The sequence below is a fragment of the Pedobacter sp. BMA genome (genome assembly GCF_001027745.1).
In the GTDB taxonomy this organism is placed as follows: domain Bacteria; phylum Bacteroidota; class Bacteroidia; order Sphingobacteriales; family Sphingobacteriaceae; genus Pedobacter.
This window is the reverse complement of the sequence record NZ_LECU01000001.1, coordinates 1-115,343: the sequence shown is the minus strand read 5'-3', so window position 1 is coordinate 115,343 and position 115,343 is coordinate 1. Positions and strand designations below refer to the sequence as shown.

90 protein-coding genes, 1 tRNA gene, 1 pseudogene and 1 riboswitch (1 of these 93 running past the window's edge) are annotated in these 115,343 nt (G+C 42.5%); of the genes and pseudogenes, 64 read left to right on the top strand and 28 right to left on the bottom strand.

Annotated features, from left to right (window positions below):
• The 4 genes in view from AB669_RS00455 to AB669_RS00440 are tightly spaced (at most 11 nt apart) and all read left to right on the top strand, a layout consistent with a single transcriptional unit that may run on beyond the window.
• On the top strand, positions 1-511 hold the 3' portion of the coding sequence (locus AB669_RS00455; protein WP_082120545.1) for a c-type cytochrome. The gene continues 86 nt to the left of window position 1, outside the view; 511 of the gene's 597 nt are visible here — the last part of the coding sequence; the start codon falls outside the window, past its left edge; it ends in the stop codon at positions 509-511.
• Positions 512-1,753: a sulfite dehydrogenase gene (gene soxC, locus AB669_RS00450; RefSeq protein ID WP_047797323.1), complete on the top strand. Its 1,242-nt coding sequence runs from the start codon at positions 512-514 to the stop codon at positions 1,751-1,753.
• Between the two features lie 5 nt (positions 1,754-1,758).
• On the top strand, positions 1,759-3,201 hold the full coding sequence (locus AB669_RS00445; RefSeq protein ID WP_047797322.1) for an NAD(P)/FAD-dependent oxidoreductase: 1,443 nt from the start codon (positions 1,759-1,761) through the stop codon (positions 3,199-3,201).
• 11 nt (positions 3,202-3,212) lie between these two features.
• Positions 3,213-4,589 carry a YeiH family protein gene (locus AB669_RS00440; RefSeq protein WP_053058186.1) on the top strand — a complete coding sequence of 459 codons (1,377 nt, stop codon included), beginning with the start codon at positions 3,213-3,215 and terminating at the stop codon, positions 4,587-4,589.
• 49 nt (positions 4,590-4,638) lie between these two features.
• Here the strand turns inward: AB669_RS00440 and AB669_RS00435 are convergent, their stop codons facing one another.
• Both AB669_RS00435 and AB669_RS00430 read right to left on the bottom strand, forming a co-directional pair.
• Positions 4,639-5,463, bottom strand: a complete 825-nt coding sequence (locus AB669_RS00435) for a phytoene/squalene synthase family protein (RefSeq protein ID WP_047797321.1) — start codon at positions 5,461-5,463, stop codon at positions 4,639-4,641.
• Positions 5,464-5,510: 47 nt separating this feature from the next.
• Positions 5,511-6,140, bottom strand: coding sequence for a MarR family winged helix-turn-helix transcriptional regulator (locus AB669_RS00430; RefSeq protein ID WP_047797320.1), 630 nt, complete (start codon positions 6,138-6,140; stop codon positions 5,511-5,513).
• A 197-nt stretch (positions 6,141-6,337) separates the two neighbouring features.
• Between AB669_RS00430 and AB669_RS00425 the strand changes: the two genes are divergently transcribed.
• The 10 genes from AB669_RS00425 (at position 6,338) to AB669_RS00380 (ending at position 20,508) form a co-directional block, all read left to right on the top strand.
• On the top strand, positions 6,338-7,213 hold the full coding sequence (locus AB669_RS00425; protein ID WP_197082290.1) for an AraC family transcriptional regulator: 876 nt from the start codon (positions 6,338-6,340) through the stop codon (positions 7,211-7,213).
• Between the two features lie 46 nt (positions 7,214-7,259).
• Positions 7,260-8,237: a multidrug resistance efflux transporter family protein gene (locus AB669_RS00420; RefSeq protein ID WP_053058185.1), complete on the top strand. Its 978-nt coding sequence runs from the start codon at positions 7,260-7,262 to the stop codon at positions 8,235-8,237.
• 62 nt (positions 8,238-8,299) lie between these two features.
• On the top strand, positions 8,300-8,884 hold the full coding sequence (locus AB669_RS00415; RefSeq protein WP_047797318.1) for an RNA polymerase sigma factor: 585 nt from the start codon (positions 8,300-8,302) through the stop codon (positions 8,882-8,884).
• 146 nt (positions 8,885-9,030) lie between these two features.
• Positions 9,031-10,149 carry a FecR family protein gene (locus AB669_RS00410; RefSeq protein WP_047797317.1) on the top strand — a complete coding sequence of 373 codons (1,119 nt, stop codon included), beginning with the start codon at positions 9,031-9,033 and terminating at the stop codon, positions 10,147-10,149.
• Between the two features lie 268 nt (positions 10,150-10,417).
• A complete protein-coding gene (locus AB669_RS00405; RefSeq protein WP_231582604.1) occupies positions 10,418-13,771 on the top strand; it encodes a SusC/RagA family TonB-linked outer membrane protein in 3,354 nt (1,117 codons plus the stop codon).
• 10 nt (positions 13,772-13,781) lie between these two features.
• Positions 13,782-15,245, top strand: coding sequence for a RagB/SusD family nutrient uptake outer membrane protein (locus AB669_RS00400; protein ID WP_047797315.1), 1,464 nt, complete (start codon positions 13,782-13,784; stop codon positions 15,243-15,245).
• A 14-nt stretch (positions 15,246-15,259) separates the two neighbouring features.
• Complete coding sequence (locus AB669_RS00395) at positions 15,260-16,105, top strand: DUF4843 domain-containing protein (RefSeq protein WP_197082289.1); 846 nt, start codon at positions 15,260-15,262, stop codon at positions 16,103-16,105.
• Between the two features lie 22 nt (positions 16,106-16,127).
• The gene (locus tag AB669_RS00390) at positions 16,128-17,558 is read left to right on the top strand and encodes a PKD-like family lipoprotein (protein ID WP_047797313.1); all 1,431 of its coding nucleotides are present in this window, start codon (positions 16,128-16,130) and stop codon (positions 17,556-17,558) included.
• A 52-nt stretch (positions 17,559-17,610) separates the two neighbouring features.
• Positions 17,611-18,762: a TlpA disulfide reductase family protein gene (locus AB669_RS00385; protein ID WP_047797312.1), complete on the top strand. Its 1,152-nt coding sequence runs from the start codon at positions 17,611-17,613 to the stop codon at positions 18,760-18,762.
• Between the two features lie 84 nt (positions 18,763-18,846).
• Positions 18,847-20,508, top strand: a complete 1,662-nt coding sequence (locus tag AB669_RS00380) for a trypsin-like peptidase domain-containing protein (RefSeq protein WP_047797311.1) — start codon at positions 18,847-18,849, stop codon at positions 20,506-20,508.
• A 45-nt stretch (positions 20,509-20,553) separates the two neighbouring features.
• Here AB669_RS00380 and AB669_RS00375 read toward each other — a convergent pair whose 3' ends face one another.
• A complete protein-coding gene (locus AB669_RS00375) occupies positions 20,554-21,258 on the bottom strand; it encodes a hypothetical protein (protein WP_047797310.1) in 705 nt (234 codons plus the stop codon).
• Positions 21,259-21,535: 277 nt separating this feature from the next.
• On the opposite strand from AB669_RS00375, the gene AB669_RS00370 reads away from it, so the two are divergent.
• Positions 21,536-21,772 carry a DUF3253 domain-containing protein gene (locus AB669_RS00370; RefSeq protein WP_047797309.1) on the top strand — a complete coding sequence of 79 codons (237 nt, stop codon included), beginning with the start codon at positions 21,536-21,538 and terminating at the stop codon, positions 21,770-21,772.
• On the opposite strand, the gene AB669_RS00365 is transcribed toward AB669_RS00370, so the two are convergent.
• The 5 genes from AB669_RS00365 to AB669_RS00345 form a co-directional block, all read right to left on the bottom strand.
• Positions 21,756-22,565 carry an FHA domain-containing protein gene (locus AB669_RS00365; RefSeq protein WP_231582603.1) on the bottom strand — a complete coding sequence of 270 codons (810 nt, stop codon included), beginning with the start codon at positions 22,563-22,565 and terminating at the stop codon, positions 21,756-21,758. The genes AB669_RS00370 and AB669_RS00365 overlap by 17 nt on opposite strands.
• Positions 22,566-22,579: 14 nt before the next feature.
• Positions 22,580-26,671 (bottom strand): FtsW/RodA/SpoVE family cell cycle protein, encoded by a 4,092-nt coding sequence (locus tag AB669_RS00360; RefSeq protein WP_047797308.1) that lies wholly within the window; start codon positions 26,669-26,671, stop codon positions 22,580-22,582.
• Positions 26,658-28,103, bottom strand: a complete 1,446-nt coding sequence (locus AB669_RS21345; protein WP_053058184.1) for a PP2C family serine/threonine-protein phosphatase — start codon at positions 28,101-28,103, stop codon at positions 26,658-26,660. Before AB669_RS21345 ends, AB669_RS00360 begins: the two co-directional genes overlap by 14 nt.
• Positions 28,104-28,198: 95 nt before the next feature.
• Positions 28,199-29,149 carry a hypothetical protein gene (locus AB669_RS00350; protein ID WP_047797307.1) on the bottom strand — a complete coding sequence of 317 codons (951 nt, stop codon included), beginning with the start codon at positions 29,147-29,149 and terminating at the stop codon, positions 28,199-28,201.
• A 46-nt stretch (positions 29,150-29,195) separates the two neighbouring features.
• Complete coding sequence (locus AB669_RS00345; protein WP_053058183.1) at positions 29,196-30,563, bottom strand: serine/threonine-protein kinase; 1,368 nt, start codon at positions 30,561-30,563, stop codon at positions 29,196-29,198.
• 169 nt (positions 30,564-30,732) lie between these two features.
• Here AB669_RS00345 and AB669_RS00340 point away from each other — a divergent pair, with 169 nt between their 5' ends.
• Positions 30,733-31,296, top strand: coding sequence for an NADPH-dependent FMN reductase (locus tag AB669_RS00340; RefSeq protein WP_047797671.1), 564 nt, complete (start codon positions 30,733-30,735; stop codon positions 31,294-31,296).
• A gap of 176 nt (positions 31,297-31,472) precedes the next feature.
• Here AB669_RS00340 and AB669_RS00335 read toward each other — a convergent pair whose 3' ends face one another.
• Positions 31,473-32,438 (bottom strand): S41 family peptidase, encoded by a 966-nt coding sequence (locus tag AB669_RS00335; protein WP_047797306.1) that lies wholly within the window; start codon positions 32,436-32,438, stop codon positions 31,473-31,475.
• Positions 32,439-32,770: 332 nt separating this feature from the next.
• On the opposite strand from AB669_RS00335, the gene AB669_RS00330 reads away from it, so the two are divergent.
• Positions 32,771-33,136 carry a response regulator transcription factor gene (locus AB669_RS00330; protein ID WP_047797305.1) on the top strand — a complete coding sequence of 122 codons (366 nt, stop codon included), beginning with the start codon at positions 32,771-32,773 and terminating at the stop codon, positions 33,134-33,136.
• Here AB669_RS00330 and AB669_RS00325 read toward each other — a convergent pair whose 3' ends face one another.
• Complete coding sequence (locus AB669_RS00325) at positions 33,137-33,619, bottom strand: MarR family transcriptional regulator (RefSeq protein WP_047797304.1); 483 nt, start codon at positions 33,617-33,619, stop codon at positions 33,137-33,139.
• A gap of 8 nt (positions 33,620-33,627) precedes the next feature.
• Positions 33,628-34,128 (bottom strand): GNAT family N-acetyltransferase, encoded by a 501-nt coding sequence (locus AB669_RS00320; RefSeq protein ID WP_047797303.1) that lies wholly within the window; start codon positions 34,126-34,128, stop codon positions 33,628-33,630.
• 161 nt (positions 34,129-34,289) lie between these two features.
• Between AB669_RS00320 and AB669_RS00315 the strand changes: the two genes are divergently transcribed.
• From AB669_RS00315 to AB669_RS00285, 7 genes are all read left to right on the top strand, one after another.
• Complete coding sequence (locus tag AB669_RS00315; protein WP_047797302.1) at positions 34,290-34,832, top strand: RNA polymerase sigma factor; 543 nt, start codon at positions 34,290-34,292, stop codon at positions 34,830-34,832.
• Positions 34,833-34,884: 52 nt separating this feature from the next.
• Complete coding sequence (locus tag AB669_RS00310) at positions 34,885-35,859, top strand: FecR family protein (RefSeq protein ID WP_047797301.1); 975 nt, start codon at positions 34,885-34,887, stop codon at positions 35,857-35,859.
• Between the two features lie 122 nt (positions 35,860-35,981).
• On the top strand, positions 35,982-39,188 hold the full coding sequence (locus tag AB669_RS00305) for a TonB-dependent receptor (protein ID WP_082120542.1): 3,207 nt from the start codon (positions 35,982-35,984) through the stop codon (positions 39,186-39,188).
• Between the two features lie 16 nt (positions 39,189-39,204).
• The gene (locus tag AB669_RS00300; RefSeq protein ID WP_047797300.1) at positions 39,205-41,709 is read left to right on the top strand and encodes a phosphocholine-specific phospholipase C; all 2,505 of its coding nucleotides are present in this window, start codon (positions 39,205-39,207) and stop codon (positions 41,707-41,709) included.
• Positions 41,710-41,730: 21 nt separating this feature from the next.
• Entirely contained in the window at positions 41,731-45,003 is a 3,273-nt protein-coding gene (locus AB669_RS00295; protein ID WP_047797299.1) for a TonB-dependent receptor, read from the top strand.
• 175 nt (positions 45,004-45,178) lie between these two features.
• Positions 45,179-46,513, top strand: a complete 1,335-nt coding sequence (locus tag AB669_RS00290) for a putative sensor domain DACNV-containing protein (RefSeq protein ID WP_047797298.1) — start codon at positions 45,179-45,181, stop codon at positions 46,511-46,513.
• 111 nt (positions 46,514-46,624) lie between these two features.
• A complete protein-coding gene (locus AB669_RS00285) occupies positions 46,625-48,622 on the top strand; it encodes an ATP-binding protein (RefSeq protein ID WP_047797297.1) in 1,998 nt (665 codons plus the stop codon).
• A 52-nt stretch (positions 48,623-48,674) separates the two neighbouring features.
• Here AB669_RS00285 and AB669_RS00280 read toward each other — a convergent pair whose 3' ends face one another.
• Positions 48,675-49,496, bottom strand: coding sequence for a universal stress protein (locus AB669_RS00280; RefSeq protein ID WP_047797296.1), 822 nt, complete (start codon positions 49,494-49,496; stop codon positions 48,675-48,677).
• A 24-nt stretch (positions 49,497-49,520) separates the two neighbouring features.
• Positions 49,521-50,939 carry an inorganic phosphate transporter gene (locus AB669_RS00275; protein ID WP_047797295.1) on the bottom strand — a complete coding sequence of 473 codons (1,419 nt, stop codon included), beginning with the start codon at positions 50,937-50,939 and terminating at the stop codon, positions 49,521-49,523.
• A 171-nt stretch (positions 50,940-51,110) separates the two neighbouring features.
• On the opposite strand from AB669_RS00275, the gene AB669_RS00270 reads away from it, so the two are divergent.
• Positions 51,111-51,677, top strand: a complete 567-nt coding sequence (locus AB669_RS00270) for a Crp/Fnr family transcriptional regulator (protein ID WP_047797294.1) — start codon at positions 51,111-51,113, stop codon at positions 51,675-51,677.
• A gap of 73 nt (positions 51,678-51,750) precedes the next feature.
• Here AB669_RS00270 and AB669_RS00265 read toward each other — a convergent pair whose 3' ends face one another.
• Positions 51,751-52,422, bottom strand: a complete 672-nt coding sequence (locus tag AB669_RS00265) for a type 1 glutamine amidotransferase domain-containing protein (protein WP_047797293.1) — start codon at positions 52,420-52,422, stop codon at positions 51,751-51,753.
• 11 nt (positions 52,423-52,433) lie between these two features.
• Complete coding sequence (locus AB669_RS00260) at positions 52,434-52,724, bottom strand: putative quinol monooxygenase (protein WP_047797292.1); 291 nt, start codon at positions 52,722-52,724, stop codon at positions 52,434-52,436.
• Between the two features lie 267 nt (positions 52,725-52,991).
• On the opposite strand from AB669_RS00260, the pseudogene AB669_RS22515 reads away from it, so the two are divergent.
• The 3 genes and pseudogenes from AB669_RS22515 to AB669_RS00245 all read left to right on the top strand — a co-directional run bounded on the left by AB669_RS22515 (position 52,992) and on the right by AB669_RS00245 (position 55,068).
• Positions 52,992-53,731, top strand: a pseudogene (locus AB669_RS22515) (SDR family oxidoreductase).
• A gap of 41 nt (positions 53,732-53,772) precedes the next feature.
• Complete coding sequence (locus AB669_RS00250) at positions 53,773-54,690, top strand: AraC family transcriptional regulator (protein ID WP_047797291.1); 918 nt, start codon at positions 53,773-53,775, stop codon at positions 54,688-54,690.
• A 39-nt stretch (positions 54,691-54,729) separates the two neighbouring features.
• The gene (locus tag AB669_RS00245; RefSeq protein WP_047797290.1) at positions 54,730-55,068 is read left to right on the top strand and encodes a nuclear transport factor 2 family protein; all 339 of its coding nucleotides are present in this window, start codon (positions 54,730-54,732) and stop codon (positions 55,066-55,068) included.
• On the opposite strand, the gene AB669_RS00240 is transcribed toward AB669_RS00245, so the two are convergent.
• Positions 55,065-59,138 (bottom strand): hybrid sensor histidine kinase/response regulator transcription factor, encoded by a 4,074-nt coding sequence (locus tag AB669_RS00240; RefSeq protein ID WP_047797289.1) that lies wholly within the window; start codon positions 59,136-59,138, stop codon positions 55,065-55,067. The two genes, AB669_RS00245 and AB669_RS00240, sit on opposite strands and share 4 nt — an antisense overlap.
• A 175-nt stretch (positions 59,139-59,313) precedes the next feature.
• On the opposite strand from AB669_RS00240, the gene AB669_RS00235 reads away from it, so the two are divergent.
• The 6 genes from AB669_RS00235 to AB669_RS00210 all read left to right on the top strand — a co-directional run bounded on the left by AB669_RS00235 (position 59,314) and on the right by AB669_RS00210 (position 71,234).
• Positions 59,314-62,298, top strand: coding sequence for a TonB-dependent receptor (locus AB669_RS00235; RefSeq protein ID WP_047797288.1), 2,985 nt, complete (start codon positions 59,314-59,316; stop codon positions 62,296-62,298).
• A 1-nt stretch (position 62,299) separates the two neighbouring features.
• Complete coding sequence (locus AB669_RS00230; RefSeq protein WP_231582602.1) at positions 62,300-63,934, top strand: RagB/SusD family nutrient uptake outer membrane protein; 1,635 nt, start codon at positions 62,300-62,302, stop codon at positions 63,932-63,934.
• An 87-nt stretch (positions 63,935-64,021) separates the two neighbouring features.
• Positions 64,022-65,137 (top strand): SusE domain-containing protein, encoded by a 1,116-nt coding sequence (locus AB669_RS00225; protein ID WP_231582595.1) that lies wholly within the window; start codon positions 64,022-64,024, stop codon positions 65,135-65,137.
• 7 nt (positions 65,138-65,144) lie between these two features.
• A complete protein-coding gene (locus AB669_RS00220) occupies positions 65,145-66,203 on the top strand; it encodes a glycosyl hydrolase 53 family protein (RefSeq protein ID WP_047797668.1) in 1,059 nt (352 codons plus the stop codon).
• A gap of 61 nt (positions 66,204-66,264) precedes the next feature.
• A complete protein-coding gene (locus AB669_RS00215; protein ID WP_047797667.1) occupies positions 66,265-68,796 on the top strand; it encodes a membrane or secreted protein in 2,532 nt (843 codons plus the stop codon).
• A gap of 8 nt (positions 68,797-68,804) precedes the next feature.
• Positions 68,805-71,234 carry a DUF4982 domain-containing protein gene (locus tag AB669_RS00210; protein WP_047797286.1) on the top strand — a complete coding sequence of 810 codons (2,430 nt, stop codon included), beginning with the start codon at positions 68,805-68,807 and terminating at the stop codon, positions 71,232-71,234.
• A gap of 253 nt (positions 71,235-71,487) precedes the next feature.
• Here AB669_RS00210 and AB669_RS00205 read toward each other — a convergent pair whose 3' ends face one another.
• The 3 genes from AB669_RS00205 to rnhA form a co-directional block, all read right to left on the bottom strand.
• Positions 71,488-72,225, bottom strand: a complete 738-nt coding sequence (locus AB669_RS00205; RefSeq protein ID WP_047797285.1) for an SDR family NAD(P)-dependent oxidoreductase — start codon at positions 72,223-72,225, stop codon at positions 71,488-71,490.
• A 62-nt stretch (positions 72,226-72,287) separates the two neighbouring features.
• Positions 72,288-73,166 (bottom strand): AraC family transcriptional regulator, encoded by an 879-nt coding sequence (locus tag AB669_RS00200; protein ID WP_047797284.1) that lies wholly within the window; start codon positions 73,164-73,166, stop codon positions 72,288-72,290.
• Positions 73,167-73,278: 112 nt separating this feature from the next.
• Positions 73,279-73,743, bottom strand: a complete 465-nt coding sequence (gene rnhA / locus AB669_RS00195; RefSeq protein WP_047797283.1) for a ribonuclease HI — start codon at positions 73,741-73,743, stop codon at positions 73,279-73,281.
• A gap of 176 nt (positions 73,744-73,919) precedes the next feature.
• On the opposite strand from rnhA, the gene AB669_RS00190 reads away from it, so the two are divergent.
• The 4 genes from AB669_RS00190 (at position 73,920) to AB669_RS00175 (ending at position 78,259) form a co-directional block, all read left to right on the top strand.
• A tRNA-His gene (locus tag AB669_RS00190) sits at positions 73,920-73,993 on the top strand.
• Positions 73,994-74,296: 303 nt separating this feature from the next.
• A complete protein-coding gene (locus tag AB669_RS00185; RefSeq protein ID WP_047797282.1) occupies positions 74,297-74,758 on the top strand; it encodes a hypothetical protein in 462 nt (153 codons plus the stop codon).
• 216 nt (positions 74,759-74,974) lie between these two features.
• Positions 74,975-76,132 carry an ATP-binding protein gene (locus AB669_RS00180; protein WP_047797281.1) on the top strand — a complete coding sequence of 386 codons (1,158 nt, stop codon included), beginning with the start codon at positions 74,975-74,977 and terminating at the stop codon, positions 76,130-76,132.
• A 327-nt stretch (positions 76,133-76,459) separates the two neighbouring features.
• Positions 76,460-78,259 carry a M61 family metallopeptidase gene (locus tag AB669_RS00175; protein ID WP_053058180.1) on the top strand — a complete coding sequence of 600 codons (1,800 nt, stop codon included), beginning with the start codon at positions 76,460-76,462 and terminating at the stop codon, positions 78,257-78,259.
• A gap of 4 nt (positions 78,260-78,263) precedes the next feature.
• Here the strand turns inward: AB669_RS00175 and AB669_RS21340 are convergent, their stop codons facing one another.
• The 4 genes from AB669_RS21340 to AB669_RS00155 form a co-directional block, all read right to left on the bottom strand.
• On the bottom strand, positions 78,264-80,837 hold the full coding sequence (locus AB669_RS21340) for a PAS domain-containing protein (RefSeq protein ID WP_053058179.1): 2,574 nt from the start codon (positions 80,835-80,837) through the stop codon (positions 78,264-78,266).
• Between the two features lie 52 nt (positions 80,838-80,889).
• Positions 80,890-81,537: a DUF4142 domain-containing protein gene (locus tag AB669_RS00165; RefSeq protein ID WP_082120540.1), complete on the bottom strand. Its 648-nt coding sequence runs from the start codon at positions 81,535-81,537 to the stop codon at positions 80,890-80,892.
• A gap of 69 nt (positions 81,538-81,606) precedes the next feature.
• On the bottom strand, positions 81,607-82,110 hold the full coding sequence (locus AB669_RS00160; protein ID WP_053058178.1) for a GNAT family N-acetyltransferase: 504 nt from the start codon (positions 82,108-82,110) through the stop codon (positions 81,607-81,609).
• 32 nt (positions 82,111-82,142) lie between these two features.
• Positions 82,143-82,802, bottom strand: a complete 660-nt coding sequence (locus AB669_RS00155) for a Crp/Fnr family transcriptional regulator (RefSeq protein ID WP_047797279.1) — start codon at positions 82,800-82,802, stop codon at positions 82,143-82,145.
• A gap of 252 nt (positions 82,803-83,054) precedes the next feature.
• Between AB669_RS00155 and AB669_RS00150 the strand changes: the two genes are divergently transcribed.
• On the top strand, positions 83,055-83,252 hold the full coding sequence (locus AB669_RS00150) for a hypothetical protein (protein ID WP_047797278.1): 198 nt from the start codon (positions 83,055-83,057) through the stop codon (positions 83,250-83,252).
• A gap of 45 nt (positions 83,253-83,297) precedes the next feature.
• Here AB669_RS00150 and AB669_RS21335 read toward each other — a convergent pair whose 3' ends face one another.
• Positions 83,298-83,891, bottom strand: coding sequence for a Crp/Fnr family transcriptional regulator (locus tag AB669_RS21335; RefSeq protein WP_197082288.1), 594 nt, complete (start codon positions 83,889-83,891; stop codon positions 83,298-83,300).
• A gap of 179 nt (positions 83,892-84,070) precedes the next feature.
• On the opposite strand from AB669_RS21335, the gene AB669_RS00140 reads away from it, so the two are divergent.
• The 3 genes from AB669_RS00140 (at position 84,071) to AB669_RS00130 (ending at position 87,046) form a co-directional block, all read left to right on the top strand.
• Positions 84,071-84,262, top strand: coding sequence for a cold-shock protein (locus AB669_RS00140; RefSeq protein ID WP_047797277.1), 192 nt, complete (start codon positions 84,071-84,073; stop codon positions 84,260-84,262).
• A gap of 97 nt (positions 84,263-84,359) precedes the next feature.
• Positions 84,360-84,556: riboswitch (cobalamin riboswitch) on the top strand.
• Between the two features lie 182 nt (positions 84,557-84,738).
• Positions 84,739-84,915: a hypothetical protein gene (locus AB669_RS22000; RefSeq protein WP_156166621.1), complete on the top strand. Its 177-nt coding sequence runs from the start codon at positions 84,739-84,741 to the stop codon at positions 84,913-84,915.
• A 475-nt stretch (positions 84,916-85,390) separates the two neighbouring features.
• Positions 85,391-87,046, top strand: coding sequence for a glycoside hydrolase family 32 protein (locus AB669_RS00130; protein ID WP_082120539.1), 1,656 nt, complete (start codon positions 85,391-85,393; stop codon positions 87,044-87,046).
• A gap of 88 nt (positions 87,047-87,134) precedes the next feature.
• Here AB669_RS00130 and AB669_RS00125 read toward each other — a convergent pair whose 3' ends face one another.
• Together AB669_RS00125 and AB669_RS00120 are read right to left on the bottom strand one after the other, a co-directional pair.
• A complete protein-coding gene (locus AB669_RS00125) occupies positions 87,135-88,274 on the bottom strand; it encodes a hypothetical protein (RefSeq protein WP_047797275.1) in 1,140 nt (379 codons plus the stop codon).
• A 24-nt stretch (positions 88,275-88,298) separates the two neighbouring features.
• Complete coding sequence (locus AB669_RS00120; protein ID WP_047797274.1) at positions 88,299-89,192, bottom strand: TssN family type VI secretion system protein; 894 nt, start codon at positions 89,190-89,192, stop codon at positions 88,299-88,301.
• Between the two features lie 117 nt (positions 89,193-89,309).
• On the opposite strand from AB669_RS00120, the gene AB669_RS00115 reads away from it, so the two are divergent.
• A complete protein-coding gene (locus tag AB669_RS00115; RefSeq protein WP_047797273.1) occupies positions 89,310-90,248 on the top strand; it encodes a type VI secretion system baseplate subunit TssG in 939 nt (312 codons plus the stop codon).
• A gap of 13 nt (positions 90,249-90,261) precedes the next feature.
• On the opposite strand, the gene AB669_RS00110 is transcribed toward AB669_RS00115, so the two are convergent.
• Complete coding sequence (locus tag AB669_RS00110) at positions 90,262-92,136, bottom strand: type VI secretion system baseplate subunit TssF (RefSeq protein ID WP_047797272.1); 1,875 nt, start codon at positions 92,134-92,136, stop codon at positions 90,262-90,264.
• 27 nt (positions 92,137-92,163) lie between these two features.
• Entirely contained in the window at positions 92,164-92,598 is a 435-nt protein-coding gene (locus tag AB669_RS00105) for a GPW/gp25 family protein (RefSeq protein WP_047797271.1), read from the bottom strand.
• A 188-nt stretch (positions 92,599-92,786) separates the two neighbouring features.
• On the opposite strand from AB669_RS00105, the gene AB669_RS00095 reads away from it, so the two are divergent.
• The 21 genes from AB669_RS00095 to tssD (AB669_RS21730) all read left to right on the top strand — a co-directional run.
• Entirely contained in the window at positions 92,787-93,308 is a 522-nt protein-coding gene (locus AB669_RS00095) for a type VI secretion system TssO (protein WP_047797269.1), read from the top strand.
• A gap of 9 nt (positions 93,309-93,317) precedes the next feature.
• Positions 93,318-93,806 (top strand): type VI secretion system transmembrane protein TssO, encoded by a 489-nt coding sequence (locus tag AB669_RS00090; protein WP_047797268.1) that lies wholly within the window; start codon positions 93,318-93,320, stop codon positions 93,804-93,806.
• Between the two features lie 31 nt (positions 93,807-93,837).
• Positions 93,838-94,815 (top strand): PKD domain-containing protein, encoded by a 978-nt coding sequence (locus tag AB669_RS00085; RefSeq protein WP_047797267.1) that lies wholly within the window; start codon positions 93,838-93,840, stop codon positions 94,813-94,815.
• Between the two features lie 41 nt (positions 94,816-94,856).
• Positions 94,857-97,232, top strand: coding sequence for a type VI secretion system protein TssR domain-containing protein (tssR, locus tag AB669_RS00080; RefSeq protein ID WP_047797266.1), 2,376 nt, complete (start codon positions 94,857-94,859; stop codon positions 97,230-97,232).
• 2 nt (positions 97,233-97,234) lie between these two features.
• Positions 97,235-99,751 (top strand): ATP-dependent Clp protease ATP-binding subunit, encoded by a 2,517-nt coding sequence (locus AB669_RS00075; protein ID WP_047797265.1) that lies wholly within the window; start codon positions 97,235-97,237, stop codon positions 99,749-99,751.
• Positions 99,752-99,803: 52 nt separating this feature from the next.
• Complete coding sequence (locus AB669_RS00070) at positions 99,804-100,250, top strand: hypothetical protein (RefSeq protein ID WP_047797264.1); 447 nt, start codon at positions 99,804-99,806, stop codon at positions 100,248-100,250.
• Positions 100,251-100,272: 22 nt separating this feature from the next.
• Positions 100,273-101,661, top strand: a complete 1,389-nt coding sequence (locus tag AB669_RS00065) for a DUF5458 family protein (protein WP_047797263.1) — start codon at positions 100,273-100,275, stop codon at positions 101,659-101,661.
• Positions 101,662-101,788: 127 nt separating this feature from the next.
• Complete coding sequence (locus AB669_RS00060) at positions 101,789-102,358, top strand: NAD(P)H-dependent oxidoreductase (RefSeq protein WP_053058176.1); 570 nt, start codon at positions 101,789-101,791, stop codon at positions 102,356-102,358.
• A gap of 313 nt (positions 102,359-102,671) precedes the next feature.
• A complete protein-coding gene (gene tssD, locus AB669_RS00055; RefSeq protein WP_025141859.1) occupies positions 102,672-103,067 on the top strand; it encodes a type VI secretion system tube protein TssD in 396 nt (131 codons plus the stop codon).
• Between the two features lie 52 nt (positions 103,068-103,119).
• Complete coding sequence (gene tssD / locus AB669_RS00050; protein WP_047797262.1) at positions 103,120-103,515, top strand: type VI secretion system tube protein TssD; 396 nt, start codon at positions 103,120-103,122, stop codon at positions 103,513-103,515.
• Between the two features lie 315 nt (positions 103,516-103,830).
• A complete protein-coding gene (locus AB669_RS00045) occupies positions 103,831-105,669 on the top strand; it encodes a type VI secretion system Vgr family protein (protein WP_053058175.1) in 1,839 nt (612 codons plus the stop codon).
• On the top strand, positions 105,670-105,843 hold the full coding sequence (locus AB669_RS21995; RefSeq protein ID WP_156166620.1) for a hypothetical protein: 174 nt from the start codon (positions 105,670-105,672) through the stop codon (positions 105,841-105,843).
• Positions 105,840-106,877: a DUF2931 family protein gene (locus AB669_RS00040; RefSeq protein ID WP_047797261.1), complete on the top strand. Its 1,038-nt coding sequence runs from the start codon at positions 105,840-105,842 to the stop codon at positions 106,875-106,877. Before AB669_RS21995 ends, AB669_RS00040 begins: the two co-directional genes overlap by 4 nt.
• 1 nt (position 106,878) lies before the next feature.
• Positions 106,879-108,291 carry a DUF2235 domain-containing protein gene (locus AB669_RS00035; RefSeq protein WP_047797260.1) on the top strand — a complete coding sequence of 471 codons (1,413 nt, stop codon included), beginning with the start codon at positions 106,879-106,881 and terminating at the stop codon, positions 108,289-108,291.
• 9 nt (positions 108,292-108,300) lie between these two features.
• On the top strand, positions 108,301-109,272 hold the full coding sequence (locus AB669_RS00030; protein ID WP_047797259.1) for a hypothetical protein: 972 nt from the start codon (positions 108,301-108,303) through the stop codon (positions 109,270-109,272).
• Between the two features lie 19 nt (positions 109,273-109,291).
• Positions 109,292-109,777 (top strand): DUF4280 domain-containing protein, encoded by a 486-nt coding sequence (locus AB669_RS00025; RefSeq protein WP_047797258.1) that lies wholly within the window; start codon positions 109,292-109,294, stop codon positions 109,775-109,777.
• Positions 109,778-109,782: 5 nt separating this feature from the next.
• Positions 109,783-112,431, top strand: coding sequence for a hypothetical protein (locus AB669_RS00020; RefSeq protein WP_053058174.1), 2,649 nt, complete (start codon positions 109,783-109,785; stop codon positions 112,429-112,431).
• On the top strand, positions 112,421-113,041 hold the full coding sequence (locus AB669_RS00015; RefSeq protein WP_047797257.1) for a hypothetical protein: 621 nt from the start codon (positions 112,421-112,423) through the stop codon (positions 113,039-113,041). The genes AB669_RS00020 and AB669_RS00015 overlap by 11 nt, the downstream gene beginning before the upstream one ends.
• A 3-nt stretch (positions 113,042-113,044) precedes the next feature.
• A complete protein-coding gene (locus tag AB669_RS00010; RefSeq protein ID WP_047797256.1) occupies positions 113,045-113,839 on the top strand; it encodes a hypothetical protein in 795 nt (264 codons plus the stop codon).
• A gap of 10 nt (positions 113,840-113,849) precedes the next feature.
• Complete coding sequence (locus tag AB669_RS00005; protein WP_047797255.1) at positions 113,850-114,548, top strand: hypothetical protein; 699 nt, start codon at positions 113,850-113,852, stop codon at positions 114,546-114,548.
• A gap of 648 nt (positions 114,549-115,196) precedes the next feature.
• Positions 115,197-115,343, top strand: a 147-nt coding sequence (tssD, locus tag AB669_RS21730; RefSeq protein WP_304413469.1) for a type VI secretion system tube protein TssD, incomplete at its 3' end; no start/stop codon positions are given.

The following is a 115,343-nucleotide window of genomic DNA, read 5'->3' as shown; positions in this document are numbered from 1 at the left end:
TGCTACGCCAGCGGATAGTTTGAAGCGGATGCTAAAGTTTGGCTTCGGCCGCACAGCAGGAAAAGCTGAAATCGCTGCCTGGGATATCGACGTGAGACCAGACGGCAAGGGCTTGCCGGCAGGGAAGGGCGATGTAAAAACAGGACGGCTCATTTTCGTTAAAAAATGTGCACTATGCCATGGCTCCGGGGGCAAGGAAACTCCGGGAGTCAAGCTGTTGGGCGGAGCACTGGTAAGTGATTCCCTAAGTAGCGGCAGGGAAAAAACCATCGGCAACTATTGGCCATATGCCACAACCCTTTTCGACTACATCCGGCGGGCCATGCCTTACAATCTTCCAGGCTCACTGAGCAATGATGAGGTTTACGCTTTAAGTGCTTACCTGTTGCACGCCAACAAAATTATCGGGCAAACGGTGGTATTGGATGCCGTCAACCTCCCTAAAATTGTCATGCCTGCCAGAAAAATGTTTGTGATGGATAATAGAACCGGCGGAAAGGAGATCAGGTAAATGGCAGGAAAGGAAAAGATAAAACAGCAAACAGGGAAGATCAGCAGAAGGACTTTACTTGGGGGGGTGCTCGCTGTTGCGGTATTGCCGGTGGGCGACTTGCTGGCATTCGAAGATTCAAAAGCGCGAAGGGCCGGGCTTGCCGATGATCCGACCAAAGTACCCGGCCCCGGGCCAGGTACCCTTGGAAAACGATCGCCTTTTGAAAACCCGGTTAAGAAGCCTTCAGATATATCTTCACGCACACCATTGCAGGATTTGCACAGTACCATTACGCCCGCCGATTTGCATTTTGAACGCCACCATGCCGGTGTTCCGACAATTGATCCGGCAAAACACGAGTTGCTGATACATGGCCTGGTTGGTACGGCAATGAAATTTACGCTGGCTGATTTGAAAAAATTCCCATCGGTTACCCGGACCTGTTTTATTGAGTGTGCCGGAAATTTCAGGACGGGAAAAGAAGAAATGACGCCTCAGGATATCCTTGGACTTACCAGTCAGAGTGAGTGGACCGGGGTAATGTTGTCGGTGCTGTTTAATGAAGTCGGAATCGATCCGCAGGCGAAGTGGTTTCTGGCTGAGGGTTCGGATGCAGCAGTGATGACCCGAACCATACCGCTTGCAAAAGCATGGGATGATGCGATGATTGTATACGCGCAAAATGGAGAGGCCATCCGGCCGGAGCAAGGTTATCCCATGCGTTTATTACTCCCCGGATTTGAAGGCAATATGAATATCAAGTGGCTGCGCAGACTTAAACTTTCTGAGGAACCATACATGACCAGAGAGGAAACTTCAAAATATACATATCCGGTAAAGGATAAAATAAGAATGTTTAGCTTTGAGCTGGATGCTCGTTCCATCATCACTTATCCGTCGTACCCGGCAAGAGTTGCCAGGGGTTACGTGCAGATCCGTGGGATTGCGTGGAGCGGCAGGGGGAAGATAGACCAGGTGGAGGTAAGCACCGATAAGGGAGAAAGCTGGCAGAAAGCCGTGCTCCAGGAACCGGTTTTGAGCAAGGCCCATACTTATTTCCGGTTCGACTGGAACTGGAATGGTGAGGCTACGGAAATACTGAGCCGCGTGACCGATGAAACAGGATACCTTCAGCCCACTTTGAAACAGTTAATTGAGGCCAGGGGACCAAATATTGGTGGCTATCATATGAATCCGGTTACGGCCTGGCAAATTAAACAAGACGGTTCGGTATTATTTAAGCCCGAATCTTTAAAATAAAGCAGATGAAACTCGAAAAGCGTGATTATGATGCGGTCGTGGTGGGATCGGGACCGAATGGCCTTGCGGCGGCAATTTTAATGCAGCAGCAAGGCTTGTCGGTACTGATTATAGAGGGTAAAGATGATATCGGTGGTGGGCTTGCCTCAAGGGAACTCACGCTGCCTGGTTTCACGCATGATGTGTGCTCAGCTATTCATCCGATGGCGCTGGCTTCTCCTTTTTTCAAAACGCTGCCCCTTGCTGAACATGGTTTGCAGTATATCCATCCGCCGCGTTCTGCAGCACATCCGTTCGACGATGGAAGTGTGGCCGTACTTGATCAGTCAATAGCCGCCACAGCTGAGTACCTCGGGGTAGATGCTGCAGAATACACCAGACTGATGCAATCACTCAGCCATACCTGGCCACTGATTGATAAAGATGCCCTTGGACCCCTGCATTTCCCGGAGCATCCGCTGGAGATGGCAGGTTTTGGATTAAAGGGACTGACCAGCGCCAGCCATTTCGTGAAGCGGTTTAAAGGTAAACATGCCCGCGGGCTTTTTGGCGGGATGGCAGCACATTCCATTCAGCCATTAAACAATCTGAGTACTACAGCCATTGGTCTGGTGTTAATGACTACAGGTCATTTACAGGGCTGGCCCATTCCAAAGGGTGGGTCGGTTGCTATCGCCAATGCGCTGGCAGGTTATTTTAAGTCGATTGGCGGTAAAATTGAAACCGGAACATATATTTCTTCGCTCGCCCAGTTGCCTGGTTCACATGTTGTGTTATTTGATATCACCCCTAAGCAGTTGTTAAAAATTGCCGGACACGAATTTTCTTCAGTTTACAAATGGCAGCTGGAACGCTACAGGTATGGAATGGGTGTATTCAAAATCGACTGGGCACTGGATGGACCTATACCATTTACCGCCGAAGCATGCCGGCAGGCCGGCACTTTACACCTGGGTAATACTTTTGAGGAAATTGCCCAGGGTGAATGGCAAACCAGCCGGGGAAGGCAGTCTGAAAAACCTTTTGTGCTACTGGCACAGCAAAGTCTTTTTGATGCCTCACGGGCTCCGGAGGGCAAGCAAACAGGCTGGGCTTATTGCCATGTTCCCAATGGTTCAACGCAGGATATGACAAATGCAATTGAGGCACAGGTAGAGCGGTTTGCACCAGGATTCAGGGACAGAATTATCGGGCGCCATACCTTTAATACCAATCAACTCGAAACGTATAACCCCAATTATGTTGGTGGCGACATCAACGGCGGGATACTGGATATCGGTCAGCTCTTTACCCGTCCGGCATTGCGCTTATCGCCCTATAAAACTTCCAAAAAAGGATTGTACCTCTGCTCATCCTCAACGCCTCCGGGTGGTGGCGTGCATGGAATGTGCGGGTACCATGCAGCTAAAGCTGCCTTAAAAGATATTTTTAACATTAAAATCAGATAAAAACAAATCACATGTCAACAGAGAACACTGCTATAGACCAATCAGCGGCACTTACAGATTCGGGGATTGTACCAGATAAGAAAACCTTTTTTCAGTCCATTACCGAAGACTGGTGGGCGGTTATTCTTGGCTTTATCATTATCGGGGTAGTACTTTATTTAACCCAAAACGGAACCACTATCAGCTTGCCTGCCTACAAATGGAGTAGCCAGACCGATCTTTTCGAAAAAATCCTTTCACCGGCAAATTTGCTCCTTATATTGGAAACAGGTGTTATTTTTCTGGTGCTGGCGGGCTTTGCGATATTTCTTTCAGGAGGAAATGTGTTACGCTTTTCTGCAGGTTTTCTGTTGATTTACCTGTTGGCCACTGTTTCCTTCATCATTGGAGGAAACAAAAATGTAGGCTACTATGGTTTGGAATACGTGGTTTTTGCCCTGCTTATTGGTATTGTGCTGGGTAACCTGATTTCCTTACCAGCGTGGCTGAAAGAAGCCGTGCGGTCAGAGTTTTACATCAAAACCGGATTGGTAATCCTGGGAACAACTATTCTTTCTGCAGATTTGATCAAAGCGGGCCTACCAGGCGTAATCCAGGCCGTAATTGTGGTCAGTGCAGTATGGTTCTTTTCGCTTTGGTTAAGCCGGAAACTGAAAGTCGACGATGAGTTCGGGATCATTCTGGCTTCGGCAGTTTCCATTTGCGGGGTTTCTGCTGCTATCGTAGCTGCCGGTGTAATTAACGGCGACAAGCGTAAGTTATCCTACGTGACTACACTGGTACTCATTATGGCCATTCCAATGATGGTGATCCTGCCCTGGGCGGTTAAATATTTTCATATTCCTGAAGTGATCGGCGGTGCCTGGTTAGGGGGGACTTTAGATACCACTGCTACTGTTACTGCAGCCGGAGATTTGGTTGGTCCGGTAGCAGTGAAAGCCGGTGTGATTGCCAAATTCTCGCAAAATGTATTTATCGGTGTTGCGGCTTTTTTTATTGCGATCTGGTGGGCCTATAAAAAACCGAAGAACAATGGAGTGCTTGCAGCATCCATCAAAGTAGAGCGCCCCGGGTTAAAGGTAGTTTGGGAGCGATTCCCAAAATTCGTTCTGGGTTTTATAGTCGCATCGCTCGTATTTTCTTTTTTGCTGTCAGTAGAAACAGCGAAGAGTGTGGCACCCACACTGAATGGCCTTCGAACCATCTGGTTTGCGATTGCCTTTATTTCTATAGGGATGGAAGCTAAGTTTTCGTCGCTGATAAAACTGCAGGGGGGTAAGCCGGCATTGACTTTTGTAGTTGCCCAGATTTTCAATATTTTCTGGACACTATTATGGGCTTACATTCTATTTGGAGGGTATTTGCTGCCTGTTCCGGATTTTAAGTAGCCGCACGCAGAAACTAAAAGAGCAGCTTTTAACCGAACTGCTCTTTCGCTTACTTCCCCTGCACCCACGATCCGCACATCAGCGCAAATTTATGCATATTCGAAATCCTGATCCGGCGATCCATAATCTGGGTGGCTGATTTCTTTTTAATCTTTTCAAAAAGCGCCCTGTAATAGATATAGGCCAGATATACACCCTTTCTGGATGATTTGGGCAACTGGAGAATACCTTCCAGCGAAGCATCAAAATCTTCGGTGATCTGCTGCTGGATCATCAGTTTCTCCTGTTCCGAAAATGCCGACAGGTTAACCCCTGGGAAGTAACTTCGGTTCAGTAAAAAGTAATCCGCTTTCAGATCCCGTAAAAAGTTTACTTTTTGAAAGGCGGCACCCAGTTTCATGGCTGGTTCTTTCAATTTTTGGTAGCTGGTTTCATCACCATTAACGAAAACATGCAGACACATTAATCCCACAACCTGAGCCGAGCCTAAAATATACTGTTCGTATTTTTCAGGCGTGTATTCCTCTTTTTGGAGATCCATCTCCATACTCTTCAGAAACAGGTTAATGAGCTCCATTTTGATATTGAACTTGTGCACAACCTGCTGGAAGGCATTTAATATTGGGTTTAAGCTGATCCGGAATTCAATTGCCTCCATGCAATCTCTCCTGAACTTCGCCAGTAACGATGGTTTATCATAATCATGAAAGCTGTCTACAATTTCATCCGCCAGGCGAACAAAACCATATATAGCATAAATGGGATCCCGGTAGGTTCTATCCAGCGTACGTATACCCAAAGAAAAGCTGGTACTATAATTTTTCGTTACTATCTCACTGCACTGTGCAGAAACCCTGTCAAAAATATTTTTCATAATGATAGACAAATTGTATTGATCATTTTGTCGAGCGAACGTAAACGCTATCTGTTTAAAATTTTATGTTTTTCGAAAACCTGTTCATGATGGAAATTTTCCAGTTTTTGCAGTAAGGTAATCAATTTAATTTTCTCATCGGGCGAAAGTGGTTCGGTAACACTGGCGGATGCCAAACGGATTTTATCCATGATTTTTTCCAGTTCCTCAGTTCCCTTGTGGCTGATCCGGATCACACTACTTCGCTTATCTATATTTGAAGGCTCCTGTTCAATCAGTCCTTTGTCGAACAGCCGTTTGATGATTAACGTACCCGCCGGCTTGTCGTGAATATTGTGCTTAATGAGGGCCGATTTGCTCATACTCCCTGCAGCAAGTAAACTAATCAGGTAAATAAATTCATCGGGAGTGGAAAAGTTACTTCCCGCTATTGCGTTACGGGCGTGATTTTTAGCATAACGGTAAAGGTGCACCAGCGAGGTGTTGATGACACTATCTGCCGATCGTCCACTGGCTTTACCCGTCCATTCAGGTGTGGCCGGTTCAGTTGCTGACTGATCGTTTGCCTGCCCGTTAAGCCACATATGGAAAGCATTAAGATTATCCTGTGGGTTTAAATCACTGGTTTCATAACGCTTTACCAGTACCAGTAGTTCATTCACAAGGTTATACATCATTTTGATCCGGCTAAATATAGGGCTGTATATTTATATACAATTATAATTAAATAAAGTTCATAAATACACCAAAATATCCACAAAAATCCTACAGCGGGTAAATGAAGAGGAATCTGATAAGCGGGTTCAAGGATCCGATCTTAAATAATTTTAGTATCATGTCTTTCTTTCCTAAAAATAATTTCTTTTATTTAGGCATGTCCCAACCCCTTCCATTTCAGGCAATGCTTGAAGCTGCGCCGATCCAGATTTTGAAGATGAGCGGCTTTCATGATCCTTCATCTGATTTTCCTCACCGGCATGAGTTTTACATGCTTTACTGGACAGTGAGCGGGAGTGGAGCGCATAGCATTGACTTCAGTCCCTTTGAAATGCGTCCGGGAAGGCTTTTCTTCCTGCATCAAAACCAGGTACATCAGGTAGCGCAGTATCCTGAAAATGGGTGGATGGTGCTTTTTAATATGATGTGTTTCCGGGAATTTCTAAAAATGAACCCCAAGCAGGAGCAGAATGGTTTGTTCGATAATTTCAATAACATCCCTTATGTTGATCTCGACGACCAGCTCATCATCACACTAAACAACATTGCCGCTTTGTTGGTGCAGGAACTTTCGACAGGTATCAATATGGATATCGCACAAAATTACCTGTCTATATTGCTGCTGCACGCCGGGCAAAAATATCTGGCGCAAAATAAATTTTCGATATCAGGCCTCGATACAGAGATTGTGCGTGGTTTGAAAGTTTTGATTGAAGCCAACTTCAGATCGAAACGAACCAGTTCCTTTTATGCAGCCGAACTGGGGCAATCGCCGAGAAAACTAAACGAGCTTACCTTCAGGACCATGGGGGTATCGGTGCAGGACATCATTAACCAACGGCTGCTGGCAGAAATTGAAGCCGCACTGGTGGGGAGTAATATCTCTGTGAAGCAGTTAGCTTACGATCTGGGCTTCACCGATCAGCCGCACCTGACTACCTTTTTTAAGAAACACCGGGCAGAAACACCGGTTGCCTTCAAAAACAGGTATTTGCCTCCGCACAATTATACAACTAAAGCAGCAAGTTCGTAAAAGTATTTTTCTTATCCGGCAGCGCATCTTTGCGACTCAATATTTCATGTTTAATCAAGCCGATGCCATGCCGAAGAAGAAAATTATATATGCCTTTATTTTAGCCCTGATGAGTACGATGTTTTTATCATCCGGACTGATCATTAACAGTCTCAATTCCTATCGTGGCAACAATTGGGCGTGGACGGCTTCTTTACGTTTTCTGCTTTCGGTACCAGTACTTTTTATTCTGGTGTGCGCAAGGGGCAAGTTCATGGGATTAATCAAGGCCATGAAGAAACTGCCTAAAACCTTTTTACTTTGGGGCAATCTGGGCTTCGGCGTTTATTATGCACTGCTATCTTATGCAATTGTCATGATTCCGGGATGGCTGGTTACTGCGGGATTTATGACCACCGTTTTAGCAGGGGTGTTGATTGCGCCGTTCATTTATGATGATCACCGGGCAACCATCTCTAAAAAAGCGATTATTCTTTCGGTTTTGCTGGTGATTGGTTTATTGGTAATGCAAATGGAAAGACTGAGTCACCTTGAAAACCTGGGGTTAGCCATTAATGGGATTTTGATGGCCATACTAGCTGCGTTCCTATGGCCTTTAGGTAACCGGAAGCTGATGCTAAAGCTTGAAAAAGAAAATATAACTCTTGATGCAACTCAAAGAATTCTGGGTATGACAATCGGTGCGTTGCCGATATTGATTTGTCTGGCAGTTTATGGTTTTTATACCTCGGGCTTTCCATCGGTAATGCAGCTGGAGACTTCATTTCTGGCGGTGCTACTGTCGGGAGTGGTAGGAAGTGTATTATTTTTCAAAGCCATGCAGATGGTTAGCAAAAATCAAATTGCGCTGTTAACGGTAGAAGCGATTCAGGTGGTCGGTGTATTATTCACCTTGCTGGGTGAAATGGTGATCAAGGGAACGGTGTGGCCAGGCTTCTACGGTAATCTGGGATTCCTGTTGATGGGTGTTGGACTTTGCAGTTACGGATTTCTCGCATTAAACAGCAAATACAACCCGGCGTAGTATTTTCCACCCGATGCTACTATGGGATTCAGGTCAATTTAGACTATATTTGTTATATCCTTATGCATGCTTACCGTTCATATTCTGATAACGAATTGGCTTTTCTGTTAACACAGAATGATGAACACGCTTTTACCGAAATTTACAACCGTTTTTATGGCTTGCTGTTTATCCATGCATCAAGGCGTTTGAATGACGATGAAGAAGCAAAGGATGTGGTGCAGCAATTATTTGAATCTCTGTGGCTCAAACGAAACCAGGTTGAACCCGACGGTAATTTATCGGCCTATCTGTATACATCGATCCGAAACCGCGTGCTGGATGTATTCTCTCATCAAAAGGTAGAAACCAAATATGTCGATTCACTTCAGCATTTCCTGGACCAGGATCACATACTTACCGATTACCGTGTAAGAGAAAAGCAAATGGCCGCCCTCATCGAACAGGAAATAGATGCCTTGCCTCCCAAAATGCGTGAAATATTTATACTAAGTCGCAAAGAAAATAAATCTCACAAAGAAATTGCCGCCTTACTCGGCCTTTCAGAGCTTACGGTTAAAACACAGGTGAAAAAAGCACTCCGAATTCTAAAATCCCGTTTAGGTGTGTTTGTTTATTTAGCTTTTTTGCTTAAAATTCACCATTAAATCACTCTTTTTTTCGTTTTCGCCAGTTATTCGCTCTTCTGCTCCGGTGGATTCAATTTTTTTACAAAAAAACTGAATTGCAGATACCCCCATGATGCAGGCTTTGCCGTATATACATTAATCAGCCAAACAAACTTTCTAGACAAATGGAAAATAATGCAAAAAAGCTTTTAGAAAAGTACCTTTCCGGTAACTGTACGCCCCAAGAACAGGCTATGGTTGAAGAGTGGTATCTCCGTTTGCCATTTGAAAGAAAAGCACCTGATCACGGGATAATTGAGGCAAGTAAAGAAGAGGTTTATCAACGCTTAAAGCTGACACCAAAGCCTGGGTTTATCATCCGTTTAAAGCACATTGCTGTAGCCGCCAGTATTCTGATTTGTATTACTGCAGGATTAATCTATTTTGTTGGCATCAACAATACCCTTACGCCTGTGGCTAAAACGCAATTGAAAGATGTACTTCCAGGCCGAAATAAAGCGATTCTTACCCTTGCTAATGGCCGGGTTGTTGATCTGGATCAGGCAAAAAATGGTGAAATTGCCAGTCAGCATGGTATCATTATCCGTAAATCTCAGAACGGACAGCTTGAGTACGAAATCCAGGAGGATGCAGCGGGGCTTGCTGGTTCAAATACGATATCTACCCCGCGGGGTGGTCAGTACCAGGTCAGTTTGCCTGATGGCACCAAAATCTGGCTTAATGCTGCCACTTCACTGAAGTATCCGTCTGCTTTTGCCAGTAATGAACGAGTGGTAGAACTCAATGGTGAAGCTTATTTTGAAGTAGCGAAAGATCAGAAACGCCCGTTTAGGGTAAAAACTGCACAGCAGACGGTCGAAGTATTGGGCACTCACTTTAATATTAATGCTTACCGGGATGAACCTTCAACCAAAACAACCCTACTCGAAGGATCGGTGAAAGTAAACCATACGGGGACTGAAGTGAGGTTAAATCCTGGAGATCAGGCGAGGCTGACATTGGCTAATAATGCGCTAACCACGATTCGCGACGTTGATGTAGAGCAGGAGACCGCATGGAAGAATGATGTATTCTCATTTAATGATGATGATTTGAAAACGGTAATGAGGCAAATTTCAAGATGGTATGATATAGACGTCGTGTATCAGGGTAAGATATCAAACGATCGGTATTTCGGCGAAATTCCAAGAAACAATAACCTTTCTGAAGTATTCAAAATATTAGAACTGAACCACGTTCATATTGATATTTCGGGAAAAACACTTACCGTTACCGGTAATTAAGTCATCGTTAACTACAGTAAATTAACTAAATAATCAACCAACCAATAACCTGAACTTTATGATGAAAAAACTACCAGAGCGTTAGCTTCACACCTAAAAACAAAAACCGAAAGCGCGGCAACGCTTCCGGTCAGAATTCGGAACAAGCAGCCTGTTTTAGACCCGGCTGCTTATTATTAACCTCATTTGATACAAAGGTATGAAATTAACTACCCTTTACAACCCCGTGTGCGAAACGCGGAGGGTAAAGACTAAACTATTAATGGTCATGAAGTTGACTGCAATTTTATTACTGGCCTGCGCGCTTCATTTGTCGGCAGCCAGCTTTTCCCAAACCGTAACGCTTTCCCGCAGAACCATTCCCCTTAAAAGCCTGTTTAAGGAGATAAAAAAGCAAACTGGTTACTTTTTTTTCTATAAAGGACAACTGCTTCAAGGCAAGCCCAGCGTTGATATTGAACTTAAGAAAGCCTCTTTAGTTGAGGCATTGGGCGCAGCGCTTCGCGATCAGGACCTCAGTTTCAATATCGTGAATAAGACCGTTGTCATCAGTCAGAAAGAAATAATGCCGGTAAGTATAAACAACCTGAAGATTGAAATAAAAGGTGTGGTCTCTGATAAGCTAAGCGGCGAAAGCCTTCCCGGAGTAAATATCTCTGTTAAAAACGGCGCCAGTTTAGGCATCACCAATGATAAAGGAGAATTTCGGATTAGCGTGGACGAGGGTGTTATGCTCGTTTTTAGCTATGTTGGATATGAGCTGTTTGAAACGAAGGTTAGCGGTACAAAGAACCTCAATATTAAGCTATCACCCAAATCTACGCAGATGAATGATGTGGTGGTTACAGGTTATCAAACCATTAAAAAGGATACTTACACCGGTAATGCCATAACCATTAAAGGCGATGACCTGAAGCGTAACAATCCGCAAAACCTGCTGAAAAGTATTCAGACTTTCGATCCATCCTTTAAGGTACTCGATAATAATTTGTTTGGGTCCGATCCTAACGCACTCCCTAAAATAAATGTGAGGGGAGCTACGGCATTACCTACCATTGAAGATACTGACAATATTCTGGATCGTAATAATCTATCCAGTAACTATAACCTGCCGGCATTTATGCTCGATGGTTTTGAAGTTACCTTACAAAAGGTAACAGACCTCGATATTAATCGCATTGAATCGGTAACGTTGTTAAAAGATGCAGCTGCTACTGCGGTTTATGGCTCGCGTGCAGCAAACGGGGTAATTGTAATTACGACTAAGGCGCCTGTGGCCGGCAAGCTTCAGCTATCGTACAATTATGAAATGAGTTTAAATGCTCCTGATTTGACCGACTATCACGTTTTAAATGCCAGGGATAAGCTGGCCTATGAAAAACTGGCGGGACTTTACGATTCCATGCAGAACACCGGATATTCGCCAGACCAGCTTGATGCCGAATACTTCAACCGTTTAAAAAATGTGGCCAGCGGTGTGGATACTTATTGGCTATCGCAGGCTTTACGCAATGCATACCGCCAGAAACATGCGATTTATGTGCAGGGTGGCGATCAGAAATTCAGATATGGGCTGGATCTACGTTATGAAACAACTCCCGGAGTAATGCTCGAATCAGACCGGAACCGCTATAGTGGCGGGATGAATTTTACGTATAATCCCACGTCTAAACTGCTGTTCAGAAACGAAGTTACGGTAACGCAGGTGGTTGGACATAATTCTCCTTATGGTGATTTTTCTACCTATGTAAGGATGAACCCCTATTATCCCATCAAAGATGCCAATGGAGACATTGTTCAGGAACTCGCCCGGTGGAAAGTAGATACGCATCAATCTGGCCCGGAGCAATACAAGCCCCGGTACATTTTTAATCCTCTGTTTGAAGGAACCCTCGCCAGTTTTGATAAAACGGCACAATTTGAATTGATAGATGCTTTCTCGGTAGACTGGAAGTTAAGTCCGAGTCTGAACTTCAAAAGTCAGGTGAGCATCAACAAAAGTCAAACCAGCAATGATAAATTCCTTTCGCCGCTGAGTAATGCTTTTTATGAATATGCTACGGATAAACTGAACAATAAAGGATCGTATACCTTGCTCGAAAGTGATTACCTGGCGATCGACAGTAAGGCAACTTTAGGTTACAACAAACAAATCGGCGATCAGTATCTGAATCTGGTCATCGGTGCGAATGTTGTGACTTCAAAAACGGACGATAAACTGGTTGAGGCGCAAGGCTTTTCGAACGACCGTTTTACAAATATCGGTTTCGCCAGAATTTATAAAGAGAATTCAGCACCTGGAGGTAATGTTACCGAAAAACGTTTGGCAGGAGCTTTCTTTTCCGGTAACTACTCGTTCAAAAATAAATATTTACTGGATGCATCTTTCAGGTATGAGGGCTCATCGGCTTTTGGTGCGAATAAACGCTTTGCACCTTTCTGGTCAACCGGCCTGGGCTGGAATATGCATAAAGAATCTTTTATGCAAAACCTCCCTTTCATTAGCCAGTTGCGCTTAAAAGGGAGTGCGGGTGTTGTAGGTTCTGTTTCGTTTCCAGCATACCTGTCCAGATCCCTATATCAGTATCAACCAGATAACTGGTACTCTACCGGTTTAGGTGCCCAGGTACTGGGGTATGGTAACAGCAATTTGCAGTGGCAAAAAACTACTACTTATGATGCAGGAATAGACCTGGGCTTTTTTAAAGACCGACTGGTGATTACCCCCCGTTATTATTATAAGCTAACAAAGGGTCTGATTACTGATATCGATCTGGCACCCTCAACCGGTTTCACTACTTATAAAGAAAATTTAGGCAATGTATCCAACACAGGTTACGAAATGTACCTTACTGCAAATGCTCTCAGGACAAACGATTTCAATATTAATATTACAGCAAACATTGTGCATCAGGAAAACAGGCTGGTAAGCCTTTCTAACTCACTGAAAACATTGAATCAGAAAATAGATGAGTACCAGACTGATCCGGATAAAAAAGCCCAGTCTACACCCCTGGTACGGTACAACGAGGGGCAGTCGATGAGTATGATTTATGCCGTACGCTCTCTGGGTATTGATCCTCAAACCGGAAAAGAAATTTTCCTGAAGAGAGATGGCTCGGTGACCTATAACTGGGACGTGAAAGATATTATGCCCATTGCAGATGGATCGCCAAAAGCAGAAGGGAATATCAATCCTAACATAACTTATAAAAGCTTCATGCTAAGCTTAAGCTTTTATTATCGCTTCGGTGGCTATAGTTATAACCAAACCCTGGTAGACCGGGTTGAAAATGCCGATCCGCGTTTCAATGTAGATAGCAGGGTGCTTAATCAGCGGTGGATCAAGCCGGGCGACCAGACCTTTTTTAAGAATATTGCCGACCTGTCCATCACAAATGTATCATCAAGGTTTGTGGAAAAAGATAATTTACTGGAATTGAGATCAATTTACTTTTCATACGATTTCAAACGGGACATGATCAAAAAATATGGTTTTCAGAACCTGCGTACATCCCTAACCCTGAATGACATATTCCGGACATCAAGCATTTTAATGGAAAGGGGAACAAGCTATCCTTTTGCCAGAAGTTTAACGGTTTCCTTACTGGCCTCATTCTAACTCTAAGAACATGAAAAAATACTTATTCATACTAATCAGTATCATTGCCTTATCATCCTGTAAGAAATTTCTGGATATTCAGCCAGAATCTGAGGTTTCAAAGGAAGAACTATTTGAAACCGAAGATGGGTTTAAGGAAGCTTTGAATGGTGCCTATGTGGGATTTGCCGGGGCAAACCTTTACGGTGGAAACCTGACGTTCAGCAACCTCGATATCATGGCGCAGAACTATACCTTTACCAATACCGATTTCATGAGCATTGCTGCATTTGATTATACGCTTCCCAGCTACGTAAGTAAAATCAGCGTAATCTGGACCAATGCCTATAAACAAATTGGCAATGTGAACCAGATTCTGGAAGTGGTAGATCAGCGTAAAAGCGTATTCAGAGGTCAGAATTACGAAATTATAAAAGGGGAGGCTCTTGCCCTCCGGGCTTATATGCACTTCGATCTGCTGCGCATGTTTGGTACTTCGTATAAAAATAATCCTTCGTTTAAGGCACTTCCTTATGTGACTACGGTCGGCACCAAAACCACGCCTTTTTCTACGGTTAGCGAGGTGATGGACAAAATTATTGCCGATTTAAATGAATCGAAAGCATTGCTCAAAGGTAAAGACCCGATTTTGGCAGCCAGTTATGTGGTTGGATATGCCAACTCGGAAAAGGGCACGGAATTGAAAAATACTTCACTTTTTCTACAGCAAAGAAGACACCGGCTTAACTACTATGCCGTAACGGGTGAACTGGCAAGGGTATATCTATATAAGGGAGATATGGTGAACAGCCTGAGTAATGCCAGAGAAGTGATTGAATCATTGAAGTTCCCTTGGACGGTAAAGGAAGATTTCTTCAATGACAATGTTTCTGCAAGAGACCGCATTTTCTATAATGAGTTGTTATTTGGGTGGTTTGTTCCAAAGTCGCAGGATCAGCTGACCGGGTTGTTTTCCAATACCAATCCGGATTACACTGCCACAACTGATCAGATTAACTCCATTTATAATCTTGGCACTGTTGGGGCAGATGACTGGCGTTATAAACAATGGTTTAAACTGGTTAAAGCGGCGAATAGTTCTGACAGGTTTTTCCTTCAAAAGTATGTTGTGAATTCCACCCCTTTAGTAAATCTGCATCCGCTCATGGCGCCTGCATTGCGCTTAAGTGAGATGTACCTCATTGCGGCAGAAGCTAGTTTTGATACTAATCCTTCTGCAGCTGTTGATTATTTTAATACCTTGAGAACGCACAGAGGAATCGGCACAAACATTACCTCAACCGTTTCCAGGACTGATTTTATTGGGCTGCTGGAAGGCGAATACCGCAAAGAATTTTATGGTGAGAGCCAAAATTTCTTTATGCATAAGCGACTGAACCTGAGTGTGGTTACCACCTCTGGTTTGATCTATCCGGCATCCGATAAAATATTCGTATTTCCACTTCCCGTTGATGAGCAATCTTACAGAAATTAAACATGAACCAGAAAATGAAAAATAATATAATTTATTTCCTGCTATTGAGCACGATGTTGTGGGCTTGTAAAAAGAATGACATGATGCCCTATAGCTCGACAGATAATGTGTACCTCCGTTATCTGGATAAAGACGGCAATCAGGATACCACTACCCTCAGCTATTCATTTGCCTATAATCCAAGCCTTGCGCAGGATACCCTATGGATTCCTATTGTGGTAACCGGACCACGCGTTTCGCGAAACCGCCAGTTTAACCTGGCAGTGGTGGATTCGCTCACTACAGCAATACAGCGAACGCATTATGAGCCTTTAAAAGCCAGCTATACTTTGCCTGCTGATTCAGCGACGTTACGCATTCCGCTGATTCTAAAAAACACCGATGAATCACTGGCCAACAAATCGGTTACACTCGGATTAAGAACAGTAAGCGGTGGCGATTTCGCAGGGAATATGCCGCTGGCGCTGCGCACTAAGAAGTATATCTTTTCCAACCGGTTGGAAAAACCAGCCTGGTGGATGTACTGGGGGCAGCTGGGCGACTATGGCCGGATCAAGCATCAGCTTTTCCTGATCGGTTCCGGAACGGTAGACCTCGTTGATTTGTCTAAACCTAATGCCTATATGGAAATACCCAGGAGCCTTTATTACATCGATAATTTCCGCATCTTTCTGAAAGACCCCGGCACCTGGATTGCCAAAAATCCCGCCAAAGGATATGTCCTGGTGAAAAAAAGCGGTTCGGACGATTATGAATTTTATAGCGAAGCCGCACCCACCAAACGGTTTACCCTGAAATATTTTGCACAGGTAAATGGCTATTTTTTTATTGATGAAAGTGGAAAACAGATTATTATTTAACAATCACTAAGGCAACCTAAAAATGAAATTTAAATTGACATTAGTACTGGCCATAATGGTTGGTTTATATACGGCCTGCAAAAAGGATTTAGGTAATTACGATTATCACCCGCCTTCAGAGCCTACCCTGACTGCTTTTAAGGATTCAACTTTTGCAGCACTTTTAGGCGATTCGCTGATCCTGAAACCGGGTATTAGCCTGGCTGATGCCAACCCACAGACAGATCTTGAATATCAGTGGAGCATAGAAGTAAATGAGGAACTGAGAAGTGCTGTTTATACCGGATATCCACTCAAAACTGTATACAATCTGGCTCCCGGACTGCGAAATGCGAAATTGACGATTACCGACAAACGCAATGGGCTAAAATATGTTATTCCCTTTAAGATATTGGGCACCACACAGTTTAGTTTAGGTAAGTTGGTGTTAAGTGACGATAATGGTGTCGCTAAACTTTCATTTGTAAAGCCCGACAATACAACCGTTATTGCCGATATTTACAAATCGTTTCATGGCGATGAGTTACCGACTCATCCGGTTCAGCTGTATTTTAATGATCCGCTGCCTTACCAGCCGATAACGAATCAGCAGTATTGGGTGCTATGCAATGATCCGAATAAAAAGAGCCCGATTTTAGAGGCCAGCACTTTATTGCGCAAGTCGTATTTCAACGACCAGTTTTTTACCCCTCCATCCACGATTACGACAGGCCGGCTGGAAGCTTATATGGGTACAGTGCCAACTGGTGTAATCAATGGGCGTTTATATGTAGGTGTTTTGTCGACCGCCCCATTTGCACCGGATTATGGGAAGTTTGCCAATGATCAGGCGGGCGATTACACTTTGTCGAAATACTTTACGCGTACATCGGGCTTTTATTTTGCCTTCGATATCAAATCAAAAGGCTTTGTCACATTTGCAGGAGACGGAAGTTATCTGGGCAAGGATTATCTGGTAGATGCTGATGGAAAAGCATTTGACCCCAAAAATGTTGGTATGGATGATTTGCTGTTCATGCAGACCGGCCAGGCGGGTACATATTACGCCTATTTCAAATCTCCTGATGGAAACATCTATGAATTAAGCTTTACCTATACTTTCGACTCGGTAAACAGGAAAATAAAGGCCGAAAGCAAGCGCTTATTTAAAGGAGCATCACTTATTAATGCCGACACGAAATGGCAGCGCAACAGCCTTAACGTATTTTACTTCACTTCGAACGATAAGATTTATCGCTATAACCCACTGAATGAAGATCTGCGGGCGCTAGATGCGGATTTTGGAGGTAAAAAAGTCTCTATGCTCAAAATCAGTGCAGATGACAACACCCTTACAGTTGGAACCGCCGGATCAGTGTATACACTTGATGTAAGCGTAGGAAAAAACGGCGTCGTTACTCAGATCATTAATGGCATTCCCGGATCCCCGGTAGATATCGTAATCAGAAAATAATTTAAAACAACCAATGAACACCAAATTAAAAAACAAGATATAACACATTCATATGAAAACTTACAACATCATTTTATTGGCAATATTGCTGCCTTTTTGTGCATTTGCACAGGCGCCCAATTTCAGTTTAAACGGCAAAATCGGAACACTCGATAAGCCTGCTATGGCTTATATTGATTACATGGACAATGGGGTAGGACATGAAGATTCTGTAGCACTGGTTAATGGCAGTTTTAAGTTCTCGGGTTATGTTTCGGGCAATGCCTATGCCCGTATGGCACTCGACCATACAGGAGGGGGTAAAGGAAAGGCAGTGTATACTGGTGATGTGATTTACTTTTACTTCGGCAAAGAGCAAGTTTCAATTACTTCCAAAGATTCCTTACAAAATGCGGTTTTCAAGGGTTCGAAGGTGTACGATGAATCGGAAGCTTATAATAAGGAAATTGGCGGAACGATTATGGCTTTAACTAAGGCGGTGAATATTGATTTTAACAGGGGAACGGAAGCACAAAAGAAAGATACCGCTTATACAAAGGCAGTAGATCAACGTTTCCGTAAGAACATTCAGGACCGTAATGAGAAGCAGTTTCTTTTCGCGAAGAACCATCCAAATTCCTATTTTGCTCTCGTAGCGCTTTCTGAGGCTGCCGGAAGTAAAGTTGATGTAGCAAGAGTAACTCCACTTTTTAATGCATTGCCAAAAGCACTCAGAGAAACCGATACAGGTAAAGAGCTTGCTCAGCGGATTGAAGCGAATACCACCACCGCTTTAGGTAAACAAGCACCATTATTTACGCAAAACAATGCAGTAGGAAAACCGGTGTCTTTAGCTGATTATAAAGGGAAAGTGGTGCTGGTAGAATTCTGGGCCAGCTGGTGCAGCCCATGCAGGGCTGAGAACCCCAACCTGGTAAAGCAATATCAAACCTATAAAGACAAAGGCTTTGAAATCATTTCCGTTTCACTGGATAATGTAAAAGAGCGTTGGCTGGAAGCGATTGAAAAGGATGGTCTGGCATGGACACATGTGTCAGATTTGAAAGGCTGGAATAATGAGGTTGGCCGTCTGTATGGTGTGCGTGCTGTTCCTGCCAGCTTTCTGCTTGATGCTCAGGGTAAGATAATCGGTAACGGCTTAAGAGGCGAACCGCTTAATAAAAAACTTGCAGAGGTCTTTAACCAGCCACACCTAACGAATTAAAGATTTACGATTAATGCCCTCCATCTACCTATACACCCGGTATTACCTGTTAAAGGTATACCGGGTTATTTATTACCCAAACGAATGAAAAACAATTATAAAAACTTTTGTGCCTGCATGGTTTTCTTACTGATCCATATCGGTGCTGATGCACAACAAAAAAAGATTAAGCGTTTCGAAGATGCCATTAACCTGGCCATCGAAAAAGCTTATCCTGCCTCTGTAAGGATGTGGGGTTTCGACCTTCATCAAAATCAGCGGACAAGCGCCCAGTTCAGTGGGGTAGTGGTCACTGCTGATGGCTACATTCTAACTGCGGCACATACCACCATTCCGGGAACAAATTATAAAGTTTTCTTTCCTGACGGCCGGGAATGTATTGCTTTAGCGTTAGGAAGGATTGATAACCCGGCTACGCCGGGAATGCCCGATGTAGGGCTGATGAAAATAACCGATAAAGGTGTTTGGCCCTTTGCAGAAATGGGACATTCGGGGAATCTGGTTACGAATGAGCCTTGCCTCAGTATTGCTTACCCTGAAAGTCTGAACCAGAACCTGCCGACCATCAGGATTGGGAAAGTGGCCGAAGTAAAAAATCAATACGGTTTTATCAGGTCGACCTGTAAGATGGAGCCCGGAGATTCCGGAGGCCCGCTGTTTGACGCATCTGGACGGGTGATTGGGCTTCATAGCGCAATAGATGTTGCGGAAGATCAGAATTTTGAAATTCCGGTAGACCTTTACCGCAAATACTGGACTGCATTAGCGGAAGCACGTACTTATACGTCCTTTCCCGAAAAGGAGGATGCCATCACCGGCCATTCCCGTTCTCTGACAGCATTAAACAATGGCTTGTTGAGGCAGCCCGCCGCTGCGCCTGGAATAAAGGAACAGTTTTGTTTTCTGACCAGCTTGCTGAACGGCCAGACTCAGCCTATCCAAGGTACTTTATTTACCAGCAGAGGTAGCGGGGCGAAGAGGCAGTTTTTGATCAGCAAAAATTCTATGCTTGGTGAAAATCCTAAACTTACAGGCTATCCGGAAAACCAGTTGAAAGTTTTGTCAAGGGATAAGGCGAATGATCTTGTGCTGATTGAAGTTCAGCATCCAATACCTGGCGGAATTGATGTAGGAAGTCTGATGAAAGATTCATCTGCGGTAAGGCCTGGTCAATTAATTTATGCATTAACGGGCGATGGAACCATCGGTGATGGTATTGTGAGCAGCAAGCTTTTGAGTATGCCAAAGGTGAGCAGTCAGCCTTACCTTGGGGCAATGGTAATGTACAACTCCGAGCCTGCACAGTTTTCGCTGATCAAACCAGATAGTCCGGCGGGTGAAGCAGGTTTGAAAATCGGAGATGAACTCCTGAGTATTAATGGCAAGACGATTACGAAAGCGGATGAATTTGCACCAGCTCTCATGAGTTTCTGGCCTGGTGATGTGGTTATTCTTAAATGGAAAAATGATTCTGGTAGCTATACTAAACCAATCCTGTTGGCTTCACGTTTATCAGCGCAATCCAAACATCCGGCAGAGCAGTTTGCAGGAGGCAAATCAGTCCGTCGTGATGGTTTTGAGAAGGTATTTATTCACGATATTGCGATTAAACCTGAGGAATGTGGAGGGCCGCTATTTGACCGTAAAGGACATCTGCTGGGTATAACCATCGCCAGGTATAGCAGAACCAGCAGTCTGGCTATTCCAAAGGCAGTATTACTGAATTTTTTGAAGTTAGGGGTGTAAAATATGATATCAATGGCAAGATAAAATTGCTTGATATCATGAAATTTAATGCGCTGTTGGGTTTTCCTCCTCTTCAGGATTAAACCGTTTGTACATCTCCATATCAAAAAAAGATGCTGTATTAATTTTGTCGACCTTGAGCACAAGGTCTGTCATCAGTTCGCTTTGATCTGACACAGAGCCATCGGTGATATAGGAGGCATATACGCTCAGGTATTGTGTAGTAAATACCAATTCCTTTTTTTCATTTCGATAACCGCTTAAGGCCGGTGTGATTCTAATATAATTGGTGGTAAATGGCTTAGGAATTTCTTTTACCCAGCCAATGTATACCTTACCACTATCCATGGTAAATTGTAGTAAATGTGCATCAAAAAATGATGAACTCATTAATAGTTCGAGTTCATTGCCGGCTTTTTTTAAGGATTGTTTAATTGCATTTTTCCTGTTGACGAAAAGATTTGCGATCTCTGTGAATAAAACGGCTGCAACTAATGAAAAACTTGTGGTACCGAAATATTGAGACTTTACGGGCATATGTTCTCCAAGGTATTGGATCACAGAAGGTAATATGATGTTGACTAAACCCCTCATTACGAAACAGCAAGCCAATAATATTATTCCTGCAAAAGCTGAATTTAAAAGAATCCGCTGACTTTCTAGCCTATATTGAATATAGCGCAGAAGTTCGAAACGAATTAGAATGTAATAACCGCCTACCAGGGGGAAAAGCAGGAGATTAAATGGCATACTACTTCAGATTTTTTTCCTTGGTAATTTTTTTGAAGATGTTTGATTCCATCATCGAACTTACCATCTGCTTAACTTTAGGCTGGCTGAAAAAATCATTACTTTTGATGTAAAGCTTTCCAGAACTATCCGAGTGTATAATATGATCGAACTCTTTGTTATTACTCATAATCAAATATACATAAAAAATGTAAAAGATTTAAAATCCTGATAAGTTTGAATATCACGTTGATATTTTATCAACATCATTATTAAACCACCCACGTACTAATTAGAAATGGATATCTCCTCAACAATCTTATCTACTGCCGCAAAACGTGGTCCTGACAAAAGTACTTGTCCGTCGGAAATTGCCCGTATGTTATTTCCCAACGATTGGCGTAAGCACATGAAAGCTGTTCTTGATACGGCTATCGAATTGCATCGCCAGGGTAAAGTGGTGATCACACAAAAGGGAATACCTGTCGACGTTGATCACATTAAAGGCCCTGTACGGATTAAGATTCGGGAGTAGCATCTGGCTTTTCGTAACTAAACTCAAGCACTACTGATTCCCCCAGGATGATCTGATCGCCTTCTTCAAGCTCCTGACCGATTTGTGTGGCGTGGAGTTTCACTATCTTCTCAGTGAGTGCTGAACGGAGCTTTACTTTATTTCGTGGTGGTATTCCTCCCTCATCTGCATAGATTACAAATTTAGCGAGATTCTTATTCCATTCAATGTGGGCATGCTGGCGGCTGATGTATTTATTCCGTTCATCATCACTTTCTGATGGAAATGCGATATGGTTGGTGCGGAAATAACCTTCGTCAGACTGCGCTTTTTCATCTCTTCCGATATTATATTTACCTCCCTCTGAACTAATCAGATATCCTGGACGGGAGGTTTTGCCACTAAGTGCTTTGATGAAGGCAGTTGCCTGCAGTTTAACAAAATGGGTTTTGGTTTTTACAAAAAGTGCTACCGGCAATTGCGACATCTTTATGGCTTCATCGGGAAGGGTTTCATCGAAATGAATGTTAAGCAACCAATTACCAGGTAAATCCAGGGAGTAGTCATCGCTTATGCGTTGTATTTCATTTTTAAGCTGCTCAGGTTCATCGGCATATACAGCGGCTTCGTAAACCTGGCGCTCTGCCGATGAACAGTTGATATAAAGCGCGAGTCCTTTAATGTTTGCACCCTCGCCACCCTCGGCTTTCTGTAGCTCCTGTTTAACAAATTGAAGTACCTCATGTCTGATTCCTTTAACATCATCCGGTTGGCTGTCGCCTTTGCTTTTAAATAGGTCGAATATCATTTTCATTTCAGTTAATGTGATTAAGGCATTTGTGCATCATTTGTGTTTTCATCAGCCGGTACGATGCTTTTAATATAGCCGCCAGCCTTTAAGAACGGCACTACGTGTTTACCCGCGAGTTTTACGGCATCTGAAGAGCCTTTTGTGGCTTCAATACGCACGCAGACAACAATATTTCCCTTAGAATTTGCAGTTGGTGCAAAAAATACATACCAGCCATCATTGATCTGGTTTTTTTTCCAGATTCGTTCCGGTGTACCAGTTTTACCGGCAACCTTAACACCCAGTATCCCTGACTTCAGCTCACTTTGCTTAATCATATACTCCTTCATTAGCTGCGCGTACCGCGGATCATTTACTAATTTCGTACCAGACTTTTGCGGCTGGGACTGATCGCTAACCTTCAGCACAAATCTGCTGGCAATCATGTCGCCATTGTTTGCGATCCCTGCTGCCATGCGTGCTACTGCTGCAGGTGTTGCAATTAGCGCCCCCTGACCCCATGACATGCCAGATATACCTTTGGCCCGCGTTTTACGGATGTTGTCAGGATCATATTTGGGTTTGGTATTAAATTCTGTTTTTCGCCAGAGTTGTTTCCACTTTTCCTGCTGAGCCACATTTTCGGTGGGCTTATTGTAGTAATATCCTCCTGCACCATGAAGAAACATTCCGGTTTTCAGGTACAGATCGCCCATGTTTTCCTGCAATTGTTCCTGATTGGCTAGTTTAATGAAATATACATTGTTGGATTTGACTACAGCCCGCTCCAGGTTAATCCATCCTGTTTCATCCGGTTCAATTCCTTTGGTACGGATGCGTTCCCTGGCTTCCACCTGATATTTTTTTTCAGGAGCAGCCATACCAAGCTTGTTAAAAGACGCCATGGCAGTGATGAGTTTAGCCGTAGAACCCGGTTGTGTAAAGGTGGTGAAACCCAGGTCGGAGGTCGTAATCCAGCCGGCAAGCTGGTTCTGTTCTGCATTGGTCATGGTTAACCTTTCCCAGTCGTGTACAGGGGGTAGGGGATAAACTGCCGAAGTGAGTACGTCGCCAGTGCTGGCTTCCATAATCACCACAGATACCCGGTTATCCAATAGCGAGGTATCCTGTGCAATTGATTTCTGTATTTTTGTCTGTAAACCGGCGTCAATTGTAAGTTGAACATCGCGGTTTTTATTTTTAAATGCTTCTACTTCCTGGCTGCTGATACCGGCGAGCAGTAGTGGCGACAGCGCTGCATAATCTTTTTTCACCACCGTCATTTCTTTTACGCCCCTTGCCAGGAAACGGTTTTCACTGTATCTTTTTGCAATTACATCAAAGCTCTTCGCGGGGAGCTGAAAACCACGAAGTTCGGCTGCATGTTCGTAATCCGCAAAGTATCCGTTGATGCTGCCGTTAAATACCCCGGAGTTTGCGTCGCCTGTCCAAAAGAATAATTGTTCTTCAAAGGGATAGAAACGGTCTAGACGCTGGTGTACGGCAGAATCCAGGTTATAGTTTGAAATACCGGCGCCGAGGAGTTTAAAATGTTGCGCCTTTACGCTATCGGCATCGCTTGTTGCCAGTAATACGCCTTTACGGTCGTGTATGCTACCAGCTTTCAACCTGTTCATGAGTATGGCAATCCGGGGGTTATAGCTGAACATCCTTGCGCCACTCCGGTCGGCTACGAGCGCAGGCTGCACTACCCATTTTTTGTTGTTCAATACGTATCCTGCCACGTTAGCACCCAGCAAAACAATGCCTAAACATGCCGCAATCAGCGCGGGTACCAGATTTTTATCCTGTTGTTTGGCAACGTATTCCATTTGCAATGCGGTACCTCTTACCTTTGAAACCGAAAGTAAAAATCCTGCCGCCAGGAAGTTGAGCACCAGCGACGACCCGCCATAACTTTGAAAAGGGAGTGATACCCCCGATAAAGGCAGAGCACCGGTTGAGCCGCCTGCAATCAATAAAAACTGAACAAATGTGGAAGCGCCGATCCCTGCACTCAGATAAAACAGAAACGGGGATCCGGTTCGGCGACCAATGATGATCGACCGGTGCAGATATAGCAGGAAAAGCAAAAAGATACATAACATTCCGGTAAGTCCGAATTCTTCACCTATGGAAGGCAGAATCATATCTGTGTGTGCTTCCGGAATGGTTTTCGCGAAGCCTTGACCAATTCCCTGACCTGTTGCGCCGCCGGTAGACATGGCCCATAAGCCATTTGCTACCTGATCTCCACCGTAAACTTCATTGTTCCAGGCATCATTCCAGATGGCTTTCCTGTCGCCAAGGCGTTGTACGGGCCCTGGAAAAACGCGATCGAGATAAGGAATCTGATCAATAGTTAAGAAGGCCGACATAATCACCAGTACCATGATTGCAGATTCGCTGAGTTGCCTGCGTTGGAAGAACATCAGTATGCCAACCAAAAGCAGGGTGATTCCGGTAGCGATCCAGACGTTATCAAACAGCCAGGATGCGAGCACATATAATACCACTGCTCCGGCCATGAACATAAAATCGCCCCGCGAGAATGAAAATAAAATAATAAAAGTGAAACACACCACCATCGCGGGACCTAAATCGCCCAGTACCAGGAAAAACATCAGGGTAAGCAATATGGCCACCAGGGCAAAGGAGAAGAATGACCATCTTTTGTTCCAGCTGGTGTATTCACTGATCAGTTTCTCGTTCACGGCAAAAAATCCGGCCAGAAAGAAAATAATCAGGTATTTGACCACTTCGCTGGGCTGAAAGCCAAAAAGGTTGACTTTTACACCGCTGCCCTCGGGCCCGGTTCCAAATAAAATGGTAAGCGCAAGTAAGCCGATGGCAGCTAATGCCCAGGGCCATCCGTTGGCGGCAGACCGAATATTTTTAAAAAAAAGCAGTCGGTAAACTACCGTATCGGTGTTGAAGGGGCGTAATTTGATGCATTGCATTACCAGTATGCTGGCGAAGCCCATTAGTAAATATAAAAGTGAATCTTTGGCTAAAAAACGATCACGTAGCGGATCCTGCAAACTCAGTAAGGTGAGGAATGAAATGCCGGTAAGCAACATTACTGCCGGTAATATGACCTGATCGGCGGTACTGAACTTCCAGGATAAAACCAGGTGTACGATAAAAAAACCACCAATCAGACTGGCGCAGATGATGAAGAACCACTTGTTGAATTCCTGAGGGGATCGGATGATTAATGATTTTTCCTTTTTAAGAATATTGAAATCTCTGGTCGAAAACAGCTTTATGGTATGCGGGCGTTGCTCAAAAGAGAATTCGGCATCTTCGGTAAGGCTCTGCACTCCTTTTGATGCACCATATTGAAAGCCGGGTTTCAAAGGAAGTATTTTAAAAGCTTTATCTGGTAACCCATTGAAATGGAACTCACCGTTGGCATCTGTCCGTGCATAGGCGGTCAACTGCTGCAATTTCCGTTTGCCGGCACTATCTGGTATGAAGACCTTTGTTATGCCATTTCCTTTTTCTACGGTGTTTTTAACCGCTTCTGAAGGCTCATCATTGTATAAACTGTCTTGCGGCAGTACCATTTCCAACCGAACCAATATACCCTGAACAGCTTGATCATTTTCGACAATTGTCCCGTTTATGCTGTGCGCTCCCAGTCCAATATTTGTTAAAGCGGAGTATTGAGGGGGATTTTGTAGTTCGCGGGCAAAGGTGAGCGAATCTTCGCCTGTATAACCGAGCAATGCGCGCGATGCCAGTACCCTTGCCTTAAACGACTGACCTCCATTTTTGAATGCCTCATCGGCCAGCAGGAAGTACCGGCGTTTATTTACTTCGCCAATGTTATCAAGTTCCTGTTTGCTTTCCGTTGCATTGGCTACGGTTTTTTCAATCAGGTCTACATCCCGTCGGTCTTCAAAGTAATATCCTTTTTTCAGCAGATTTTTAATGTTTGTAGCCGGGTTTTCGGCGTTCAGGTTCACCATCGTGCCCGCTTTTAATCTTGGGGCTACTTCTGCAAACCTGGTTTGGATGATGCTATACAGCTGGTAAAAGAACAAAGCCAGCACCAGCCCAATGGCTGATATGAATATTCTTTCCCGTGAACGGCTTATGATAACTGGCCCTTTATTTTGCTCCATTTTTTGAATCTGTGGATTTAGGGGATGTATTGCTGGATACTACTATGTTTGGGAACCCGGCACTTACCATTTGCTGATCAGGAAAATTAAGGTTGTTGTTGACATGTAATTTGCAACTCGTAAAGCGCACATTTTTAAGCAGCAATGCCTGATTCGAAATGGAGACCGCATTAGCAAAGCCTTTGAACTGCAGGCTGTCCAGACCCAATAACTTTGCCGGGGTAAGCATGGATAGTGCTGCACCCTTGTATCCGGTATCAGCCTGCAATACCAACCCGCGGGCGAGTATATATAAAGTATCTTTTCTAATTCTGAGCGTATCACTAATGAGCACGGGACTTTTAAAAATCGAGTCGGAAAGTACTACTGTATCACCTACAGCGTTATCGAATGCATCCTGGAGTAATTTTTCCTGGCTGTTTCTGACGGGGGTTGTGGGCGATAAAACCTGGGGTGATGCCTGTTCGGGTGTGCGCCGGGTTTGTAAAAACAAGAATACCGTAGCGCCGAGCAGGATCAGGCATAAGAACACCAGCGCGGTAAACCAGAAGTTCCTTTTTGGTTTTGCCGGAGCTGTTGAGGGGCTATGATGATTATTATTGATAGGAGATTGCATTGTTGGTTCTGCAGTTGTAGCGGTTTGCTGTGCCGGGCGCGGTTTGGTTGGTGCGGCTTGCTGAAGCTTTTTATTATTTTGGACCAATACCACTGTAATGTTGTCTCGTCCTCCGTTCTCATTGGCCATGGCTACCAGGTTTTCCGCCTTTTTGGAGAGGTCGTCTCCCTGAAGCAGCAAGGTAATAATGTCCTGTTTATTTACCATATCGGTAAGTCCATCACTGCAGATTAATAATAAATCTCCAGGTAGAAAGGGCGATTGGCCCGTCTCGATGTAACTTTCATCGCTGCTCATCTGATCACTAAAACCTATCGCCTTATTGATCTCGTTGCGTTTGGGATGCTGCATGGCTGCGGTCTCATCCAGCCTTCCCGAGTCTTCCAGGAAACCCACAAAAGAATGGTCTTTAGAAATCTTGACTAACGATCCGTCACGCAGTAAATATAATCTGGTATCGCCAACGTGGGCATAATAAAACTGATTGTGTTCAATATCTGCCAGCACAAGGGTAGCCACGCAGGCCATCTCCGAAAGTTCTTTCTCTGTTTTTTTTCGGACAGCAATAACCTCATTGGTTTTATTGAAAGCATTGATCATTTCTGCAATGGGATCTACCGAAAGACCTTTAAACTGCTTCAAGATTTCTTCTTTAGCGATTGCAGCAGCCACTTCACCACCATGATAGCCTCCAACGCCGTCTATCACCGAAGCGAGGATTAGCCGGTCTTCGGTAAGCGATGTTGCAATAAAGCTATCCTCATTGTTATCTCTGCTTTTACCAGTATCTGTGATTCCGAAAAAGTACTTATTCATATTAGTTTCGGGGATTTTTAATGTCTTTAAAATGTACAACCAGAAGGGCGGTGACGAGGGTTAACAGCAGGATGGAAAGTAACTGCGACATATACTTAGGATTTAAACAGGTTTAAGCCGATAATGCCGTTTAGCAACATCCTTGAATTGAGCGGCAATGGTACCCACTGTGGCGCATTGATTTCACTTTGGGGCACCAGAACCTCATTTAAGGTGGTTACCTCCCCGAAAGAAGCCAGATAAAAGTTGCCGTCGGCTTGGTTATAACGAATATGCAGGTGTGGGGAATTGGCCCATTCAGTAGCAATTTTAAAGATATTCGGGTCATCCCGCTCATCTTCATTCCCGGAAACAATAGTGTCTGCTGTTTTAATCAGAAACTCTATTTTTTTACCGGCATACTGCTTGTCGGGGATAATGGTTTCCAGGCGCGCAATTACAGATTGCTCTGCCGGAGCAGGACTACCCTCTGTATATTCGAGCTGAGCTTCGTAGGGGATCTCCATGTAGCCATCGCTGTAATAGGTAAAGCCTTTTAAAATGTCATTATTCACATCGAAGGTTTGGGCAATACCGGTTTGACGGGGAATAAAGGTAACACGAAGATTCTCAGCTTTCTGGTTATTTCCAGGAAGCAACTTTCCAATGAAGCCTTTGTCGCCACGGGCATAATCAGGATGGGAAACCAGGCGGAAGACCCATTTCGATCCCGAAGGTTCTACCGTTTTACCTGCCTGACGATGTTCTTTCAAAATATCGTAGAATTTTTTAACCGATTCCTGCACAATTAAACCAAAAATACCCTGTTTATTGTCGGTAAAGGCCTGGTAGTCTTCTGCATTAAATGTAATGATGAATTCGTGATAAAAAACGACGCGGTCGGCAAACGACATTTCGTTAATTGACTCCTGGAATTTATCGACAATAAAGCTATATATGGTATCCGGGGTAAGCTGCGGCAGCTTTTCTATGTTCCTTTTGGTTTCATCCGTCAGAAACCAATCCTGAATGCCAATGCGACGCCAGAAATTTGATTTTGTCTCCATAAATTACAATGTGTAAAAAGCCAAAAAGGGCCAATGTATTATTTTATTAAAACTGCAGCGGTTTAAGCGAAGTATCTGGCGTAAGATCTTCTGTGCTGTCCACGGCTTTCTGCTGCGCTTTTTTTATTTCGGCTTTAATGGCGCTATCCACCACGCGTTTGGTTGCTGCAGCAGCTGCGGCCTTGCGTTCCTGAGCCAGTTTTATTCGCTCGGCGTCCGTGGTATCAGGCGCAGATGGAATCGAATCTACAGGAGTGACTATTTCCTTCATTTCTTCTTTTTTACCGAATTGCGAATAGCCGACAATAGCCATCAAACCAACAATCACGATAATCAGGCAGGCAAATGCGAAATGTGATAGTTGTATGCCACTTCCTTCAGGCGCTACGGTGTTCTCTAATGTTTCAATTTGTTGACGAAGAGATTCGTTTTCTGTCCGAAGAAATTCCAGGTCGGGGTTAATTACAGGGGTGGCCGGGATTGCTGGTGCTTGGGGGGCTGGTGGTACTATCAATCCACCATTTAATACGGCCTCTTGCAACACCATTCCATCGGCATATCTCAGCATCGGGTCTTTCTGAAGGCATTTATTGATCAGAGTGAGCAACCACTCCGGCACGCGCATTTCCCTGGTTTTCTGTTCCTCGCTCCAGCTGGCTGGCAGGTTGTTTTGACGTAAATCGAGTAGGTTGGGCACTTCAGTTTCCATGTGCCCGATCATGACGGTATTGCGTCCTGTGTCGCTGTTGCCGGGTAGGGGGAAAGGTACCTGTCCGGCCAGTAATTCATATAAAATAATGCCGTAGCTGTATACATCACTTTGCAGGAGCATTTTGCCTTCATTTTGTTCGGGCGCCATAAACTCAACTGCACCGGCATGCCTGATACTGCTTCTGCGCTGCTCATCGCTCAATATAGCCAGGCCAAAATCGAGTAGCACATAGTTGCCGGTATGCACATTGTATTTTACGTTGTTGCTCTTTACATCACCGTGTTTTACGCCCAGATTGTGGCAATGCGCCAGTGCCGCTGCGAGCTGATGGGCTACTTTAACCGTTTCCTGTATGGTGAAAATCTTTTCATGTGGTTCCTGAAGCAGTTCACAAAGATCCGGACCCTCAATATATTCCATTTCAATAAAAGGGAATGATCCGCTTTCGGTGATGCCGAAACTGAGCATCTTCACCACATTGGGACTCGGATTCTCGTTTACCTTGAGCAATTTTGATACTTCATTTTCAAAATTGCGGTAATTTTTATCGTTGCGGTCTTCCGTGTAAATGGGCGTTGGGATGAGCTTTACGGCAGAGTAAATTGCACCAATACGCTTTCCTTTGTATACCGAGCCTTGTCCTCCGGTACGCAGCGCTCCTAAATTCTCAAGTCCTTCTGTAATTGTAAATACTTTGCTCATAGTTTCCGTATTAACAATTATAAGGAATTTTTGTTGCCGAATAATTTATTAATTACAGATGTAGCTAAGTAAAAAATCGGAAAATGCCTGCAAACATTGTTCCTCTTGTCTGGTTTAATATTTCAGCATCATTGAAATGATGTATATTAAGATACTAAAGCAGGAATATATGAGCAAGAAAATTGGAATTATAGCAGGAAGTTTGCGTAAAGCTTCTTTCTCAAAGAAAATCGCAGCAGCGGTAGTGGATATGGCCCCTGGAGGCTTTGATTTTGAGATCATTAACATCGCTGATCTACCTGTTTACAATCAGGATTTTGATGATGAAGGCGATGTACCCGAAGCATATACCATCTTCAGAGAAAAAATGGCAACTATTGATGGCGTCATTTTCATCACACCAGAATATAACAGATCGGTACCTGGAGTATTAAAGAATGCTATTGATGTCGGCTCTCGCCCTTATGGGAAAAGTATCTGGAGCGGTAAGCCTGCAGCGATATTCAGTAATTCACCGGGTAATCTCGCTGCTTTTGGTGCCAATCACCATTTAAGGCAAAGTCTGGTATTTTTAGATATGCCGATCATGCAGCAACCTGAAGTCTATCTGGCAAAAATCGGCGAATCGATTGATGAGGAGGATAAGCTGAAAGAGGGGAAAACCAGGGAATTTCTTCAGACTGCTGTAAATGCCTATGTGAATTTATTCAAAAAGGCTGAGGTTACCGGTTAAGCTAAAAATAGTTGTAGAAACCACTATGCTGGCTATTCCGCATATGATCAGTTATAAGTGGGGACGGGTTATCAACATCAGTTCCACTTCGATCGTGGAACCCATTGCCAGTCTGGTATTATCAAGCTAATGAAATCTGTAGCATGGTGAAGTATCCCTGAGTTGCGGCTGAAAAATCATTTAGCATGTTTAGCAACGTAAACCAAAGTCTCCTGAAGCCATTGGTCACTTTTCAGTAGCACATCAGGTGCAACTCCAATGCCTTCTATGGAATGTCCATCTTTGGTTTCGATCTGACAGTTTGGAATAAACATCCAGAAAATGGTATCTGTTTCAGGTGTCCTGAATCCTTGTGAGGTACCCGGATTACCAGCACCTGCCGTAGTGTCACCAAGAATTATTGCTCTTTTCATTTCCTTCGCCGTAAATGCAAAATATTCAGCAGCTGAAAATGTGTTTTTGGATGCTATGATATAGATTGGCTTGTCAAAAAAAGTCGGACCATCCTTATAATTGAAAATTACTTCACTCTGATGCCATTCTTTATCTCCGGTGCATTTCTTTTTCAATAGCGTTTGATATCCTTTATCGCCATACAAAAACTGATTAAAGAATGCACTGCTTGCTCCATCGCCGCCCGGATTCTCTGTTAAGTCAAAAATCAAACCCCTACAGCCCGTAAGTGTGTTTAGGACTTTCCGAATTTCCCTGAATGCGTTTTCATTTGCAATACATAAGTCCCATTTGATGTATCCAATATTGTTTTTTAAAATCCTGTAATCACTAATTCCAGCAACAGACTGCTTAAGCGGTTTTACTTCCTCCGCATTCTCAGGATTAGCCGGGTATGCTGTTACATTGAAATGCTTGTCGTGTGTTTCTGCCTGGAGAAACGATGTGATCATTCTGGCAGCTTGTGTCGGGGTCAAATGATCGAATTTTTTCTGGCTTTCCATTTTCGTTAATTTATTAACCAAATCCACGGCTTTTGCTTTATCAAAGTATTGCTGTGAAAGATTAGCTTTCAATATGGTCAACAGCATATCAACATCGTTTTTCGAAGTTAATTTAGGTTGGTGTGAGCAGGATAGGATGGTGAGAAATGAAAGAGATAAAATCAGGAGGAAGTATTTTTTAAACATTCGAGCACATTTTTAATAAAGGTATTAAAAGTTTAGCGAATCGATGATGTGATGGTTTAATAAATCTAGTAAGACGAAATACCTTCATTAAGCATTTGTTTTAAAGGAGTTGCTGAAATCTGTTCGGATGTTTATCAATGGCATTACGCAGATTCAATTTTATAACGTTACTATTTCATGCAAAAGGTGATTTTGAAACCTTGTGGCGGGCTTTTTAATACTCTTATTTTTTAGTCTTAAATCAAATATTTTCATTATGTGGCAACAAATTGTAAACAATATCTAAAAGTTGTTGTTATGCAGTCAACCCGAACTGATTTACTAAGACAAGCATGCCAAAAAAAATATGTATCCTCGAAGACGATGCCGATATAAGAGAAGTAATTACCCTGGTGCTGGAAGGCGAAGATTATGAGGTATATGCCTTTTCAGATGTTTCCTCCTTCATGGCCCGCAAGATTGTGAATGAACCTGACCTTTATTTATTGGATATCAGGCTCCCGGACGGAAACGGTCTTGAAGTTTGTAAATTTCTGAGATCTGGCGAAAAAACAGGTCATATTCCAATTATTATGATGAGTGCTCACGAAAGGATTGACCAGATGAAGCTTCAATGCACAGCTGATGACTTTATTGCCAAACCCTTTGATATTTATCAGCTGGTAGGGCGGGTTAATCAGGCTCTTTTGGCGAGCTAGTTATTCCGCTTTTTTCATGATATCCTTTGCCCTTTCAAAAAAAGTTTTTTCTGCTAATTGCTGCTCCACTTCCACAATTGCTTTCATGAGGTTGTTTTGTGTGTCCGTTAATTCAGTAATTGCTGAAGTGATAATGCCCCAAACGGGCTGCATCTGTTCTACCAGTTTTTTTCCTTTAACAGACAATTGTACCAATCGTTTGCGTTCATCGTTTTTATCCTTTTTGGATGAGATTAGCTTTTCCTTTTCCAGTTCTTTCAAGAGGGTAATCGTAGAGGGATGGGTATAACCAATTTCTGTAGCCAGTTCTACAATGCCTAATACCGGTTTGAAATGCAGTGTGTAGATTACCGGGAACCACTTCGGCTCGAAGGTAATTCCATTCGCTTTATAGATCAGAAAGCCATCCTTCCTGATTTGTTCGCTCAGGCGTTGCAACCTGGTGGAAATGGCCAGCAGGCCCGATTCGTCGATTACATTCATGAAATTATTTAGGCACTCAAATGTAAATGATAAAATTTATTATCCGCCATCATCCTTGGGAAATAGCCGGGTAACTCAGCTGCGTCGATCTCGTTAAAACTGTTTTTTTCGTAAAACCGGTGTGCTGCTTTGAGCATATCCACTGTACCCAGGTAAATATCTGTAATTTGTTTTTCAGCACAGAATGACACAAGTGTTTCCAGCAAAAGACTGGCAATGCCGTATTCTTTGCCCCTGAATTCTTTTTTTACAAACATTTTTCGAAGCGCACCTGCCTGGTGTCCAATATTAAGCAAAGCAATTGTTCCTGCCAGTTCGCCGTTTATTTTTACACCCCAGAAATTACCGCCTCCTTGATGGTAGCTCGATTCGATATCCAGCAGGTCGGGTTGGCCTTCAATAGTAATGGGTACATTAAATTCAATTTGCTGGATAGGCAAAATCAGGTCGATAACAGTTTTGCAATCTTCATTCAGCAAAGGGGCAACGGTTAATTTCATAGTGTTCATATGCGCTCAATTATTTTATGTTCAAATATACGTAGTTGACTACGTAAATAAAATACTTAAGTTGAAAAAGAAATATTATCCGGATAAGTAACAAAGCCGTTGTTCAATTAAGCTTAACGGTGCCTTAACAATTGAATATCTAGTTTTGCCGGCAACAAATCATGATGAACGGCAAGACAGACATTGAGCTTCTTCAAGCCATCCAGGCTGGAGATGAAAAAGCATTTAAATGTGTTTTCGATGCTTACTGGCAGAGGCTGCTTGCTGCCATTGTTCAGCTCATAGGCGATGAAGATCAGGCTAAAGACATTCTTCAGAACACCTTTGTTACCTTTTGGGATAAGCGTGGGAGTCTAATTATTTCCGATTCGCTGTGGCCATTTCTATTCCGGATTGCCAAAAACGACGTGATTGATCTTTTTAGAAAGAATAAGGTCCGTTTACAGGGAATGGATCTGCTAATCGCCGATCTTCAAAATCATTCTGGAATCGAAGAAAGCATTAGTTTAAAAGAATTGCAAACAGAAATTGATGCAGAGTTGGTAAAGATGCCTCAAAATATGAAGTTATGCTTTCAACTAAGCCGTGAAGATGACAAGTCGGTACGCGAAATATCACGGGAACTACACCTGTCAGAGCAAACTGTTAAAAACAATATTTCTGAGGCGCTTAGGCGTTTGCGTGGCAGATTAAAATTAACCTAATGTTAATATTCGCTTAAAGTACTTTCTTCGTTTTCAAACGCTTTATGGATGAATGAAACCCGAAGAGCGAAAAATCCTTTCCAGAATCCTGATGCAGTATAAAGCCGGGGAGCTGGATGAGAAGAGGAAAACAATTATTGACCGCTGGTTCTCTGAACCAGAATACCAGGGGGCGGCAAGCTCTGAGCAGGATGAGCAACTTGCTGCTCAGCTTTTTGCGGGTATACTTTCTAAAACCACCCGCAAGCGCAAAACATCTTTCAGTGCTATAGCGAGCTGGTCTGTTGCCGCTTCCATTTTACTTGTTGCGGGAACCATATTGTTTCTGAGAAATCATGCCCATCAGAAAGCGGCTGAAAGAGTTGCTTACGATACTTTCACTACCTTAAAAGGGCAGGTAAAAGAAATAACACTTTCCGATGGTACGCAGGTTTTCATGAATGCTGCTACCTCCCTTCGTGTACGTAAGAATCTGAACAGATCTGAAAAACGAATCGTGATGCTGGATCGGGGAGAAGCATTTTTCAAAGTAAAACGCGATGCCCGACACCCTTTCAGTATCTCTTCAGGTCAATTCATTACCACAGTATTAGGCACCTCCTTCAATATTAACTTTTATCCTGAAACCGGAGCTTATCAGGTAGCGGTAAATACAGGAAAGGTAAAAGTTGAAAAAACACAGGGCAAGGAGTTACGTACACTACATGCCGGTCTTACGCCCGGCGAGGTGATCCGTTACGATTTGCGAAGCGGTGAAACAGCACTTACCAGAGACAGCCAGAAACAGCTCTGCAGTTGGAAAAACGACCGATCGGTATATATCGATCAGATGGATTTAGCTCAAATTGCCCAGGTTCTTAGCCGCCAGTATAATATTCCGGTGAAGATATCCGGACCTAAAACAAGAAAATACTCGTTTAAACTAGGTTACCTGCCGCTGGCAGATGCGTTGCTTGAGATAGCCCGCAATACCGGTGTGAGTTACGAACAAACCAATCAAATGATCACCCTTAATCCGGCAAGATGAACTAAAGTTAAATAAAAAAAAGAACCGGATTCCTACTCCAATAGGAACCCGGGGAAGATGGCTGCTGAAGCAGTGGCATCTTATACTAAATCAATTTCCAAAAATCAATTAAGCAAATAAATATGCGAGTTTATTACCATTTTTTTAACCTTTCGAAAAGAAATATTTTGTTTTGGGCTCAGCCGCTGCTGATTTGCCTGTTTTTAGTTTTTTCTGCCGCCAGTTCTTATGGTCAAAGTACCGATGCTTCTATCCGTGGCCGGGTTACTGATGAAAAGGGGATAGCAATCCCCGGAGCCTCTATTGTTGTACGCAATGAATCAACTGGTTTCAGAACCGTTACGGCCACCGGCAAAGATGGAACCTACGCCTTAATTCAATTGCCACTGGGCAGACCCTACAGCGTAACGGTTAGTTATATAGGCTATCCAAAGCAGGCTAAAACCGACCTGGCGCTGAACCAGGGGGACAATATCGTGGCCGATTTTAAACTGAGTGAATCCAATACCCAGCTAAATGAGGTAAACATAAGTGCGAATACGCTAACTAAACGTATCGATAGGCTTGGATCAAGTACAGCCATCACGGCGCAGAACATTCAACAACTGCCAACGCAAAACAGAAACTTTAACAACCTTTCTGCTCTTGCACCTACAACGAATGGAACCAATATTTCAGGTCAAAGGGCATCTTCTACCAATTATTTAATTGACGGTGCCAGTGCCAGGAACAACCTAACTTCAGGTGCTATTGGTAGTGGTCCGTATTCCTTATCGCTGGAGGCCATCCGGGAATTTGAGGTCGCGGCCAATGTTTATGATGTGAGCAGGGGTAGAGAAGGTGGTGGTACCGTGTCAGCCGTAACAAAATCAGGAACCAATACCTTAACAGGTTCGGTATTTGATTATTATCGCTCGGATTTCCTTGCGAGCCCTTACGATATCCGTGGAAACAAACGGGTACAGAAATTCACCACCAATCAATATGGATTTAGTTTGGGTGGACCAATTATCAAGGACAAGCTTCATTTTTTTACCGCCCTTGATCGTCAGGATGAAACGATGCCGTTTTTTATCGCCGATATCAGGGATGATGCTGATGCGATAAGTCTGGGGATCAGTAAAGGTGCCCTTGATAGTGTGGTGAACATTGGCAGAGCAAAATATGGTTTGGGATCGGGCCCTCAGGTGGGCGAATTCCAACGGAAAACCCTCGCCAATACTTTCTTCGCAAGGATTGACTGGCAGATTAATGATCAACATCGGTTAACTATCAGAAACAATTATAGCGACTGGTTAAATCCTGTAAGTAACAGTGATAATTCCAATATTAACCTTTTTGAAGTATGGGGCGATTTTAAATCCAGAGAAAATAGTACACTGGTTTCACTGCGCTCACAATTCAGTCCAAATTTTTTAAACGAATTTAAATTGCAATACCAAACCGCTACACGGGATTATGTACCCAACAGCGAGCTTCCGGCTGGGAATATTCCAAGAGCGATTGTTACCGTACGCTCAACCTTACCTAACGGTACGCTGGGCAACAGAACGGTTCAGTTGGGCGGACAACGTTTCTTTCCGGAAAATAACCTGGAGAACCAGGTCCAGTTAATCAATACCTCTTATTACAATGTAGGTAAATATAAGTTCACATTCGGTACGGATAATACCCTGACTTACATGGACACTTATCTTTCAAGCGAGCAGAATGGCCGGTTTATCTTCAATAGTCTGGCCGACTTCAATAACCTTAATGCATCACGCTATGCAAGGGAAGCGCCAATTAATGGCATCCCAACGGTACAGCAATATTTGTTAAACCTATCCTTATTCGGGCAGGTGGAAACCGACCTTGGTAAAGACATAAATGCGATGATTGGTCTTCGTTATGATGTAACCAGCTTTTTAACCCAGGCGGATTACAATCCGGTCGTGGAGCGGACGCTGGGACTTCGTACTGATAGCAAAATTACAGACGCAGGTAAAATCCAGCCCAGATTCCAACTAACATGGGATGTTAACAGTGAGAAAAAAGACATCATCCGTTTAGGTGGCGGATTGTTCTCATCTTATCCGGTAAACTATGCTCAGGTGAATAATATTCAGAATAGCGGAACTAAGGTCGCTTCGATTGATGTATCCAGACCAGCCTCCGGGCCAAGCCTGGTACCAACGCCAAATTTCCCGCTATACCGCCAGGACCCCTCAACCGTTCCGGGTGTAATTGCAGGCGCACCTGTAGTGTCCACAATCAACCTGAATGACCCGAACCTGAAAATGCCTTCAATTTTCAAAGCTAACCTGAGCTATAACAAAATTATCGGCGATCGCCTGCGACTGGGAATCAACCTGCTGTATTCCTACACGAAAAATAACTACGTCTATCTGGATAAAAACCTGGTGGATAATCCGTATTTCACTTTGGCTAATGAAGAAAACAGGGGGGTGTTTGTACCGGCTGCATCCATTACAGCAGCTGGAATTACCAATAATGTTTTAGGCCGTAAAACCAGTGAAGTAGGCCGTGTACTGATGCTTACCAATGGTGCCACGCTGGAACAGAAAGCGATGATTTTAGATGCAAGCTTTCGTTATTTAAAAGATGGCTATATCAATGTTGGCTACACGTTGAATGATGCGAGAGATAATTCATCTTACAATGGTAATGTGGCTAACACTTCTACATTCAGGCCGGTAAAATCGGATCCGAGAGATTTATCGCAGGTAGTTTACTCTGATAATCAGTTCAGAAATAAGCTTGTTGTTTACGGAAGTACACCAAGCTGGAAAGGCTTTTCGGCGGCTGCCACATTCAGGGGTATTGGCGGAACGCGTTATTCTATGACTGTTGATGCGGATATTAACGGTGATTTTGTTGGTGGCCCGGGTAATGATAATGACCTCGCTTTTGTTTTCGATCCGAACAGTCCGCTTACCAGCGCGGCCAACAAGGCTTCAATGGAAAAAGTGCTGAATAATCCTGATAACAGATCGAAAGAATATATCCTTAAAAGTCTGGGTAAAATTGCCGACCGTAACGGAGGTATCAACCCTTTTTCAGGAACATTCGATATCCGCGTTCAAAAGGAATTCAAAACTTATAAGAACCAGAAACTGACTTTAAGTTTTGATGCCTTCAACTTTGCCAACCTGCTCAATAAAAACTGGGGGGTAAACTACAACCTTGGCGACCAGACCTTACTTACAGTTACGCGTTTCGATCAAACAAAAAAACAGTATGAATATCGTGTAAACGAAAACGTGGGGGTAACCCAGGCGGCAGGCACGCCTTACCAAATTCAACTTGGCGCGAGATACTCATTTTAAAGCACTTTTTATAAATATGGATTCACGTAGAGATTTTATTAAAAAGGCAGCCCTCCTCTCAGGAGGCGCTGCCTTAGCCGGAGCAATGCCGCCAGCAATTCAGAAAGCACTGGCTATTAATCCGGCAATAGGCAGTACTTTTTATGATGCCGAGCACATTGTGTTTCTGATGCAGGAAAACCGGAGCTTCGACCACGCCTTTGGAATGTTGCAGGGAGTAAGGGGATTCAATGATCCAAGGGCAATTAACCTGCCTGATAAAAATAAAGTCTGGCTGCAAACCAATAAAGATGGTGAAACCTATGCACCATGGCACCTGGATATTAAGGACACCAAGATTGCCTGGATGGGATCGACCCCGCACAACTGGACCGACCAGACGGATGCCCGGAATGGCGGCAAGTACAACCGCTGGCTGGATGTTAAAAAGCCCTACAAAGCTACCTATGCACACATGCCTTTGACTATCGGTTATTGCAAGCGCGAAGATTTCCCATTTTATTATTCCCTTGCTGATGCTTTTACCGTTTGTGATCAAAACTTTTGTTCGGTAATTGCCGGAACACACCCGAACCGTTATTACTGGATGACAGGAACCGTGAGGGAACAAAATAAGCCTGAAGGTGTGGCACATTTATGGAACATCAGCAACTACGATAAGCCCACTTTAAACTGGAAAACTTATCCCGAACGGTTAGAAGAAAATGGAGTTTCATGGAAAATATACCAGAATGAACTGACCATGGGTTTCGGACTGAACGGAGAATCAAGTTCCTGGCTGAGTAATTTCGGAACTAATGTGATGGAATATTTTGAGCAGTATAATGTGCGTTTGACACCAGGAGCAATTTCCAATCTTCAGGAAAAAAAGGAACTGCTTTTAAAACAAATTGCCGAATCGGGCAATGAAAATTTAAGTGAAGAGGAAAAAACCAAGCTGGAAGCAATCAAAAAACTGCTCCTTAAAACTCAGGATGAAGAGCAGAAATATACCACGGATGCCCATGCGAAGCTTTCTACACAAGCTCAAAAACTGAATGCAAATGCATTTACGGTGAATGCCGGCGATGAGCATTTCCATGCCCTTCAGCCAATGACTTATGAGGATAAAGGCGAAAAACGCGAGCTGAATATCCCTAAAGGCGACATCCTTCACCAGTTTAGAAAAGATGTTGACCAGGGAACACTGCCTACAGTTTCCTGGCTAATGACTCCGGCAAACTTTTCTGATCATCCGGGTGTGCCTTGGTTTGGTTCTTGGTTTGTAAGTGAGGTAATGGACATCTTGACCAAAAATCCCGAACAATGGAAAAAAACAATCTTCATCGTGACTTACGATGAAAACGATGGCTATTTCGACCATGTACCACCTTTTGTACCGCCACATCCTTTTAAAGCACATTCAGGAAAAGTTTCTGATGGTATTGATACGAAGATGGACTTTGCTACCAAAACTCAGCAAACTAACCCTTCGATGAAAGAGGCTAATATCCGCGAAAGCCAGATTGGGCTGGGTTATCGTGTACCGATGGTAATCGTGTCTCCATGGACCAGGGGTGGCTATGTGAATTCAGAGGTGTTTGATCATACATCTTCACTGCAGTTCCTGGAGCACTTTATTGAAAGAAAGTACAAGAAGAAGGTTCTTGAGGAGAATATCACCCCGTGGAGAAGAACGATTTGCGGAGACCTGAGCTCAGTATTTCGCCCTTATAACGGTGAGCAGATTTCGTATCCGAAGGGTTTGGTAAAGGAAGCGTTTATGCAGCATATTTATTCAGCAAAGTTTAAAGAGCTGCCGGATAATTATAGAAAACTGAGCGCCGAAGAGATCGATATGATTAATACTGATCCGGCTAGTTCTCCTTATTTTCCTAAGCAGGAAAAAGGAATCCGTGCAGCCTGCGCACTACCTTATGAATTGTATGTGGATAGCTCAAAGACTGATGGCCGGATCAAAATTAACTTTGCTGCGGCAAATCAGGTTTTTGGTCAGCGTGCTTCCGGTGCCCCTTTTACCGTTTACGCCATGAGCCCTTTTAAAGGAGAAATTTTACGGGTATGGGATTATACGGTAAGCGCCGGAGATCATTTGACCGATGAATGGTTAGCCACGGATTTTGAAAACGGGCAATACCATCTCAGGGCTTATGGTCCGAATGGCTTTTTTCGTGAATTTGCCGGTACTTCGGTCAACTCAGCGCTTCAGGTTGAATGTAATTATCAGTCCGGTTTGTTGAAAAACAGTTTATCTGGAAACCTTGATTTCACTTTGGACAATACCAGCGATAAGGCAATTGTAGTGGATATTGAAGATATGGCCTATAAAACCGGTTTGAAAACAATTAAGCTTGCTGCCAAAGCAAAAGTTTCGGTTATAATGGACCTTGCTAAAAGCTACCGCTGGTACGATTTCAAGGTCAGTGTGAAAAATGAGTCACACTTCTTCGAACGTTTTGCGGGACGAGTAGAAACAGGAAAAGAAGGAAAAACGGATCCATTAATGGGAGGAGTGGTTTAATGATGTCCACTTAGATGCAATATGCGTACCCTGATCATTTTACTGCTGCTGCTTAATTTGTCTGTGCTTGCGCAGACAACCCGGACAAGTTTGTCGGGCAGGGTAACTAATGATCAGGGTTTTGCAATTGCTGTAGCTACGATTACGCTTAAGGATTTAAGTAAGGGGACAACTTATGGTTGCGTAAGCAATCAACAGGGCGGCTATCAGATTTCCGGCATCATTCCAGGTGGCCCTTACCGGCTGGAGGCTTCTTCTCCGGGCTTACTCCCTTTCCTACGTGCTGAGCTTTATTTTTCCCTTGCGCAACCCCAGGAAATCAATATCGTACTGGAAAGCGCACCGATTATTTTAGCTGATATCAATATAGCTGTTTTAAAGAAAGCGGCGTCAAAAAGTTCCATGCAGGCCGCACATGGTATACAGATTCCACAGGATAAAATCAGGATGCTTCCCAGTCTAAAGCGGTCCATTGCCGATTTTATCCGTCTGGATCCAAGAGCAAACGGCGCTGCAATAGCAGGTGGAAACTATCGGCAAAACTTTATTACAGTAGATGGCTCGGAGTTTAATAATAACTTTGGTGTTGGAGATAACCTCCCGGGAAACGGAGCGCAGCCCATCTCCCTGGATGCCATTGCAGAAATTTACCTGAATAATGCGCCTTATGACGCAATTTGGGAATCAGGTTTCATTGGCAGTGCCGTAAATATCATCAGTCGCTCAGGAAGCAATACACTTCAGGGATCGGCCTATTCTTTTTTGCGTGAGTCGGCGGGTAACGTGAGCCTGGCTACTGTTGGTAATCATGGGAGAACAGGAATCAGTTATGCACTCAACGGATTTAGATTGGGAGGTGCCATTAAAAAAGATAAGCTTTTTTATTTTATTAGTCTGGAACGGGAAACTGAAGTATATCCGCCGCAGATTTATCACGCAGCTACCAGCGATATGCCCTATGGAAGTGCGGCTGATATTGCCCGGCCAAATGCATCCGAGCTTGATCAGATCAGCAACTATCTATCAACTCAGTATGGCTATCATACCGGAGCTTATCAGGATTACGACTTTAAACCTGCCAGTAACCGTTTGCTGGGCCGTTTAGACTGGAATATTGCGGAGAATAATACTCTGAGCCTTCGCTACAATCAGCTCATGAGCAACAGGCCTGAACTGGTAAATGGTTCGCGTAGTCCGCTTACCCCGTTTTCTTCCAGTGCAGGAAGGCGTGGTATCAATGCACTCCCATTTAGCAATTCAAATTTCGATACCAAATCCATTTTTTATTCGCTTTCTGCAGAGTGGGATTACCGTTTATCGTCCACTGTGAATAACGCCCTTCGCGCCTCCTTTACCCGACAACATGAATATCGGGTTTCGGATAGCAGACCTTTCCCTTTTGTCGATATCTTAAAGGACGGACTTCCTTTCACTTCTTTTGGTTATGAACCCTTTTCGATGAATAACAAGCGTCTGGTATCTTTATACTCTGTGAGTGATATTCTGCGCTGGAAACCAGGCCGGAACAGCTGGATAATCGGATTTCAGGCAGACTATATGCAAACGCAAAACAGCTACATGCCTTTTGCTTCGGGCTATTATACGTTTGCTTCGTGGCAGGACTTTGTATCGGGTAACAAACCTGTCGACTATGCTCTAACCTTTGTGCCGGAGGGAATGGATAACGATCCATCTTACGCCTTCGATTACCTTAATCTATCGGCTTTTGCGCAACACACCATTCATGGCGGTGAGCGCCTGCAGCTTGATCTGGGCGCCAGGGGCGACATGGCACTTTACCCACGGAATCTGGCAAGCAATCCAGCTGTATCATCCCTTGCATATGCTGAGGGAGAAAGGATAAACACCGCTTTTCTTCCCAGCCCGGCTTTGCTGCTTTCTCCAAGGCTGTCGCTCAGATATGCTGTGTCAGCTGATGGGGCGATCGTGATGAAAGCGGGAACAGGAATATTCACCGGCAGGATCCCTTTTGTATGGGTGATCTCTCAGGCAAGGTACTCGGGCGTGAATCAGATCAGTCAGACCTGGCAGGGACAGCAAAATACCCCGGTATCTTTCGACCCGTATCCCCGCCAGCTTTCGGTATCAAAGGGAATCCATGTCATTCCGGCTGTGGTCAGTGTCCTCTCGCGCGATTTTAAAATGCCACAAAGCTGGAAAAGTACACTATCTCTCGAAATGAAACTGCCAGGAGGCCTAAAAGGAAAGTTTGAACTTACTTTTAATCGTGATATACGAGGCATTTCTTTCCGTGATTTAAATCTCGTTAAGCCACTAACATTGAATATTAGCGGATATCCTGATCACCGGCTGGTTTATCCACAGCGAAATAACCTAAAATACATTAATCCCCTGAATGCGAAGGGGGAACGAGATGCCTCGGGGAATTCTGCGATGAGTGTGGTATCAATTTCGAATTCCTCAAAGGGTTATTATTCTTCGGCGCTGTTTACTTTAACACGCAAATTTTCTTCAGGATTGGATATTTCAATCAGTTATGTAAAAAGCAAGGCTAAAAATTACAATGATGGAGACGGCGATCAAACACTTTCTGCCCTGAATTCTACCCCATCGGTAAACGGGATAAATGACCTCCCACTGGCGGATGCTGGTTTCGTTATGCCACACCGGATCGTATCTGCCCTCACTATGCCCATTGAGCTTGCACGCAGAATCCGTTTAGATCTCGGACTTTTTTATCAGGGAAGTTCAGACGGGAGGTTTTCTTACACCTACGGAAGGGATCTAACTGGGGACGGTGCAAACCGGTCGCTCATTTATATTCCAAAAAATCCTTCTGAAATTAATTTTTCTCCGATCAGGGCATCAGGTACTAATTCTGCAATTGTTTTTTCGGCAATCGACCAGCAGAAAGCTTTTTTTTCGTATATCAGTCAGGATAAATACTTGAGCAGGAGAGCCGGAGAATATGCGGAACGTAACGGGGCTTTGATGCCATGGCGGCACCAGTTTGATTTGAAAGTCAGTCTGAATCTTTTGCTAAAGGGAAGTGCTCGTGAGCATTCCCTCACAATCAGTGCTGATGTGTTAAACCTGGGTAACCTGCTCAATGCTGACTGGGGTGTACGAAAACTGGTAAATGCAAGTTCTATTCTGATTCCGGTTAATCTGGATCAGGTAAGTGCAAATGGTACGGCACCAAGCTTTCAGTTCGCCACTATTGCGGGTAAACTCGTTGAAAGTACGTTTAGAAAGGATAACAGTGTCAACTCAGGTTATTTAATTCAACTGGGGCTCAGGTATTCTTTTTAGGGGCTCGAGTTGTCGTATACTGTTTTAAGGTAACTTTATAATGCAGTTGTGTGGGCAAAATTTGTGAGCAAGTTTATTGTGGGTTCATATTCGGGCATTTGATTGGTAATCACTTAATTATTGTGAAAGCAAAACCTTTGCTTTGGCTTGTTGTTTATCATTAAATTCATTCGATTTGGAAAATTCCCGTCCACAGGACCTTGCCGTATTGGTCCAAAATAAGCTGAAATTAAATAGAAGCAGGGTGCCTGTTCCTGAACTGAGCGTTTTGGAGGCCCTGTTTGATTGTTTGTTCTATTCGAGCATGTGCAAGGAGGAGAGTGATTTGATTAAAGTAACGGTTACTTTCATCGATCCGGAAAATCCCGATCCAAAGCCACCGGGTTTTATTGTTCCGGAAAGGTGGAGCTGCGTGGCTTTTGAAAAGCCAATCGCAATGAATACAAAAGCACTGGCAAAACTTTCAAAGGCTGCAGATCCCTCGAGTTCATCGCTTGCAGTATACTTCAATGATAAGGGCGGGCTTTACATATGGGGCATGATTGACCAGGCGATGCATTATCAGAATTTTTTAAACTATGAGTCGGATACCGATTCTGAACAGCCGGGCCTGTTTCAGGTTGCCGTAAGTGATATTGGCACGCTCCACGTGTTTTTCGACTATGAGTTATTGGCTACCCTGAAGCAGAATGTGCTGGTAAAACGTTATCTGGATGTATTGACAATCGGGCCCATATCTAAAATGCTTAAACGGAATGCAGAGTTTCTGAAGATAGCTATACATCAGTATCTGGATGAATTTCATCCTGCCGAAAAATATCAGGACTGGGAAGAATATCTTGATGGCCTCTGGATTCAAACATTTTCAAGGCTGTTGCTCAAGATTCAGAATTATCAGCATGGCGGGGCCATATTGATTGCCGACGATCGTGCAGACCTGGATATCAAATACCAGATTCACTATGAGCGGCTTACACTTGCCATGATTGCTCATGCTAAATCAGCAATTGATAACTTCGTTTCCGAAAATACCATTGAGGGCCAGTTTCAGTCTGGAAAAAGTTCAATTAGCAGGAAACTATACCAATGGGAATCGCAGGCCTTGAGCGAAAAGAAAGGCACCGCGGATGAGATTAAGGGTTCGATCAGTTTTATTGCTTCCCAGACCTGTGTAGATGGAGTGGTCCTTTTTGATCGAAATATGATTACCAATGGCTTCGGCGCGGTATTGAGGGCGAAAGGGATGCCCAAAAAAATCTATGTTTCTTCAACAGCTACCGCTACGCCAAAATCACTGGTTCCTTATGATCCGAAGCACTATGGTACCCGGCACCGCTCAATGATTGCCTACTGCTGGAAACATCCGAATTCCCTTGGATTGGTGATTTCTCAGGATGGAGATATCAGGGTATTTTCAAAAATTGAAGACAAGTTGATTATGTGGGAAAATATCAAAACCCAGCAGTACCTTACAAACCGCTCACAACGACAGAAAAGCACTTTGATTTAGAGTGTTATGTTTCTATTAAACCCGAAACGGATGAAAACCCTGCGAAATATGGCTTCCCTCATGAACATTTTTCTTATTTTTCCGTTTAAAAATAATATCTGAAACGACCTTATGAATAAACCATCTGGCAAGCCACATCCCGCTTCTACAAACGATGAACGGTTCAAAGCTTTACTAAAAGCAACTTCCGACGTTGTTTACAGTTTGAATCCCGACTGGAGCATTATGTATGAGCTTGACGGTAGAGGCTTTCTGCTTGATGCCAATAAGCCAACACCAGAATGGAAAACCAGAAATGTTTACCATGAAGACCTTGAGATGGTAGAGGCTGCAATAGCATACGCCATTGCAAACAAAAGTATTTTTCAGCTCGAGCATCGGGTGAACCGTGCAGATGGAGGAATCGGATGGACATTTTCCCGTGCAGTGCCCATTTTTGATAGTGAAGGCGAGATTACTGAATGGTTTGGTTTAGCGTCGGATATTACCGAACGGAAATTAGCTGAACAATCCCTTGCGCAATCACGAGATATTCTGGAGCAGCAAAAACGCACTTATGAAACCATCACTTCGGGTACCCCTGATTTAATGTATGTTTTTGATCTGGACTACCGCTTCACGTATGCCAATACAGCCCTCCTCAATATGTGGGGAAAAACGTGGGATGATGCCATTGGAAAGGGACTTATTGAAAATGGTTACGAGCAATGGCATGCCGAAATGCACGAGCGTGAAATTGACAGCATCAGGGAAACAGGGAGTAGTATACGGGGCGAGGTTGCATTTCCGCATGCCACATTGGGCAGGAGGCTTTATGATTATATATTAAATCCTGTATTTAATGAAAGCGGAGAGGTAATTGCCGTATCTGGAACCACGAGGGATGTTACAGAAAGAGACCAGTGGGAGCAGCGCCTGAAGGAAAGCGCAGAAAGACTGCAGGCGATGAATGAAGAATTTGCTGCTATAAATGAGGAACTTACTTCATCCAACGAACAGATACTGGCAACAAACGAAGATCTGACTGCTGCAAATGAAGCACTTCTGGATGCAAAACATACCATTGAGGAAAGTAAACAGGCCCTTCGCCTGGCTATTGATGCTGCAAATTTTGGAACCTGGTACATTCACTCTGTTACCCGGGAATTTATAACCGATGCCCGGTTGAAAGAGTTGCATGGATATTACCCTGATGAACCACTTACTATCGAGCAGGCCATCGCGCAAATTACCGACGAGTACAAGGATTATGTATCACAAAAGCTTGAAAATGCCATTTACAACAACGGAGACTACGATGTTACCTATACCGTTATCGGTTTACATGATCAAAGATTGCGCTGGCTGCGGGCTATTGGTAATCTTAAATCAGACCCATCAGGTGCTTTCTCGGCTTTTACGGGTGTGGTGATGGATATCACAGAGCAAAAAATGGAGGATATCCGGAAAAACGATTTCATGGGTATGGTGAGCCATGAGCTGAAAACGCCATTAACCTCATTATCGGCCTACCTGCAGTTGCTTGAAATGCGTTCTCAGGGAAACACTGATCAGGTTATCCGCCGGGCCATATCACAGTCTGTAAAACAAACCAAACGCATGACTGATATGATCAACGGTTTCCTTGACTTTTCCAGGCTGGAAGCTGCTCAACTAGAAGTGAGCCGGTCTGATTTCGACATTGCTAATTTAATTAAAGATGCGCAGGAAGAAGTTACCATGCTTTACAGTACCCATAGGTTTATTTTTGAACCGGTTGAAAGCCAGGTAATCAATGCCGACAAAGGTAAGCTGGGACAGGTAATTGCAAATTTGATTGGGAATGCCGTCAAATATTCTGCGCCTGATTCAATGATCCAGGTTTCCTGTACTTCTAATCAGGATGAGATAAAAGTTAGTGTGAAGGATCAGGGAATCGGCATCAGGAAAGAAGAGCTTCCAAAATTATTTGAACGCTTTTACCGTGTAGATAACAATAACCTGATTTCTGGTTTTGGAATAGGGCTATATGTATCTTCTGAAATCGTGAAACTTCATGGCGGAAAGATATGGGCTGAAAGTAATTTAGGAGAAGGTTCTGTATTTACTTTTACTATTCCATTAAAATAGAAGCGCATTTAAAGTATTAAATATTACACCCGTATTAAATGGTTTGCTCACACTAATCATGCAGTACCAATATCGCCTTTACAGATTTGTTTAGAACCTTATTTACTGTACTGGTGGTGAACAGCCTGTAAATAATGTTGTGATGATGTTTTACCAGACATAAAATGTCGGTATGGTTCTGCTCAATAAAATCCATAATACCGTTAGGGGCACTGTTGTGCCGGATATAATTGAAGTCAATTTGGGTGTGTGGTAGGAGTCTCCGGATGCTGTGCTCACCGGTTTGTATGTGTTGCTCGTCAGATTTTTCTGCTACATAAAGCACCTGCATTCTTTTGCTGCCCGAAGCCTTAAGCATTTCGTTAAGCGCAACCAAATCTTTGTTTGATAGCCTGGTTTCGTAGTCGGTTGCAAGTGTAATCACTGGTTCGGAAGGAAAAACACTTTCTATCGGCACAATTAGGGTTGGTATTCTCATTTTCGAAACCACCATACTGGCATTACTTCCAACAATGCCGGCAATACCTGTGGCGCCGGTTATACCCATAATTAGCAATTCTACCGGATTCGATTTCGTATATTCAAGAATAACCGATCTCAGGAAACCCACCTCACAGCTTGTGGATATATTAATCTCTGTGAGCTCTTGTTCTTCACGGATCAGGTTTGCCCAAGCCTCGAGCGCATTCCGTTTATTCCGGTAATAAGATTCGATAAATATGGCATTGTAAGTGCTATTGTTGATCCCTTCGGTTGGATGTATGGCGTGAATAGCGGCAACCTCCATTTTCAATACCTTAGCCATCGATAAGGCATAGGTAAACGCATTGGCTGCACTTTTTGAAAAATCTGTAGCAACAAGTATTTGTTTCATGGGAAGTTTTTGTTAAAAATCAGGTTAGATAAAAAGGTGGAACAGCATAAACAACAAGATAGCAAGAATGATGGATACCGGGAGTGTAAGTACCCAGGCGAGGCCAATATTCTTCAAGGTATTATTGTTAAGGTTTTTTCTTCCTCCAGAAGCAACCATTGCCCCCGCGATACCACTTGAAAGGACATGAGTAGTACTCACAGGCAAACCGAAGGCCGTACTTAGTCCGATGGTTGAAGCTGCTACAATTTCTGAAGTTGCCCCCTGGGCATAATTCAGGTGTTCATTGCCAATTTTTTCGCCAATGGTTACTACAATTCTTTTCCAACCGATCATGGTACCAAGGCCAAGTGAGATGGAAATGGTGAGGATTACCCATAATGGTGCAAAATCCACAAGCTTCGAAAGCTCATCTTTATTGCTGCTGAGGTTCCGGTGATCTTCTGCAGAAATAACAAGCGATTTGTCGTCTTCAACTATTTTGATTGCAGCTATTACGGCTTCAATCTGTTTTCTGAACTTATAGGTGTTTTCTTTATCTGTCTCGCTCTTCAACAAGAGATGTTTTTTCGTTTGTTCTATCTTAGAAGTGAAATCGGCGACATTAACAGATTTACCATGATTTAGAACGGATATTTTCTGGATAATCTGTTCAGTGCTGTTCAAATCACGCATCACCTTATCCTGTTGAATGTGGTGATTTACGGCGAACCTGGCCGGCAGGAAAGCAATCAGGATGAGCATTAAAAGACCAACACCCTTCTGCCCGTCGTTACTGCCATGGAAAAAGCTCACCAATGTACAGGTGGTAATCAATAAACCTCTAATCAGCAATGGTGGACGATCATGTTCGCCATGAGGAATGTGAAAAAGCGCATGGTATTTGACGATGTGCTTTAAAAAATACATCAGTAAAACAGCGAGTCCGAATCCGATGACCGGTGAAAGGATGAGTGATAGTCCAATTTCTTCCGCTTTTCCCCAATTCACGCCCTTGCCACCATAATACCAGGTGAAGGCCAGTCCGGCACCAATCATTGCACCGATCATGGTATGGGAGCTGGAACAGGGAATGCCCAGATACCAGGTACCGAGGTTCCAGGCGATAGAGGCCAGCAAGACAGCCAGTACCATGCTAGCCCCGACACCTACGGGCAGGTTCATTAGCGCATCAAGTGGTACGAGTTTCAGAATGCCCATCGCAACAGCGATACCACCAGTGAAAACGCCCATGAAATTCCAAAAGCCCGACCAGGGAATAGCAATGACAGGTTTCAGTGCTTTGGTATAAATCACTGTAGCAACAGCATTGGCGGTATCGTGAAATCCGTTTACAAACTCGAAGCCAACTACAGCCAGCAGGCAAACTAAAAAAATAATGGTAAGCGGAATACTTAGATGGGTTTCGCCGATAAAGGGTAGCACTACATTAGCTGGATGCATATAAAATGTGGAATCGTTAAATAGAAGAATTGCGACTCAATCAAATAACCGCATAAATCAGTTCACTTTCCGAATACAACCTGTTAAGTTATTGTTAAGTTTTTTCGTCAAATTGCAATTGGGTACAGCTCCCCTGAATTCGCTATCTTTGTCCATCAGAACCCTTACTATATGTCTTCACAGGATATTTTGAAAAATCACCTTAACAAAACCATTAAGCTTACTGATGTAGAGTTTGACTACTTTTATTCGCACTTTAAACCGCTGTCGTTTAAAAAAGGCCAGACAATTATCAACGTTGGCGACAGGGTGGATTGTGAGTATTTTGTATTAGATGGGTGTTTGAAGACCTTTTACATTAATGATGATCAGAAAATGTTTATCCTGCAGTTTGCGATGGAAACATGGTGGGCCTCGGATTACAATGCTTTATATAATGGAGAGGCTGCAACAGTGAACCTTGATTGTGTTACTGATGCGCGGGTATTATGCCTAACCAGTGAGGATAGAGAGAAGATGTGCAAAGAAATTTACCCTTTGGAATATTTCTTTCGATGGCGTTCCAATAGAGGTTACGTAGCCTCGCAGAAAAGATTGTTATCGTTCATGAATAACGATGCCAAAACCCGTTATGAAGAGCTACTGGCCATGTACCCGCAACTTTATAATATTGTCCCTAAACAACTGATTGCAGCCTACCTTGGCGTATCGAGGGAAACACTAAGCCGGTTATATTAAACGCTGCCGATTGCAGGTAAAGGCTGTATCATTTTTGATTTAGTGATACAGCCTTTTTATCTGGTGACGAATATTATGCTTCTAAAATTTCAATTACCTTTAGCGCTGTACCACGTGCAGATGCCGGATTTTGACCGGTAACCAGATTTCCATCTGCAATGCTGTTATCCGACCATGGGCTTGCCGCATGAAACCTGCCACCTTGTTCAGTAAGCGCACTTTCCAGGAGGAACGGAACATCTTCTTTTGCATAGTGATTTTCTTCTTTATCGGTAAAAGAGGTGATGTTTTTGTCCTTTACCAGATAGGTGCCATCGCTAAGTGTTACATTTAACAATGAAACCGGCCCGTGACATACTGCGCCAACTACGGCGCCTCTTTCGTAGGTTTCTGCAATCACTTTTTTCAACAGCGCATCTTCGGGCATGTCTACCATCGGAGCTAAACCACCAGGAACAAAAATCGCATCATAAATACTGGCATCTACATCCGCAAGTTTGGTGTTGTGCTGCATTTTTTCCCAGCCGCCTTTCTGCAGGAATCGCGCATTCGATTCTTCGTCTTTTGCCTCCATATTATCAAGAGCTGGTACCGCACCGGTGATGCTGGCAAAGTCGATCTGGTAACCGGCGTCATCAAATGCTACATAGGGGTGGGCTACTTCATCAAGAAATACACCTGTTTTTCTGTTTTTTGGTCCAATTACCTTTGCATTGGAAACAATAATTAATATTCTTTTTGACATGATATTTTGAGTTAGAAAAGTTTTTTTAAGATGTTTACCTCGCGGACTTCCAGATGTGGAATAATCTTTTGAAATACGATTTGCTGATAGTGATCTGAGCTTTTATGCAACTCTACAGCATCACTATCTACATAGCGCTCGTGCAGGATGAGTTCGTTATTGTTTTCTGCAGACTGGTAGATATGGTAAGAAATATTACCTGGCTCGTTTCTGGTTTTTTCAACCAGTTCTTCCAACAGGTTTAAAATTGCCGGAGTTTCGCTCTCTTTGATTCTCCATTTTACGATGAGTTCTTTTTCCATTTTATTTTTCTTTTAATATTGAATTTCTACAGTTGTTTTGACGGCATACACAGCAATGAATCCCTGCGAGGTGCCTTCGTTTTGTTGACAGTTCAAAAGTGAGGCTTATAGAAAAGAAAAGCAGGTGATGTAGGTCACATTCAAAAATGTTGCTGACGAATGTGACATAAGTCACACCCGCTCAAAATGGATACACCTTCCGTGGGTCTGGATACAGTTTATGTTTTATACTGCCCCATCTTTGGGCGATACAAAAAACATAAAACAATGAACAATATTTCAGGAAAAGTAATCATCATTACAGGCGCCAGCAGTGGGATTGGTTTAGCCACAGCAAAATTATTGGCTGCTCATGGCGCGATTTTGAGCCTTGCAGCCAGACGTAAAGATAAACTGGACATACTGGTTTCGGAAATCACTGAAGCGGGAGGCAAAGCAATTGCTTTTGCAGCAGATGTAAGCAAAAGAGAAGAAGTGGGTGCTTTGGCTCAGGCCACGCTAAATGCCTTCGGAAAGATAGATGTTTTGTTTAATAACGCGGGGGTAATGCCACTATCGCTTTTAGAAAACCTGCATTATCAGGAATGGGAACAAATGATTGACGTGAATATTAAAGGTGTGCTCTACGGTATCGGCGCAGTATTGCCACATTTCAAAGCGCAAAACAGTGGACACTTTATTAATGTATCTTCTGTGGCGGTCATCTGGTAGCACCGTCGAGTGCCGTATATTCGGGAACGAAGTTTGCCGTAAGGGCCATTAGCGAAGGCTTGCGCCAGGAAGTCAAACCTTATAACATCCGTACCAGTATCATCTCTCCAGGAGTTACAGAATCTGAACTAACGCATACCATAACCGATGAAAAAGTAAAACCGATGATTGGCCAGCTTGCAGAGGTTGCTATTGCTGCAGAAAACATCGCAAGGGCTGTAGCTTATGTCATCGATCAGCCTGAAAATGTGGATGTAAGTGAGATGATCATCAGACCTACTGCCCAACAAATGTAGGATAAGCGGAAAATATTTATTTAAATTTGTAGCATTACCTTATGAAAAAGTCCATCCATACCCCCTTAGTATTTCACTCCATCGCAGCGATGAATAGTGCGCTGGGTCTGGCCGAACCTAAGCATCCGCTCATTTGCCTGAATGAATACAAGGATATCTCTGTTGATGTAACGGAATTTACACGGGGCATTATGATGGACTTTTATAAGATTTCCTACAAAGAGCCTTCGAGTGGACGGATCAGATATGGACAGGATCACTATGATCTGAATAATGGTGGACTGTCTTTTCTTTCACCCCGCCAGCTCGTTGCAGAGGCAGACGGTGCCCTGGATTGCTCTGGTATGACCTTATTGATTCATCCTGACTTTCTAAAAGGTTATTCGCTGGCTGCCAACATTAAAAAATATGGTTTTTTCTCCTACGGAACCAATGAATCGCTTCAGTTAACCGCGCAGGAGCGGGAAATGATTTTTACGCTTTTCAGGCAGATTGAAAACGAGCTCAATCAGCGGCTGGACCATTTCAGTCAGGATGTAATGATCAGTCAGATTGAACTGTTGCTAAACTACAGCAACCGTTTTTATAACCGCCAGTTTTTATTTAGAAAAGTAGAACACCATACCCTGCTCGAAAAAATGGACCTGCTGTTGGAAGAGCACTTCAATTTTGGAACTACTTTAGGGCAAGGATTGCCAACGGTGCAGGATCTGGCAGAAAAGTTGAATGTATCTCCCAACTACCTGAGCGACCTGCTAAGGGAACTCACCGGTATGAATGCACAACAACACATTCACCAGAAACTGATCGACAAGGCCAAGGAAATTCTCAGTACAACCAATCTTTCAGTGAGCCAGATTGCCTATCAACTCGGGTTTGAATACCCTCAGTCGTTCAACAAACTGTTCAAGAATAAAACCAACCTTTCTCCGCTCGAATTCAGGCATTCTTTTAATTAACCCAAGTTCCGCTAAAAGGAACTATTAAGTACATTCAACATGAATATCACACATTTTATCAGTGAGTGGATTGCTGCAGGCAATTCTTTTGATACCGACAGGTATCTTGAATTTTATTTACCTGATGCCATTCTGGATGATCCCTCGGTAGGCAGGGTTTTCCGTGGACGAAAGGAAATCCAATCATACTTTGACAGCTATTTCATCGGCTATCAAACCCAAACCAGACAGGTGAATCTCACCGTCGCTGGTAATACTGCACACCTGGAAGTTGTATTTAAAGGGAGCTTCGCTGAACAGGAAATAGGCGGGACTTTTGATTTTGTGTTTGAAAATGGTAAAATAGCTACCGTGGAAGCTAATCTTATTCACGACTAAGATACTTTTTTCTTTATCGCCTGCAGGTACGCTGTTGGCGTTTGCCCGAATTCCTTCTTGAAGGCTTTTGTGAAATAAGACTGGGTTTGTATGCCGATGCGGTACATCACTTCAGTCATTAATACATCTTCCGTCTTCATAATTTCTACGGCTTTCCTTAGCCTGGCCGACCGTACAAATTCACCTATCGACTGTCCGGTAATGGTTTTGATTTTCTGATACAGCTTGGTTCGGCTCATGCCGATTTCCCTGCAAAGGTAATCGATGTCCATTTCCGGATTAATCATCTGCTCTTCAATGATGGCGAGTAGCTTCGACATGAAAACCTTATCTTTTTCTGAATGGACAAGTTCCTGAGGTGCTGTTTCCTTGTTATTCAGGTAATGGTCTTTTAGTTTCTCGCGTTGCGCCAGAATGTTTTTTACCGTAATGAGTAACAAATCTATGTTGATGGGTTTGGTGAAATAAAGGTCTGCACCCGATGATGCCCCTTCAATTTCCGCTTCAACGCTATTTTTAGCTGTAAGCATGAGAAAGGGGATATGACTGGTATTGATATCATCTTTGAGCAATCTGCAAAACTCAGTACCGTTCATGCCTGGCATCATTACATCACTTATGATGAGGTTTGGCATTTCCGCCCGTGCCTGAATCAATCCGGCTTCACCATCGCTGGCTTCGATAATCCTGTAAAAGGGATTCAATGTCTCTGTCAAAAACGTCCGGAGTTCTTCGTTATCATCTACAATCAGTATTGATACATCCACATTTTCTAAATTTTGTGGAATAGATGCGGTTTGCGAAGCTTTTTCCAGTTGATAGGTAATGCTTTCCAAACGGGTACCTCCGGGCGCATGATTCGGATTAAATTGCTCGGCTAGCGTATAATCTCCTTTATTTGCCGGAATACCGATGATAATCTCCGTACCCTTATTTCTTTCACTTGATACCTGGATTATACCTTTATGTAAAAGTGTCAGGCTTTTTACAAAGGCTAAGCCAACCCCTGAACCCAGGTGGCTTTCAGTGATGCGGTAGTAACGTTCGAACAAATGCCCGATCGATTCTTTTGATATGCCAATCCCGCTATCTATTACCCTGAAGTACACGTATGACTGGCCAACATAATTGCTTTTGATGCTCAGCTGATTCTCGAAGGCTGGCGCTATGCCATTTAATGAATGGAGTATCTGAAGTTTCAGTGTTCCCCCTGTTTGGGTATATTTTATGGAATTGTTGATGAGGTTCAGGATAATCTTTTCGATAACCTGCCTGTCAAACCAAACCTCAGCAGGGATGCTGACTTTTTCTACCTCAAATGTGATCTGTTTTTCCATGGCCATCTCCGAAAATTCTTCCGCCACTTCATCGATAAACAAATTGAGGTTACCGTCAATCACGTTGAGTTTAAGGGCACCTGTTGCGGCCTTTCTAAAGTCCATCAACTCGTTAATTAGCCGAAGCAGGCGGTTTGCATTGCGGTGGATGGTATTGTAATAATTCACAAAGGATTCGCTGGTATCTTCCCTGAGCAGACGTTCTATCGGTCCGAGGATTAACGAAAGCGGTGTACGGAATTCGTGCGAAATATTAGTGAAAAACTGTAACTGCGTCTGGTGGATTTCCTCACGTTTCTCTTCCTCAATTTTTCTCAATTCTAATCGCCTCTTGAAGCTCAGTGCAGCATAGGCAATGTAGGCTGCAAGTGAAATGGCAATAAGTCTGAACCACCATGAGGACCAGAAAGGGGGCGCGATAACAATCCTGATGGTTTTGCCGGCTTCATTCCAGACATGGTCGTTATTTGATGCCTTCACCCGAAAAGTATAAGTGCCCGGATCGAGGTTGGTATAGAAAGCCTGAGTCAGGTTTCCAATATTAATCCAGTCCTTATCTTCACCCTCCAGTTTATAGGCATAATTGTTATTTTCACTCGATACATAGTTTAGCGCTGCAAAACGTAAAGAAATAGATGCCTGATCGTAGTCGAGCTCAATCTCATCGGTAAAGCTGATATCGTGGTCTAAAACACTTTCCGGTGCATTGGGGATAATTTTCTGGTTGAAAATCCGGAATTCGGTGATAAAAACCGGAGGGACAAATTTATTAGTTGCTATATCAGAGGGGAAAAAGGTATTAAATCCGTTCACGCCGCCGAAGAAGATTTCACCTTTTCTGGTCTGCAGGTAAGCGTTAGCTTCGAATTCGAGGCCTTGCAGGCCATCGCCGGTATTGTATTTTTTGTAAGTCTGCTTTTGGGGATTAAATTGCGTTAAGCCTTTTGAAGTGGATATCCAGAAGTTTCCCAGCCTGTCTTCTGCAATTCCTTTGATAAATTCTGTTCCCAAACCCGCTTTTGTGGTATAGAGGTCGAACTTGTTTGTGGCCTTATTTAAACGGTACAATCCGGTTTGTCCAACCCATACCGTTCCTTTCCGGTCGATAAAAATAACCCTGAGGTCGGGTAGTTTTCCAGTTAAAAAATAATGTGTTATTAGCTGTGTGCGAAGGTTATAGCAGTTCAAACCTCCGTCATCAGTGCCTATCCAAAGGTTTTTATCCAGGTCTTCGGCTATAGAAACCACATTGTTTCCATTGATTTTGCCGCCGTTTTTTCCGTTAGTGATGCGCCTGAACTGCCTGGTTTGCGGGTCGAACAGATTTAATCCACCATAGTAAGTGCCTATCCAGATTTGATGTTCGCTGTCTTCAAAGGTTTTCTGCACATAATCGGAAGAAATAGAATTCGGATTGCTGCTGTGGGTAAAACGGGTAAAAGACCCGTCACTGTTCATGAGGTTTAAGCCACCGGCCCAGGTGCCTACAAGGATGTTGCCATTGCTGGTTTGGGTAACATCAAGTACGGCATCGGCACCAATACTTTTCTGATCAAAAGGATTGTACCGGTGATGCCTGAAAGTGTTTGTACCTGGCTGGTAAATATCAAGACCTCCGCCATCTGTACCAATGTAGATGTTGCCCTGTCTATCTTCGCAGAAAGCTTTTACGTCGTTATAGCTTAAACTATTTTTATACGGTTCCTGGCGAAAAAGCCTGAATTTTTCTGCCTTTGGACTGTAGAGGTTCACGCCACCACGGTGCGTACCAATCCACAGATTTTCCTGCCGGTCTGCAAATAGGGCAGAGACAGTTCGTTGCGAAAGGCTGGAAATATTCCCAGGCTCATTCTCGTAATGCCGGAACGTTTCTGTAGCGGGATTGAAAAGATCCAGGCCTCCGTTAATTCCGCCCAGCCATAAACGCTGATGTTGGTCAAAAGCAATCGCTCTCACCAGATCACTGGCAATACTGTTCTTGTTTTTATCCTGATGCTGATAAATTTTGATGCTGCCTGTAGTTAACTGATAACGGATCAGTCCGCTTTCTTCTGTCGCAAACCAATAATCGCCACCAGGCGATCTTTTAATACTCCGGATAGCATATTTGTCTAAACCGGCAATTGCCTTAGCCCTTTTGGTTTTCAGGTTGAGGATTTGAATGCCCTGATCGGTTGCCATCCAGATATTGCCAAGTCCATCGTTAAACAGATCGTTAATGAAATCTTTTTTGCTGAGCTGGCCGGCAGTGTGATATGTAAACGGTGCAAGACTTTGTGTTTGCTGATCAACAATATTCAGTCCGCCGCCGTAGGTGCTTACAAAAATGCTCTTCCCAATCTCCAGGATAGCGGTGACACTATTTTTATTGCTTTTTGTTTTATAAGTAATAAAGTTATTCTGTCCGGCATTAAACCTGTTCAATCCGTCTGATGTTCCAACCCATAGGTTACGGTGCTGATCTTCGGAGAAGCACCTGATGAAGTTGTCGCTTAGCGAATTTCTGGATTTATCGTTTTTAAAAACCGTGAGCTGATTCCCGTCATATTTGTTTAAACCATCCCGGGTTCCAAACCACATAAATCCACGGTAATCCTGAAAGATGCATTCAACGGTACTGTTCGATAAACCGTCTTCCACACTGATGTGGCTAAACTTTAAATTCTGGGCAAAAGCATGTCCTGCAGAAAATACAATCAGAAAAAATAAGAGGTTTTTGGCTAGTGAAGTCATCAGGTTTTTCTGGACGTTAAAGTTAAGGTTTTATTTCAGTAATAGGCGAAAAATGCTTTAAATGATCGCTTTAACGCATATTATGTTCGATAGCACAAAATAAAAGAACGATAGCACAAATGGAAAATGGAGAATTAGACTTGATTTGTAGCTACTAATTCTAACCATATTTTCTATGCACATTTTTACATCTTTTCTCAGGAGTAACAAGCGGATTTTAATGCTTTTACTCATGATTTTTACCCACGGATATCTATTTGCACAGCAGGCTACCATTAGCGGGATTGTGAAAACCGCTCCTGATAATCTGGGAATGCCGGGTGTGAGTGTTCGTTTAAAGGGTACTACAATTGCCACTTCTACGGATGCCAACGGTAAGTTTACCATCAGGATTCCGGCGAAGGCTGGTGTACTGGAATTTTCTTCTATTGGTTTTAAAACACAGGAAATTGCAGTATCAACCACCACAACATTTACAGTAACCTTATCAGAAGACGCTGCTACACTAAATGATGTGGTTGTTGTGGGTTATGGTACAACCAGAAAGCAAGACCTGACGGGTTCTGTAGCAGTAGTAAGTGTAAAAGATTTTCAGAAGGGAAGCATCAGTACGCCCGAACAAATGTTATCGGGTAAAGTATCAGGGGTGGCCATCACATCCAATAGCGGACAGCCGGGCAGCGGTAGTACTATCCGTATTCGCGGAGGTTCATCGCTAAATGCGAGTAACGATCCTTTATTTGTAATCGATGGCGTACCATTGGAAAACGGTGGCGTATCCGGCGCATCAAACCCCTTAAGTTTTATCAATCCAAATGATATTGAAACTTTTACTGTATTGAAGGATGCTTCAGCAGCGGCAATTTACGGTGCCAGAGCTGCCAACGGCGTAATTATCATCACAACCAAAAAAGGTTTAGGCGATGCACTGAAAGTAAGCTTTAATTCTGTGAACTCGGTTTCCACTTTAACTAAACAGCTTGATGTTTTAAGCGCAGATGAGATCCGTTCGATTGTAAATTCAAAAGGTACAGCAGCACAGAAGGCCCAGCTTGGAACCTTTAATACCAACTGGCAGGATCTGATTTATCAGGATGGTTTTTCTACCGATAATAACATCAGCATCAGCGGGGGGATAAAAAAACTACCTTACCGTTTATCTGTTGGTTATCAAGACCAGACTGGCGTGTTAAGGACTGATCAGCTGCAGAAAACTTCTGCAGCCATTGTATTTAATCCCAGGTTCTTTGATAATCACCTGAAGCTGGATGTAAATTTGAAGGGCAGTATGCAAAAGACACGTTTTGCAAATACTTCGGCCATCGGCGGAGCAGTGAGTTTCGATCCTACACAGGCCACTTATACCAACCGTGCTGATTATAACGGCTATTGGGAATGGCTGGATCCCAGCACCCCAACAGGATTGGTGAATCTGGTTGGCCGGAATCCGGTGGGTTTACTGGAACAACGTGAAGACAGGGCAAAGCCGATGCGCAGTATTGGCAATATCCAGCTGGATTATAAATTCCACTTCCTGCCTGAATTGCATGCCAACCTGAATGTTGCTTACGATGTGGCATCAGGGAAGGGTACCGTTTACGTAGATCCAAATGCTGCGGAATCTATCTTAAGCAACGGCGTTAGTAATCAATACAAACAAAACCGGAAAAATACCGTACTCGATTTTTACCTGAATTATGTTAAAGAATTTAAATCTATCAAAAGCAGAGTAGACGCAACTGCAGGTTACTCTTATAATGACTATTTAACTACGCAATATTATTTCCCGAGCTTTGATGCTTACGGAAACAAGGTGATCAATTCAGATCCGGCCTTTGCTTTCAATAAGCCGCAATACAGATTAATATCTTACTTCGGAAGATTAAATTACAGTTATGACGAGCGTTTCTTACTCACCGGAACCATTCGGAGAGATGGTTCATCACGTTTTGGTCCGGCCTATAAATATGGCGTATTTCCATCGGTAGCATTAGCCTGGACGGTAAAGAACGAATCCTTTTTGAAAGATATTAAAACCATTTCTACTATGAAATTGCGTGCCAGTTATGGTATTACCGGGCAGCAGGATGGCATTGGCAACTACAGCTATATGTCTACCTATGGTTTAAGTTCATTAAATGCACAATATCAGTTTGGAAATACCTTTTATCAGATGTACCGACCAAGTGCCTATATCTCTAATATTAAATGGGAAGAAACAGCAACCCTGAACATTGGTTTAGACTTTGGATTGATGGATAACCGCATTACGGGTAGTGTAGACTTCTATAAAAAGAAAACCAGCGATTTGCTGAACCTGATCCCACAGCCAGCAGGTACCAACTTTGCTGCCAATGCCATTGTAAATGTTGGTGATATGGAGAACAAAGGGGTAGAGCTGACCTTAGGTTTTAATCCGGTGAGGGAAAATGATTTCAACTGGGATTTTAGCTTTAATGCTACCTATAATAAAAATACGATTACTAACCTTACTGTGGTTCCTAACGATCCTAATTATGCTGGTTTTCCAAGCGGCACCATTGCCGGTGGGATAGGCGGACAAAATGCTTTCATAAATGCTGTTGGCGGTCCGAAAAGTACCTTCAACCTGTTCGAACAAGTTTATGATCAGAACGGAAATCCGGTTGAAGGGGTTTATGTAGACCAGAATGGCGATGGGGTGATTAATGAAAACGATTTCAAGAAGGGTAAACAAGCCGATCCGAAATTATTTCTGGGTTTCAGTAATAACCTGAGCTATAAAAAATGGAATTTATCATTCACGCTAAGGGCTAATCTGGGCAACTATGTTTACAATAACAATTATAGTCAGAGTGGTAACCTGAATCAGATTCTGGGCACCTCGGTTATTCTAAATGCCTCACCAAATTACCTGACTACAAACTTTAAAGCACAGCAGTTACTGAGTGATTACTATGTGCAGAATGCCTCATTCTTAAGGATGGATAATGTTAACCTTGGCTATGCTTTCGGCAAGATTTTGAAAACCAAAGCCAACCTGCAACTCACAGCGAGCGTACAAAACGTATTTGTAATTACCAAATATCAGGGACTGGATCCTGAGGTAGCATCCGGCGTAGATAACAACATCTATCCCCGTCCACGTACTTTCTCTTTGGGCTTAAATGTTAATTTTTAAGATGATGAACAGCTTTAACAATAAATATATGCAACCACGTGTTTTACAACTATTCATGCTGCTTTGCACAGCCGCAGTTTTAAACAGCTCGTGCAATAAACTGGATCTGGTACCTACCAATGACCTCACTGCCGATAAGGTGTACACATCAGCGGCGGGTTATAAACAAGCCCTGGCAAAAGTTTATGGTGCTTTTGCACTTACCGGAAACGCTTCTGTAGGGCAGGCGGATATTCCTGCAGAAATAATTAAAGATGAAGGAAACTCTGATTTTCTCCGTTTATACTGGAATTTACAGGAGCTGACCACCGATGAGGCCGTTTGGTCGTGGCAGAATGATGCAGGTATCCAGGGTTTGCACGAACTCACCTGGGGTTCAATCAATTCAATCATTAACGGATTATATTACCGATCCTTTTTTCAGATTACGCTTTGTAACGACTTTATCAATCAGTCATCGGATGATAATTTAAGTAAAAGAGGGATTGTGGGTGCTGATGCCGATCAGGTGCGCCGTTTCAGGGCTGAAGCCCGTTTCATCAGGGCATATCAGTATGCCGTGCTGATGGACATTTATGGTAACCCGCCCATGGTAACTGAAACCACTGAAATTGGTGGCAAGGATTTGCCAAAACAAATTGCCAGGAAAGATTTGTTCAGCTATGTTGAATCAGAACTGAAGGCTATTGAAAATGATTTGGCTGCACCCAAGGCTAACGAATATGGCCGGGCCGACCGCGCGGCATCCTGGGCTTTACTTTCACGCATCTATTTAAATGCCGAAGTGTACACCGGAACAGCAAGGTACACAGATGCAATTACTTACTGCAATAAAATTACGGCTGCAGGTTATACCCTGCATGGCAATTACCGTGAGTTAACCATTGCTGATAATCATCTGAATACAGACGAGAATATATTCACCATTAATTACGATGGTACCAGCACACAGAACTATGGAGGTACAACCTATCTGATGCATGGGCCTGCAGGTGTTCCTGCTGATGTTTCCGGTTCAAGCGGTAACTGGGGTGGGTTAAGAATTACGCAGCAGTTTGTAAACCTGTTCGCCGATAAAACCGGTGCAACTGATACCCGTGCACAGTTTTATATGTCGGGACAAAACCTGGAGGTAAATGATTTATATGTATCAGCAGATGGTTATTCAAGTACAAAATTCAGGAACAAAACCCGTTCTGGCGGACCCGCTCCGCATCAGGATGTAGCGAAGGATTTCTCTGATATCGATTTTCCTTTGTTTCGCCTTGGTGAAACCTATCTCACTTATGCAGAAGCCGTTCTGCGCGGGGGTGCCGGCGGTAGTTTAGCCACCGCCCTGGATTATGTAAACAGGTTACGTACCCGTGCTTATAATGGCAGTACGGCAGGTAACATCAACGCAACAGCCTTAACAATAGATTTTATTCTTGATGAGCGCGGACGTGAACTGTGGTATGAAGCTACCCGCAGAACCGATTTAATCCGCTTTGGTAAATTTTCTAAAGCGGCTTATTTATGGGCCTGGAAAGGCGGTGTAAAAGGAGGAACAGCTGTAAACAGTAAATACAATCTGTTTCCCTTGCCACCGACAGATTTGTCCGCTAATCCAAACTTACGTCAGAATACTGGTTATTAATCTTTTGCAGGATAAGCTGCCCTGATCACATCATCAGGATATGAAGACGAGGGCAGCTTCATCATTCATGAACATAAAATTAAAACGATGAAAAAAATATTCCTCACCATTATATATAGTTTTCTTTTGATTGGCCTTTTCCAGGCCTGTAAAAAAGAGGCCAGTACAAATGTAATTAATCCTCCTGCTGTAGGTTCGCTGTCTTTTAAAAGCTCTGCAACCAATGTAGTTTTATCGGTAGCTACAGATGCTACCAATGTCGTTACCTTTAGTTTCAATGCTGCAAATTTTGGTGCAACCGTGGTGCCAACCTACTCGCTCGAATTTGACTTGCCTGGAGATACAACTGGTGCAAACGCCTGGGCAAATGCGGTATCGGTGAAACTTCCGGCCGGAACACTGACGAAAGCATACACTGGTGCAGATTTCAACTCCCTTCTGGCTAACCAGCTGATGTTACCTACAGGTGCGGCAAGCACCCTCGCAGTTCGGTTAAAAGCTGAGGTTAACCAGAATACTGGTGTTGCATCTGCCATTAAGCCGGTTTTTGCTACCTTAACATTAAGTGTAAACCCTTATAAAGCAATCATCGAGTATCCGGCATTAATCGTTAAAGGCGGTAACTCATGGAAAACACCAGCGAGCAGATCGAACGGATTTGTACTCACTTCAGCTAAGTTCAATAATAAATACGAAGGGTATTTGAACCTACCCAATGCCGATGGTTACGGAGGTGATGCCTTTCAGCTGGTATCTTCACTTGATGCCACAAAAGTTTATGGCTGGGGCGGAACAGCCACTACCATGAGTTTAACCGGAGGTAATTTATACCTGACGCCGGCACCCGCTTACATGAAGGTGAATGCTGATGTAACGGCCATGACCATTAGCTATATACCGGTTAAATTTTATATCTCGGGCGATGATAACGGCTGGAGTACATCTGCAACGCCATTAGTGTACAATGCAACTACCATGAAATGGGTAGCTGCAAATGTAGCGCTTACCGCAGGTAAAACTTTTGTATTTACCGCTAACGGTGGTTACGACATCAGTTATAAACTTGATGCATCAGGTGCTCTGGTTTTTGCAGGAGCACCAAACTGGGGCGGTATTAATATACCAGTAGCTAAAACAGGAGTATTTACGGTGACTTTAGATTTAAGTGCCGGTGATGGAAATTATACGTATTCGGTTAAATAAGGAAACAATGTTAAAGAACATAAAATTAAACCGCACAAAATGGCTCGCAGTTGTTTTGTTACTTATTATTGCAGGGGCGGCCTGTAAGAAATCAGTTAAGGGCGAAACACAGATTTATCCTTTACCGGATCCGGCTGGTACTTATGCCTTGGGTGCAGATGTGAGCTGGTTAACAGAAATGGAAGCAAACGGGAAAAAATTCTACAATGCTGCAGGAGAGCAGCAGGACTTACTCCGTATTTTAAAAGATAAAGGGATCAATACCATTCGTTTGCGCGTTTGGGTAAATCCGGCATCAGGCTATTGCAATACCGCTGATGTACTGGCGAAAGCAAAAAGGGCACAGGCTGCCAATATGCGCCTATTGATTGATTTTCACTACAGCGATTCATGGGCCGATCCTGCGCAGCAGAACAAACCTGCGGCCTGGGTAAACCAGGATTTTGCTACATTAAAAACCTCGGTTTATAACCATACGGTAGAAGTATTGACTGTTTTAAAAACCAACAAAGTAGTTCCTGAATGGGTACAGGTAGGGAATGAAACCAATAACGGCATGCTTTGGAATGATGGAAAGGCTTCGGTAAATATGAAGAATTTTGCCGACCTGGTACTATCAGGTTATAATGGCGTGAAAGCAGTAAATCCGTCCACTAAAGTAGTGGTGCATATTTCCAATGGTTATGATAATAGTTTATTCAGGTGGATTTTCGATGGATTAAAAAATAATGGTGCTAAATGGGACGTGATTGGCATGTCGATGTATCCATTGGCTACCGACTGGTCGGCTAAGAACACACAATGTTTAACCAATATGACGGATATGGTATCCCGTTACGGTTCGGAAGTTATGATCTGCGAACTGGGTATGCCGGTATCAGAAGCGGTGGCGTGTAAAGCTTTTATCAAAGATCTGATTGCCAAAAATAAATCATTGCCGAATAATAAAGGGTTAGGGGTTTTCTACTGGGAACCACAATCATACAATAGCTGGAGTGGTTACAAGCTTGGTGCTTTTGATGATTCGGGTAAACCGACAGTTGCTATGGATGGCTTTTTGCCTTAATATCAAGTAGAATAAAAAAAATGATTTAGCTTAAAGGCTTTTATATTCGTTTATGGAATTAATGAAGAAAATTTCCGTGGTTTTGTTTTTTGCGTGCTTGTGCCTTACAGTTAATGCACAAAACAGACAAAGCATTTATGTGGATGCAAAAGGCGTAATCAGATGGGAAAAAGATGATAAGGAAGCCGCATTTTTCGGTACCAACTATACCGCACCTTTTGCTTATGGTTACAGGGCAATACTAAAGACAGGAAAAACGGCAGAACAGGCTATACACGACGATGTTTATCACTTTTCGAGGTTGGGCTTTGATGCTTTTCGTGTGCATGTGTGGGACCAGGAGATAGCTGATCTAAATGGTAACCTGCTCAATAATGAGCATTTACGCCTGTTTGATTTTCTGATTGCAGAATTAAAAAAACGCCATATCAAAACACTGGTAACGCCAATTGCCTTTTGGGGAAATGGTTATCCGGAAAAAGATGAAGCTACAGGTAGTTTTTCGAATGTATTTGGTAAGCAAAGGGCACTGACAGATGAGGCTGCTTTTAAAGCGCAGGAGAATTACCTAAAACAGTTTTTCAAGCATAAAAATCCCTATACCGGCTTAACCTATCAGCAGGATACAGATATTCTGGCCGCTGAGGTGAATAATGAACCTCAGCATAGTGGCCCGAAAACACTGGCAACAGAATATGTAAACCGTATGGTGGCTGCAATAAAAAGTTCAGGCTGGACTAAACCCATCTTCTATAATATCAGTGAATCGCCATGGTATGCTGATGCCATTGTGAAGGCTAACGTTCAGGGACATAGTTTTCAATGGTATCCAACCGGGCTGGTTGCCGGGCATACCTTGCAGGGGAACTATCTCCCTAATGTAGCCTCTTATAAAATACCATTCGACACGATTCCGGCTTTCAACAGTCGCGCTAAGGTTGTTTATGAATTCGATGCCGGTGATGTAATGGCTCCTGTAATGTATCCTGCTATGGCGCGAAGTTTCAGAACGGCAGGCTTTCAATGGGCTACACAGTTTGCCTACGATCCGCTGGCCACGGCTTATGCCAATACCGAATATCAAACCCATTATTTAAACCTTGCCTATACGCCTTCTAAAGCAATCAGCATGCTGATTGCCTCAAATGTATTTCACCAGCATCAGCGCCTGGCTGGTGCCGAAAACCCGAATGCCTTTGGGCCCTTTAAAATAGATTATAAAAAAGGATTGAGCGAAATGAATAGTCCAAATGCATTTTACTATTCGAATAGCACAACTTCGATTCCGGTTCAGTTAAAAACCTTGCAGCATATCGCTGGTGTAGGAAGCTCGCCGGTAGTTCATTATCAGGGGAGGGGTGCTTACTTTCTGGACCAGATTGAACCAGGGGTATGGCGCCTTGAAGTGATGCCTGATGCTATTCAGGTGAAAGATCCTTTTGAAAAAGCTTCGCCCGCTAAAGCCGTAACCTTAATCAACTGGGTTAAGGTTCCAATGGAAATCAATTTGCCTGATCTGGGAAATGGGTTTATGATCAATGGTTTAAATGCCCTTAATACGGTGAAGTTCGATGCAGAAGGAAGTCATTTTAATATTGCACCGGGAACATATTTGCTTACCAGAAAAGTCTTGAACACTAAGTTAAATGCCCAAACTGTTTATGGAAATATCCGTTTGGGTGAGTTTGTGGCGCCTGAGTCGTCCGTAAATACCATTGTGGTTAAACATCAGCCTTTCAGTACTTTGACCGAACAGCATGCTTTTGTAATTGATGCCGAAATTGCTGGCTTGACTAAGGGTGATTCAGCTTTTGTTCAGTTAAATGCTGCGGGTCGCTGGAAAAAGATTCCTTTGGAGAACAAAACACCTTACCATTACTCCGCTGAAGTACCGGCTGTGCTGGTGAAGAATGGATTGCTTAAATACCAGATTATCGTCCGTCAGGCCAGTGGTGAATACTTCAGTTTTCCGGGAAATGTAAAGGGTGACCCAGCTGCCTGGGACCGCCTGGAGTCTCCGGAATACCAATCTTATGTTGCAGCTTCATCTGCACACCTGGAAATTTTCAATGCCGCAAATGACGGGAAGCAAATCAATATTTACAATGCCGACTGGCAAAATAATAAGGTAGACTATAGCACCAACGAAAACCCTGCCATATTAAATCTGGGGCTGGCAATGAATAAACCCAAAGCCGGACAATTGATGGGTTTTCAAACTTTTTTTGCCGATAAAATGGCAGGAAGGGCAACAGAACTGGATCAGTTTAAGACGCTTGTTATGAAAATAAAATCGAACACGGATGGTACAAAAGTGAAGATTGGTTTGATTGACAGCGATGCGCAATTTTTCTCTGCCGAAATCCAGACCTCAGATAACTTCCAGTTAATAGAAGTTCCATTAAACCAGCTGAAGTCCGACCATCAGCTATTGTTACCCAGGCCTTATCCGGGTTTTCAGCCGCTTTATTACCAGGGCGCAAACCAGTCGCCTTTTAAGTTAGGCAATGCCGAAAAACTGGAGCTTACCTTTGGCTATACTTCAGGTGACTTGCCACTTAGTATTGTTGTTGAATCCATTTATCTCAAATAATTATCTTCATGTATCAGTTTAAAAAAACGTTCCTTTTACTTGTCGTTGCCTGTAGTGCTTATGTAAATGCCGTTGCCCAAAGGAAAGAAATTTTGCTGGAAACCGGCTGGAAGTTTTCAAAAGGCGCTTTCCCGGATGCCTCAAAGTCAGACTTTAATGATACCCGCTGGGAAAATGTATCGGTTCCTCACGACTGGGCCATTAGTGGCCCGTTTGATAAGGAAATCGACAAACAGGTTACAGCCATTACCCAGAATGGGGAAACCCACCCGACAGAAAAAACCGGCAGGACCGGAGCACTTCCTTATGTTGGTGAAGGCTGGTACAGAAAGAAACTGGAGATGCCGGCGATAAAACCGAATCAGAAAGTACTATTGCAGATTGATGGCGCCATGAGTGAACCCCGGGTTTACCTGAACGGAAAACTAATAGGGCAGTGGAATTATGGCTATAACTATTTCTATTTAGATATTACGAAAGACATTAATGCGAAAGGGAACCAACTGGCTATACAGCTAAAAAACAAGGCTAAATCATCAAGGTGGTATCCCGGGGCAGGTTTGTACCGCAACGTTCACCTGATTATTAAGGATGAAAAAAGTATTGATCAGTGGGGTATAACCGTCACTACACCAGTTGCAAAAAAAGAATTTGCGAAGGTAAACATCAAAACAAAGTTATCGGATGCCAGGTTGCACCTGGTTACGCAGATACTGGATGCAACCGGAAAACAGGTAGCTATTGATACGGCCAGATCGGTTTTCGGAAATGAAGCTGATCAGAACATTCAGTTGAGCAACCCCAATCTCTGGAGCCCGGAAATGCCTTATTTGTATACTGCAGTGTCGAGCGTTTATGAGGGGAACGCACTAAAAGATGTAGTGAAAACTAAGTTCGGCGTACGGGAAATTAGCTACAGTGCGGCCAAAGGTTTTACTCTTAACGGACAGGTGAGAAAGTTTAAGGGGGTTTGTCTGCATCACGACCTCGGACCTTTAGGTACGGCAATCAATACTGCTGCATTGAGAAGACAACTCACCATACTCAAAGAAATGGGTTGCGATGCCATCAGAAGTTCGCACAATATGCCTTCGCCCGAACAACTGGAGCTTTGTGATGAAATGGGTTTTATGTTTCTTGCCGAAAGTTTTGATGAGTGGGCAAAGGCGAAAGTGGAAAATGGCTACCATTTATATTTTAACACCGATGCTGAAAAAGACATCGTAAACCTGGTAAAGGCAACGAAAAACCATCCCTGTATTGTGATGTGGAGTTCGGGTAACGAAGTTCCAGATCAGTTTGGTGCTGAGGGTGTAAAAAGGGCTAAATGGTTGCAGGAAATTTTCCACCGCGAAGATCCAACCCGTCCGGTAACGGTGGGGATGGATCAGGTGAAGGCGACCATGCAATCGGGCTTTGGTGCTTTACTGGATATTCCGGGTTTAAACTATCGTGTGCGTTTATACGACGAAGCTAATAAAGCTTTTCCACAGGGATTTATTCTGGGCTCAGAAACGGCATCAACGGTAAGTTCGAGAGGAATTTATAAATTTCCGGTTGTAAAAGGTTTTGACAAAAAGTATTCTGATTTGCAGTCCTCCTCCTATGATATGGAATATTGCAGCTGGTCTAACCTGCCCGACGATGATTTTGTGATGCAGGACGACAAACCCTGGGTAATCGGGGAGTTCGTTTGGACAGGCTTTGATTATCTGGGAGAACCTACTCCTTATGATGAAAGCTGGCCTTCGCGAAGTTCCTATTTTGGTATTTCTGATCTTGCCGGTTTACCGAAAGATAGATATTATTTGTACAGAAGCCGCTGGAACAAAGAAGAACCGACATTACACCTTTTGCCGCATTGGAATTGGGAGGGCAGGGAAGGACAAACCACACCTGTATTTGTGTATACGAGTTATAACAGTGCCGAACTATTTCTGAATGGTAAAAGTTTGGGGATTAGAAAAAAAGATAAGTCTTCGCCACAGAACAGATACCGACTGATGTGGATGGACGTTAAATATGAACCGGGAACATTGAAGGTAGTGGCACTGGATGAAAATGGCAAAGCGGTAAAGGAAGAACAGATTGTTACCGCAGGGAAACCTTATCAGATTAAGTTATCTGCAGACCGGGTGCGTATCGATGCAGATGGCAAAGACCTGTGTTACGTAACGGTTTCGGTTACCGATCAAAATGGCAATCCATGTCCGACGGCAACTGATGCTTTAAAGTTTGAAGTAAAAGGGGCTGGACATTTCAAAGCGGTTTGCAATGGCGATGCCACATCATTAGAATCTTTTGTTGAACCCACAATGAAGTTGTTTAGTGGTAAACTGGTGGTGACCATGCAGGCTGATCAAAAGGCCGGAGCAATTGAATTAAATGTGAAGGGGAAGAACCTTAAGACCGGAACAATTAAAATTGAAGCCAGATAACAGGCGTTTTTCCCTCTGAATCATCTTTGGTTGCCGGTAGCAGCAGGGGTTTGCCAGTAGTTTCCCGGCACCGTCGCAGGTAACAGCTGGGATACTGCAAGGAACAAGAAAGGAACCAGATGGGAACATGCTAGGATAAAAGGCCTATAAAAGTGCCGGCGTAATGCCTGCAAGCCCATTTTTGGGTGCTTTTATCCTAGCCAAATGCTCCAATCACAGTTTTTGTATATCAAATGCTATTAATTTTGGCACTTTACCAGGGACAGTTTGCCGGTTCAGGAAAGTATTCTTCGCTAAAATATTTACCTGTTGGCCCATCCTGGCCTATAAGTGCATATTTGGCGATGCGCTGACCTGCCTGCTCAGGTGTGCTGGTACCCTGCTGATTGGTGAAGTCGGTTTGGGTGTATCCCGGACATACAGCATTCACTTTGAACCTGGTATCACGAAGCTCAAAAGCTAAATTGATGGTGTACATGTTGAGTGCTGATTTGGAAGATTGGTAGATCACATATCTTTTTGGAAAATTGTTTCCAAATATGTCTGCAGCCATTGTGAGCGAAGCCATGGCTGTACTCACATTCACAATTCTCGGTTCAGGGGATTTTTGCATCAAGTCGATAAAGGCTTCGGTTACCCTGACTACGCCAAAAACATTTGTATTGAACACTGTTTGGTAAGCTGAAACTTCCGAGCTTAGTGCAGATTGCTCAAAAGGACCGGAGATACCGGCGTTATTAATAAGCACATCCAAAGTTGCTATCTTCTGTCCAAGTGTTTCACGGGCTGTCTGGACTGATTGTTCATCTGTAACATCAATTAAAAGTGCTCCAATATTTTGAAATCCTGCACTTTTAAGTCGTTGTTCGGCTGATCGTCCGTTTTCTAATGTACGGCATCCCAGGTAAACGAAATAACCATTTTGTGCCAGTATTTTTGCTGTTTCGAAGCCTATTCCTTTATTTGCTCCTGTTATTAATGCTGTTTTCATGTCTATAAAAATTATACAGCAAAGATATGACTGGTGAAAAGGGGGCGTGAGGACGAATCTCTTTAGTTGCGGGACGAATCTCGTTCAGCGAGGTAGCGTGTGATGCTTTTGCCTGTATTGCGCCTGAACACGCGGGAGAAATATCCGGGATCGGTAAAACCAAGTTCATAGGCCAGTTCTTTAACCGATGGGTTAGAGTACTCCAGTTTCCGCTGCGCTTCCAGTATCAGTCGGTTAGTGATCCATTCTTTTGGGGAAAGCCCGGTATGTTCTTTGATAATGCTGTATAGCGTACTGGAATGGAGGGACAGCTGTTCTGCGATGGCCTTAATATCCTGATGATTGCTCAGATTGTCTTCCACCCTAAGCCTGAATTCCTGGTATTTGGATAGTTTAAAGTTGGTTTCTATTTCCTGTTTCGGGTTCTGCTCAAAATAGGCATGATTAAATTCAACCATCAGGGTATGAAGATGTGCCAGTATCACCTCTACCTTCTGTTGCTTTCCTGGACTGTGAAGAAGCTGGAAAAGCCCTTTTAACAGGTTTCTTATGCGTTGTCGTGAGGCCTCATCAAATGATATGGAATGGATATTTGTGGTGTTGGCAAGGAAGGGATAAGATCCCGGTAAGAGCGATAGGGTATGTTCATCGAATGATAAGGCATATTGCTGATTGCTTTTATCGTAGGGGAGCTTGGTAAAGATCTGATTAGGTAAACCAAAAACCAGGTCGCCATCTCCTGCGCCAAACTCAGTTAAATCCGTTTTAAATGTAGATTTTCCTTCGTCAATGTATTGGAAATAATAGAAGGAAAGCTTGTGGGGTTTGGACAAAATTTCCATCACCTCCTGGGGCAGGGAGATTTTACAGTTTTCATTTAGTGCAACAGCTACCTTATCGTGGTGTCTGATTTTTTCCAGTAAGCCTATTGTGCTCTCCATAATGTTGGTTTAACCCTGGGGTTTTATTCACATGCAAAATAGCAACAAAATTATAAATGGCCTGATTTGGAATTTGGAATTATACGATAAAATGACTGAGGTTGCTGATCTTTTACAACAATTTGCGCTCTGCTTCAAAAGCGGTATCTATGGCTTGTTCGGCTTTGTTTTGCGATGCCGCAACAGCTAAACGGTCGCACCTTTCATTCTCGGGATGGTCATTATGTCCTTTGATCCAAACAAACTTTACCTGATGTAGTTTATAGAGCTGTAAAAAGCGGATCCAAAGGTCTTTGTTCTTTTTATCCTTGAAGTTTTTGGTCTGCCATCCGAATACCCATTTCTTTTCTACGGCATCGACTACATATTTAGAATCTGAAAATACAGTAACCTGCTGGTTGAGGCTTTTCAATGCTTCAAGACCTTTAATTACTGCCAGCAACTCCATACGGTTATTCGTGGTCATTCTGAAACCACCACTCAGTTCCTTATAATGTTGTCCGGCCCTTAAAATGGTGCCATAACCACCTGGTCCGGGGTTTCCACTGGCTGCTCCGTCTGTATAAATTTCGATCATAAACGCCGTAAAGGTATGTTTTTGGCATTAAAATCGGTTAGGATCTCCGTACCAGAAAAAATATTTTCATTTCAAACTATTGAATTTTAGCATATTAAAAAATTGTTACCAAATCTTTGAAAAAAATATTTGGAGGAAATAGTAAAAATCGTACTTTTGTGACACTAAAAAACACGGTGGCTGTAGCTCAGTTGGTTAGAGTATTGGTTTGTGGTGCCGAGGGTCGTGGGTTCGAGCCCCATCAGCCACCCAGAAGTTTTAAAGGTTCATTTCGAAAAGATTTGAACCTTTTTTTGTTTTCGACTATTTGTTTCAATGAGAAGGTGCTGAGAGGTTTCAATATTTCTTTCGAAACAAGAGGGGAAAACATCAAGCCATAATTTGAACACAACTGCCTTTTCATAATTTAAAAACGATGCCAGTGAGAAACTCATATTCATTTTGATATGGATCTACCTTGTATTTTGATGGCGCTTTTAAAGATGGATTTAACAATTTACCGAATTCTGAGCCACTAACTTTTAAATAATGCGGAAAGACTTTACATTAAATTATGGAAAGAATAAAAACAGAAATAATGTCTTGGTTAATGGGAGTGATCGATGACAATTCCTGGGAAAAATATAATGACTTGCATATTGATGAAGTCGATAACGTATTTAAAAACAAATCCAATTGGGTTGGTGGTGGGTTAGATTGCTATATTCAGGCTGTCTCAATAATTAAAGAGCTTAATATTCCTTACACAATCGAATTAGCCTTTTCTTTGAAATCCAAGAAGAAAATAGCAAATCATATTATAACAGATATTAACTTTTTAAAAAAAGAACTTGATCACAGTCCTCCATCATTATATGTTTTTCATAATGATTGGAAAGGCCTAAGTGAATTGAAACAAAAAGGAATAAAGCTAAGTAACTTCACTGATAACGACGAAATTGTTGGTAGTTTTTATTATTATCAAGTCTTTAACGAAAGAGATAGTGAAGTTAGAAGAGTTTTATTCTGTATTTGAGAATTAATTGAAGCTGCGTACGTCCATTTCGTTATAAAGCTAAGAAATTGTGGTAGGAAAACTTGAAAAATAGACAGGCGTAATGGAATGGTCCCCGGTCTTCGATTTAGCTCAAGATATTATATTACTTTACAATTCCGGAATCTTACTCTTGTTATTCTGGAATCGGATTCCTGATTTGTAATAAATTTGATGAATGTTGGCTATATTTGCAATATGATTACTCGAACCGCAGAAGAAGAAGTAAAATTCCTGGCAAGCCAATTTAAAGCTATAGCCATTGTAGGTCCCAGACAGTCTGGTAAAACCACCCTAGCCAGAACTGTATTTCCCAATAAGCAATATGTTTCACTCGAAAATTTGGATAATAGATTGTTTGCAACAGAGGATACGAGAGGCTTTCTAGCGCAATACTCAGCTGGAGCCATTTTTGATGAAGCTCAGCGTGTTCCAGAACTGTTTTCCTATTTACAACAGGTTTTAGATGAAGACACAGAAAAGGGAAAATTTGTACTAACTGGATCTAACAATTTCTTGCTTCAAGAGAACATTTCTCAAAGTCTGGCGGGAAGGATAGGTTATCTATATCTTTTACCATTCTCTACGGAAGAAATCGGAAGGATCACTCATAAGCAACAAAGTGTTGAAGAGGCTATATACAATGGAGGATATCCTCCAATATATGACAATCAAATTTCCCCAAATAGATGGCTGTCGAATTATATTCGAACTTACGTAGAGCGCGATGTACGACAAATTAAAAATGTAAATAATCTGGGGGCTTTTGAAAGATTTGTAAAGCTTTGTGCCGGACGAATTGGACAATTGTTAAATGTTAGTAGTTTAGCAAATGAGACAGGCGTAGATGCAAAAACAATAAGTTCTTGGATAAGTGTGCTGGAGAGTAGCTTTATTATTTATTTGCTTAAACCACATCATCAGAACTTTAACAAACGTTTGGTAAAAATGCCAAAATTGTATTTTTATGACACTGGTTTGGCCTGCTCACTACTGGGGATTCAAAATGCTGAGCAGCTAAAAACACATTCGGCTTTAGGTAATTTGTTTGAGAATTATGTGATTACAGATATGATTAAAACCAGATATAATAGAAATGAACCAATGAACTTATATTTTTGGAGAGACAATTCTGGTAACGAAATGGACGTGATAATTGATAATGGAGGAACCCTGCATCCGGTAGAAATTAAATCAGGAAAAACGATTACTGCCGAATTTTTTAAGAACTTTAAGTTTTGGCAAAAGATATCTGGTACCGAAGGAGGTGCAGTCATTTATGGTGGCGAGCAAGTTCAAAATAGGAGCAATGGGTTGAAAATAGTGCCATGGAATAGTTTGGAGGCAAGAATTTAATATCGTAGATATCCATTCTTCAAAATTTTCGAAAACTGCCCTAAGCTAATCAGCTTATATCCATGGCTTTACCCCAGTTCGGGCTGTCCAGTATATTCGTAGTACCGTCGCAGGTAACTCGCTTGGACTTTCCTTGGACATTCCTTGGGTCATGCTTGGGTAAAAGCACAGAAAACCCATTCAAAACCCCTTTAAACCCACTTTTTTGTTATAAAATCTCTTTGAACCCACCGCCAGGGCACTTTTGCAACTGCAGCTTAAACTTTAAGGCGTACAAATGAAGAGCATCCCTGGAAATCATTATATTTGGTTTCTCCACTCTTAAGCATGAAACTTCTATATAAACTACTTTTCTTTAGCATTGCTTTTTCTTCAATATCGATAGCCGACGCGCAGCAGAAAGCGATTCACATGCAGTATTCCGTTTCAATGGAAAAAGCAGCTGAACACCTTTATCATGTATCGCTTATAAGTACAAGCCCGGGTAAAACGCTGGATTTTAAAATGTGTACATGGACACCCGGCTATTACCAACTGATTGATTTTGCTGCAGCAGTTCAGAATTTTAGCGCAACTGATGCAAACGGAACGAGCCTGAAATGGGAAAAAACTGCACCGGAAGTCTGGCATATTGAGAACAAAGGAAAACCTGTGCACATCAGCTACGATGTAAAAGCTGTAGTTCCATTTGTCGGGAATGTTTATCTCGACGAATCAAGGGGCTACATTACCCCCGGGGGTTTGTTTTTATACCTGGATCAGGAACTGAAAAATCCTGTAAGTGTGGAGATGAAGCCCTATAGCAAATGGAATTCGCTGGTGGCAACAGGTCTGGATACTATTCCCGGTAAATTCCATACTTTTTTGGCTGATAATTTTGATGTTTTATATGATAGTCCGTTTTTAATGGGTGAGCTTGAGGTGCTGCCTTCCTTCGAGGTAGCGCAAAAACCACATCATTTTATTGGTTACAAACTCCCTGAATTCGACCGTCAGGGCTTCATGAACGACCTTAAAAAAATTGTAGAAACCGGAAGCTCCATTATCGGTGAAATTCCCTATACCCACTATAGCTTTTTATCGATAGGCGCCGGGGGTGGGGGTATAGAGCATCTTAATTCTTCTTCATTGAGTTTTAGTGGCGGTGAAGGCTTCAATACACCGGAGGCCAGGAAAAAATTATACAACTTTATTGCCCACGAATATTTCCACCATTATAATGTAAAACGAATCCGCCCGATAGAGCTGGGTCCATTTGATTATTCCAGGGAAAACCATACGAATATGCTTTGGGTGTCGGAGGGGTTTACCGTTTATTATGAATACCTGATTACCAGGAGAGCAGGCATCATGACTCCGGAAGATTTTTTTAAGGACCTACAGCAGAATATCAAAAATTATGAGAACCAACCGGGCCACCTGTATCAATCTGCTACACAAGCCAGCTATAATACATGGAGTGACGGACCAAATGGACGGGTAAATGACACTTTCAACAAAACCATTTCCTATTATGACAAAGGGCCTATTTTGGGATTAATGCTCGATTTTAATATTCGAAATGCCACTAAAAATAAAAAATCACTGGATGATGTGATGCGTTTACTGTACTACAAATACTATAAAAAGCTGAACCGGGGTTTTACAGAAAAGGAGTTTAGACAGGAATGTGAGGCGATTGCGGGTATTGCAATGCCTGAAATATTCGAATATGCTTCAACCGTAAAAGCACCTGATTATCCGAAATATTTTGCAATGGGAGGCTTAAAGATTGATACGGTTAGTACTGTTCAATATGATTCATGGGCGGGTTTGAACATCCGTAAACAAGGTGACTTTTTAAAAGTGGCTTCGATTGATTATCAGTCGCCTGCATGGTACCTGGAGATTAAGAGCGGGAGTAATCTCCTTGAGGTTAACGGCATTCCGGCAACGCCCGAGCTGTGGTACAAAACCTTGGAATCGTCCACTGCGGGAGATACGGTGAAATTGCTGGTGGAGAACGCAGGAGAAAAAAAACTGATCAGCCTTGTTTTACAAAAGCGGAAAGAGAAGACATTCATGATCAGCAAGCTCAACGAGCAAAATGCGTTACAGAAGAAAATATATGATAGCTGGATCGAATAAACCTTTATGTTAATGGTAAGCTGAAATGGAAGGTAGAGCCTTTACCTAATTCGCTATCTACCCAGATTTCGCCATGGTGTCTGCTTACAATTTCTGCACACAAGTATAATCCTATACCGAAGCCGGCAATGGTAAGGTGCTGATCTGCCACGCGATAGTAACGCTCGAAAAGCTTATGCTTATCCTCTTCCCTGATCCCGCTTCCTTCATCAGCTACAGATACCACGGCAAAGTTATCGTGTTGTTCACAGGAAATATCTATAGTGCTTCCTGGTGGGGAATACTTTACCGCATTACTGATTAAGTTATTGAGTACGTGGCCAATTTTATCGCGATCCGCATCTATCGTTAATTCTTCGCATTTTACAATCACGATATTATGACTGTTTGCAGTAACGGTGAACTCGCTTTCTACCTCGCTAATCAGTTCTGCGAGATTGAAGTGCTGTTTCTGGATGTGTATTTTTCCTGATTCAAGACGCGACACATTTAGAAAGCTGTTAATCATGTTCGCCATCTTCTTCAACTGGTTATTTGCTTTATCCAAAGCCCCGGATGCAAAAGTGTCGTCATTCTTTTTTGCGCGAACCTGCAACAACTGTACGTATCCTGTAAGTGAGGTTAAAGGCGTTTTGAGCTCATGGCTCACCATTCCTATAAAATCATTTTTGCGCTGCTCATCGGCCTTATGTTCGGTAATATCTGATATTACTCCAACCATTTTTACTGGAACACCCTCACTGTCATACCTTGCCCTTCCGTGCGCACTAATCCAGTGGATGGATCCGTCAGGCCAGGTGATTTCATATTCAGCGCGGTAGATACTATGATTTTCTTTGGCTATCCTAACGAGTTCCCTTATCCGGTCTCTATACTGTGGTAACATGGCTTCAAACATCTCCGCATAAACAAAGTCCTGATCAACATTACGGCCAAATGCACGTTTGAACTCATCGTTGCAAACCATTGTTCCTGTTGCCAGATCTACCTCTGTAGAACCAAGCGATCCGGCATCCATTGCAATTTTTAGCCTGTTATTTACCTCCAGTATTTCCTGGCGTGCATTCACTTGTTCCGTTACTTCGGTAACCACCTGCAATACCCGTTCTATATTACCATTCTCCTCTTCGATGGGTTGGTATACAAAATTAAAATAACGTTCCTGAGGTGCATTGTCTTTCAAAATAATGGCTTTGCTCTCTACACCATGATAAGGCTTTCCGGACTTGAGTACATTCTGCAGTATAGTGATAAATGGCTGGTCGGCAATTTCCGGCAAAACTGCATCGAATCTTTTTCCTTGAACATCTGAAGATTTACCCCAAATTTCGAGCATTCTTTCGTTTGCACTTTCAATGATCAGTTCGGCTCCTTTAAAAACCGTAATGGCTACAGGAGCCTGTTCGATAAGTCTGCGGAATCTTTGTTCGCTGGCTTCCAGATTGCTGATGAGCAATTGCATGCGCTCTTCACTGGTTACCTGTTCAGTAACATCCTGCAACACGCCGCTAAGGCGGATAGGCTGTTTATTTTTGTCAAAGAGCGTTTTACCCTTTGCTTTAACTATTTTTGGGATTGGATTCTCAGGATTACTGATGGTGTAAAGCACCTCATAGTTTCCACCGGAATTGTAATCAAGTGCCTGAGATATAGCTGCCAGCACCCTTTCTCTATCGCCGGGTGTGATTACACTGGTTGCTTTCCCGAGTTCAATTCTATCTTCAGGCTGCAGTCCAAACCAGGATTTGAGTGTATCGTTGCCGGCAAATTTTCCGGTGATGGGGTCCAGATCGAAAGTTCCAAGGCCCGCCGCACTGATGGCCAGTTCGATATCATCCTGACTGATTTTTAGTTTTTCATAAACTCCGGTGATTTCCTGAGTGAATTTATACATCTCCTCATTCGATGCAGCCAGTTCCTCATTGGATGCCCTGATTTCCTCATTTGACGCTTCCAGCTCCTGGTTTAGAAAGGCAATAGTTTCAGTCCTTTCCTGAACTCTGCTATCTAACCGTTCGTTAAGCTGCTGGAGACTTATTTTTGTAGTTTCAAGCTCCTGATTGGCGATTCTGAGTTCTTCGAGTGCAGTGGCCAGATCAATATTTTTAGTGGCCAGTTCTTCATTATGCGCCTGTTCCATTGCCAGGTAGGCAGCATTCTGTTTAGCCTCTTCAATTGCGGTTTGTTTTAAATAGCGCTCGGTAATGTCGACCGCGCTATGCAGAATGCAGATGGTTTTGCCGTTGTCATCCAGGATAGCCCGATATTCGAAATCGAAATAAAAAATCTGATTTTTGCCATCAATAGACAACTCCGCAGGGGTATCCGAACCGGAAATGGTTAATCCTTCCAACCACACTTTTCTGAACATCTCAATGAATGGCTGACCAATAAGCTCAGGAAGCGCTTCTGCAAGTGACTTTCCTAAAACACGCTTATCCTTGCCCCAAATCTTCAGCATTGCATCATTTGCAAACTGAATGTATGCATCTTCTCCAACATGGATAGCTGTTGCAGTTTTGGTTTGAGCAAAAACTTCGATGATCTTTGTAGTATCAAGGAAAGGTATTTCAGACATAGGGACAGGCATTATTCGTCAAAGATACGGTATTCTATATTCCGAATACAAACTATAACTTTGCGGAATTAAGCTTTTGAAGGTATTTGCTAGCAAATGTTTTAACATCGCGGTCGGATGATTGCGCAGCTTTTGTAAGTAGTGTCTGTGCCGTCTGACGATCGCTGATTAACAGATTTTGGTAAGCTTTATCAAAGGCGTTACCTTTAAGTTTTTTCAAACTCTCGATTAGCGCATTGCTTGCAGCATCATTAATGCCGCCTATGGACTCAACTTTTTTTGTTCCTTCGTATCCCGCTTCGCCACCACCGTTTTTAATTCTTGAGGTGTCGCGGAGGTTTTCGGGAGATGAATCCACCCGGCCGTCAGGTCTTTGTCCACCTTCAGGCAAAGCGCTGCTCAACACCACTTTTTTATTTTTAGCGAGCACTCTGATTTCATCATTGAATTTATTTAGTGTTACAGATAAACGGCTTCCCCAATCGCCGGCTTTGGTACCGCCTTGCTGACTGGCGATTGCTGATGCACGCAGTTGTTTAATGCAAAGCGCGTTCAGATCGTTTAACAAAGCCGCGTCACTATTTTGCTGGCTGGTCTTATGAACAAAATGGCGGGAAGCTGGTTTAATATCTAAAGTTACTGAAGACGATAATGCCGATGCTGTGATGGCAATCAGACTGGTTTTAAGAAGATTCATCATAACGGTGTTTTTAAAATACAACACTAATCAGTCCCCTTAAGTTTTGTTATTTATGAATTGGAAGCGTATTTAGCCCCCGGTTTCTGCTAATTTTAAGCTCCATACCGGATAGGGTTTTCCTGCACCATCATAAGGATATTTTTTTATTATCCTGAATCCGGCCTGGTGATAAAACTGGTAAGCCGCAGTATTTTGTCCGTTTACATCTACCTCTTTGATTTGTCTATCTCTGATGGCAAAGTTGAGCAGTTTTTTTCCGAAACCCTTCCTCATGCTATCGGGAGAAATGAACAGCAAACGGATTTGATTGCCAGAGAATCCAATGAAGCCTTTCATGAGTCCATTCTCCTCAGCTGCATAAAGTTTAGTTTTATCGAGATACTGGCTCTCCATCAGGGCGCGATAATCCTGGATGTCCTGGTCGTTAAGAAAATCGTGACTTTCCCTAACCGATTTTTCCCAAAGCTCAAGTACCTGCTGATGTTCAGGTCTGCCAATTCTTCTGATGCCCGGAGGCGTTATTTCGGTGAACAGGCCTTTTACGAAATCTGTTAGTTTATCAAAGCTATTCATCGTTATGCTGATTAAAAAAACAATAACCGCCTTTATGTGGCCAGCTGAAAAGCCGATTTGCTGGTTTTGCTTTGCGTTACCATCTCCGAACGTATTCTGCTAAGTGTTTCCAGCCGCATGCCTAGAAATGACGCAATGTATTTCAGGGGAACACGTTCCAAAAGATGGCCATAACTAATAAGAAAGCGACTATACCTGAGCTTTGCTGTTGGCAACCGGGCAATAAAGGCCCGTTCTGAAGCGCCCTGATAGTAAAGTTCGGTCATTTTTCTGCCTACGTAGTTTGCTACAGGGAAGTGCTCATATAAATATAGCGACATTTCGTGTGGAATGGCAATTGCCAGAACAGGTTCTATCGTTTCGATGTATTCTTCTGATTCGCCACCGTGCCATAAATTGCTGATGGTTCCTGCGAGTTCCTGCTCTACAGCGATCCAGGTGGTAATCTTTTTACTTTCTGCTTTGATAAAGCCGTGCACGGCTCCTTTGAGGATAAGAAAAATATATTTGTTCCGCTTTAAAGGAGAGGCGATATGTTTGTTTTTTGCAAATTCTACGGGGAAGGTTTGTGTATTGATTACTTCTTCGATTTCAGTATTAAGCGGATGAAAAGCTTTGAAAACGGGAATAATAGGAGACTGGCCCCCAAAGGGTATCCAGCGGTCAGCAAGGGGTGTTGGCGTCAGATTCATTTCAGTGAAGTTCAAAAATCGTAAAAAGATTACATTAAAAAAAGCACATCATGTACAACTCACTAATTATGGCATTAGCTAAACGAAATTTACCGTTTATATAGCGTAAACAGCCTGCTACACGATTTGGTTTATTGAAATTATACACCCTTGAGGTGTAAAATATGTCGTGAAAAATTACAATTTCGTATGTATATGCAGAATTTTAAAACAAAAATGCCCTCGCGGTGATTTTAAATATAAATTGATACCATGAAAAATATTCTTTTTACATCATTTGCCGCCACAGTTCTGTTTTTATTTTCTTGCACCGGAAAGAAAGCTGATCAGGAAAATGCCGACAGCACTTATCAATATCCTGATACCTCGAAATTAGATAGTACTGTAAAAGATACCACGCCGATGTTCGCTGACTCAACAACGAACGCTCCAGCTGACGCAAAGCATTAAGATTATCTTTGTGAACAGGTAATATCTAAGATAGGCTTTATAGTTCTATTTCACCTGTTCTGCTGCACGGATGCGGCTAAGTGTCTCCATTCTCATGCCCAGGTAACTGGCCAGGCATCGCAAAGGTACGCGATCCATCTGGCTGGCACCGGATTGTACGAAGGTTTCATATCTGTCGGCGGCCATTGGTATTCTGGCCAGTATAGCACGTTCAGATGCCATATAATAGTGTAAGGAGAATATTTTTCGGCCAACGATGTGTGCTTCAGGATATTTGTTGTAGGCCAGCTCGATAACGCTATAGGGAATGCGGATTAATGTGCAGTCTTCCAAAGCCTGCAGGTATTCTTTAGAATGAATTTCAATGCCATCGGGATGACGGATGGCGCCAATAAGTTCCCCTTCAAAGGCAAAGCGGGTGGTGATGTCTTTACTGCGGTCTTTTACAAATCCGCGCACGCAGCCAGAAATGATGAAGAATAACGATTCATTTTGGTCGATTGGCGAGATAATAAACTTGTTTTTTTTGATTTCAATTACACTGCATTGCAGGAGGTAATCCAGCTTTAAATTATCGGGCACTGGGTGAAGATTCTCAAAAAAATTGAACAAAGGATCAAGGAAAGTAGATTTTTGCATATGATTTATTAAGATATCCGACATCATTAGACTAATAGTTATCATATACGAAGTATTCCCCAAAGTGGTTTTGAGAAATATTCACAAAAAAATCATTAATTTTTTTCTTTTAAAAAATCTGAGTAATTTATATCTTGCAATCCTAATCAAACCTATAAAGTAAACATTAAAACATTATTATGGCATCAGGTACAGTAAAATTTTTCAATGAGTCGAAAGGCTTTGGTTTCATCGTTGACGATGAAAGTAAGAATGAAATCTTCGTTCACGTTACAGGCTTAAAGGATCAGATCAAAGAGAATGATTCAGTAACATTCGAAGTAAAAGACGGTAAAAAAGGTATTAACGCGGTAAACGTTAAATTAGCATAAAGACTAACTGCTTTCTTTTGAAAACGCAGCCCTAACCAGGCTGCGTTTTTTTTTACTCAAAAAGCTGACCTTTGTATAGGAAACAGCCAGATATTTTTACCTTTGCCCTGCTTTTGGTTCCTTAACTGATGTTTTGGATTAAAAGGGAATCCGGTGTAAATCCGGAACTGTCCCGCAGCTGTAAGCTCCATAACGGATTTCCATCCAGTTTGCCACTGTGCTTTTTTTGAGCACGGGAAGGCTGGAAATACCGGGAGATAAGTCAGAAGACCTGCCACCTGCACTGGTTATTTACACCCTCGGGAATTGGGGTTTAAATACATAATCTGTTATTCAATTATATTTTAAAGTCCTATCGTTACGAGCCCGATTACTTAAATGATAACGGAACCGGCGTGTAATTCACAGCGAAAGAAAGATGAGATGCCGCTTTCTGTTTTCCTGAAATGCTGTTTAATTACGGCTCTTAGCCTGCTTTGCAACCATCTCTGCGCCAGCAAGCAGATTCGGCAAAAGTCAACCACCTTAAAGAAGTTAAGGTGCAGCGCAAAAAAATAGGTATTGTCAATAGCTCTGCCAGTCCGTACGGAGGAGACGGTGTAGTAGCAGATTTCACCAAGATATTTTTTAACGACATCGCTGTCTTCCACTAATCTCAATTATAGTTACGTTCTCTGGCGCTACCCAAGTCATTGGGGGCGCCTCTTTTGTTTTCGGGCAAGGTTTGAGAGCTGTTCAGCCATCTACTGTATTAACTCCCAGACAAGTTAAGGTCAATTTCGGGAATTGTACGAGTGTTGTTGTGGCCACGTTTTGGTGTGCGCTGACGATTTTGTAGGCAACAGGGGTTAACCTTGCGCAGTCCCTGGCGGTGCTAAAAGCCTTCGTAGTGGAGCATTCGCGAGATAGACCCGGAGTTGTGTTGCAGTTGTTGTGAGGTTGGGGTAGACTGGAGGTGGACAGGGGGTAGACTTGAGGTAGAGAAAAGGTGTACTAGTTAATAAATTTTTTGGGGACGTGATCATCAGGAATATCGATGATGCCTTTGAAAGAATATAGTGCTAAAGTAGCAAAAAAAGAGGAGATTACATCCTGATTTTTTATTGTAAAAAAGATAACTTAGTTGATATGAAAAACATAACCTCTACTGTCAAACTCCTCGTTACTGTATTGATGCTCCCTATATGTAACCAGATAAATGCGGCAGACCTTACCATCAAGGTGACAAAACAATACCTGAATTTGCCTATTTCGCAGCAGCAGGAAAGAAAAAAGATGACTTTTGAGGTGAATGGTAAAGAAGAGCGGTCGTTTGTAATTCGCTTAGCAAATGGCGCTCCTGAATACTGGGTGTTTTGTGATGTAACTGCGTTGAAAGGGAAAACGATTAAAATCAGTTATGAGGGCGATGGAAGTGGCTTGACTAAAATCTATCAGGCTGACGAAATTAACGGACAGGATGTTTTATATGAAGAGAAAAACCGTCCACAGTTCCATTTTACTACGAAGCGGGGCTGGATCAACGACCCGAACGGAATGATCTTTTATGAGGGAGAGTATCACCTGTTTTATCAACATAACCCTTATGAAAGAGAGTGGGAAAATATGTCGTGGGGACATGCAGTGAGTAAAGATATGATCCATTGGCAGGAATTGCCTACCGCTTTGTTTCCGGATGCTTTGGGTACCATGTTTTCGGGTTCGACGGTAATTGATTATCAGAATACTGCTGGTTTCAACAAAGGGAAAACCCCGGCAATGGTAGCCGCTTACACGGCAAATACAGCCGACAAACAAACGCAGTGCATTGCTTATAGTCTGGATAAAGGCAGGACCTGGACGAAGTACAGCAGGAATCCGGTTATTGATTCCAAGGCAAAATGGAACAGCGTAGATACTCGGGACCCGAGAATATTCTGGTATAAACCGGGCAAGCATTGGGTGATGGTATTAAACGAGCGTGACGGGCATTCGATCTATACTTCGGATAACCTAAAAGACTGGACGTATCAAAGCCATACAACGGGTTTCTGGGAGTGTCCGGATTTGTTTGAGTTGCCTGTTGACGGGGATCAAAGCAAAAGAAAATGGGTGATGTACGGGGCATCGAACAATTATATGATCGGGTCGTTTGACGGGAAGAAGTTTACACCTGAGGCCGGGAAATACTACTATGTTACCGGAACGATATACGCCGCTCAAACTTTTACGAATATGCCGGAATCAGATGGGCGCCGTATTCAGATTGGCTGGGGCAGGGTGAACCACCCGGGCATGCCTTTTAATGGTATGATGCTGTTGCCTACAGAACTGAAACTGAAAACAACAAAAGAAGGTGTACGTTTATTCAGTGAGCCTGTTAAAGAGACTGAACAGCTGTTTACTCCGGTGGATAAATGGTCGGCTTTAAGTGCTGATGAGGCAAACAAACATTTAAAACCCTTTGCAGATGAAGGCACACTTCGTATCAAAGCTAAAATTAAATTATCGCATGCGACTAGTGCAGGTATTAGTTTAAACGGGCAGAAGATATTGGATTATGATATGAATTTTAATCTGGTGAACGGAATGTTTTATTCTCCTGAAGACCTGACGAGCATGGAGCTATTTGCTGACATTTACATTGACAAAACATCAATTGAGGTTTTTATTGATGGTGGAGCGTATTCGTATTCGATGCAAAGAAAAGCAGATGAACAAAATAAGGAGGGTTTTCGTTTCTGGGGGACCAATATTGATGTTAAGGTGCTGGAAGTGTTTTCAGTGAAATCGATATGGAAGTAGCGGCAGCGAAGGCACAAAACGATATTGGCATTGCTTACTATCGTTTTGTACCTCGTTGCTATATTTTTATTGCATTAAAGAAATGGGGTTAATCCAATAAAGTCCAGGTTTTGCGCGCCTGTACCTGTTGTACTACCTGCTGTTCGGCAACGACGATATTTTCTTTACGCTGACCGATATATTCCAGTCCGCTTAACTTATTCCATAGGGCTACCAGAACCGATAAAAACTCATTTACAGTTACCATAGACTGGTTGATTTGTTTATGGTCGTACACCAGTTCGATGGTTTTAGCTAGCAGTTCTTCAAAATTACCGGGGGTAACATCTTTCCATTCGTAGAAGTATTTTAACAATTCTTCCCGCTCGCGTGGATCGATTAACTTGATCGCGGTGAAGAAGATGTGCGCCAGGCTGGAGAAATATCCTACCAGCATGGATGGTGATTCGCGGTGTGCCACATTACGGTAATCGTAAAAAATAGCGGCAATGTAGTCGACCACTTTTTCGGAGATGAGGCGGATATTTTTGCCCAGGGGTGTGATGTTATCTCTCCCTCCGGTTTTGTCGATAATTTTAAAAGAGGCCAGTTGCAGATCATTCAGCAAAACACTGAACGTTTCATAATAGCGGATTAAGGCCGGGTGACTGGTGATGGTTGCACTAGGCGCAATATATGATCTGTTGATGGTTAGTCGGCCATTTTCATGGTAGACCTGACCTATGGTAAGGAAGTAGTTGTCGGGTACCTGACTGGCGATTTCACTTTCGGGTAATACCACAATGCTATAAGCTTTTGCCAGTTCGGGATATCTCAGGGGGCTTTCTTCAGGATCAGGAATTCCTGCGGGCACCCGGTTGAAGGGATTCACGACGAGGAGGATTACATAATTGCGTGGTTCAGACTGTCCGAAATAATGGTTGTGGACCAGGTTGTCCATAGCATCGCTCTGGAGGATATCAATGTGGCAACCTTCAGGGGTTACGGCATTACAATATTTAACCCTGATTTCGATGTGATTTGTTGCTTTCTCCGTAATCTCGATTTCATGGGAGCTGTTGTATCCGGCGAAAGGGGGTAGAAAGCCGTAATTACTGTTATTGAGGTGCAGAGATGCCGCATCGCGCACAAAATCCTGCAGATAGAGGTCGCTGCTGGTAAAATGACTGCTGGAGAGTTTCATTCCATTTATCCAGTTAATCGGCTTATATCTCAAAGGCTTAATCATAGTAAATGTTTTTTATAGGTGAGATTAAATAAAGATAGCACTTTCTCCGGTCTCGTGAGGTACATTAACGTTTTCAGACACCCGTTTGGCGTAAATGGTCATTTTTTCTGAGATGCCGTTCTGAGCGATGTCCAGATCGGGATCAATGAACAGGTTGCGTTTAAAAAAAGAGGTTTTTACAAAAAAGATCCACCGGTAACCATCCTGATGACCGTCTCGGAATTCGACGGGGTTTTTGGCAAACTTGAGATTGTAATCGTCGATAAACTTATGGAACCATACGCCAAAGTTCATATTTGCGGGTGCTTTCACCTTTACCTTAAGAGGCTCGGGATCGCTGCTTTTTTTATAAAGTTCCAGTTCAAGAACCAGGAGTTTATTGAAATCGATGTGATCCATATTGATATCCAGGGGCACATCAGGATACTTCCAGATTTTGTAAATTTCGGAAGGAATATTGAGCAGGGATACATAAGCCCACCAGAAAATAAGCGGAACAAAAAACCAGGAAATACTGCCTGCGCCCCACCAGCCAAAATTGACATCGCTGAGCCAGTTGAAAGCCAGCTGATAAAGGTAAACGGCTAATAATGCGGAGATGAATGCGGCAAAGAAAATGAAAACTTTGCGATCAAGGAGTGGTCCAGGATAATATTTAGAGAGCAGATAAACCATTAAAATACCTGCTAAAACATAATAGATACAGCAAATAATGTATCCCCAGGGCATAAAATTAAAATTGAGGAAACCTAAAAAGCCGGGCAACGCTAAAATGATACCACTGAGCAGAACACTTACGATTAGTTTTTTGTTATTGAGAAACTGGTTCTTCTTATTGATGATGGAAAGTACCGCTGCGGATACCAAAAAAATTAACGGAAATAAGAGATAACGTATAAAAAATGATTGAACGTCCATTGTTAAATTAGGTAAAGATGTATTGCAAATATAGTATCTTTAAGAAATGATTCTAATCCTTATTCTTAGTGATAATATAAATTTAACGAATAACAAAGAAGCTAGCTGAATGTTTAAATGAAAAAGGCAAAGATTGTAAATAACGAACTTTTTACCGATTACAAAGCAGCTGTGCATGCTGCTGATTTGATAGAGCGCGGGGTTATTCATGCAGATGCACTGGAGGTTATCCCGATAGGGGGTGATCGGAGGGCTTTCTCTAAAGACATTGCGGAGACGGAGCAATACTATAGTGAACGCAGGCGACAGGACAGGTTGCGCATACTGGTAAACAGGGAGGGTTTATATGACATGTTGCCTGAAGGCTTATTTCATCGCCCGCCGAGAGGTTCATCGGGAATGGATGAGGAAGGCATGATCAAAGACATTAAGGAGCGAAGGGAAGAAGAAAAGGAAGCCCGTTTATTTTTCAGTCCTTTTGATGCCGAACTGAACCATGCCCGTTTGATTGGGGAGTTATATGAGAATAAGCTGGATAAGAAGACCACGTATCCGCACCTTAATCAGATTTTTGAAAACAGCTGGGATGAGTTTAGTTTGCTAAATAAAGAGCAGAGTATCATCTGGATGCATTTGCTTCCGGAAATACAAACCCGCAGGAATGACATTCCTTTTGTATCTCAGGTATTAACCGCACTGTTTAATATTCCGATTCAGATCTCGGATATTTCCACTCACATTAAACCAGAGCCTGTAGCGGGGGACATGCAGATGGAGCTTGGTAAGAGTGATTTAGGAATCGACACCATTATTGGCAACGATTTTATGCCCGATTATGAGTTGCTGAATATCAGTATAGGTCCTGTTTTACCTGGAGAACTGGTTGGTTTTATGCCCGGGCATAAAAACCGGGAAATCATGGATATGGCTTTAAGCTACCTGATTCCCCTTGAAACGGAGGTGTTGGTTGACTTACTGACCGACCCCGATTTTCAGGAAACTACTTTAAGCGAGAACGGAGAAAATGCTTATCTCGGATATACCGTATTTTTATAACCTAAACATTTTTTTAACCCTGTGATGCAAAGCTGTAACCAGGCGTTTTAAGCATCATCCTGAAATGTATATTCATTGTGCTCCTTGATTTTATTTTCGACAGCGTGAGGTCTAAAAGCTCATTCCAGCTTTCGGTGGACAGGCCGGCGAATGGAGCTGGTTCAATGATGATATCAGTGGTTTTGATGAAACCTGAATTAGGCTTATTATCGAGTATTAAGCCTTTTGCCAGGGTTACCCCTACAATTTTATCAGCGAGTTCATACTTACAAAAGCTAATGATATCCGCACGGGTAATTAATCTGTCGGCCGTTGTTAATCCATATTTATAGGCCTGCACCCTGTTGGTTGCTGTAAGTTTGGAGCGGCCGCCTTTGGTTTGGGTAAGAAACTGTATGCTTTCTGCATTCAGTTTCGGGTTGTTATAAGCTGCAAGTTTGTTCCCTGCGTTGATTTTATTGGCTTCTTCCGCCTGTGTAACCCAGATATCAAGAAATACGATATCGGCATCGTCTAAAGGTTTGAGTATGATGTAGCTGGGTAACTCTTTCACAGCGCGAAGCGCAGAACGGCTTTTCTGCTCAATGAGTGCGATATTCTGTTCCAGGTTTTTAAGTGTGGTACTTAGGAAATCAGGTCCGTAGGCGGAGAAAGCGGCCTTCTCATCACGCAGCAGTTCAAATAAATAATCCATCAGTTCTTTGGCATTCCGTGTATCGAAACGTTCTGTACCTCCATATCTTAAAGAAAAGGAGCCATCTCCTTTTTCATTTTCGTTGGTGTAGGGGATTTCATTATAGCTTTTTCCTTTATTATCTCTCAAACTCTCCACGGCCAGCATGTGCTCAAGCTCTTCCGTTTTGATAGGAATGACGTTGTTCATGGTTTTGAGGCGGTGTTTTATCTGGTGCAGTTTTTTATTTACTACCGGAAAAGCATTGATGTTGATATGCAGTTCATTCAGCATTTCCTGTGTGATGGAAGCGGGCAGAACGAGTTTTAACCAGAGTACATTTTCAAGCTGTTGCAAAGTTGCCGGCTGAAAGACCTGATTGAAATCTGCAGGCCATTTGTCTGATTCGGATGAAATAACATCATTCAAATCGGCAAGTGTGATAAATCTGTTGCTATAGAAATGGAGCACGTCGGCCTTAATAAGACTGAGTAATTGTTTATGGTGGAAGGGCGCATTGACCATAAAAGCAGACTGGTCATCCATGAAACGATCTGTGTAGGCAGTGAGTTGATTGGCTTGGTAAAACCACTTTCCAAGTGCGAGCAACTCATAGGTATTCTCCGGAACGGCATAATTTTTCCAGTCAAAAAAGAAATTTAGCCTATCCAGCTCCATCCAGTGTTTAATACCGGATAGTCCGATGTAAAGGGTATTTTTTTCAAGGGTTGAGCTGGCAAAGTTGCCTGCAAGCGGGATTCTTTGATTTTGTTCTATTTTATGGATCTGGCTGCCTGTAGCTACATATTTCACTGCACCTTTGAGTAGTTTTACCTGATGAAGCGGGCTAAAGAATATATCTGTTTTCTTGTTTTTATCATCGTCCTGACTTTGGATGTTCTTTTTAAACGCGAACTGGGTATGGATGGAAATGAGTTCTTCGTTTTCGAGCGGGCTGGCCTGTACGATGGCATGGGCCGGAAGCGCAGATGTGAGGTGATCTGGTGCGAGTATTCTACTGATTTTGTCAAAGATTCTGTTTTCCAGGTTCCTGACATCGTTGGTTACATTGAAAAGTTCGTTACTTAAGGCATCGATAATCAGTTTGATTAGGGGATCGAAGTCGTTACTGTCTTTAATATTCCAGAAATCTTCTGCATTTTTTAAGATTCTGTTTCTGATTTCTTCCTTTGATGAATAAAAACCTGGTTTCATGTGTACAATATTTTGGGCGATAATTTATTAAGTAGAGAGTGGGCTTAAGAAAAGTGCGATGTTGAAAAAATATTTTTCACCTGTAGTCTTTATCATACCGCGAACACTAATATCCACCTTTTTTTTGATCTCAGTAATTTTACGGAGTGGGTATACATTCTCCACTTCGGTGATCCTTACCTCCACCTCGATCTGATAAATGCGTGTTTCGTATTCACTGATGGACTTCTGTAAAGATTTCCGGAATTTTTCTTCCCATATGCTTTCACTTACAATAAGTTCGAAATCGAGATCCCATATCTCACAACCAAAATTATGATTATAGCGGTTTTCTCCATAACGTGTGAAGATAATCAGCTCCAGGTGATTTGAAATAGACTTTCCTAGGTCAGTAGTCTGAAGATCAGCGTCTAGAAAAAGCTTATTAAAACGGAAAGGCTTAGCGTAATAATTTTCGGACATTGAGAATTTGGCTTAGTGTTTGTTAAAAGTAAAATTAATCATTAACAATAAAAAACGTTTTAGTTCCAAACAACAAAAACATGAATTTGTTATAGATCAAAAATTAATCCGAATTTTTGTGGACGGTATAGTGGAGGAAGAAGTCGGATTACTTTTACAACAATGTAATAAATTAATATCCACTCTCTATGAGACCTATTAATGCACTCGAAATCCGAAGCTCTTACTGGCGCTTCATTCTTAGTTTTACTTTTTTAACGGCATTTTCTTTATGCTGTATTTATTTGTTTTTCGCCGCTTCTGATAAAGAATATGTTTTATTGGAGCAGAAGGTAAAAGAGACGGAGCAACTTTCTTCACTCCGGAAAGAAATCAATACCAATTTTGATCTGATCCTGTTACGTTTTAAAGAGCTTTCGAAATACCGGAATTATAATGCAGATGAACTGAGCAAACAGGGTATTTTGCTGGGTGATATCCAGAATGCCAATTACCGGATTAAAGACCTGATTGCTAAAAAACCACATTCCAGTATTAGCTTTGATCTGTACGATAAACTCAACAATAACGTGGGTGCTATGGCAGGTCTTCAGGATTCCTTATCAGATAGCCGCTTCAGCATAGAAAGTTACCGTGATCAGCTCGATCATTGTTTAAAAGCTAACCGTACCGCCGTTACCAGAATTCGCAGTGGCCGCTTTGGCCGTTAATTTACGAACATGATAAAACTTAGTTTAAAAGAGAGAAGAGAACAATTTTTGTTTTTCTGTGCACTTTTTGTGTTTGCCGTTGGACTATTGAGTTTCGGCATTTTTTATACATCCAACTCCCGCTACGAAATATCCAAGCAGGAGCTTGAAGTAAAAATAAGTGAAAATCAGGCTTTTGAGGAAATGGTTAAAGAGACCATGCCAGCAATAGACTCCTCCTACAAGCAGATTATCCGTTTTGATCCGAATGTGCAGGCCGTTTTTCTGAGAAGTGATATTCAAAATCAGCTTAATTCCATCAAGGCGGCCTATGAAAGAAAGGCTGCCGATTCGAGATATAAAACCTTTATTCAGACCTCCCAGCTTTATGATATTCTGTTTTATGATAAGCAGGAGTTAAAGGGCAATTTGCGAGACGTGGAAGGATTGAAAAGGAGTCTGGATGACTGTGTAATATCCCGACGACAACTACAGCAAACGATTTCTACCCAAAAATAAAACATAAACATCAACCTATAAAAACGCTAATATGTCTGACACTAACACCAAACAGGTCAACTCGAATTCGCAGGGCTACGTGATTTTATACATCCTTCTTGCTGTACTACTGCTCAGTGGCCTGATTTTCCTATTTAAGAGTTCTCTATTTGAAAAGAGATCAATCGAAGCTAGAATTTTAAAAGACGAAATTTATTTAAATGAAGATTTAGTATACACCGATAATACGCCAAAGGCTGCCAAATGGCAGTGGGAGTTTGGGAACGGCGAGAAATCGAATACGCAAAATGGTTCCTATCATTACACCAAACCAGGGTCGTACATTGTGCGGCTTACTGTTGACGGCGAGTTAAGAGAACAGTTTCCTGTAAATGTGCGCGACACCATAAGGAGTATTGTGGATAGTGTACTTACGATAAGCGGGCCAACAGCGGGCGTGGTGAACGAGGAGGTAAGGCTGGAAGGGGATGGCGAAGGTAAAAACTTTGAGTGGTCGTTTGGCGAAACAGGAAGGGTTGATGTAAAGGGTAAAACTGCGCTTTACACCTACCGGGCACCTGGGAAGTATGTGGTACGCTTAAGATCAGATAAAAGTGCAAGACCTATTTACCATACGATTCTGATTACCGATCCGAATTCTGAAATCGTTCAGGACCTGGTTGCGCCGGGCGATGGCGAGCGTAAAACCATAGACGACATCCGGGCACGTTTACAGGCTATTGCCAATGGAGCTGATTTCAATTACAATTACTATTACCTAATTAATAAATATATGTGTGGTAATGAAAAAGTAACGGTAAATGTGGAGATGAACGGAAAGAAAAAACAGACTGACATTTACTCGTATTGTATGGGCTTGACTTTCGGGGGAGAGATTGCTGTTGATGAGGCGCAGCTCACCATCAAGCCAAACTCATCTTGTGCCAGTCTGGTGAGCATCAAGCAACACTCTGCTACAGCACAACCCACACCATCAACTAATTCGGCAGACGTTCAGGCCAGAAACTAATCCTAACTCTACATCTCACCTAAAATATCATTGTATTGACTATGAAAAAATATTATGCACTCTCGATACTTCTTTTAGCTGTGTTTACTGCGCAGGCACAATCGCCTGCTGCTTTCGGAAAGAAAGTGAAGTACATGCCTAAATCATATGAAAAACCTTCGCAAACGATTAATGTAAATGAAAGTACCAGCAGCAGCAGTTTGCCCTGGATTGTATTTTCTGATCGGGATGATAACTACACCACGACTGCACCCGGTGGAAGTTTAATTATGAAAAAGCTGAATTTTATGGAGCCTTTTTATGTTTCGAAAGAAGATAATGGCTACCTGAAGCTAATTAAGTACAAAGCAGGGATGATCAGGGGAAGAAAGATTAATGACAAAAAAAGTGCAATTAGCTACGGATGGATCCCTAAATCGAAGTTATTGCTTTGGCAACGTTCTTTTTCGAACCAAAAAAATGGTTATGCTGAGAAAGCAATTGGCATCATCAATGGTAAAACACCGTTGAGTGAGGCTAAGTTTTATTATGATACGACCGATTCGATTCTCGTTTACAATACACCTGAACTGAAAGACCGGAGGACCAAAGTTCGTTTGCATGAAATTGCCTATATCTATAAAAAGAGTGAGGACGGTAAAAAGTATTTGATTGGTTCATCTGATCAGCTTGTTGCCGACAGTGCTTTGAGGAGCATTTATGGATGGGTATCGGCTGAGGCAGTGCACAGCTGGGGAGACCGTTTATATATCACAGCTAACAAACCTGGCAATTACGATGTAGACGATTCAACATCGATAGCAATTAAAAGCGGATTAAGCGGAGCCGGAAAGTTTATGGTTGATCCATTATTGCAGCCTGAGAACCTGATAATGAGGAGTGTTCCGGTTTTATCAGATCAGGATGGCACTTATTCTGTTGGTTTGGCAAATGATGTTTATAATAAAAAGGATAACCGGCTTTTAACGATCAATGGTTCATCGTTAACCTTTCAGGATTACCTTAACTTAAGAAAAAATAAGAACAAGGTTAATGTAGTATTTGTAGTTGACGGGGGGAGTGCGATGACAAAGTATTTTTCGGGCATGACCAATACCATTTCTTCGTTTGAAAATATATTGAATGATTTCGGCCGCGGTACTAAGGTAAGTTATGGAGGTGTGGTTTACAGGGGCAATGGTGGTTGTTCTGTTCCGGGTATTTTTGTAAACAACATCCAGAACGATTACCGTGAACTGATGTCGTTTCTGATTAACCAGGCGAAAAATACAGATAGGTGCAATGGTGAGATCACCGATCAGCCAGTGTTCTCCGCAGTTAAAGCAGGGTTAAATTTATTCAAAAATAAAAAGAACGAAACCAACCTGATTATTCTTGTAGGCAGCACCGGTGACTCGGGCGGCACCAACAATTACCTGATTAATGAGCTGAGCGAACAGGTAGCCGTGGCAGATGCAAGAATATTGGCTTTGCAGGTTTACAGTGATTTTAATCAATCGTTCAACAATTTTGTTATCCAATCGCGTAAGCTGGTTTCAGAATCGGCGATACGGGCAGCCGATTACCGGAAAAGTATTATGGTTAAAGGAGAAGGTTTGAAAACGTTTCAACCCTACAATACGAGTTTGCAGGATTCTATTTCCTATTACCTGGACTACCCTACCAATAGTCTGATTCAGGGCGGGGTCGTTTTCCCGACTAAAGGATCTGTAAACTCCAATCAAAGTATGGGTATCGCTTTAAGGCGATTTGTGAAGCAAACGAATATGGATATTTATACGCAGATAAGCTCACTGGACAGTGCCTTCCGTTTAACCGGTATTGCACGTAAGAACCTATCGGCTGATGTGGAAGGTATGTTGAATCAGCCGGTTGGTGCGGAAGTTGCGGATCATATGCCGCATAATGCGTTTAAATATTTTAGTGCAGGCAATTTTTCGGGCGATGCGGTTAAAAACAACCGTGGTTCGCTGCAGTATGCGATTGTATTAAATGATATGGAATACAAGCAGATTACAGATATTTTCTCGGTCATGCTGGGTGAGAATCTTCAGCAGGATCAGTCTTCTTTCAGGAGCAAGCTGGTGAAGAACTATACACAGCTTCCGAAGCAGCTTCTGGGCATGAAAGTTTCATCTGGTACGGTTAAATCCATGACACTTGCGGCCTACCTTAAGCTGGTAACCGGTTTGCCGGTATCGAATGAGATGTTGAACCAATACACGGTAGGAGATTTAAAAAATACCTCCAAAATGCCTTTGCCACAGTTTGAAGCTTATATCAAATTGTTGAGCCAGTCGGTGCAACAAATAAAGCATGCCACGCAGGTGGAGCAGCAGTTTTTATCGAACGGAAAGACCTATTACTACATTACCGAAAACAATTTTAACCCTTCGGTAACGCCAAATACCAAATAGCTATGGCCATTACAAATTTAAGCGAGTCGGTTAAAACGGCATTACATGTTGCCCAATCGCTGGCAAAGGAGTATCGGAACGAGCGCTTCACTGCAGCGCACCTGCTAAAGGGATTAATGCATAAGGATGTGGGACTAAGATCGTTTTTAAGCTCGATAGACAAGGATGAGGAGTACATCAGCGAATGGGCAGAAGTTCGGATTGATGAACTGGAGAAAACGGCCAATGTAAATGAGCAGGTGAGTGGCAGCCCGGAAATCGCCGTGATTTTTGAAGAGGCCGACAATGTGCGGATCAAACTTGGATTGGATCTGGTTACCCCTGTTTGCGTGTTAACCGCACTGTGTAAAGCTGGTGTGGGTTTTAAGGCCGATCAGTTGAAGTCGTTTCCGATTAAGGAAAGAGAGATTCTGGATTTATATGTTAAAGACGAAGAGATCAGCCGTGCAGTATCGCCTGAAAAGGGGGGAGTGGTAAAGGATTCCAAAAGAACGGGAAATGCCCTTTATAAATTTTGTATTGACCGGTTGCAGCAGGTGAGGGACGGAAAAACAGACGCGATTATTGGACGTGATAAAGAAACGCGGATGATGATGGAGATTTTGTGCCGGAGAACCAAGCCGAATGTGATTTTAACCGGCGACGCGGGTGTAGGAAAAACAGCGTTGGTAGATGGCTTTGCACTTGATTTAGTAGAGGGTAATGTTCCTGAAAGTTTAAAACACGTGCAACTTTTTGAACTTGATTTAGGTTCGCTCATTGCGGGTGCATCTTACAAAGGTGAAATTGAGGACCGTTTAAAAAACATTATCAAAGAGATTAAGCAATTTTCTAAAGCCGTATTATTTATCGATGAGATACATACACTACTCGACAGTAAAGGCCCGGTGGGTGCGGGTATTGGTAATTTGCTGAAGCCGGAACTTGCCAGGGGAGAAATAACGGTTATTGGTGCAACAACGATTGATGAGTACAGGAAGATTATTGAACCTGAGCAGGCTTTTAGCCGGAGGTTTGAAGTTTTACAGGTAAATGAACCCAATGAAGAAAGTACCATCAAAATGCTGGAGAAACTGGCTGTAAAATATGAGGAGCACCATGTGTTGAGTATTGACCGGGATGCCTTATCGGAATGCGTACGGTTGGCTAAACGTTATATGAAAGACCGGAGGCTGCCTGATTCTGCATTCGATTTACTGGACCGGACGATGGCTGCGATGAAGATGATGAATGATACATCGGACCGTGCTATTGAGGGTTTGACTTCGGAACTTGAAACATTGCGGGCCGACGGGAATTTTGATGAGGCTGCAAAGTTTGCCGACTATAAATGGCTTTACAGTTTGCTTCAGAATAAACTTAGTCCGGTTTTATTGGGACGACTGACGGATGAGACCCAAACCGATGCCTTTGAAACTGCCGAAGAATTTGAAGCATACCTGCAACATAGTTTAGATGATTTGAAAATTTATGCGGCCGATAAACGCGACAGGATCACGAAACAGGACATTGCTTCGATTGTGTCGTACAAAACCGGAATTCCGATGGGGAAACTGCAGGCTGGCGAAAAAGAAAAGCTGCTGAATATGGAGCAGTATTTAAAGAAAAGAGTTGTCGGTCAGGATCAGGCTTTAAAAGCTGTTTCTGACGCAATTCTGGAATCGAGGAGTGGTTTAAACAAAAAAGGCCAGCCTATTGGTTCATTTTTTCTGCTGGGACCAACGGGTACCGGTAAAACGGAGCTTGCAAAATCTATTGCTGAGTTTTTGTTTAACGATGAAAAAGCCATGATCCGGTTTGATATGTCGGAATTTAAAGAAGAGCATAGTGCTGCCTTATTATACGGTGCGCCTCCGGGCTATGTTGGCTACGAGGAGGGTGGTTTACTGGTGAATAAAATCCGCCAGCAACCTTACTCTGTTTTGCTTTTCGATGAGATTGAAAAAGCCCACCCTTCGGTATTTGATACCTTTTTACAGATTCTGGATGAAGGCCACATGCATGACCGTTTAGGTAAAGAAGGTGATTTCAGCAATTCACTAATTCTTTTTACTTCGAATATCGGCAGTGAGTGGATTGCAGAGCAGATTGCACAGGGTCACGTACCTGTTTCCAACGAGCTGATGGAGGTGATGGCCGGACATTTCCGCCCAGAATTTCTGGCCCGTATTTCGGAAATTGTGCCATTTGCGCCGATCAATGAAAGTAATGTGGTTCGGATTTTCGAAATCCAACTGCAGAGCCTGATTGAATCGCTGGCTAAACAGGGCATTGCTTTTGAAATTGCTGAAGATGCCAAAAAAATGATTGCACTGGATGGCTTTACGCCTAAATATGGCGCGCGGCAGTTATCGGCAGTGATCAGGAATTTACTGCGCCGGCCGATTTCTAAATACATCATTTCAGGTGAGTTGAAGAAAGGTTCGGTCATTAAAGTGAGCAAGCATCCTGAGGAAGAAAAGCTGGAATGGGAAATAGTTGAGCCAGCGGCTGTTGCATTGGAACAAAATTTGAATTAAAACGTTAAGTACATATAACTTACAAAACCATTAACCTTAAAATCTACATACTATGTTTAATTATGAAATTGGCGGTAATGAGCGCAAGGTGGATACGTCTGAAGCCTTTGCTGAAATTGCCCACAACAAAACGCTTTTTGTACAGAAACTGACCGATAATGAACCTATAAAGCCAGAAAAAGTTGAAGGATTGAAAACCGTGAAGGAAGTATTTGATCATTATAAGCCGAGTGTAAAGGTAGCCTTTGAAAAGCAAGATGGCTCTACTGTGGGTGAGACACTGAATTTTAATGAGTTGGGCGACTTCGGCGTGAAAAATATTATTAATCAAAGCAGTTACTTAAGCGATGTTAACATTGAACGTGAAATGTCGCTTAATGTGATTAAGCAACTCAAATCGAACAAAACATTGAAGGCCACACTGGATGATGAGGAAACAAAAACCGCATTCATTAGTGCCTTAAAGAATTTTGTGGACGAATTGGAGCAAAATAAATAGTTAACGATCTAAAACTTTAGTTATGTCAAATCCTCAGGAATTACAAACCGAACAAAATAACGATCAGGCTGCATATCGGTCAGCTGAGACGAGAACCATAGAAAAAACGCCTTTAAAAGATAACCTGGAACAATTGGCCAGGGTTGGAGGTTTCGATTTACTAGAAGCTACCGTAGACGGTCTTCAGAATTTAAACCCTGAACGTAAGGCCAGGAAGCAGATTTTTTTAACGGGTGATGAAAAGAAAAAAGAGCGGGCAGAATTGCAGAAGAAACTTCAATTGTGGATTGATGTTCTGGAATCGTCGAACTCTGTAGCTGACATGGTTGAAAAGAGCACGGAAAAATTAGCTGCTGCAGAAGAAAATTTAAATAAAAACATTGGTACTGCTCTTGAAACGACAAGAGAACTGGAACAGGCTTACCGTTCTGTGCATTTGTTTTATAAAAATACCGAGTCAGATAAACTGAAAAATGTGGTGTTGCTTAATGCTTCGATGGATCAGATCAAAGATCTGGATAATCCACGTTTCATTGAATATGTTGATGATGAACTGAAACAGAATTACGACCGCCTTGATTTGCGTAAGAATTACTCTTTAGTGGTTGTTCCGGGGTATATGGGATCGAATAAAGTGGTAGAACGCTGGGGTAAAATCGCGCACAACAACAAGGCCATGCTGGTAACTGACTTTGCGGATTTGGATCAGCCGGATGATGTACTTGACTTATTTACGGCTGCTAACCTGACCGGGGGAGATGCCTTCCGTTCGAACGTGATTATGACCTGTAACTGGTTAGTTGGCAGGGGTAAAGTAGCAGAAGTTGGAGAGGAAGATGATTTGACGGTTCCGGGATCGGCGGCACTTGCCGGCAAGATGTATTATACATTAATGTCGCAGGTTACAGCAGGTAAAAAACATGGTGCAATGAACGAAGTTGACGGGGTAAAATTCGATTTGAAAAAAAGCGAGATCTCCCATCTGGAACGCGTTGGTTTAGTGCCTATGGTAAATGAATATGGCAAGGTGATGGCTTTTTCTGCTAAAACTTTGTTTAACGGAGACAATATCGGGCTACAAACTTATTCGGTGGTGAGGGTATTTGACTACATTACGAAAGTTTTATTCGATTTTCTTAACAGACGGGCATTTGAAAACTGGACATCGAAAACCGAACAGGATTTGCGTGGCCAGATTGTTAAGTTTCTTGATGGTATTCAGGGTGCTGACCGATTGATTGAAAGGTTTAAGATTATGCGTTTCGAGCGTGATGAACAACAAAAAGACAGGATTCACCTGGATATTCACATTACGCCATACTTCCCTGCAAAGAGTTTTGTGGTGAAACTAGATGGCCACAAGGGTGAGGATGAAAGTACCACCTGGAATACCGCATACGACCAGCAATAAGCTGGATTTAATCTGACATATAAAGAACCCAGCCCAAAAAGCCGGGTTTTTTATTGGCATATCTATTGGAGTTAACAAATTCTTTATAATTTTGTAACGCATCGGCCAGATCAGATTAATCCAAAAAATGAAGCAAGTACTTATCCTAAACGGGGATATTGAAAAAACCGAGTCTACAAATTTCCTGATTAATGCCTATAAGAAAGGTGCTGAAAGTGCAGGTGCAACAGTAAAAGAACTGGCCATAATAGATCTCATTTTCAATCCTAACAAATTATTCAACAACCGGCAGATTGCTGAGCTGGAACCAGATTTGCAGAAATCGCTTCAAGCCATCAGGCAGAGTCAGCATGTGGTATTGTTTTGCCCGGTGTATGTAGATCATATTCCTGCAAAAATCAAAGGTTTTTTCGATCGTTTGTTTATGCCGGACCAGATTTTCAGCTCACATCAAAACATCAATAATAATTTCAGTGGCCGTTCAGCGCGCATCGTTTCTATCCTGGATGAAGCTACCTTTAAGGAATGGAAAGCGAATAAAAAAACCACTTATTTATCAATTAAGAAACCGGCATTTGAAAAATGCCGAATGAGTCCGGTTTTGACGAATACGATCGGCGCTTTACATTCACTGGATAACCATTATAGTCAGAAATGGCTGGTCAAAATGGAGAAGTTTGGCAGTCAGCTGATTTAATGAAGATTTTTAAATATGGAGGTGTAGAAAAAAGCTACAGGTTGTTGCCTTTTTCTACAGAACTCATCATTTTGCGATTGTATTAGAAAAAATACATTTCTTTTTTACCTATCTCCTAGAGTCTGTATTTCTATCAGGCTTTCTACTGTAGCCCAATTCTGACTTGGTCTTGTCTGTTCAAAGTTGAAAACGTCTACATATAACCATTTAGCGAAAATTCTATCGCGTGTTTTTGGCCTGATCTTTGGTTAATATGGGATAGCGGCGGAGGCTGCAAAAAATCAATTTTATTTAACCTTTAAATTTTAAAACTATGGCTTTCAAAGCTAGATTAAATTTTTCAGGCAAGGAGTACGATGTGCTTCATTGTGCCTATGCGTTAAATCGCGATGTAGATGCTAAGGGAAGACCTTCTTCCGGAGTCTATGGCGGAACCATTGATATTGAGATCGAATCGACAGAGGACACTTCAATTATCGAAGCAATGGTAAACAACCAATACAAACCTATTACGGGAACCCTTCTGATCAAGAAGACAGAGGAAGATGCCAAAATGAAAGAAGTAAACTTCGAGGATGGCTACATTGTTAAATATTCCGAAGGGATAAACATTGTGGGAGATCATCCGATGACGTTGAAATTTCAGATTTCTGCGCGCAAGCTTAAGCTTGGCAATGCAGAGCATCTGAACGACTGGCCTAAAGCTTAATTAGCTTCAAGTCCAAAAATTATTATCTTTCAATTATTAAAAAAAACTTATCATGGCATTTAAAACCCGTTTAAATTTAGGATCAAAAGAATTTGATGTATTACAGTGCAGCTTTTCTTTAAGTAGAGATGTTGACGCCAAAGGCCGTCCGTCGTCTGGTGTTTATGGTGGAACCATTAATATCGAAATCGAGTCAACTGAAGATACTTCGGTAATCGAATCGATGGTGAATAACCAGTATAAGCCATTATCAGGCAATATCATATTCAAAAAAGGAGAAGAAGATGCCAAGATGAAAGAGCTGTCGTTTGAAGACGGTTACATCATCCAATATAATGAGGGCATTGCGGTTAACGACAATACGCCGATGACCTTAAGTTTTGTGGTATCGGCCAGAAAGCTAAAGCTGGGTAACGCCGAGCATGAAAATGACTGGCCAAAAGCATAACCGGTAAATAAAAATATTTTAAGGCGACCGGTTAAACTGGTCGCTTTGTTTTATACAGATTTTTACTCATCATTCTGATTATTATTAATTTTTTAAACGCGCTCCCGGCTGTTTTCATCCGGTCCGGAATTCCGGCAAATTGAAAATATTTAAATGCTCTACCTATGCAAAATCATCTCACCATTCCATTGCTGACACCCATCTGGTTTCCTAACCAGTATCTATATCCCAAATGTGGTTCATTGTACAATGGACTTCTATCTAAAGTTTGCAAGTATTTCATTTGGGGGTTTGTGGTGTAATGGATCGAATACTATGGAAAAGAAACTATTTACAGAAATTAATATAGAAGATAAGGCAATTACTCATTTTGCTTCCTTCACATTACAACAACAATTCAATCATCATCATTATTTTGAACTGCGTTTCAACCATGATCAAATGGGGGCACCCGGACTGATTAATCTGGATGACAGCCGGGATTTTGTAGGGAAAACCCTTACCGCATCTTTCGGCTTTAGTCAGGAAGGTTTACAGCGATTTTCGGGGTTGGTCACTAAAGTAGAATTGTCGCAAACCCATGGCTATCATGGTGTTTTAATCGTGAGCGGATATAGTCCGACTATATTGATTGATCGTGGTGAAGACCTGGGTTCGTACCTGGATAAGGATTTAAATGAAATTGTGAAGTTAGCTACCCGTGATACTCCGGCAAATGATCTAAAGATTGTCACCAATGCTACGCGTAAATCGCATATCGACTACATCATTCAATATAAAGAAAGTGATTTTGAATTTCTGAACAGGCTATCGGGCGAATACCACGAATGGTTTTTTTACGATGGAAAGCAGCTGCATTTCGGTAAGCCTGATGAGCAAAAGGAAGTGGCCTTGTTTTACGGCAGGGATGTACAGAATCTGCAGTATGCGATGGAGGTTGCGCCGATTAAAAATAAGCGTTTTGCCTACAATCCAAAAGCCGATGAGGTGTTACAAAGTGAGAGTAGCGGCAAAACTGACGGGCACCCTGATTTGGCACATGCGGTAAAAGCATCGAATAGCATGTACAGTAAAATGTATAATCAGCCGACAATGATCCGTGTTGATAATAGCGAGGATATAAAAAGCCATGTGGAGAACGAGGAAAAGGCTAATATTTCTGGACTTTTAAAAATCACAGCAAAGGGAGACAATGCGGAGTTGAGTATAGGTAGTATTGCAGAAATTACGATGAGTGTAAGGAAAGAGCTGGCTTTTGTTACGGAAAGTTTGGGTAAATTTCTGATAACGGGTATCCATCATCATGTAGATGGCATAGGTAAATATTACAACACTTTTGAGGGTCTGGTATCGGGCACGGAGCGGATTACGGTAAAAAATTACCGGAAGCCCTATGCAGATATGCAGATTGCGGGGGTAGTGGAGAATCACGATCCGGAGGGACTTGGCCGAATCAAGGTGAAGCTGAAATGGGAATGTTTAACGAACGATACTACGGAGTGGCTGAGGGTTGTTAGTCCGAACGCCGGAACAGGCGAGCGTGGGTCTAACCGTGGATTTTTTGCCATTCCTGAAATCGGTGACCAGGTGATGGTGGCTTTTGAGGAAGGGAATATTGCCCGCCCGATAGTGATGGGAAGTATTTATAACCGCAGTAATGTGGACAGTGCACCGCAGATACAAAATCATTTAAAAAGCCTGACTACCCGGAGCGGACATTTGATTGAGTTCGACGATAATGCCAATACACAAGGAATTAAAATTACCGATATCCATAACAATGTGATTCACATTGATACGAAAGGCAATAACATTACGATCACTGCGCTTGAGAATATGAGTTTGAACTGTAAGAACATGCAGATCAATGTTCAGGAGAATATGGACATACAGGTGGGGCAAAACCAGTCGACAAATGCGGGTAAAGATATTGCCACGACTGCCGGAAATAACTATTCGCTGAGTGCGGTTGGTGATGTTTCGGAAACATCGAACAACCGGACGGAGCTGGTAACCAAGGATTTTAACAGGATATCGGACACTTCGAATGAGATTGCGTCGGAAATCAGCCTGTTTAGTGCTAAAGAAAACATGACCATGCAGAGTGGGAAAATTGTGGAGCTAAACAGTGCGGAAAAATCTAACCTATTCTAAATGGCTATCATCAGACAGGCAAAAAATATTACGATAGCAGTTGCACAGCACTATGAGTTGCGTGTTGGAGTCAAGCTGGAGAAAATCAGTCAGGTAATGAACGTAGAGGCCACATCGGGGAACCTCGCCCTGGCGAGCAACAAAAAAATAGTATCCAGCGGGAATAAATCATGATTTTTAAGCAAAACAGATATGCCTTGCTAGTGCTGGTATTGCTGGCAATTACAAGTTGTAAAGGACAAAAAATGGAAGAAAAATTTGAGTGGACCGGCACTGTTTCGGCACCAGAAGAATATCCTATGGAGGTTTATAAAGGTGCGATCATTGCACAGGATTTTACTTATGGTTTCGATGCGATATGGGGTACACAGAATACGGGGTGGGGAAATGACGGAGGTATTATGTCGGTAACCGAAAAACAAATGGAGGCACCAGACTCGCTGACTTTTACCTGGTTATCACTTACGGAAAAGAAATTTTATACGGGCAAATGGAAGCTTGACAAGAGTCGCATTGCGACCTTATTTGCGCAGGGTTTTATTGATGACCGGACGAAGCAGAAGGAAACTTACAAACTGGTTAAAGTTGGTTTAGCGCCGAAAGGGAAGGTGGTTGTATGGTTGAGTGGTGCGGGTTTTCAGACAGAGGTTGGTGCATTTCAGGCCCATGATACTACCATTACTGCCGAACAGGCCTATGATAATGCCAAATACATGTTCAGGCCGGATTTTATTGCAAAAACGTTGGGGAATGATATGGTGATGAAACCGGAAATCAAAGCGAAAGTAGCCCAATACGGAATGCCTGATATGGATGTTTATGAGCGCTATAGAACGAAATATGAGTGGAAGGTAAATGTCTTAGTTCCTGAAGGGGAGAAAGTTTCTTTAGTTTATTATAACCTGTTGAATGGGGAAGAAGAGAATCTTTTTGGTGATGCGCTTAATGGCTATTCGAAACGTGCATTGCCAAAGTATATATCTGTAAACTGGATGGATAAGGCAGGCCAAAAGAACGGCCTGGAGATTAAGCCGATTGATGAAAAGGAGATTAGCGGCGCTTTTGAGGCTTTGGGTGATGAGTTTCCGATAGATTTGGTGATCAGGTTGAATGAAACCGCAACGGATGCACAGCTTTTATTAAAGAATGCTAAACGCGAGTTAAAATTAAACAGTAATAAGGTTAGGATCAATAAAAATCTGGATTGATATGACTAGTGTTCAACTTGGTGCCTACACCCCTAAAAACAACACTGTTGAGTATCTGGATATTAATCTGGGGATATTTTTTGATGGTACGAAAAACAGTAAAACAAATACTGAAGAGCGCCAGAAAAACAGTGCTGCGTTTAATAAATACGGAAAGGATGATGATGAAAGCAGTTACTGGAACGACTGGTCGAACGTAGCCCGTTTGTGGGATCAGTACGATAAGAGCAAAAGTCTTTATATTGAGGGTATTGGTACAGAAGACCGAAAGGAAGACAGTACCATTGGCTATGCTTTTGGTTCGGGTGATACCGGTATCAGGGGTAAGGTACGTATTGGGTGCGAAAAAATTGTGAATGAAAAGATTGTGAAGATTCTGAAAGCGAATGCAACCAAGAAACTCCGCAGTATTACTTTGGACGTTTTTGGTTTTAGCAGGGGTGCAGCTGCAGCCCGCAATTTTGTGTACGAAATAGGGAAATCTGAATACAGAGCCAGTATTGTTGTTGAACCGAGATCTGGGACGATATCGAAATTCGATTCGGATGGAAAACCAACGGGTCTGGATGTTTTACCAGCTTGCGGTCATCTGGGATTGACGCTGAGCCAGGCGGGATATAAAATTACTGCTAACCAGATCAAAGTGCGGTTTCTGGGGGTTTTTGATACGGTATCATCTTATTCAAAATATATCAGTCCGACTCCAAATTTCAACGATGTTGAGGAACTGCATTTAAATGCGATTGGAAGGGCTCAGGCTGTTGTACATTTTATCGCTGAAGACGAGCACAGGCAGAATTTCTCTCTTACGCGGGTAAACACAGGTAAGGAGAAATCCTTTCCCGGTGTGCACAGCGATGTTGGCGGAAGTTACGATACTGGTAAGGAAGTAAAGGAAGAGCTGGAAACTTCCTGGACCAGTAAGTTTAATCTTGATCCCTTTAAGAAAAACTTAATAGACCAGGCCTGGTATAAAGAGAGTGAACTGGAAATTACCGGAGGTTTTGCGTATTGGGCACTAAAAGGCACCCGTTTTATCAAAAAAGAATATAGTTATATCCCGCTACATTTTATGGGGGAGTATGGGAAAAATAACAGCGCCCCAATTAATCTGCAGGCACTAACAGACAGTAAATATATTATTTCTGATGATCCGTTGCTGGTTAGGGTTAAGGGCTATTTAAAAGACTATGTGATGGGGAATGGAGCGCCTTATCGTTTTAAATCTTTGGCTCAGCTGGATCAAAAATATGCCGGTGCCAGGATACCGGAAAAAAACCTGGCCGAATATCAACAGGAGCGGAAGAAGCAGGAAGACTTACGCGTGCTGAGAAATAAATATTTGCACTGGTCGGCCAGGCGCGAGGGGATAGGCATGGACCCAAATTCGGACGGCAAACGTGTGATTTACTAAATTGAGGAGATGGATAAGACGATTGATCAATTGAATACTTCAGCTAAACTAAGGGTTTCATTAATTGATGGGAACGCGATAAATTTCTCACCGAAGCCCCGTTCCCGAAAGCGTTATGGGGTTACGGTCAGATATTATGAATCGGGTAGTGAGGCGGTATCTAAGCGGATTGATTATCAGATTGAGTTGAGTGTAGAACAGTTTAAGAACGAGCACAAAACCTGGCAATTGTGTTTTGATAAAGTGGAATTATACATTGACAGGCATGAGCCTGACCTGGTAAGTGAGCAGCTGGCCAGCCTTGCAATGGGGGCTATTTTTCCGGTGAAGGTTGATGTGAATAGAGACAATGAGATTTTCAGGGGGATTGTAAACCATCCGGATATTTTAAGCCGGTGGATGAAGACTAAGGAAAGAATCAGCGATAAATTTGAGGGTGACATTACGGAATTGTATTTGAAGAAGATGGACCAAAAGCTGGCTGACCGTGTGGAGCTGGAATATGCGCTTCGGTTAGACATGTTCTGGAGTGTGTTTTTTCATCCACAATATTTTAAATACGGATCGGGCCTGGATCGGGAGATGAGATTTAGTTTTCCTGCTGTTGCTTACCGGAATCTAGTGTTTGAAGGCCGGCAATGGATCGATCCAGTATATACCGATTATGGAACCTACCATGTGGGTTTCCGTTCGACGGAAATGCTGACTGAGGATTTACGTTTTCAAATGCATTCGAAGGCGGCTAATGAAATGCGTTTAGAGGCCCAGTGGGATTTAGACCAGGCTGGTGGCTTGCTTAAGCATGCCACGGTAAACTGGAGCCTGCTTAACGGCAGGGAAAGCGAGAAGCGGATTTTTTTCTCTGCTTATGAGATAGAAGCCAGGCAAGAACCCGTGAATGGGCAGCTTTTGCAGGAGAAAGACGAGGAGATGTTTGGGGAGGTAAAGAAAAAAGGTTTTTGGGCAAGATTAATGAGTTGATAATTAAGCTAGAAAAGGTATGTCGCAAAAAGAAATAGTTGTTCAGGGGGCCACCTGCCAGTGTAAATATGGTACGGCGCCGGACAAATTGAAGGTGCTCACCCAGGAGAAGCATTATGTAAACGATATGGATGGCGGGCAGAAATTGATTGCCTCTCACGTTGATATCGGGATGACCTTTGAGAAAAATACTTTTGGGCAGTGTAAGCTGCAGCCAAATGGGGGCGGTTATAATCCTTGTGTTCCGGCGCTCACGGAATGGAAGGAGCAGTATAAGGATATGGTGCTGATTAACAGCGGGCAGGTTTTGGTTGAAGACAGCAAAGGGGTATGTTCGATCAGCGGATCGCCATGTATATCGATCACGAAAACAGGGCAAAAGGGGCAGCCCTCACAACAAAATGTAGATAATGCGGATGAGGATCAGCAGTCGCAAATCAATCCTTTGGTTAACATGAAGGAGCTGAATAAACAATCGTTTTACGAATTTTTAAATGCCGAATAAGCAACATGGCGAGAGGAATAAAAAAGTGTTATTGGAAAACGACAAACGGAACGATCTACACTGTAGCTGAGGGTGGGGAATATCAGTTGAATGCCGACGAGCTTAATGAATTTTATGTTGATGAAAGCTGTATCGATGATAGTAGTAAAAATAAAAAAGCTACTGTTGATGGTGCAAGATGGGCATTTATATACAATGGTTTTTTTCCTGCGGTGCAGAAAAGTAATGATAACTCACTTTGGGGTAATCTGACAGGGGGTACTGCGCCTGTGAATAAGTGGGGGTTGGGTACGAAATACAAAACCGGCAGCAGCATCAGGTTTGCACCGGCCGGAGATCATTTTTATTTCGGTTTTAAGCAAAGAGTCGAAGTCTTCAGTTTTGAGCCTGGCTCAGGTTTTTATTTCTACATTGTACCTGTTACCAAATCCAATATTTTATATGCTTACTTTACTGAAAGTGAACGGATACGACGATATGGAGAGACCATACCTTACCAGATTGCCTTTCACGGTTATAATTTAGAGAAGGGTAAAGACTATAGCGTAAAGATGTATCTTTTAGAGAAGCCGACAGGGGCTGTTTTACATGAAACGAAAGATTTTGAAGCGCATAATGTATGGGAAAAAATCAAAGTTTTTGATATTCCCCGAACTGGCGGGGGTGATGACTTTAATGTACGGATGAGCGGGAGTTTTCCAATTGACATTGCCTGGAAAAAGGGAGAGAACCGGGAGAAAGAATTTAGTCTTGTTGTAGAAGTTTACCGGAAAGATAAAAACGGACAAACACTTGTTAAGACGAAGAACTTTGCGGCGGAGCCTACTATGGATCTGGTGCAGTATGATCCTACATTACTTCAGTTGAGGGATCTTGATAACAAGCCATCGGAATCGAGCAGGTTTCTCGTTTCTTCGGAGTTAATGGATCAATATTTAAAGCGCATGGAGGCCCAAAAAGCTAATCAGCTTCAGTTTATCGGTGATATCAGGTACACCCATAAAGAATTTGATCCTTGTGGGTATTCGACGATTACGGTAAAGAGTGACGATACCGAATTGATTATATTTGATGAGGACGCCGCAGATAAGGTTATTGACCGGACTGCACAAACCTTCGATATTATTGCGGGGGATGCCAGGAAAGAAATTAGTATTAAAGTTGGTAAGCTTACTACAAAAGGAGTGTTATGTAATGGTTTACTGTTGGAGGCCGGACAAAAACATGCGGATCAAAAGAATCTATTTCAAGTGGATAAAGTTCAACCCGCATTGAGGTTAAACGGTGGGGTGTACATTACACAACCTGATATTAGTCAGAAAGATGATCAGGATGTTCAGCCGGATACTGCAAAGGGTTTATCCAATGATGTGAGTGAAACCCAGGATTGGCAGCTAAACCGCGATTATAAATTTACCGGGGATGATGAAGCGATTTTGATGTTGCGGTATGTTTATAATAAAACAGTACTGGAAAACCTGCAGAGTAAGGTTTCAACTCAAAATAACAGTGCTATAAATTCACTTTGGGTATTCAATTACTTTATTTTGAACGAACAGGTCTCACAAAGTTATTTTCTTCCTGTGAGTACCTGTCGTTATCCTAACCAACTGGTTAAGGTGAGGTTGTTCCCAGATGTTGAATGGGAAATTGCTTTTATGGTTACAGTTGGAAGAGGTTATAGTGGCAAGATCAGATATGAAAGGGAACGGATGGAGGGGCATCACCGGGGATACGACTTTAAATACCTGAAAGATGATTTGCACGTTGAAGCGACTCAAACTTCAAATCTGGGGTGGTCATTGAAGGGGAAATGTGTAGAAAATGGCAATGAACACACCCTGGGGCTTGAAAACGTAAAAAAAACTATCGATACTGCTGTATATGCATTTGATATGGTGCATGAAGGATTGCAGGTATTAAATCCACAGGGAGGTGTTGGACAGAGCGCTGCGGTGAGCAAAAGGGTAATTGAAATTGATTTTGCTATAGATCCGCCGAATCTTGGTTTTGCTTTAGGCTGGAAATTTGGTGCAGCCAGTACCAAAAGTATTGTACCAATCTATACTGGCGGATTGAGGGCAGACCCGCTAATCGGGTTAACTATTTCGGTTGACCTTGTACCGTTGATCGGAAAGATCCCATATGTAGGTGCCATTGTGCGTGCAATTATCAGTGTTATTGAGTATTTGTCGGATTCGGACATTTACATCACATTCGAAGTTGCGCAAGCTGTGAAGGTAAATTTAAGTTTATCTTATAATAAAATTGACGGTTTCAGGAATAAGGGACAGCAAAAGGTTGAGTATGAAGTAGCGATCACTATAAAGGCAGGCTGTAAGAGTAACGATGTGATTATGATTCCGACTGTAACCAGGGGAGGGGTTACAGAAACTACTGAAATGGAAAAATGGAAAGTAGAGGGAGCTGCCAGCACCACCTTTACTTTTACTGAGGAAGTAGGGTATAACCTGAATACTGGTAAACAATACAAAGAATCGTCAGTGGTGTGGAATCCAGCAAGCATTACCATAACCTGTTATGAACTTTTGCTATCAAAAGTTACCTATAACCCAAGTTATTCTAACAAGATGAAACTATTTGACGATAAAACGCTTTATAAATCTGGTAAAATCGAATTAAATGAAAAATAGTATATTAATCACTTTTATTGCATTGTTTTGCCTGTCGGGCTGCGATGCTCAAATCAAAAAAAATCCAAAATACCTGGGTTCGAAATTTGGAAACTTTAATTTGGATGCTGTAACGTTTGCTGAGAATTTAGACACATTATTTTCAAAGTCGACAGGCTCTTTTAAACGGAGTGAGAAAGGCAACTCGTCAGCTGGTGGTATTGTCGGTTACCAATATTTTTTAAACAGTAAAAACAATCAGGGTTTAAAAGTTTATTTCATTGATGAGCAGTTTAACGATGTTAAGAGCCAGTTTATTTTGGATCAGACCGGGAAATTTGCTGCGGTAAAGCTGAGCCAGGTTAGTGCGAAACCTATAGATATTTTATCGAAGATTAACCAGAAATATGGAAAATATGAAGTAAAACTTAAGATCAAAAATGCGCTTCATAATTACCAGTGGGATACACCGAAAAAATACATTTCTCTAGCCTATTCAGATAAGATGGAAGGTGAGGGCTATCTCTATTATCTGTTGATTACTGAAAAGAAAAGGGCTGATAGTAAGTTTGATATATCCCATTTTTCGAATCCTATCCAGTTGTGTTTAGATAAATCCTGTAAAGAGTAAATTATGTATCATAGTTATCAGCATCCTTTATACGAAATTGAAGTCAGGTCGAGAAATTGCCGTGTGGAACTCACTGTTAATGATATGCCCTGCTTTAAGAGTGATGAGCAGGGAGGGGTGGCGGTGGACTGGCCTGTAAATCCAAATATTCTTTCGTCAGGAAGGCAATCATTCACAATTACAAGCAAACCCTACCAGGGCGATGATTACATTTATAAGAGTGCCAATTTATCATTGAAGGTTTATGTTCGTGATGCATTTGCAAATGATAAGCCCAGAACATTGGTGGTAGAAATGCCGGAGGTTGATTTTTCCACTAAATCTCCGAGTCAGACTTACGTTTATGCCGGTAATTTCGATGCTTCAGTTCCATATCATCAATTGGGTTGGCAATCGTCGGTGCCATTGATAGAAGAAGACAAAGAGAGAATAATCAAGGAGGTTGGATTAATATATGATGAGCTGCTGGACATATTTAGAAACAGGGACTTAAGCCGTTACCTTGCATTATGCCATGAACGGCAGGAAGAAGTATTTAATTCATTCTACTTTAAGGGGCCATTGGATGAGAAAAGGCAGAGCCGGCTTATTCCAACTTTACCCGGCCTATTGATGAAGACACCCTATCACGATTATCACTTATCTTTCCACGCATCAGGAAAGGTAGTAGGATTATCCTTGCCATCGAAGCCATGCGGCTTTTTGTTCTATTCTTCAGAAGATCAAAAAAATGCGGTTTTGGAGATGGCTCTTTTTCACAGAAAAAGTCCGGGAGCAAAGCTCACATTAATCAGGTAATCATCGAGGAATGAGAATTAAAAATATTTTACAGGTTGTATTTTATTATTCTTTAGCATTCCGGGGATACATAATCATTTCCCTTATATCTTCTTTTTTTCTAAAGTCATCGAGTGCGTATGCAATTGCCTCTACAAATGACGGTTTTCAGTTGACGATATTTCAAATTGAATACTATTTTCTGGTCGCTGTTTTGTTCGCCTTCAGGCCATCCCGTTTTCAAGGCGTGATTATGAGGAGTTATGTGGCAGAGCAATCGAAAGAATTCGATAAAAAAACATTTTTCCGGATCGTATACATCGGCGTCTTGCTTGCTGTTTTCGGTATTCCATACTTGCTGTTCAAAAATGCTATTCATGATATACTGGCTGACGTTATGAATACAAACCAGTATATTTTAGATCATACTTATTTATTGCTCATATCACTTTTGTTCCTGCTACTTAATTTTTTAGATCTTTATTACAGTATGAATGAAGCAGCGGCACATGCTAAGAACAATTTGTTCAAGGGTTTATATACTATGGCATTGATTATTCCGATTGGTTTAATTATTTATTTGATCTCTATGGCTCTTGGTTTGAAACCTGATATGTTGGTGGTTCTTTGTCTGTCATTTAATCTTGCTTTTTTTTACCTTAGTTTACAAGTTTTCTGGGGGTGCAGAAAGGCTACATATCAAGTTAAAAATCATTTATCTGTTCACTAATAGGGAGATCACATATGGTATACTTCTTTATGCGAATTACCCTGTAATAAAGCAATTTTGGAAAGAACAGACAGAGGATACCTGGAGGACGAAATTGAAATCAAAACATCGCCGAGATTTCTTTCGCAAGGCAATAAGGCAAGCCTTAAAGTTTTTGACGCACATAGTAGCACGGGCTGTATGGTTGTGTTTGTGCTGGTGATTTCAGCTCTATTTTATTTATCGCGGCAAAGTTGCCAAGGTTTATATTGGGGGCTATGATAAATCGGTGGAAGAGATTGTTCACTATGTTGCACTATTCAGGCGGTAGCTATCTTTATTATTGTTAAAATCGTGTGGTATTATGATTGGTGTGGATAAAAAATACACACCCTGTAGCGAAATGCTACAACGTTTCTAATCTGCTATTTAGAATTCACATTTGTGGAATACTTTTTTGAATTCAATTAATCCTCCTCCAGACCACCATAAACATAATGTGAGAAGCATTTGATGGCGGTTTTTCGTTTATTAAACTAATCATTGGCTTTACTAGTCGCTCATAATGAGTGTGATATGTCGGTGTTTGGCCTGATCTTTGGACGTGTTTTGATGCCGGCGGATGCTGTGCTAAATCAATTTTTATTTTAACCTTTAAATTTTAAAACTATGGCTTTCAAAGCTAGATTAAATTTTTCAGGCAAGGAGTACGATGTGCTTCATTGTGCCTATGCGTTAAATCGCGATGTAGATGCTAAGGGAAGACCTTCTTCCGGAGTCTATGGCGGAACCATTGATATTGAGATCGAATCGACA

What these genes read in the sequence shown, in the direction of transcription:
- soxC (WP_047797323.1), top strand. Translation starts at nt 512, where the DNA reads ATGGCAGGAAAGGAAAAGATAAAACAGCAAACAGGGAAGATCAGCAGA.
- AB669_RS00445 (WP_047797322.1), top strand. Translation starts at nt 1,759, where the DNA reads ATGAAACTCGAAAAGCGTGATTATGATGCGGTCGTGGTGGGATCGGGA.
- AB669_RS00440 (WP_053058186.1), top strand. Translation starts at nt 3,213, where the DNA reads ATGTCAACAGAGAACACTGCTATAGACCAATCAGCGGCACTTACAGAT.
- AB669_RS00435 (WP_047797321.1), bottom strand. Translation starts at nt 5,463, where the DNA reads ATGAAAAATATTTTTGACAGGGTTTCTGCACAGTGCAGTGAGATAGTA.
- AB669_RS00430 (WP_047797320.1), bottom strand. Translation starts at nt 6,140, where the DNA reads ATGATGTATAACCTTGTGAATGAACTACTGGTACTGGTAAAGCGTTAT.
- AB669_RS00425 (WP_197082290.1), top strand. Translation starts at nt 6,338, where the DNA reads ATGTCCCAACCCCTTCCATTTCAGGCAATGCTTGAAGCTGCGCCGATC.
- AB669_RS00420 (WP_053058185.1), top strand. Translation starts at nt 7,260, where the DNA reads ATGTTTAATCAAGCCGATGCCATGCCGAAGAAGAAAATTATATATGCC.
- AB669_RS00415 (WP_047797318.1), top strand. Translation starts at nt 8,300, where the DNA reads ATGCATGCTTACCGTTCATATTCTGATAACGAATTGGCTTTTCTGTTA.
- AB669_RS00410 (WP_047797317.1), top strand. Translation starts at nt 9,031, where the DNA reads ATGGAAAATAATGCAAAAAAGCTTTTAGAAAAGTACCTTTCCGGTAAC.
- AB669_RS00405 (WP_231582604.1), top strand. Translation starts at nt 10,418, where the DNA reads ATGAAGTTGACTGCAATTTTATTACTGGCCTGCGCGCTTCATTTGTCG.
- AB669_RS00400 (WP_047797315.1), top strand. Translation starts at nt 13,782, where the DNA reads ATGAAAAAATACTTATTCATACTAATCAGTATCATTGCCTTATCATCC.
- AB669_RS00395 (WP_197082289.1), top strand. Translation starts at nt 15,260, where the DNA reads ATGAAAAATAATATAATTTATTTCCTGCTATTGAGCACGATGTTGTGG.
- AB669_RS00390 (WP_047797313.1), top strand. Translation starts at nt 16,128, where the DNA reads ATGAAATTTAAATTGACATTAGTACTGGCCATAATGGTTGGTTTATAT.
- AB669_RS00385 (WP_047797312.1), top strand. Translation starts at nt 17,611, where the DNA reads ATGAAAACTTACAACATCATTTTATTGGCAATATTGCTGCCTTTTTGT.
- AB669_RS00380 (WP_047797311.1), top strand. Translation starts at nt 18,847, where the DNA reads ATGAAAAACAATTATAAAAACTTTTGTGCCTGCATGGTTTTCTTACTG.
- AB669_RS00375 (WP_047797310.1), bottom strand. Translation starts at nt 21,258, where the DNA reads ATGCCATTTAATCTCCTGCTTTTCCCCCTGGTAGGCGGTTATTACATT.
- AB669_RS00370 (WP_047797309.1), top strand. Translation starts at nt 21,536, where the DNA reads ATGGATATCTCCTCAACAATCTTATCTACTGCCGCAAAACGTGGTCCT.
- AB669_RS00365 (WP_231582603.1), bottom strand. Translation starts at nt 22,565, where the DNA reads ATGAAAATGATATTCGACCTATTTAAAAGCAAAGGCGACAGCCAACCG.
- AB669_RS00360 (WP_047797308.1), bottom strand. Translation starts at nt 26,671, where the DNA reads ATGGAGCAAAATAAAGGGCCAGTTATCATAAGCCGTTCACGGGAAAGA.
- AB669_RS21345 (WP_053058184.1), bottom strand. Translation starts at nt 28,103, where the DNA reads ATGAATAAGTACTTTTTCGGAATCACAGATACTGGTAAAAGCAGAGAT.
- AB669_RS00350 (WP_047797307.1), bottom strand. Translation starts at nt 29,149, where the DNA reads ATGGAGACAAAATCAAATTTCTGGCGTCGCATTGGCATTCAGGATTGG.
- AB669_RS00345 (WP_053058183.1), bottom strand. Translation starts at nt 30,563, where the DNA reads ATGAGCAAAGTATTTACAATTACAGAAGGACTTGAGAATTTAGGAGCG.
- AB669_RS00340 (WP_047797671.1), top strand. Translation starts at nt 30,733, where the DNA reads ATGAGCAAGAAAATTGGAATTATAGCAGGAAGTTTGCGTAAAGCTTCT.
- AB669_RS00335 (WP_047797306.1), bottom strand. Translation starts at nt 32,438, where the DNA reads ATGTTTAAAAAATACTTCCTCCTGATTTTATCTCTTTCATTTCTCACC.
- AB669_RS00330 (WP_047797305.1), top strand. Translation starts at nt 32,771, where the DNA reads ATGCCAAAAAAAATATGTATCCTCGAAGACGATGCCGATATAAGAGAA.
- AB669_RS00325 (WP_047797304.1), bottom strand. Translation starts at nt 33,619, where the DNA reads ATGAATGTAATCGACGAATCGGGCCTGCTGGCCATTTCCACCAGGTTG.
- AB669_RS00320 (WP_047797303.1), bottom strand. Translation starts at nt 34,128, where the DNA reads ATGAACACTATGAAATTAACCGTTGCCCCTTTGCTGAATGAAGATTGC.
- AB669_RS00315 (WP_047797302.1), top strand. Translation starts at nt 34,290, where the DNA reads ATGATGAACGGCAAGACAGACATTGAGCTTCTTCAAGCCATCCAGGCT.
- AB669_RS00310 (WP_047797301.1), top strand. Translation starts at nt 34,885, where the DNA reads ATGAAACCCGAAGAGCGAAAAATCCTTTCCAGAATCCTGATGCAGTAT.
- AB669_RS00305 (WP_082120542.1), top strand. Translation starts at nt 35,982, where the DNA reads ATGCGAGTTTATTACCATTTTTTTAACCTTTCGAAAAGAAATATTTTG.
- AB669_RS00300 (WP_047797300.1), top strand. Translation starts at nt 39,205, where the DNA reads ATGGATTCACGTAGAGATTTTATTAAAAAGGCAGCCCTCCTCTCAGGA.
- AB669_RS00295 (WP_047797299.1), top strand. Translation starts at nt 41,731, where the DNA reads ATGCGTACCCTGATCATTTTACTGCTGCTGCTTAATTTGTCTGTGCTT.
- AB669_RS00285 (WP_047797297.1), top strand. Translation starts at nt 46,625, where the DNA reads ATGAATAAACCATCTGGCAAGCCACATCCCGCTTCTACAAACGATGAA.
- AB669_RS00280 (WP_047797296.1), bottom strand. Translation starts at nt 49,496, where the DNA reads ATGAAACAAATACTTGTTGCTACAGATTTTTCAAAAAGTGCAGCCAAT.
- AB669_RS00275 (WP_047797295.1), bottom strand. Translation starts at nt 50,939, where the DNA reads ATGCATCCAGCTAATGTAGTGCTACCCTTTATCGGCGAAACCCATCTA.
- AB669_RS00270 (WP_047797294.1), top strand. Translation starts at nt 51,111, where the DNA reads ATGTCTTCACAGGATATTTTGAAAAATCACCTTAACAAAACCATTAAG.
- AB669_RS00265 (WP_047797293.1), bottom strand. Translation starts at nt 52,422, where the DNA reads ATGTCAAAAAGAATATTAATTATTGTTTCCAATGCAAAGGTAATTGGA.
- AB669_RS00260 (WP_047797292.1), bottom strand. Translation starts at nt 52,724, where the DNA reads ATGGAAAAAGAACTCATCGTAAAATGGAGAATCAAAGAGAGCGAAACT.
- AB669_RS00250 (WP_047797291.1), top strand. Translation starts at nt 53,773, where the DNA reads ATGAAAAAGTCCATCCATACCCCCTTAGTATTTCACTCCATCGCAGCG.
- AB669_RS00245 (WP_047797290.1), top strand. Translation starts at nt 54,730, where the DNA reads ATGAATATCACACATTTTATCAGTGAGTGGATTGCTGCAGGCAATTCT.
- AB669_RS00240 (WP_047797289.1), bottom strand. Translation starts at nt 59,138, where the DNA reads ATGACTTCACTAGCCAAAAACCTCTTATTTTTTCTGATTGTATTTTCT.
- AB669_RS00235 (WP_047797288.1), top strand. Translation starts at nt 59,314, where the DNA reads ATGCACATTTTTACATCTTTTCTCAGGAGTAACAAGCGGATTTTAATG.
- AB669_RS00230 (WP_231582602.1), top strand. Translation starts at nt 62,300, where the DNA reads ATGATGAACAGCTTTAACAATAAATATATGCAACCACGTGTTTTACAA.
- AB669_RS00225 (WP_231582595.1), top strand. Translation starts at nt 64,022, where the DNA reads ATGAAAAAAATATTCCTCACCATTATATATAGTTTTCTTTTGATTGGC.
- AB669_RS00220 (WP_047797668.1), top strand. Translation starts at nt 65,145, where the DNA reads ATGTTAAAGAACATAAAATTAAACCGCACAAAATGGCTCGCAGTTGTT.
- AB669_RS00215 (WP_047797667.1), top strand. Translation starts at nt 66,265, where the DNA reads ATGAAGAAAATTTCCGTGGTTTTGTTTTTTGCGTGCTTGTGCCTTACA.
- AB669_RS00210 (WP_047797286.1), top strand. Translation starts at nt 68,805, where the DNA reads ATGTATCAGTTTAAAAAAACGTTCCTTTTACTTGTCGTTGCCTGTAGT.
- AB669_RS00205 (WP_047797285.1), bottom strand. Translation starts at nt 72,225, where the DNA reads ATGAAAACAGCATTAATAACAGGAGCAAATAAAGGAATAGGCTTCGAA.
- AB669_RS00200 (WP_047797284.1), bottom strand. Translation starts at nt 73,166, where the DNA reads ATGGAGAGCACAATAGGCTTACTGGAAAAAATCAGACACCACGATAAG.
- rnhA (WP_047797283.1), bottom strand. Translation starts at nt 73,743, where the DNA reads ATGATCGAAATTTATACAGACGGAGCAGCCAGTGGAAACCCCGGACCA.
- AB669_RS00185 (WP_047797282.1), top strand. Translation starts at nt 74,297, where the DNA reads ATGGAAAGAATAAAAACAGAAATAATGTCTTGGTTAATGGGAGTGATC.
- AB669_RS00180 (WP_047797281.1), top strand. Translation starts at nt 74,975, where the DNA reads ATGATTACTCGAACCGCAGAAGAAGAAGTAAAATTCCTGGCAAGCCAA.
- AB669_RS00175 (WP_053058180.1), top strand. Translation starts at nt 76,460, where the DNA reads ATGAAACTTCTATATAAACTACTTTTCTTTAGCATTGCTTTTTCTTCA.
- AB669_RS21340 (WP_053058179.1), bottom strand. Translation starts at nt 80,837, where the DNA reads ATGTCTGAAATACCTTTCCTTGATACTACAAAGATCATCGAAGTTTTT.
- AB669_RS00165 (WP_082120540.1), bottom strand. Translation starts at nt 81,537, where the DNA reads ATGATGAATCTTCTTAAAACCAGTCTGATTGCCATCACAGCATCGGCA.
- AB669_RS00160 (WP_053058178.1), bottom strand. Translation starts at nt 82,110, where the DNA reads ATGAATAGCTTTGATAAACTAACAGATTTCGTAAAAGGCCTGTTCACC.
- AB669_RS00155 (WP_047797279.1), bottom strand. Translation starts at nt 82,802, where the DNA reads ATGAATCTGACGCCAACACCCCTTGCTGACCGCTGGATACCCTTTGGG.
- AB669_RS00150 (WP_047797278.1), top strand. Translation starts at nt 83,055, where the DNA reads ATGAAAAATATTCTTTTTACATCATTTGCCGCCACAGTTCTGTTTTTA.
- AB669_RS21335 (WP_197082288.1), bottom strand. Translation starts at nt 83,891, where the DNA reads ATGCAAAAATCTACTTTCCTTGATCCTTTGTTCAATTTTTTTGAGAAT.
- AB669_RS00140 (WP_047797277.1), top strand. Translation starts at nt 84,071, where the DNA reads ATGGCATCAGGTACAGTAAAATTTTTCAATGAGTCGAAAGGCTTTGGT.
- AB669_RS00130 (WP_082120539.1), top strand. Translation starts at nt 85,391, where the DNA reads ATGAAAAACATAACCTCTACTGTCAAACTCCTCGTTACTGTATTGATG.
- AB669_RS00125 (WP_047797275.1), bottom strand. Translation starts at nt 88,274, where the DNA reads ATGATTAAGCCTTTGAGATATAAGCCGATTAACTGGATAAATGGAATG.
- AB669_RS00120 (WP_047797274.1), bottom strand. Translation starts at nt 89,192, where the DNA reads ATGGACGTTCAATCATTTTTTATACGTTATCTCTTATTTCCGTTAATT.
- AB669_RS00115 (WP_047797273.1), top strand. Translation starts at nt 89,310, where the DNA reads ATGAAAAAGGCAAAGATTGTAAATAACGAACTTTTTACCGATTACAAA.
- AB669_RS00110 (WP_047797272.1), bottom strand. Translation starts at nt 92,136, where the DNA reads ATGAAACCAGGTTTTTATTCATCAAAGGAAGAAATCAGAAACAGAATC.
- AB669_RS00105 (WP_047797271.1), bottom strand. Translation starts at nt 92,598, where the DNA reads ATGTCCGAAAATTATTACGCTAAGCCTTTCCGTTTTAATAAGCTTTTT.
- AB669_RS00095 (WP_047797269.1), top strand. Translation starts at nt 92,787, where the DNA reads ATGAGACCTATTAATGCACTCGAAATCCGAAGCTCTTACTGGCGCTTC.
- AB669_RS00090 (WP_047797268.1), top strand. Translation starts at nt 93,318, where the DNA reads ATGATAAAACTTAGTTTAAAAGAGAGAAGAGAACAATTTTTGTTTTTC.
- AB669_RS00085 (WP_047797267.1), top strand. Translation starts at nt 93,838, where the DNA reads ATGTCTGACACTAACACCAAACAGGTCAACTCGAATTCGCAGGGCTAC.
- tssR (WP_047797266.1), top strand. Translation starts at nt 94,857, where the DNA reads ATGAAAAAATATTATGCACTCTCGATACTTCTTTTAGCTGTGTTTACT.
- AB669_RS00075 (WP_047797265.1), top strand. Translation starts at nt 97,235, where the DNA reads ATGGCCATTACAAATTTAAGCGAGTCGGTTAAAACGGCATTACATGTT.
- AB669_RS00070 (WP_047797264.1), top strand. Translation starts at nt 99,804, where the DNA reads ATGTTTAATTATGAAATTGGCGGTAATGAGCGCAAGGTGGATACGTCT.
- AB669_RS00065 (WP_047797263.1), top strand. Translation starts at nt 100,273, where the DNA reads ATGTCAAATCCTCAGGAATTACAAACCGAACAAAATAACGATCAGGCT.
- AB669_RS00060 (WP_053058176.1), top strand. Translation starts at nt 101,789, where the DNA reads ATGAAGCAAGTACTTATCCTAAACGGGGATATTGAAAAAACCGAGTCT.
- tssD (WP_025141859.1), top strand. Translation starts at nt 102,672, where the DNA reads ATGGCTTTCAAAGCTAGATTAAATTTTTCAGGCAAGGAGTACGATGTG.
- tssD (WP_047797262.1), top strand. Translation starts at nt 103,120, where the DNA reads ATGGCATTTAAAACCCGTTTAAATTTAGGATCAAAAGAATTTGATGTA.
- AB669_RS00045 (WP_053058175.1), top strand. Translation starts at nt 103,831, where the DNA reads ATGGAAAAGAAACTATTTACAGAAATTAATATAGAAGATAAGGCAATT.
- AB669_RS21995 (WP_156166620.1), top strand. Translation starts at nt 105,670, where the DNA reads ATGGCTATCATCAGACAGGCAAAAAATATTACGATAGCAGTTGCACAG.
- AB669_RS00040 (WP_047797261.1), top strand. Translation starts at nt 105,840, where the DNA reads ATGATTTTTAAGCAAAACAGATATGCCTTGCTAGTGCTGGTATTGCTG.
- AB669_RS00035 (WP_047797260.1), top strand. Translation starts at nt 106,879, where the DNA reads ATGACTAGTGTTCAACTTGGTGCCTACACCCCTAAAAACAACACTGTT.
- AB669_RS00030 (WP_047797259.1), top strand. Translation starts at nt 108,301, where the DNA reads ATGGATAAGACGATTGATCAATTGAATACTTCAGCTAAACTAAGGGTT.
- AB669_RS00025 (WP_047797258.1), top strand. Translation starts at nt 109,292, where the DNA reads ATGTCGCAAAAAGAAATAGTTGTTCAGGGGGCCACCTGCCAGTGTAAA.
- AB669_RS00020 (WP_053058174.1), top strand. Translation starts at nt 109,783, where the DNA reads ATGGCGAGAGGAATAAAAAAGTGTTATTGGAAAACGACAAACGGAACG.
- AB669_RS00015 (WP_047797257.1), top strand. Translation starts at nt 112,421, where the DNA reads ATGAAAAATAGTATATTAATCACTTTTATTGCATTGTTTTGCCTGTCG.
- AB669_RS00010 (WP_047797256.1), top strand. Translation starts at nt 113,045, where the DNA reads ATGTATCATAGTTATCAGCATCCTTTATACGAAATTGAAGTCAGGTCG.
- AB669_RS00005 (WP_047797255.1), top strand. Translation starts at nt 113,850, where the DNA reads ATGAGAATTAAAAATATTTTACAGGTTGTATTTTATTATTCTTTAGCA.